At 68.2% G+C, this 113,212-nt stretch carries 106 protein-coding genes (2 of these 106 cut by a window edge); 48 read left to right on the top strand and 58 right to left on the bottom strand.

Going from position 1 to position 113,212, the window contains the following annotated elements; genetic code table 11:
• The 3 genes from ASF63_RS02655 to ASF63_RS02645 all read right to left on the bottom strand — a co-directional run.
• A protein-coding gene (locus ASF63_RS02655) for a hypothetical protein (protein WP_235560673.1) crosses the window boundary here: on the bottom strand, positions 1 to 1,284 show its 5' portion. It extends 96 nt beyond the left edge of the window; 1,284 of the gene's 1,380 nt are visible here — the first part of the coding sequence; it begins with the start codon at positions 1,282 to 1,284; its stop codon lies beyond the left edge, outside the window.
• 275 nt (positions 1,285 to 1,559) lie between these two features.
• Positions 1,560 to 1,898, bottom strand: coding sequence for an SHOCT domain-containing protein (locus ASF63_RS02650; protein ID WP_056509213.1), 339 nt, complete (start codon positions 1,896 to 1,898; stop codon positions 1,560 to 1,562).
• Between the two features lies 1 nt (position 1,899).
• Positions 1,900 to 2,334 carry a DUF6325 family protein gene (locus ASF63_RS02645; RefSeq protein WP_056509210.1) on the bottom strand — a complete coding sequence of 145 codons (435 nt, stop codon included), beginning with the start codon at positions 2,332 to 2,334 and terminating at the stop codon, positions 1,900 to 1,902.
• Between the two features lie 272 nt (positions 2,335 to 2,606).
• Here ASF63_RS02645 and ASF63_RS02640 point away from each other — a divergent pair, with 272 nt between their 5' ends.
• Together ASF63_RS02640 and ASF63_RS02635 are read left to right on the top strand one after the other, a co-directional pair.
• Entirely contained in the window at positions 2,607 to 2,993 is a 387-nt protein-coding gene (locus ASF63_RS02640; protein ID WP_056509207.1) for a PLDc N-terminal domain-containing protein, read from the top strand.
• 4 nt (positions 2,994 to 2,997) lie between these two features.
• A complete protein-coding gene (locus tag ASF63_RS02635; protein ID WP_056509204.1) occupies positions 2,998 to 3,438 on the top strand; it encodes a DUF6325 family protein in 441 nt (146 codons plus the stop codon).
• Between the two features lie 9 nt (positions 3,439 to 3,447).
• On the opposite strand, the gene ASF63_RS02630 is transcribed toward ASF63_RS02635, so the two are convergent.
• The 4 genes from ASF63_RS02630 to hxlB form a co-directional block, all read right to left on the bottom strand.
• Entirely contained in the window at positions 3,448 to 5,898 is a 2,451-nt protein-coding gene (locus ASF63_RS02630) for a LuxR C-terminal-related transcriptional regulator (protein WP_235560672.1), read from the bottom strand.
• 138 nt (positions 5,899 to 6,036) lie between these two features.
• Positions 6,037 to 7,146 (bottom strand): DUF998 domain-containing protein, encoded by a 1,110-nt coding sequence (locus ASF63_RS02625; RefSeq protein ID WP_157534213.1) that lies wholly within the window; start codon positions 7,144 to 7,146, stop codon positions 6,037 to 6,039.
• Between the two features lie 175 nt (positions 7,147 to 7,321).
• Positions 7,322 to 7,945 (bottom strand): 3-hexulose-6-phosphate synthase, encoded by a 624-nt coding sequence (hxlA, locus tag ASF63_RS02620; RefSeq protein WP_056510173.1) that lies wholly within the window; start codon positions 7,943 to 7,945, stop codon positions 7,322 to 7,324.
• A gap of 77 nt (positions 7,946 to 8,022) precedes the next feature.
• Positions 8,023 to 8,604: a 6-phospho-3-hexuloisomerase gene (gene hxlB / locus ASF63_RS02615; RefSeq protein ID WP_056509194.1), complete on the bottom strand. Its 582-nt coding sequence runs from the start codon at positions 8,602 to 8,604 to the stop codon at positions 8,023 to 8,025.
• 91 nt (positions 8,605 to 8,695) lie between these two features.
• Between hxlB and ASF63_RS02610 the strand changes: the two genes are divergently transcribed.
• Positions 8,696 to 9,532: a helix-turn-helix transcriptional regulator gene (locus tag ASF63_RS02610; RefSeq protein ID WP_235560671.1), complete on the top strand. Its 837-nt coding sequence runs from the start codon at positions 8,696 to 8,698 to the stop codon at positions 9,530 to 9,532.
• Here the strand turns inward: ASF63_RS02610 and ASF63_RS02605 are convergent.
• Entirely contained in the window at positions 9,518 to 11,149 is a 1,632-nt protein-coding gene (locus ASF63_RS02605; RefSeq protein ID WP_056509193.1) for an MFS transporter, read from the bottom strand. The genes ASF63_RS02610 and ASF63_RS02605 overlap by 15 nt on opposite strands.
• A gap of 116 nt (positions 11,150 to 11,265) precedes the next feature.
• Between ASF63_RS02605 and ASF63_RS02600 the strand changes: the two genes are divergently transcribed.
• The 6 genes from ASF63_RS02600 to ASF63_RS02575 all read left to right on the top strand — a co-directional run bounded on the left by ASF63_RS02600 (position 11,266) and on the right by ASF63_RS02575 (position 17,895).
• A complete protein-coding gene (locus ASF63_RS02600) occupies positions 11,266 to 11,733 on the top strand; it encodes a MarR family winged helix-turn-helix transcriptional regulator (RefSeq protein WP_200933956.1) in 468 nt (155 codons plus the stop codon).
• Between the two features lie 26 nt (positions 11,734 to 11,759).
• Entirely contained in the window at positions 11,760 to 12,182 is a 423-nt protein-coding gene (locus ASF63_RS02595; protein ID WP_056509190.1) for an organic hydroperoxide resistance protein, read from the top strand.
• A 46-nt stretch (positions 12,183 to 12,228) separates the two neighbouring features.
• Positions 12,229 to 13,206 carry a zinc-binding dehydrogenase gene (locus tag ASF63_RS02590; protein ID WP_056509187.1) on the top strand — a complete coding sequence of 326 codons (978 nt, stop codon included), beginning with the start codon at positions 12,229 to 12,231 and terminating at the stop codon, positions 13,204 to 13,206.
• Positions 13,207 to 13,306: 100 nt separating this feature from the next.
• Positions 13,307 to 15,733: a glycosyl hydrolase family 95 catalytic domain-containing protein gene (locus ASF63_RS02585; RefSeq protein WP_056509186.1), complete on the top strand. Its 2,427-nt coding sequence runs from the start codon at positions 13,307 to 13,309 to the stop codon at positions 15,731 to 15,733.
• Positions 15,723 to 16,706, top strand: a complete 984-nt coding sequence (locus ASF63_RS02580) for an acetylxylan esterase (RefSeq protein ID WP_200933955.1) — start codon at positions 15,723 to 15,725, stop codon at positions 16,704 to 16,706. The genes ASF63_RS02585 and ASF63_RS02580 overlap by 11 nt, the downstream gene beginning before the upstream one ends.
• A gap of 22 nt (positions 16,707 to 16,728) precedes the next feature.
• Positions 16,729 to 17,895, top strand: a complete 1,167-nt coding sequence (locus ASF63_RS02575; RefSeq protein WP_056509179.1) for an ROK family transcriptional regulator — start codon at positions 16,729 to 16,731, stop codon at positions 17,893 to 17,895.
• 148 nt (positions 17,896 to 18,043) lie between these two features.
• On the opposite strand, the gene ASF63_RS02570 is transcribed toward ASF63_RS02575, so the two are convergent.
• From ASF63_RS02570 to ASF63_RS02560, 3 genes are all read right to left on the bottom strand, one after another.
• A complete protein-coding gene (locus ASF63_RS02570; protein WP_056509177.1) occupies positions 18,044 to 19,672 on the bottom strand; it encodes an extracellular solute-binding protein in 1,629 nt (542 codons plus the stop codon).
• A 74-nt stretch (positions 19,673 to 19,746) separates the two neighbouring features.
• Positions 19,747 to 20,724, bottom strand: coding sequence for a carbohydrate ABC transporter permease (locus ASF63_RS02565; protein ID WP_056510167.1), 978 nt, complete (start codon positions 20,722 to 20,724; stop codon positions 19,747 to 19,749).
• On the bottom strand, positions 20,721 to 21,710 hold the full coding sequence (locus ASF63_RS02560) for an ABC transporter permease (RefSeq protein WP_082477787.1): 990 nt from the start codon (positions 21,708 to 21,710) through the stop codon (positions 20,721 to 20,723). The genes ASF63_RS02565 and ASF63_RS02560 overlap by 4 nt, the downstream gene beginning before the upstream one ends.
• A gap of 166 nt (positions 21,711 to 21,876) precedes the next feature.
• Between ASF63_RS02560 and ASF63_RS02555 the strand changes: the two genes are divergently transcribed.
• On the top strand, positions 21,877 to 24,084 hold the full coding sequence (locus ASF63_RS02555; RefSeq protein ID WP_056509174.1) for an alpha-galactosidase: 2,208 nt from the start codon (positions 21,877 to 21,879) through the stop codon (positions 24,082 to 24,084).
• 58 nt (positions 24,085 to 24,142) lie between these two features.
• The gene (locus tag ASF63_RS02550) at positions 24,143 to 26,743 is read left to right on the top strand and encodes a X2-like carbohydrate binding domain-containing protein (protein WP_200933954.1); all 2,601 of its coding nucleotides are present in this window, start codon (positions 24,143 to 24,145) and stop codon (positions 26,741 to 26,743) included.
• Between the two features lie 78 nt (positions 26,744 to 26,821).
• On the opposite strand, the gene ASF63_RS02545 is transcribed toward ASF63_RS02550, so the two are convergent.
• The 5 genes from ASF63_RS02545 to ASF63_RS02525 form a co-directional block, all read right to left on the bottom strand.
• Positions 26,822 to 27,898, bottom strand: a complete 1,077-nt coding sequence (locus tag ASF63_RS02545; protein WP_056509172.1) for a DNA polymerase IV — start codon at positions 27,896 to 27,898, stop codon at positions 26,822 to 26,824.
• A gap of 95 nt (positions 27,899 to 27,993) precedes the next feature.
• Positions 27,994 to 28,386, bottom strand: coding sequence for a DUF1304 domain-containing protein (locus ASF63_RS02540; protein ID WP_056509168.1), 393 nt, complete (start codon positions 28,384 to 28,386; stop codon positions 27,994 to 27,996).
• 36 nt (positions 28,387 to 28,422) lie between these two features.
• A complete protein-coding gene (locus ASF63_RS02535) occupies positions 28,423 to 29,316 on the bottom strand; it encodes a CPBP family intramembrane glutamic endopeptidase (protein ID WP_056509165.1) in 894 nt (297 codons plus the stop codon).
• Entirely contained in the window at positions 29,313 to 30,038 is a 726-nt protein-coding gene (trmB, locus tag ASF63_RS02530) for a tRNA (guanosine(46)-N7)-methyltransferase TrmB (RefSeq protein WP_056509162.1), read from the bottom strand. The genes ASF63_RS02535 and trmB overlap by 4 nt, the downstream gene beginning before the upstream one ends.
• A 43-nt stretch (positions 30,039 to 30,081) precedes the next feature.
• Positions 30,082 to 30,921 (bottom strand): DUF3097 domain-containing protein, encoded by an 840-nt coding sequence (locus tag ASF63_RS02525; protein ID WP_056509159.1) that lies wholly within the window; start codon positions 30,919 to 30,921, stop codon positions 30,082 to 30,084.
• Positions 30,922 to 31,043: 122 nt separating this feature from the next.
• Between ASF63_RS02525 and ASF63_RS02520 the strand changes: the two genes are divergently transcribed.
• The 4 genes from ASF63_RS02520 to ASF63_RS02505 all read left to right on the top strand — a co-directional run bounded on the left by ASF63_RS02520 (position 31,044) and on the right by ASF63_RS02505 (position 35,241).
• On the top strand, positions 31,044 to 33,092 hold the full coding sequence (locus tag ASF63_RS02520) for a TPM domain-containing protein (RefSeq protein WP_056509157.1): 2,049 nt from the start codon (positions 31,044 to 31,046) through the stop codon (positions 33,090 to 33,092).
• Positions 33,093 to 33,148: 56 nt separating this feature from the next.
• A complete protein-coding gene (locus ASF63_RS02515) occupies positions 33,149 to 33,892 on the top strand; it encodes a PspA/IM30 family protein (RefSeq protein ID WP_053095704.1) in 744 nt (247 codons plus the stop codon).
• A 66-nt stretch (positions 33,893 to 33,958) separates the two neighbouring features.
• On the top strand, positions 33,959 to 34,762 hold the full coding sequence (locus ASF63_RS02510; protein WP_056509154.1) for an arginase family protein: 804 nt from the start codon (positions 33,959 to 33,961) through the stop codon (positions 34,760 to 34,762).
• Positions 34,759 to 35,241: a hypothetical protein gene (locus ASF63_RS02505; protein WP_056509151.1), complete on the top strand. Its 483-nt coding sequence runs from the start codon at positions 34,759 to 34,761 to the stop codon at positions 35,239 to 35,241. Before ASF63_RS02510 ends, ASF63_RS02505 begins: the two co-directional genes overlap by 4 nt.
• Here the strand turns inward: ASF63_RS02505 and ASF63_RS02500 are convergent.
• The 3 genes from ASF63_RS02500 to ASF63_RS02490 are packed head-to-tail and all read right to left on the bottom strand — an operon-like array spanning position 35,199 to position 36,898.
• On the bottom strand, positions 35,199 to 35,669 hold the full coding sequence (locus ASF63_RS02500; RefSeq protein ID WP_056510161.1) for an SIP domain-containing protein: 471 nt from the start codon (positions 35,667 to 35,669) through the stop codon (positions 35,199 to 35,201). The genes ASF63_RS02505 and ASF63_RS02500 overlap by 43 nt on opposite strands.
• A gap of 33 nt (positions 35,670 to 35,702) precedes the next feature.
• On the bottom strand, positions 35,703 to 36,425 hold the full coding sequence (locus ASF63_RS02495) for a tyrosine-protein phosphatase (RefSeq protein WP_056509148.1): 723 nt from the start codon (positions 36,423 to 36,425) through the stop codon (positions 35,703 to 35,705).
• A complete protein-coding gene (locus ASF63_RS02490; protein ID WP_056509145.1) occupies positions 36,422 to 36,898 on the bottom strand; it encodes a carboxymuconolactone decarboxylase family protein in 477 nt (158 codons plus the stop codon). The genes ASF63_RS02495 and ASF63_RS02490 overlap by 4 nt, the downstream gene beginning before the upstream one ends.
• Before the next feature lie 170 nt (positions 36,899 to 37,068).
• Here ASF63_RS02490 and ASF63_RS02485 point away from each other — a divergent pair, with 170 nt between their 5' ends.
• From ASF63_RS02485 to ASF63_RS02460, 6 genes are all read left to right on the top strand, one after another.
• On the top strand, positions 37,069 to 37,995 hold the full coding sequence (locus ASF63_RS02485; protein WP_056509140.1) for an alpha/beta fold hydrolase: 927 nt from the start codon (positions 37,069 to 37,071) through the stop codon (positions 37,993 to 37,995).
• Between the two features lie 94 nt (positions 37,996 to 38,089).
• Positions 38,090 to 39,604, top strand: coding sequence for an ABC transporter substrate-binding protein (locus ASF63_RS02480; RefSeq protein ID WP_056509137.1), 1,515 nt, complete (start codon positions 38,090 to 38,092; stop codon positions 39,602 to 39,604).
• Between the two features lie 13 nt (positions 39,605 to 39,617).
• A complete protein-coding gene (locus ASF63_RS02475; RefSeq protein ID WP_056509134.1) occupies positions 39,618 to 40,565 on the top strand; it encodes an ABC transporter permease in 948 nt (315 codons plus the stop codon).
• Positions 40,562 to 41,431: an ABC transporter permease gene (locus tag ASF63_RS02470; protein WP_157534212.1), complete on the top strand. Its 870-nt coding sequence runs from the start codon at positions 40,562 to 40,564 to the stop codon at positions 41,429 to 41,431. The genes ASF63_RS02475 and ASF63_RS02470 overlap by 4 nt, the downstream gene beginning before the upstream one ends.
• Entirely contained in the window at positions 41,428 to 42,219 is a 792-nt protein-coding gene (locus ASF63_RS02465; RefSeq protein WP_056509131.1) for an ATP-binding cassette domain-containing protein, read from the top strand. The genes ASF63_RS02470 and ASF63_RS02465 overlap by 4 nt, the downstream gene beginning before the upstream one ends.
• The gene (locus ASF63_RS02460; RefSeq protein ID WP_082477786.1) at positions 42,216 to 43,010 is read left to right on the top strand and encodes an ABC transporter ATP-binding protein; all 795 of its coding nucleotides are present in this window, start codon (positions 42,216 to 42,218) and stop codon (positions 43,008 to 43,010) included. The genes ASF63_RS02465 and ASF63_RS02460 overlap by 4 nt, the downstream gene beginning before the upstream one ends.
• Positions 43,011 to 43,019: 9 nt before the next feature.
• On the opposite strand, the gene ASF63_RS02455 is transcribed toward ASF63_RS02460, so the two are convergent.
• Genes ASF63_RS02455 through ASF63_RS02440 form a run of 4 tightly spaced genes read right to left on the bottom strand, consistent with a single transcriptional unit; the run spans position 43,020 to position 46,106 of the window.
• A complete protein-coding gene (locus tag ASF63_RS02455; protein WP_056509128.1) occupies positions 43,020 to 43,637 on the bottom strand; it encodes a GNAT family N-acetyltransferase in 618 nt (205 codons plus the stop codon).
• 4 nt (positions 43,638 to 43,641) lie between these two features.
• On the bottom strand, positions 43,642 to 44,352 hold the full coding sequence (locus tag ASF63_RS02450; RefSeq protein WP_056509124.1) for a uracil-DNA glycosylase: 711 nt from the start codon (positions 44,350 to 44,352) through the stop codon (positions 43,642 to 43,644).
• A 3-nt stretch (positions 44,353 to 44,355) separates the two neighbouring features.
• Complete coding sequence (locus tag ASF63_RS02445) at positions 44,356 to 45,138, bottom strand: SDR family oxidoreductase (RefSeq protein ID WP_200933953.1); 783 nt, start codon at positions 45,136 to 45,138, stop codon at positions 44,356 to 44,358.
• Complete coding sequence (locus ASF63_RS02440) at positions 45,132 to 46,106, bottom strand: DMT family transporter (protein ID WP_082477785.1); 975 nt, start codon at positions 46,104 to 46,106, stop codon at positions 45,132 to 45,134. Before ASF63_RS02440 ends, ASF63_RS02445 begins: the two co-directional genes overlap by 7 nt.
• 34 nt (positions 46,107 to 46,140) lie before the next feature.
• On the opposite strand from ASF63_RS02440, the gene ASF63_RS02435 reads away from it, so the two are divergent.
• The 4 genes from ASF63_RS02435 (at position 46,141) to metX (ending at position 50,579) form a co-directional block, all read left to right on the top strand.
• Positions 46,141 to 46,731 (top strand): TetR/AcrR family transcriptional regulator, encoded by a 591-nt coding sequence (locus ASF63_RS02435; protein WP_056509121.1) that lies wholly within the window; start codon positions 46,141 to 46,143, stop codon positions 46,729 to 46,731.
• Positions 46,732 to 46,873: 142 nt separating this feature from the next.
• Positions 46,874 to 48,196, top strand: coding sequence for a bifunctional o-acetylhomoserine/o-acetylserine sulfhydrylase (locus ASF63_RS02430; RefSeq protein ID WP_056509119.1), 1,323 nt, complete (start codon positions 46,874 to 46,876; stop codon positions 48,194 to 48,196).
• A gap of 149 nt (positions 48,197 to 48,345) precedes the next feature.
• Positions 48,346 to 49,284 (top strand): endonuclease/exonuclease/phosphatase family protein, encoded by a 939-nt coding sequence (locus ASF63_RS02425; protein WP_056509115.1) that lies wholly within the window; start codon positions 48,346 to 48,348, stop codon positions 49,282 to 49,284.
• Positions 49,285 to 49,370: 86 nt separating this feature from the next.
• A complete protein-coding gene (gene metX, locus ASF63_RS02420) occupies positions 49,371 to 50,579 on the top strand; it encodes a homoserine O-acetyltransferase MetX (protein WP_056509112.1) in 1,209 nt (402 codons plus the stop codon).
• On the opposite strand, the gene ASF63_RS02415 is transcribed toward metX, so the two are convergent.
• The 5 genes from ASF63_RS02415 to ASF63_RS02395 are packed head-to-tail and all read right to left on the bottom strand — an operon-like array spanning position 50,576 to position 54,876.
• The gene (locus tag ASF63_RS02415; protein WP_056509105.1) at positions 50,576 to 51,184 is read right to left on the bottom strand and encodes an NUDIX hydrolase; all 609 of its coding nucleotides are present in this window, start codon (positions 51,182 to 51,184) and stop codon (positions 50,576 to 50,578) included. The two genes, metX and ASF63_RS02415, sit on opposite strands and share 4 nt — an antisense overlap.
• Positions 51,185 to 51,212: 28 nt before the next feature.
• Positions 51,213 to 52,433, bottom strand: a complete 1,221-nt coding sequence (locus ASF63_RS02410; RefSeq protein ID WP_056509102.1) for an MFS transporter — start codon at positions 52,431 to 52,433, stop codon at positions 51,213 to 51,215.
• Between the two features lie 9 nt (positions 52,434 to 52,442).
• Positions 52,443 to 52,775: an MTH1187 family thiamine-binding protein gene (locus ASF63_RS02405; RefSeq protein ID WP_056509100.1), complete on the bottom strand. Its 333-nt coding sequence runs from the start codon at positions 52,773 to 52,775 to the stop codon at positions 52,443 to 52,445.
• 5 nt (positions 52,776 to 52,780) lie between these two features.
• Complete coding sequence (locus ASF63_RS02400) at positions 52,781 to 54,019, bottom strand: hypothetical protein (RefSeq protein WP_235560670.1); 1,239 nt, start codon at positions 54,017 to 54,019, stop codon at positions 52,781 to 52,783.
• Positions 54,016 to 54,876: an NAD(P)H-hydrate dehydratase gene (locus ASF63_RS02395; RefSeq protein ID WP_056509095.1), complete on the bottom strand. Its 861-nt coding sequence runs from the start codon at positions 54,874 to 54,876 to the stop codon at positions 54,016 to 54,018. Before ASF63_RS02395 ends, ASF63_RS02400 begins: the two co-directional genes overlap by 4 nt.
• Positions 54,877 to 54,932: 56 nt before the next feature.
• Between ASF63_RS02395 and ASF63_RS02390 the strand changes: the two genes are divergently transcribed.
• A complete protein-coding gene (locus ASF63_RS02390) occupies positions 54,933 to 56,000 on the top strand; it encodes an NADH:flavin oxidoreductase/NADH oxidase (protein ID WP_056509092.1) in 1,068 nt (355 codons plus the stop codon).
• Positions 56,001 to 56,068: 68 nt separating this feature from the next.
• Here ASF63_RS02390 and ASF63_RS02385 read toward each other — a convergent pair whose 3' ends face one another.
• The 3 genes from ASF63_RS02385 to ASF63_RS02375 form a co-directional block, all read right to left on the bottom strand.
• Complete coding sequence (locus tag ASF63_RS02385; protein ID WP_056509089.1) at positions 56,069 to 57,130, bottom strand: hemolysin family protein; 1,062 nt, start codon at positions 57,128 to 57,130, stop codon at positions 56,069 to 56,071.
• Positions 57,127 to 58,443, bottom strand: a complete 1,317-nt coding sequence (locus ASF63_RS02380) for a hemolysin family protein (protein WP_056509086.1) — start codon at positions 58,441 to 58,443, stop codon at positions 57,127 to 57,129. Before ASF63_RS02380 ends, ASF63_RS02385 begins: the two co-directional genes overlap by 4 nt.
• A 109-nt stretch (positions 58,444 to 58,552) precedes the next feature.
• Positions 58,553 to 60,007, bottom strand: coding sequence for a GuaB1 family IMP dehydrogenase-related protein (locus ASF63_RS02375; protein WP_056509083.1), 1,455 nt, complete (start codon positions 60,005 to 60,007; stop codon positions 58,553 to 58,555).
• A gap of 158 nt (positions 60,008 to 60,165) precedes the next feature.
• On the opposite strand from ASF63_RS02375, the gene ASF63_RS02370 reads away from it, so the two are divergent.
• On the top strand, positions 60,166 to 63,849 hold the full coding sequence (locus tag ASF63_RS02370; protein WP_056509081.1) for a multifunctional oxoglutarate decarboxylase/oxoglutarate dehydrogenase thiamine pyrophosphate-binding subunit/dihydrolipoyllysine-residue succinyltransferase subunit: 3,684 nt from the start codon (positions 60,166 to 60,168) through the stop codon (positions 63,847 to 63,849).
• An 87-nt stretch (positions 63,850 to 63,936) separates the two neighbouring features.
• Here ASF63_RS02370 and ASF63_RS02365 read toward each other — a convergent pair whose 3' ends face one another.
• From ASF63_RS02365 to ASF63_RS02355, 3 genes are read right to left on the bottom strand one after another with little or no spacing between them, the layout of a single operon-like run.
• Positions 63,937 to 65,241, bottom strand: a complete 1,305-nt coding sequence (locus tag ASF63_RS02365; RefSeq protein WP_056509078.1) for a GNAT family N-acetyltransferase — start codon at positions 65,239 to 65,241, stop codon at positions 63,937 to 63,939.
• 40 nt (positions 65,242 to 65,281) lie between these two features.
• Positions 65,282 to 65,527: a zf-HC2 domain-containing protein gene (locus ASF63_RS02360; protein ID WP_053095677.1), complete on the bottom strand. Its 246-nt coding sequence runs from the start codon at positions 65,525 to 65,527 to the stop codon at positions 65,282 to 65,284.
• Entirely contained in the window at positions 65,524 to 66,186 is a 663-nt protein-coding gene (locus ASF63_RS02355) for a sigma-70 family RNA polymerase sigma factor (protein ID WP_056509075.1), read from the bottom strand. The genes ASF63_RS02360 and ASF63_RS02355 overlap by 4 nt, the downstream gene beginning before the upstream one ends.
• A gap of 70 nt (positions 66,187 to 66,256) precedes the next feature.
• Here ASF63_RS02355 and aroA point away from each other — a divergent pair, with 70 nt between their 5' ends.
• Genes aroA through bcp form a run of 3 tightly spaced genes read left to right on the top strand, consistent with a single transcriptional unit; the run spans position 66,257 to position 69,132 of the window.
• Complete coding sequence (aroA, locus tag ASF63_RS02350) at positions 66,257 to 67,582, top strand: 3-phosphoshikimate 1-carboxyvinyltransferase (RefSeq protein ID WP_056509072.1); 1,326 nt, start codon at positions 66,257 to 66,259, stop codon at positions 67,580 to 67,582.
• Positions 67,579 to 68,649 (top strand): ribosome small subunit-dependent GTPase A, encoded by a 1,071-nt coding sequence (gene rsgA / locus ASF63_RS02345; protein ID WP_056509069.1) that lies wholly within the window; start codon positions 67,579 to 67,581, stop codon positions 68,647 to 68,649. Before aroA ends, rsgA begins: the two co-directional genes overlap by 4 nt.
• A 9-nt stretch (positions 68,650 to 68,658) precedes the next feature.
• Positions 68,659 to 69,132, top strand: a complete 474-nt coding sequence (bcp, locus tag ASF63_RS02340) for a thioredoxin-dependent thiol peroxidase (protein WP_056509064.1) — start codon at positions 68,659 to 68,661, stop codon at positions 69,130 to 69,132.
• Positions 69,133 to 69,156: 24 nt separating this feature from the next.
• Here the strand turns inward: bcp and ASF63_RS02335 are convergent, their stop codons facing one another.
• Positions 69,157 to 69,540 (bottom strand): hypothetical protein, encoded by a 384-nt coding sequence (locus tag ASF63_RS02335; RefSeq protein ID WP_056509061.1) that lies wholly within the window; start codon positions 69,538 to 69,540, stop codon positions 69,157 to 69,159.
• A 235-nt stretch (positions 69,541 to 69,775) separates the two neighbouring features.
• Here ASF63_RS02335 and ASF63_RS02330 point away from each other — a divergent pair, with 235 nt between their 5' ends.
• Complete coding sequence (locus ASF63_RS02330; RefSeq protein WP_028503730.1) at positions 69,776 to 70,024, top strand: WhiB family transcriptional regulator; 249 nt, start codon at positions 69,776 to 69,778, stop codon at positions 70,022 to 70,024.
• Between the two features lie 72 nt (positions 70,025 to 70,096).
• Here ASF63_RS02330 and ASF63_RS02325 read toward each other — a convergent pair whose 3' ends face one another.
• Together ASF63_RS02325 and ASF63_RS02320 are read right to left on the bottom strand one after the other, a co-directional pair.
• The gene (locus ASF63_RS02325; RefSeq protein ID WP_056509058.1) at positions 70,097 to 71,581 is read right to left on the bottom strand and encodes a sensor histidine kinase; all 1,485 of its coding nucleotides are present in this window, start codon (positions 71,579 to 71,581) and stop codon (positions 70,097 to 70,099) included.
• Positions 71,582 to 71,605: 24 nt separating this feature from the next.
• Complete coding sequence (locus ASF63_RS02320; protein ID WP_056509056.1) at positions 71,606 to 71,992, bottom strand: Rv3235 family protein; 387 nt, start codon at positions 71,990 to 71,992, stop codon at positions 71,606 to 71,608.
• 95 nt (positions 71,993 to 72,087) lie between these two features.
• On the opposite strand from ASF63_RS02320, the gene ASF63_RS02315 reads away from it, so the two are divergent.
• Positions 72,088 to 72,732 carry a hypothetical protein gene (locus ASF63_RS02315; RefSeq protein ID WP_235560668.1) on the top strand — a complete coding sequence of 215 codons (645 nt, stop codon included), beginning with the start codon at positions 72,088 to 72,090 and terminating at the stop codon, positions 72,730 to 72,732.
• On the opposite strand, the gene ASF63_RS02310 is transcribed toward ASF63_RS02315, so the two are convergent.
• Positions 72,720 to 72,998: a helix-turn-helix domain-containing protein gene (locus tag ASF63_RS02310; protein ID WP_056509054.1), complete on the bottom strand. Its 279-nt coding sequence runs from the start codon at positions 72,996 to 72,998 to the stop codon at positions 72,720 to 72,722. The genes ASF63_RS02315 and ASF63_RS02310 overlap by 13 nt on opposite strands.
• A gap of 97 nt (positions 72,999 to 73,095) precedes the next feature.
• Between ASF63_RS02310 and ASF63_RS02305 the strand changes: the two genes are divergently transcribed.
• Both ASF63_RS02305 and ASF63_RS02300 read left to right on the top strand, forming a co-directional pair.
• Complete coding sequence (locus ASF63_RS02305; RefSeq protein WP_056509051.1) at positions 73,096 to 73,722, top strand: SAF domain-containing protein; 627 nt, start codon at positions 73,096 to 73,098, stop codon at positions 73,720 to 73,722.
• A complete protein-coding gene (locus ASF63_RS02300; protein WP_056509048.1) occupies positions 73,719 to 74,960 on the top strand; it encodes an AAA family ATPase in 1,242 nt (413 codons plus the stop codon). Before ASF63_RS02305 ends, ASF63_RS02300 begins: the two co-directional genes overlap by 4 nt.
• Here ASF63_RS02300 and ASF63_RS02295 read toward each other — a convergent pair.
• Together ASF63_RS02295 and secA are read right to left on the bottom strand one after the other, a co-directional pair.
• A complete protein-coding gene (locus ASF63_RS02295; RefSeq protein WP_056509045.1) occupies positions 74,884 to 76,110 on the bottom strand; it encodes a pyridoxal phosphate-dependent aminotransferase in 1,227 nt (408 codons plus the stop codon). The two genes, ASF63_RS02300 and ASF63_RS02295, sit on opposite strands and share 77 nt — an antisense overlap.
• 70 nt (positions 76,111 to 76,180) lie before the next feature.
• Entirely contained in the window at positions 76,181 to 78,991 is a 2,811-nt protein-coding gene (gene secA / locus ASF63_RS02290; RefSeq protein ID WP_056510151.1) for a preprotein translocase subunit SecA, read from the bottom strand.
• A gap of 164 nt (positions 78,992 to 79,155) precedes the next feature.
• Between secA and ASF63_RS02285 the strand changes: the two genes are divergently transcribed.
• Both ASF63_RS02285 and ASF63_RS02280 read left to right on the top strand, forming a co-directional pair.
• On the top strand, positions 79,156 to 79,758 hold the full coding sequence (locus ASF63_RS02285) for a PadR family transcriptional regulator (protein WP_056509043.1): 603 nt from the start codon (positions 79,156 to 79,158) through the stop codon (positions 79,756 to 79,758).
• A gap of 63 nt (positions 79,759 to 79,821) precedes the next feature.
• Entirely contained in the window at positions 79,822 to 81,162 is a 1,341-nt protein-coding gene (locus tag ASF63_RS02280) for a hypothetical protein (protein ID WP_056509039.1), read from the top strand.
• 66 nt (positions 81,163 to 81,228) lie between these two features.
• Here ASF63_RS02280 and hpf read toward each other — a convergent pair whose 3' ends face one another.
• The 5 genes from hpf to mtrA form a co-directional block, all read right to left on the bottom strand.
• Positions 81,229 to 81,885: a ribosome hibernation-promoting factor, HPF/YfiA family gene (hpf, locus tag ASF63_RS02275; protein WP_056509036.1), complete on the bottom strand. Its 657-nt coding sequence runs from the start codon at positions 81,883 to 81,885 to the stop codon at positions 81,229 to 81,231.
• A gap of 94 nt (positions 81,886 to 81,979) precedes the next feature.
• Positions 81,980 to 82,666, bottom strand: a complete 687-nt coding sequence (locus ASF63_RS02270) for a phosphoribosyltransferase family protein (protein WP_056509033.1) — start codon at positions 82,664 to 82,666, stop codon at positions 81,980 to 81,982.
• Between the two features lie 136 nt (positions 82,667 to 82,802).
• Positions 82,803 to 84,521 (bottom strand): GerMN domain-containing protein, encoded by a 1,719-nt coding sequence (locus tag ASF63_RS02265; protein ID WP_056509030.1) that lies wholly within the window; start codon positions 84,519 to 84,521, stop codon positions 82,803 to 82,805.
• Complete coding sequence (gene mtrB / locus ASF63_RS02260) at positions 84,518 to 86,197, bottom strand: MtrAB system histidine kinase MtrB (protein ID WP_056509026.1); 1,680 nt, start codon at positions 86,195 to 86,197, stop codon at positions 84,518 to 84,520. Before mtrB ends, ASF63_RS02265 begins: the two co-directional genes overlap by 4 nt.
• Positions 86,198 to 86,203: 6 nt before the next feature.
• Positions 86,204 to 86,884, bottom strand: a complete 681-nt coding sequence (gene mtrA, locus ASF63_RS02255; protein WP_056308458.1) for an MtrAB system response regulator MtrA — start codon at positions 86,882 to 86,884, stop codon at positions 86,204 to 86,206.
• 96 nt (positions 86,885 to 86,980) lie between these two features.
• Here mtrA and ASF63_RS02250 point away from each other — a divergent pair, with 96 nt between their 5' ends.
• The 6 genes from ASF63_RS02250 to ASF63_RS02225 all read left to right on the top strand — a co-directional run bounded on the left by ASF63_RS02250 (position 86,981) and on the right by ASF63_RS02225 (position 93,472).
• On the top strand, positions 86,981 to 88,489 hold the full coding sequence (locus ASF63_RS02250; RefSeq protein ID WP_056510150.1) for a glycerophosphoryl diester phosphodiesterase membrane domain-containing protein: 1,509 nt from the start codon (positions 86,981 to 86,983) through the stop codon (positions 88,487 to 88,489).
• Positions 88,486 to 89,127 (top strand): DUF4129 domain-containing protein, encoded by a 642-nt coding sequence (locus ASF63_RS02245; protein WP_056509022.1) that lies wholly within the window; start codon positions 88,486 to 88,488, stop codon positions 89,125 to 89,127. Before ASF63_RS02250 ends, ASF63_RS02245 begins: the two co-directional genes overlap by 4 nt.
• Entirely contained in the window at positions 89,124 to 90,317 is a 1,194-nt protein-coding gene (locus ASF63_RS02240) for a DUF4350 domain-containing protein (protein WP_056509019.1), read from the top strand. Before ASF63_RS02245 ends, ASF63_RS02240 begins: the two co-directional genes overlap by 4 nt.
• A gap of 102 nt (positions 90,318 to 90,419) precedes the next feature.
• Complete coding sequence (locus ASF63_RS02235; protein WP_235560693.1) at positions 90,420 to 91,343, top strand: AAA family ATPase; 924 nt, start codon at positions 90,420 to 90,422, stop codon at positions 91,341 to 91,343.
• Positions 91,344 to 92,651, top strand: coding sequence for a DUF58 domain-containing protein (locus ASF63_RS02230; protein ID WP_056509012.1), 1,308 nt, complete (start codon positions 91,344 to 91,346; stop codon positions 92,649 to 92,651).
• A gap of 35 nt (positions 92,652 to 92,686) precedes the next feature.
• A complete protein-coding gene (locus ASF63_RS02225; protein WP_056510148.1) occupies positions 92,687 to 93,472 on the top strand; it encodes an aquaporin in 786 nt (261 codons plus the stop codon).
• 27 nt (positions 93,473 to 93,499) lie between these two features.
• On the opposite strand, the gene ASF63_RS02220 is transcribed toward ASF63_RS02225, so the two are convergent.
• Complete coding sequence (locus ASF63_RS02220; RefSeq protein ID WP_056509009.1) at positions 93,500 to 94,492, bottom strand: stage II sporulation protein M; 993 nt, start codon at positions 94,490 to 94,492, stop codon at positions 93,500 to 93,502.
• Between the two features lie 16 nt (positions 94,493 to 94,508).
• Between ASF63_RS02220 and ASF63_RS02215 the strand changes: the two genes are divergently transcribed.
• The gene (locus ASF63_RS02215) at positions 94,509 to 95,318 is read left to right on the top strand and encodes an RDD family protein (RefSeq protein WP_056509008.1); all 810 of its coding nucleotides are present in this window, start codon (positions 94,509 to 94,511) and stop codon (positions 95,316 to 95,318) included.
• Positions 95,319 to 95,347: 29 nt separating this feature from the next.
• On the opposite strand, the gene ASF63_RS02210 is transcribed toward ASF63_RS02215, so the two are convergent.
• From ASF63_RS02210 to ASF63_RS02195, 4 genes are all read right to left on the bottom strand, one after another.
• On the bottom strand, positions 95,348 to 96,562 hold the full coding sequence (locus tag ASF63_RS02210; protein ID WP_056509005.1) for an ABC transporter permease: 1,215 nt from the start codon (positions 96,560 to 96,562) through the stop codon (positions 95,348 to 95,350).
• A complete protein-coding gene (locus tag ASF63_RS02205; protein WP_235560667.1) occupies positions 96,559 to 97,347 on the bottom strand; it encodes an ABC transporter ATP-binding protein in 789 nt (262 codons plus the stop codon). Before ASF63_RS02205 ends, ASF63_RS02210 begins: the two co-directional genes overlap by 4 nt.
• Positions 97,344 to 98,303 carry an efflux RND transporter periplasmic adaptor subunit gene (locus ASF63_RS02200; RefSeq protein WP_235560666.1) on the bottom strand — a complete coding sequence of 320 codons (960 nt, stop codon included), beginning with the start codon at positions 98,301 to 98,303 and terminating at the stop codon, positions 97,344 to 97,346. The genes ASF63_RS02205 and ASF63_RS02200 overlap by 4 nt, the downstream gene beginning before the upstream one ends.
• A gap of 82 nt (positions 98,304 to 98,385) precedes the next feature.
• Positions 98,386 to 98,592 (bottom strand): DUF3499 family protein, encoded by a 207-nt coding sequence (locus tag ASF63_RS02195; protein ID WP_056508998.1) that lies wholly within the window; start codon positions 98,590 to 98,592, stop codon positions 98,386 to 98,388.
• Positions 98,593 to 98,757: 165 nt separating this feature from the next.
• Here ASF63_RS02195 and ASF63_RS02190 point away from each other — a divergent pair, with 165 nt between their 5' ends.
• Positions 98,758 to 99,099, top strand: a complete 342-nt coding sequence (locus tag ASF63_RS02190) for a metallopeptidase family protein (protein ID WP_056308476.1) — start codon at positions 98,758 to 98,760, stop codon at positions 99,097 to 99,099.
• A 32-nt stretch (positions 99,100 to 99,131) separates the two neighbouring features.
• On the opposite strand, the gene ASF63_RS02185 is transcribed toward ASF63_RS02190, so the two are convergent.
• From ASF63_RS02185 to manA, 4 genes are all read right to left on the bottom strand, one after another.
• The gene (locus ASF63_RS02185; protein WP_056508995.1) at positions 99,132 to 100,514 is read right to left on the bottom strand and encodes a DUF5719 family protein; all 1,383 of its coding nucleotides are present in this window, start codon (positions 100,512 to 100,514) and stop codon (positions 99,132 to 99,134) included.
• Positions 100,511 to 103,582 (bottom strand): glycosyltransferase, encoded by a 3,072-nt coding sequence (locus ASF63_RS02180; protein WP_082477784.1) that lies wholly within the window; start codon positions 103,580 to 103,582, stop codon positions 100,511 to 100,513. The genes ASF63_RS02185 and ASF63_RS02180 overlap by 4 nt, the downstream gene beginning before the upstream one ends.
• Positions 103,583 to 103,730: 148 nt before the next feature.
• A complete protein-coding gene (locus tag ASF63_RS02175) occupies positions 103,731 to 104,048 on the bottom strand; it encodes a WhiB family transcriptional regulator (RefSeq protein ID WP_082477783.1) in 318 nt (105 codons plus the stop codon).
• A gap of 161 nt (positions 104,049 to 104,209) precedes the next feature.
• Positions 104,210 to 105,346: a mannose-6-phosphate isomerase, class I gene (gene manA, locus ASF63_RS02170; RefSeq protein ID WP_056508993.1), complete on the bottom strand. Its 1,137-nt coding sequence runs from the start codon at positions 105,344 to 105,346 to the stop codon at positions 104,210 to 104,212.
• Positions 105,347 to 105,433: 87 nt separating this feature from the next.
• Here manA and ASF63_RS02165 point away from each other — a divergent pair, with 87 nt between their 5' ends.
• The 4 genes from ASF63_RS02165 to ASF63_RS02150 all read left to right on the top strand — a co-directional run bounded on the left by ASF63_RS02165 (position 105,434) and on the right by ASF63_RS02150 (position 109,767).
• Positions 105,434 to 106,849 (top strand): O-antigen ligase family protein, encoded by a 1,416-nt coding sequence (locus ASF63_RS02165; protein WP_056508989.1) that lies wholly within the window; start codon positions 105,434 to 105,436, stop codon positions 106,847 to 106,849.
• On the top strand, positions 106,846 to 108,144 hold the full coding sequence (locus tag ASF63_RS02160) for an O-antigen ligase family protein (protein ID WP_056508986.1): 1,299 nt from the start codon (positions 106,846 to 106,848) through the stop codon (positions 108,142 to 108,144). Before ASF63_RS02165 ends, ASF63_RS02160 begins: the two co-directional genes overlap by 4 nt.
• Before the next feature lie 100 nt (positions 108,145 to 108,244).
• Positions 108,245 to 109,201, top strand: a complete 957-nt coding sequence (locus tag ASF63_RS02155; RefSeq protein ID WP_056508983.1) for a glycosyltransferase family 2 protein — start codon at positions 108,245 to 108,247, stop codon at positions 109,199 to 109,201.
• Positions 109,202 to 109,206: 5 nt separating this feature from the next.
• On the top strand, positions 109,207 to 109,767 hold the full coding sequence (locus ASF63_RS02150; RefSeq protein WP_056508980.1) for a hypothetical protein: 561 nt from the start codon (positions 109,207 to 109,209) through the stop codon (positions 109,765 to 109,767).
• 19 nt (positions 109,768 to 109,786) lie between these two features.
• Here the strand turns inward: ASF63_RS02150 and ASF63_RS02145 are convergent, their stop codons facing one another.
• From ASF63_RS02145 to ASF63_RS02130, 4 genes are all read right to left on the bottom strand, one after another.
• Positions 109,787 to 110,524, bottom strand: a complete 738-nt coding sequence (locus tag ASF63_RS02145; protein ID WP_056508976.1) for an ABC transporter ATP-binding protein — start codon at positions 110,522 to 110,524, stop codon at positions 109,787 to 109,789.
• Positions 110,524 to 111,342 (bottom strand): ABC transporter permease, encoded by an 819-nt coding sequence (locus ASF63_RS02140; protein ID WP_056508973.1) that lies wholly within the window; start codon positions 111,340 to 111,342, stop codon positions 110,524 to 110,526. Before ASF63_RS02140 ends, ASF63_RS02145 begins: the two co-directional genes overlap by 1 nt.
• Positions 111,343 to 111,352: 10 nt before the next feature.
• Entirely contained in the window at positions 111,353 to 112,489 is a 1,137-nt protein-coding gene (glf, locus tag ASF63_RS02135) for a UDP-galactopyranose mutase (RefSeq protein ID WP_056508971.1), read from the bottom strand.
• Between the two features lie 108 nt (positions 112,490 to 112,597).
• Positions 112,598 to 113,212, bottom strand: partial view of an acyltransferase family protein gene (locus ASF63_RS02130; protein WP_056508968.1) — the 3' portion only. It continues 453 nt past the right edge of the window; the window shows 615 of its 1,068 coding nt (coding positions 454–1,068); its start codon lies beyond the right edge, outside the window — the gene reads right to left on this strand; it ends in the stop codon at positions 112,598 to 112,600.

Here is a 113,212-nt window from a genome sequence, read left to right as displayed (position 1 = left end):
ATCGTCGCTGTCGCCCGGTGGTCGCCGAACCAGCTCGACGATAAGGACGAGCCCCAGGAGCGCGAGGCCGAGCCCGATGATGATGCCGAACGAGACGGGTCGGTTCACGATCAGGATCAGCACTGCCAGGAGCATCCCCGTGACGAGGATGGGCCCCCGGAACCTGTCGACGCCGGCGCCGAATCGTCCGGTCGAGAGGCCACGTCGCTCCCCCGCCCGCCGGATCGACGCGAAGCCGCTCTCGGCCGCCCCACGGATCTTGCGCGCGGTCGGACTCGATCCGGCGATCCATGCCCAGGCGGCGACCACGACTCCGACGAGCGCGAGAGCGGCGATCGTCGAACTCAGCAGCGCGGTGAGCATGTCGAACATCGACTGCGCCGCGGCAGCCGTCATGATCGACGGGCTCACCGCGCCGATGAAGAATCCACGACCGATTCCGAGGCCGGCGGAGAACAGGAGGAACACGAGAGCGAAACCGAGACTGGTCCAGAGCACCGCGCGCGGACGGTCGCGTGCCAGCAGCACACCGACGACCAGGAACCCGAGCACGATCCACGGAAGCCAGAATCCCGAGCTCACCGCCACCTGGTAGATGGTGCGCACCAACACCAGCGCGTCGGCCTGCGCGATCGGGATGGATCTGTCGATCTCGGGGATGAGATCGGCGAACCCGACTCCCCGCTCTGCGAGTTCGGCCTTCACCCGGGCGACCACGACTCCGAGGTCGACCGACAGCACACCGTCGTCGGCGAGCTGCAGCGCGGTGTCCGGGCTGTTCTGCATGATCGCGACAGCCCTCTCGTGCGTGAAGCGGAGCGACTCGGCCCAGATCGTCGCGAACTGGTCGGAGGCCACGAGATCGCGAACGACGCTGTCGACGAGTCCGACCAGCCCGCTGGCCGCCGGCACCTCGAGCAGAGTCAGGGCGGACTCCGCGCGTGGTGGCAGGTCGAGTTCCCGCAGTCCGTCGAAGACGTCGCCGACGACCGCAGTGAGGTCGACCTGCTCGTGGATCGCCGCGCTGACCTGCTCGGCGACGAAGTCCTGCACGTCCGGGTCCTGGGCCAGCGGAGCGAAGGTCGAGACGAACTGATCGGCATCCACCAGCTGAAGCCGCGCCCACGTGCCCATCGCCGCGATCGGCGAGATCAGCACCGCGAGCACCAGCACGATGCCCGCGACGACGGATCTGCCTCGCGACCTCCTCCTCGGCGCACGAAGGCTCGTGTTCTCCTGCTCGAGGGCGCGGACCCGGGCCCTCAGGTCGTCCAGTTCGGTCATGTGCCGTCCTCCTCGTTCATCGACGCCGGTGACGGCGCATCAGGATCGCCGTCATGATGCCGACGACCACCATCAGGATCGCCAGGGCGAGCAACGCGAAGCCGCCGATCATCACCCAGTCCATGTGTCCGCACCCTCTTCCGCTTCACATCGCCGACGCTCACGAGAACGCGGTGATCCCGTTGCCGATGGACAGAGCGCTCATCCGGATGCCGAGCGCGAGTGGCAGCAGCCCGATGCCCCGACCCATGTGCGTCTCCTCCGCCCTCCGCGCGCTAACTCAGCAGCTTCTGCTTGGCGGCGACGAACTCCGCCTCCGACAACACCCCGGAGGCCTTCAGCGAGGCCAGCTGCTGGAGCTTCGAGATCATGTCGTCGGCACCGGCTGCGGGCGCTGCCCCCGGCACATACTGGGTCGCGGCGTTCTGCGCTGCCGCGTCGATCTGCGCCTGCTGCTGCGCGGCCGCGTACTGCTCCTGCTCGTACTGCCCCTGCGCCTGCTGCTCCCTGTGTCGCATCGCGACCCCTTGCACGGCGGTCGCGGTGCCGGCGACGACGGCGGTCCTGGCGGCGAGACCGATCAACCCGGGGCGGCCGAACCTTCTGAATGGCATGTCATTCACCTTCCTGATCGAGGATGTCCATCATGGCGTTCACGACCGGTGCCGGGACGCGCTCGCTGTGCAGCACCTGGCCGCCCGCCGCAGCGAGCCGCTGCGCGAGTTCGCGTGCGAACGAGAGTTCGAGCACGACGATGGCCGCCGAATGTCCTGGAGGTACGAGCTCGGCCAAGTCCTCGACATCCTCTTCACCCGCGATCCCCGCGGCGATGGGAGCGAGGCCACCGAGGCTGAGGATGTCACTGTCCTCGTCGAGTTCGCGGATTTCCACCTCGCCGTCCTCCGTCTTCGTGAGGACGACGAAGTCGAGCAGGCGGACGACGCCGCTGCTGACGAGCTCGGTCAGCGCGCGGAAGGTCTCAGGGTCCGGGCTGTCTCCTTCGAACCCGACCAGATAGAACTCCGCCGGCCCGAATCGGAAGTCATTCATGTAGGTGGCCGTTCTCTCGAGGGGATTCCGATGCGTGACTCACACCGAGCGCTTCGACCGTCGCCACGGGTGCGGGCGATGTGAGACTCATGCTCGCACCGGTGCACAGGACGGCGATCGGTGCGCTCACCCCAACGGGGTGACCGCAGCGCCGAGCGATGTCGAGATCCCACCGGACAGGGGCTCGCCCGCTCTGGGTGAGGTGGCGGTACAGGGAGCGGTGGGCGCTGTCAGGATCTCGGTACGCAGTACCTCAACGAAAGGAGTCGATGATGTCGATCTGGGACAGCTTCTGGGCCATCATCTGGTGGTTCTTCTGGGCATTCGTGTTCATCTCGTACCTCATGGTGCTCTTCAACATCGTCGCCGACCTCTTCCGCGACCACACGGTCAACGGCTGGGTCAAGGCGATCTGGATCATCTTCCTGATCTTCGTGCCTTTCCTCACGGCTCTCGTCTATCTGATCGCTCGTGGCCAGGGAATGGCCCAGAGAAGCGCATCTGCGTACCAGGAGCAGCGGCACGCGGCCGACTCGTATATCCGCAGCGTGGCGTCGCACAGCCCGAGCGACGAGATCGACAAGGCCTCGAAGCTCCTCGCCGCGGGAACGATCACGAACGAGGAGTTCGCCTCCATCAAGGCCCGAGCCCTCAGCTGATGACATGGGCGAGATGGTCGGTGTGACGCGGGCTCTCGGAGACGTCGAGTTCTTCGTCGTGAGACTCGGCTCCGACCATCTCCGCCCGAGCGTTCTCGAGGCGTTGCTGCGTCAGGTGGAGGCCGGCACCGTGCGCGTCCTCGACGTGCTGCTCATCAGGCGGCCCACGGCGCACGAGTTCAGCCTCCGCGAGGTGGATTCCGACGAGTTCACCCTCGCGGGGCTCGAGCTCCACGCTCGGGGCATCGTCTCCGAAGACGACGTGCGCCATTTCGCCACGGCGCTCCCCGTGTCGTCGTCCGCCCTGCTCATCCTGGTCGAGCCGACCTGGGCCGAGCAGTTCTCCGCAGAGCTGACGTTCAACGGCGACATCATCCTCGCGACGCAGTTCGTCCCCGCGAGTGTCGCGAACACGGTGCTCGGATCCACGCTCGACCGGCGCTGACCCGGAACCTCACAGAGTCGTCTGCACCGCTTCACGTCGCGACGAGACACCCAGCTTGCGGTAGATCGAGCGCTGGTGGGTCTTCACCGTATTGATCGACAGGCGCAGGACATCGGCGATCTCCGGCAGCGTGCGGCCCGTCTGCAGCTGCTGATAGACATCTCTTTCCCGATCCGAGAGCAAGCCGACCCGAGATCCGTGCGTCTCGGCCACCAGGCACCGTGCGACGAAGTCCTCATACTGCGTGCCGAAGTGCACGTGCTCGTGCAGCAGCTTCCGGACCGCGGACTCGCGTGGGCCGAACGGCAGGCGGATGCCCTCCGCGGAGGCGACCGCGATCGCGGCCTCACAGACCTCGTGCGCGGCGTCGTGGTAGCCGGCGTGGCGGCGCAGAACCGCTGCGGTGATGAGGGTCGCCACCTTGACGTACGAGACCTCCGAGAAGCTACGGAGGCTCCGGAGCATCTCGAGCGCTGGCGCGTACTCCCCGGCCCGACGGAAGATCCCGGCGAGCGCTACGCAGACGACTGGAAGATCGGGACACTGCCGATATTTGCCCGCGATCCGCAGCGCTCGATCCTGCCTCCCCACCGCCTCCTCGAGGAGACCGATGGAGGATTCGCGGAAGGTGGGCCACGAGAGCCCATGCACGACCTCGAGCGGAATGTCCTGTATCCCGATGGCCGCCCTACGGCACGCCCCCGGGTCTCCCGTCTCCGCCGCCGAATAGGCGATCATCATGCGGGCGATACTGGTGAACGAGCGGTCCGACGCACCATTGGCCAGGATGGCGCCGAAGTCTCGGATGGCTCCGTCCACGTCGCCGGACCAATAGGCGACGTACCCGGCGGCGGCCGCGGCGCTCCCGCCCGCGTAGGTGCTCCACGACAGCCGCACGTCCTCTGCGCGCTCGACCTCGTCGAGCGACGCCCGCGCCGCGGTGAACTGCCCTGCCCAGGTCTGGCCGAACGCGAGGTGTCCCAGCGATCGTTTGGCCAGCTCCCGGTCACCCGAGTTCCTCGCCTCGCGAGCTGCGGCCGCGAAGTACTCGAGGGGAATCGACGGTTCGGTGCGATGCCTGATCTCGGTCCAGCCCATGAGGTAGTTGATCGCCGCCCGATCGCTGAGCGCTGTCGCATCCGCACGGAGAAGCATCTCCCGCACGTCGGCGCTCGCCTGAGCGAGCTCCTCCCGCTCGTCGGCGATGAACAGTCTGGCCACCTGCAGGACGGTCCGGGGGCTCGCGCCGTCGGAGCGTTCGATCGCCGCGGCCGCGCGGTGGAAAAGCTCTCGAGCGACGACGTGGTCGCCGAGGACGTCACCCGCACACGCACGCACCAGGAGCACCTCGGCGTCGTCCGGAGCATGACGCAGCATCTCGGTCGCCGCGCGCTCGACCTCGGCGGCCCCTGCGCCGACGACGAGTCCGACCCAGTGGTCCATCAGCGTGCGACGCGCGCGGTCGGTGTCTCCGGCCATGACCGAGTGCGCGATCGCGGAGATGGGGTCGGAGGCCTCGAGATGCGCTGCCGCCCGGCGATGGCAGGCTGCCGCTCGCGCAGGATCCGCCCGCAGAATCTCCGCACATTGCCGCGCGAACGCCGCGTGCCACCGGTAGACCGGGCAGTGCGGTCCCTCGAACTTGTCGAGGAACAGCCCCTGTCGCACGCAGCTCTCCAGCAGCTCGGGCGCCCGAGGGTCCTGGGTCACCGCGGTCGCGAGGTCTCCGGTGAGTTCGGGGCAGACGCTCGCGTCGAGCACGAACCGGGCGATGTCAGCAGGGAGCATCCCGAGCACGTGCTCTCGGACGTAGTCGCCGAGGAAGGCCGAGGCGATCGACGCATCGGAATCGGGGCGGGTCCCGCCGATCATCATCAGCCGGACCGCGATCGGCCACCCCTGGGTCTCCTCGAGAATCGCATCGGCGGCGAGGCCTCCCGACTCCCTCGCCCGCAGAGCCCTCACCTCCGGCTCGGAGAACCGCAGCACGTCGGCGCCGACGAAGGATTCCGGATTCATGAGTCGTTGACGGGAGGAGGTGACCTCGAGCAGCGTGGTTCCGACCAGAACGATCCGCAGTCGGTCGGGCGCCTGCTCCGCGAGCATCCCCAGAAGACCGCGCCGCCAGTCCTCCCCTGCACGATGCGAGTCATCGACGACCAGCTGGACGGTCGCGTCGGCATCGCCGAACACCCGACAGATCTCCTGATAGGTGTGCAGGGGGTCGTCGAGGTCGCGCGGAAACAGCGGCGCGCGACCCGATCGTTCAGCCGAGACATTCAGAGCGTCGACGACACCTTGGGCCAGGCGGGACGGGTCCGAGTCGTAGGAGTTCAGTGAGAGCCAGGCGACCTCACCCTCATGGGCGGCGGCCCACTCCACCACGGCCATCGTCTTGCCGAACCCGCTCGGTGCGCTGATGACCGTCAGGGGGTTGGCCTCGACCGAGGCGCTGATCACGGAGGACACCCTCTGCCGCGTTATGATGCCGGGTTGCCGCGACGGAGCGCGGAACCTCACTTCCGGTCCGGATTTCGTCAGGCGGGGGAGACTGACCATGCGTTCAACGTACTGATATACCGGGAACGGGACAAGGACTCATTCGCGCACATCCGTCCCGGCGTCGGCAGGAGCGAAAAGCGCCGCTCCGCCCGTCATCGCAGCGTCGCGCGTGAGCGCATCCGCGGTGCGGATGAACAGGATGATCCAGGTGAACACCAGCACTCCCGCCACGAGTTCCACCGCTGTGAGCGTGTAGTACCCGACGGCGAACAGGACCGCGAGCGCCACGATCACGAGGATGAACACGAATCCGAGCATGAGGAACGTGCGCGACACCCCAGGGATCCATCGACGCAGCATGAACACGAGGATGCCGAAGGCGACGACCATGCCCGAAGCGACTCCGGTGTGCAGGGCGAAGAACTCGTCGACCGGGAACACCCCGACGAGGCCGAGGAAGATCCCGACGACGACGAGGCTCGTCCGCACTCCCGTCACGCCGCGGGGGTTCGGGGTCGGAATGCCCCGCGTCGCGGTGCGCGCGAGCGTGGTCACGAGGATGCCCGCCACGATCAACGTGAGATTGAAGGTTCGCGCCGAGAGATCGTTCGTCATTCCGAGGGCACTCAGGTTGTCCTTCCACCACAGCGGGTCGCTGGCGGTGAGCATGCTCGTGACCACTCCGAACACCAGGAAGACGGCCAGCACGAGCGCGAGCAGCTGAAGGTCCATGTGGGTCGCGGAGAAGTACACGACGTAGGCCGTGACACCTGCAGTGGCGGCCGCCAGCAGCAGCACGGGGATCGGGAAGACCACCGCACCCTCGAACCCCTGCTCCATGATCGTGGCGACCAACGTCCAGCCGAGCAGGGCGATCACGGCGTGCGCGAAGGCGACGGCCGCGAGGTCGAGGATCACGAGCACCCGCGCCTGTCTCGGTGCGGTGCGGTCGGAGGCGACGACGTACCCCAGCACGAAGACGACGATCGCCGTCGCGGCCGACGCTATCGCCGCAAACTGTCCGACCGACCCGCTCCCTGCGATCGGCGCCGATCGCAGGCCGAAGACAGGCAGAGCGACGAGGCCGGTGACGATGAAGGCGACGATCGATATCTGCAGGCCGATCGCCTCACGGGCACGCTCTCGTGGTTCGGTACTCGATCGTGCGACGTCGAGGAGATCCTGCGGTGCGGGATTCGTCATCATCCACACAGTGTCGACCCGATGCGGTCGCCCCGCGACGGATACTTCATCCGATCAGGGCGAGGCCCTGCCGTGCGTTCGGCTCCCGCACCGATCTCACCGCGAAGAAGGACCCCGCCCACTCGGGCGGGGTCCCCTCTGTCACACGTATTCGAGTGTCAGACGAGTTCGAACTGCGTCAGCCGATGGCTGCGCGGAGCTCGGCTGCCGCGGCACCGACATCCGGCGCGCTGTAGATCGCGCTTCCGGCGACGGCGATCTGCGCGCCCGACTTCTGCACCGAGCCGATGCTGGCGGCGTTCACTCCTCCTGCGACCGAGAACGGCACTCCCGAGGCCTCTCCGTCACGCAGCAGCGTGTCGAAGGTGAAACCCTCCTCGGCCTGCTCGTCGAGGCCCGCATGCATCTCGACGAACTCGGCGCCCAGTTCGACGACCTCCTTCGCCCGCGCGGGCTTGTCCTTCACTCCGATGAGGTCGACGACGATCCCCTTGCCATGCTTCTTCGCTGCCTTGACGGCACCCGCGATGGTGCTGTCGCCCGCGGTGCCGAGAACGGTCACGAGGTCTGCACCGGCGGCGAAGGCGATGTCGGCCTCGAGCTCGCCGGCATCCATGGTCTTGAGATCGGCGAAGACGATCTTGTCGGGGTGCGCCTGCTTGATCGCGGTGACCGCGCTGAGGCCCGCGCTCTTGATCAGCGGGGTGCCGAGCTCGAGGATGTCGACGTGCGGAGCAGCCGCCTCGGCAAGGGCGAGCGCGGCCTCCGTCGTGAGAGTGTCCATTGCGAATTGCAGCTTCATCATGTTCCTTTCATTACTGCGGTCATGCACGTGGTGACTGCGGTGGACCGGTCACTGCGGTGACCCGGCCGTCGCCGTCATTCGAGGTTCGAGTGGCGAGGCCAGAGGTCGTCAGCGTCCTGGCCGCTCCGTGCCCAGAGAGCGTGGAACAGCGCATCGCCGATCAGCACGACGGCCTGTTCGAAGAGGCTGCCTGCGTACTGGGCCGAGGCCGCACCCGAGCGATCGAGCTTGCCCGCCGCCGGCACGATGATGGTCGCCGACCCCGACAGCGCGGCGAGCGGTGAGGACCCGTCGGTGGTGATCGTCGCGACCTTGGCTCCGACACCCACAGCGGTCTCCGCCGCACGCACGATGCCCGAGGTCGTTCCCGAACCGCTCGCGACGAGAAGGAGGTCGTCCCGCGAGATCGCCGGCGTCGTCGTCTCCCCCACCACGTGGACGTCGAGCCCGAGGTGCATCAGCCGCATGGCGGTCATCTGCAGCGCGAGACCGGAGCGTCCCGCACCGAGCACGAAGACCCGAGGCGCCTCGGCCACCAGGTCGGCCACACGTCCGAGGGCGACAGGGTCGGTGCGGATCACCGATCCGAGCACCGTGCTGATCTCATTCGACACGAGCCCCAGGGAATGCCCGAGGCCGATCTCCATCACGTCCATTCCTCCATCGTGCGCCCGTGCCGCCGGCGTCGCCCCCGCCCGATGGCATGGTTTCCCCTACCCGAAAGGATGGGTGGGGCATGATGGGTAGGTGACCATCATCGACGCGACTCCGACGATCGACTCCCCCGCACTCCGACGCGCGCAGCAGGAGGGCGCGCGAGCACTCTCCGAACTGGGTGATCGACATGCCGTGACCCTGGAATCACTGCTCGCGATCCTGCGATCCGACAGGCTCGATGATCGGGCGGCACGGAACCTCGCGATCGAGGCCGCCGCGAGTGCGCTGGTGCAGCTGCGCGTCGCGAGCGATCAGCACCTGGATGCCGTGCTGGAACCGGTGGTCGGCGCCTTCGCGCGGCTTCAGTCGGATCTCCGCCCCCTGGAGCGGTTCGGCGACCTCGACCTCCAGTTCGTCGAGCCGCCCACGACCGGACGCGCACTGCCGAGCGAGGTCGCACACGCGGCTCGGGCGATCGTCCGCAACTCGGTCCTCGCGATCGTCGACGACGGCACAGCCCGTCGAGTCCGCATCCAATGGGACTGCGACGGCCTGAACCTGCTGATCGGCATCAGGGACGACGGGCGGGGCGAGCTCTCGGTACGCGACGACGCGCTTCGGCCGGCTGCCGAGAGCGTCGTCGCGTTGAACGGAGATCTGGCCGTGTCGTCCACCGAAGGGTGGGGATCCGCGATCGACATCCGCCTCCCCCTCGATCCGCCCGCAGCCCCCGAGCCCCTGGGCGATGTCTCAGAGCTGTCCACCCGAGAGCGCGAGGTCCTTCGCCTCATCGTGGGTGGCTCACGGAACCGCGAGATCGCATCGACGCTCGGGATCAGCGACAACACGGTCAAGTTCCATGTGTCGAATCTGCTGCGCAAGACCGGATGCCGCACTCGCGGAGAGCTGGCGTCACTCGCCCGCTGATGCCTCGGGGATGACTTCGGATGTCGTCTCGTCATCTTCATCAGAGCGGGAGCGGGTGGCCGACCCGAGGGAGATCGTCGAGAGCAGACCCAGCGTCAGGAAGCCGGCGGCCGTCCACGCGGCGAAGCGCGTGCCGTCGGAGAAGGCGGCCTTGGCGTCGTCCGCGATGGCTGCGGTCTCGGGGTTCGCCTCGAGTCCGCTGATCGCCGCACCGGCGCTGTCGACGACCGATGACACGACCTGGTCGCGCTGATCGGCCGAGAGCCCTCGGTCGTCGAGCGAGGAGGCAAGGATCCCCGCGGTGCTCGTGAAGAGCACGGTGCCGAGCACGGCGACTCCGAGCGCCGCACCGAGCTGCCGAGAGGTCGACTGGGTTCCGGATGCGGTGCCGCTGTCGGCGACCGGCACATCGGCGAGCACCACGCCGGTCAGCTGAGCCGTCGCGAGCCCCACGCCGAGTCCGTAGACGAAGAGGAACGGAATGAGCGGCACCCAAGACGCATCGGGCGCGATGACGAAGCCGACACCCGCGACGCCGATGATCTCGGCGATCAGCCCGGCACGCACGACCCAGACAGGAGCGATCTTGCCGCTCGCCGCACCGGCTGCGCCACTGGCGACGAACGACCCGCCGGCCAGCGCCAGCAGCAGCAGCCCCGTCTGCAGCGCATCGAACCCCAGCACGAACTGCAGCCACAGGGGCAGCGCGAGGATGATGCCGAACTCTCCGAGCGAGACCACGGTCGCCGCGATGTTGCCGTTGCGGAACGAGGGGATGGAGAACAGCTTGAGCGCCAGCAGAGTGGACTTCCCGCGGCGCTCACGGTGCACGCCCCAGGCGATGAAGGCGATCAGCGCCACGAGGGCGAGCGCGAAGGCGACCGGGATCGGCGAGAGGTCCAGCGGCCACGTCCAGTCTCCGATCTCGGGACGCTGGTCGACGAGCCACCAGCCGTACGTGCGCCCCTCGATCAGACCGAACACGAGGCTTCCCATCGTGACCACCGACAGGAGCGCCCCGACGACGTCGATGCGGGAGGTGCGATCACTGCGCGATTCGGCCACGGTGAGAAGCACGCCGACGACGATGATGATCCCGAGAGGGATGTTGATCCCGAAGGCCCACCGCCACGAGAACGCAGTGGTCAGCCAGCCGCCGAGGAGCGGTCCGACGGCGGCCATGCCGCCGATGGTCGAGCCCCACACCGCGAAGGCGATGCCGCGTTCGCGCCCGCGGAACGTGGCGTTGATGATCGACAGGGTCGTCGGCAGGATCATCGCTCCCCCCACGCCCTGCGCGAGGCGGGCGAGGATCAGCATCCCGCCGTCGGGGGCGAGTGCCGCGAGCACAGACGACGCCGCGAAGACCGCCACGCCGATGAGCATCACCCGACGGCGCCCGAATCTATCGGCGAGGCTGCCGAACACGAGAAGCAGTGCGGCGAAGACCAGCGTGTAGGCCTCCTGCACCCACTGGACCTCGGTCGAGGTGATGCCCAGGTCGTCGACGATCGCCGGGATCGCGACATTGACGATCGTCGAATCGACGATGATCAGCGAGACCGCGATGCTGATGAAGACCAGGCCCACCCACCGCAGCCGAAAGTATCGTTCCATGACTACTAGCTTAGCTAGCAAAGAGACTGGCTGGGGGAAATAGGGTCGGATTCAACGAGAGGGACCACCTGCGCGATTAGATTGTGCACAATCTAATCGCGTGCAATACTGTAGCGATGGCCGTGACCGATGAGATGGTGTGCTTCTCCCTGTATTCCGCCGCACGCGCGACGACGCAGGCCTACCGCTCGCTGCTGGCACCGTGGGGCCTGACCTACCCCCAGTACCTGGTGCTCGCGATCCTCTGGATGGAGGGCGAGCAGACCGTCGGCTCGCTCGGCGAGGCGATGCAGCTCGACTCGGGCACCCTCTCCCCCCTCGTCCGCCGCCTCGAGCAGGCGGGCTACGTCGCACGGGCGCGAAGCTCGGCCGATGAGCGGGTCGTCACCGTTGGCCTGACTGACGCAGGCACAGCACTTCGATCCGAGGTCGCACCGGTCCACACTGCGATCGCCGCACTCGCCGGAATGCAGGACGACGACCAGCGTCACCGCCTGATCGCCGAGCTTCACGAACTCACCGCACGACTGCAGAGTTCTGCAGCCGTGCCGGCACCCTCTGCGCGCACGCCGCGCGCCGACTGACCCCAACCCCGGAAGGAATCCACACGATGGACGCTCTCTACACCGCCGAAGCACTCGCCACCGGAGCAGGACGAAACGGCCGCGTCGCGACCGGCGAAGGCCGCCTCGACCTCAACCTCGCAATCCCGAAGGAGATGGGCGGCAGCGGAGACGGTGCGAACCCCGAGCAGCTGTTCGCCGCCGGCTACGCCGCGTGCTTCCACTCCGCGCTGCAGACGGTCGCCCGCGCGCAGAAGGTGAAGATCACCGACTCGTCGGTCGGCGCCCGCGTGCAGATCGGCTCGAACGGCCAGGGCGGATTCGGCCTCGCCGTGCAGCTCGAGGTCGTCATCCCCGACCTCCCGCACGACCAGGCTCAGGCTCTCGCCGACGCCGCCCACCAGGTGTGCCCCTACTCGAACGCCACGCGGGGCAACATCGACGTCGCGATCACCGTCACCGACGACTGATCCGCTCGACACCATCCACCACGACCGATCCCACAAGGAGAACATCATGCGCGCCCTCACCCACGACACCTTCGGCGATCCCGAGCAGGTCCTGACCGTCACCGACCGCCCCACTCCTGAGCCCGGCCCCGGCCAGGTGCGGCTGCGGATCGTGCTCTCGCCGATCCACAACCACGACCTCTGGACGATCCGCGGCACCTACGGTTTCAAGCCCGAGCTGCCCGCGGCATCCGGCACTGAAGCCCTCGGCGTCGTGGATGCACTGGGCGAGGGCGTCGAGAACCTGTCCGTCGGCCAGCGGGTCGCCACGGGCGGAACGTTCGGCGCCTGGGCAGAGTACGTCGTCGCGAATGCCGCTGGGCTCATCCCCGTCCCCGAGTCGCTCAGCGACGAGGCCGCCGCGCAGCTGGTCTCGATGCCGTTCAGCACGATCAGCCTGCTGCAGTTCCTGCGCGCCGAGAAGGGCGACTGGATCGTCCAGAACGCGGCGAACGGCGCCGTGGGCCGCATGCTCGCCCAGCTGGGCGCCGCACGTGGCGTGAACGTGATCGGCCTCGTGCGCCGTGCGGCCGGCGTCGACGAGCTCCACGAGCAGGGCATCGAGAACGTCGTCTCGACCGATCAGGACGACTGGCGCGAGCAGGTCGCGACGCTGACCGGCGGGGCCCACATCGCGTTCGGTGTCGACTCGGTCGGCGGATCGTCCGCGGGCGACGTTCTGTCGCTCCTCGGCGAGGGCGGCACGCTCGTCGCCTTCGGTGCGATGAACTCCCCCACCATGGAGATCGCCTCCGGCGACGTCATCTTCAAGCAGGCCACGGTCAAGGGCTTCTGGGGCAGCAAGGTCATTCAGACCATGGATGCGGCCACGCGCGGCGCCCTGTTCGGCGAGCTGATCCAGCGCGTCACGGAAGGCACTCTCACCCTCCCTGTGGCCGGCGTCTTCGACGCGGCGGACGCGGCAGACGCCGTGCGTGCGAGCAACACCGCCGGCCGCGTCGGCAAGGTCCTGCTGAAGTTCTGATTCCAGCGGGGCGCAGCGCGTCGGGGATTACTTGACAGCGGTAATTAATCCCGCCTACGCTGACGGTGACATCGAGATCGATCGAACACACCGGAGTGCGATGACCGACACACTGCGCCTCACCTGGGACGCCCCCGCCACCCTGTGGGAGGAGGCGACCCCGCTCGGCAACGGCCGCATCGGCGCCATGGCTTTCGGCGGTCCGGGCGGCCGCTACCAGCTCAACGACTCGACTGTCTGGTCCGGCAGCCCCGACGGGCCTGCGCGCGCGCTGCAGAACGTGCGTGCCCGCGGAGCAGGGCCCGAGCGCCTCGCTGAGGTGCGGGCAGCGCTCGCCTCGGGCGACGTACGGCTCGCCGAGGATCTCTTGATGGCATTCGAGGGTCCGTACTCGCAGGAGTTCCTCCCGCTCGCGGATCTGCACGTGCGGATCGACGGCCTCGAGGCCGACCCTGAAACACCCGCCAGGACCCTCGATCTCGACGCGGCCACGCTCAGCGAGACCCTCCGCATCCCCGGCGGGCGCCTCACGCGCCGCTCCTGGGTGTCTGCACCGGCACAGGCACTGATCATCGAGCTCACCTCGGATGTCGAGTTCGACACGGTCGTCGAGCTGTCCACGCCCCTGCGCGGGCGAGTCGTCGACTCATCCGACGCGCTGATGCTCGACGTGCAGGCCCCCGTCGACGGCGCTCCGCTGCACGAAGAATCGGTCGATCCGCCGCTGCGCTATGCGCAGGAAGACTCGGACTTCGACGCGTACGCGGCCGTCGCTGTCGCGCTGAACTCGGACGGCGAGGTGCGTCGATCCGACGGCCGCGTCGTCGTCCACAGAGCCCGTCGCCTGCTGATCGCCCTGTCCACATCGTCGCGCGCCGGGTCGTGGTGGGCCGACGCCGACGGGGACTGGCGGACCGCCTCGCGAGAGACGATCCGGGATCGCGCGCGAGAGAGGGCGGATGCCGCGGCTCAGCGCGACGTCCAGGCCCTCCTCGCCGAGCACGTCGCCGATCGGCGACGCGTCACTCGCGCGCGATTCGCGATCGGCAGTCGACGCGAGGGCGCCTGGAGCGTCGACAGGGATGTCCTTCACGGATCCGATCCGCTGCTTCGTGCGACCGTCGCCGCCGAGTACGGCATGTACCTGCTGGCATCGAGTTCGCGCGCCGGCAGCCCTGCGGCGAACCTGCAGGGCATCTGGAACGACCAGCTGCAGCCGGCATGGTCGTCGAACTACACGATCAACATCAACACCGAGATGAACTACTGGTCGGCGCCGGTGCTGCTCAGCCCCGATGCGCTCGAACCGCTCCTCGCTCTCGTCGAGCATCTCGCCGGCACGGGCACGGACGTCGCACGCGAGCTCTACGGCGCTCGCGGATGGGTCGCGCATCACAACAGCGACGTGTGGGGGTGGAGCCTCCCCGTCGGCGATGGCCACGGCGCCGCGAGCTGGGCGATCTGGATGATGGGCGGAGTCTGGCTCACGCACAACCTCTGGGATGCCTACGAGTTCAGCGGCGATCGCGACCTCCTGCGCGAGCGGATCTGGCCCGTCATGCGCGGCGCCGTCGAATTCTGCCTCGACTGGTTGGTCGCCGACGCCGACGGCGTGCTCCACACCTCGCCGTCGACTGCCCCGGAGAACTCGTATGTCGCCGCCGACGGCCTTCCCACCGCCCTGGGGCTGACGGCGACGTCGGATCTCGCGCTCATCGGCGGGCTGTTCGAGCGTGCCCTCGTGGCGATCGACGACCTCGAGATCGACGACGCTCTGGAGGCCGAGGTGCGCGGGGCCCTGGCCGCGCTCACCCCGCTGCAGGTCGGCTCCGACGGCAGACTGCTGGAATGGTCGGCCGAAGTCGAAGAGCACGAACCCCTGCACCGGCATCTCTCCCCCGTCGTCGGCCTGTATCCCCTCGACACCGTGACCCCCGAGGGCACGCCCGAGCTCTTCGACGCCTCGGTCCGCCTGATCGACGCGAGGGGCCCCGGCGCCATGGGTTGGTCCTGGGCGTGGAAGATCGCGCTGCGAGCCCGCGCACGTCAGGGAGACGTCGCCGCGTCGCTCCTCGAGGAGGCGCTGACGCCGTTCGACGGCGATGCCACCCGCCACGGACCGGTCGATGGCTCGGAATGGGGAGGACTCCTGCCCAACCTGTTCAGCACGCATCCGCCGTTCCAGATCGACGGCAACCTGGGCTTCCCTGCCGCGATCGCCGAGATGCTCGTGCAGAGCCACGGCGGACGGGTGCACCTTCTCCCTGCCCTTCCCCAGTCCTGGCGCCTGGGCGACGTGCAAGGCATCGCGGTCCGCCCTGGGCTCGTCCTCGACCTCTCGTGGAGCGATGGGCAGATGACGTCCGCCGCGCTCCACAACCACGGTTCGGAGGACAGGACGGTGCTCGTCAGGCTCGCCGACAGCGAGGCCATCGTCGATGTCGCGGCGGGCTCGACGACCGACATCGCACTCCCTCTCGCCTCGGATGCGACGCCCATCGCGCAGGATGACCGACGTGCACGGTGACCTCCACGTCGTCGATGCGGCGACCACGCAGACCGAACCCGACGACTTCGACGCCTTCTGGGCGGAGACGATAGCCGGGGTCAGAAGCCTGCCGCTCGATCTCACGGTCACTCCACACGCCACGCGACTCACCCAGATCGACGTGTTCGACGTCTCGTTCCGCGGCTTCGGCGGCACGCCGATCCGCGCCTGGCTCCGTGTGCCTCGCGGCGCCTCCGGGCCGCTGCCCGGTCTCGTGCAGTTCTTCGGATACGGCAACGGCCGAGGTCACGCTCTCCGAGATCTTCGGTGGGCATCGGCCGGGTACGCGCACCTCGTCGTCGACGCCCGAGGTCAGGGCCACGGTGACACGGATGACGATCACGCCGACGGCGGTCCCTCGGCGGGAGGGTTCCTCACCCGCGGCCTCCGTTCGCCGCAGGAGTACTACTACCGTCGCGTCTACGCCGACGCGGTGCGCGCGGTCGACGCGATCCGTTCGATAGAGCTGGTCGACCCGACTCGTGTCGGCGCGGTCGGAGCGAGCCAGGGCGGCGGTATCGCCCTGGCGATCGCCGGGCTGGTCCCGGACATCGCCGTCGCGATCATCCAGGCACCGTTCCTCTGCGAGCTCGACCGCGCGGCGACGCTCAGCTCGGAGCATCCGTACTCGCTCCTGACGCAGTACTTCGCGGACCGCCGCAGCGACGCCGCCATCGCGCTCGACACGCTGCGCTACTTCGACGGCATCAACCACGCCAGACGGGCCACGGCTCCGGCGCTGCTGAGCACCGGGCTGCGCGACGGCATCGCCCCGCCGGAGACCGTGCTGCCCGCGTTCACCGCATACGGCGGCGAGAAGCGCGTCGTGCTGTGGCCTCACAACGGGCACGAAGCCGGCGGCGACCTCGACGAGGAGAATGCGCTGGAGTTCGCGGCCGAGCATCTCATGACAGGCATCCCGACCCGCACAGCAGCGGATTCGCTACGATAGCCGACACGACCCGAAGGACCTGATGGACCACGACACCGCCGCGCGCACCACCCTCATCCGCTCGGCGTCCGATGCGGGATCCAGGGTCTTCGAGACGATCCTGACGCGCAGCCCCATCAGCCGCATCGACATCGCCCGTCAGACCGGGCTGTCGCAGGCCGCGGTCACCAAGGCGGTCGCACCTCTCGTGGCCGCCGGCCTGGTCGACGCCCCTCCGGCCTCGCAGCGCGACGGGACTCCCGGCCGGCCGGTGAGCCCGGTGTCGATCGTGCTGGAGTCGATGGTCATGATCGGCGTCAAAGTGAACGTCGACGAGATCATCGCCGTCGCGACGGATCTCGCGACCACCGTGCTCACGAGCACGAGGCAGGCGCTGGCCGCCGACGATCCGCACTCCGTGATCGATGCCATCAGCCATGTCGTCGCCGAGCTCGAGCAGAATCTGGGCCTCGGAGCATCGGCGATCGCCGGCATCGGCGTCTCTGTGTCCGGCGACGTCGACAGTTCCACCGGAGTCGTGCGTGAGTCGAACATCATGGGCTGGACGGATGTCCCCCTCGGGGATCTGCTCCAGTCACGATTCCCCTGGCCGGTGACCATCGAGAATGACGTGCACGCTCTCACGATCGGCGAGCACTGGTTCGGCGTCGGCCTGGGCACAGCCTCCTTTGCGATCGTGACGATCGGTCGGGGCATCGGTAGCGGCCTGCACCTCAACGGCGAGGTCGTGAGCGGCGCCTTCGGCGTCTCGGGCGAGATCGGCCATCTGCCCCTCGCCGACCCGGCTCTCGTCTGCCCCTGCGGCCGGCGCGGATGCGTCGAGGCGGCCGCCTCGACCGGAGCGATCGAAGCGGCCGTCTCGGCAGCGCTCGGTCGGCCCGTCGCGATCGACGAAGCCGTCGCACTCGCACACGCGGGTGACGCAGATGCGGAGTCGGCGTTCCGTGAAGCCGCGCGCCTCATCGGCACGGCGATCGCGACTCTCGTGAATCTGACCGGGCCGGAGCTCGTGATCATCGGCGGAGAGGGCGTGTCCGACTTCGATCTCTTCGAGAAGACGCTGCGTGACGCGTTCGAGAACCACGCGTTCGGGGCTGCCGTGCGCTGCCGCATCGTCACCCGCCCGCACACCTTCGAGGACTGGGCACGCGGCGCCGCCGCCACCGCCATCCAGGCGCTCGTGCGCTGAGGCCCCACGACAGAGACGCCGACGAGGCGGATGCCGCGAAGCATCCGCCTCTCTGCATGCTCGCCCCAGGTGCTGCGCCGGTCACTCGTCATCCGAGACGCAGAGATGCGCGGGGCGGCATCCGCCCCGCGCATCCGTGACACGGCGCTCAGAGCGCGTCGTAGAGGTCCTGCTGCAGCTCGAGGTAGCGAGAGAGCCCGAGACCCTCGAGGTCGGCGGCGTAGGCATCCCACGCGGCGTCGTCATCGATGTCGCGCTGACCGGTCACGAACTCCGCCTGCGCCTGCGTGATGTAGGTCGCGATGTTCGTCTGCAACTCGGCGAGCTCCGCCGAGGTGTCAGGGTCCGGCCACAGCTTCTCGACGGGGAAGAGCATGCTCTCGTCGGGAGCGTAGGGCTCGTACTCCTGTGACGCATTGAGCAGGCGACGCTCATATCCGTCGGGCGAGTACACGTCCTCCGGCACGACCTGCGAGTTGCGGTACTCGAGCGAGTCCCAGTACTGACCCATCGAGCGCCACGAGGCGTTCGAGGTCTCGTCGTACGTGAGCGGCTTGAACGTCGGGTCGAGCTCGGGGTCGAGCGCGACGTCGCCCTCGACGGCGGGCACCCACGCCTCGCCCTCGGGACCCATGGCGCCGAGACGGTCGCCTTCCTCTGTCACGAGGTAGTCGATCACCTTGATGGCCTGGATACGCTCCTCCTCGGTCGACTTGTTCGTCAGGGCGAACATGCCGAGCGGGCTGACCGGCGAACGGTAGGTGGCGAACTGCGTGCCGTCGGGCCCCTTGACCGGGGGCACGGCGTCGTAGTGCGTGTCTCGGCCGTCTGGCGAATCGGCTGTCACGATCTCGTACGGGTGCAGAACGGCTGCGGCCCCGAGGATCTCGCCGTCTGCGTTGTCGCCGAGAGCCCGCAGAGCCTCTCCATTCTGAGTGAATGACGCGGTGTCGATGAGCCCCTCGTCGGCGAGCGACGAGATGTACTGGAGGCCGGCACGCCATCCGTCGGTCGTCGCCGAGAGCGTGACCTTGTCACCGTCGAGCACCATCGGCGGCGGACTCGACGGCGAGCCGTACGGCGCGTAGGTGAACGCGTTCATGAAGTAGTTGATGACAGGCTCCGAGGCCGAGGCGCTGAGCGCCACCTCGTCGGGACGACCGTTGCCGTTGGGGTCGTCGTTCTTGAAGGCGCGCAGAACCTCGCGCAGCTCTTCCGTGGTCGTCGGCTGCTCGAGCCCGAGCTTGTCGAGCCAGGTGGTGTTCATCCAGAGCTTCGACGGATAGCTGCAGTGATAGCACTCCGTCCACTGTGTGATCGCGTAGATGTGCCCGTCGGGCGCGGTGACCGACTGCTCCCAATCCGGCTTCTCCTCGAACCGCTCCTTCAGGTTCGGCGCGTATTCGTCGATGAGGTCCTCGAGCGGCAGGAGCACTCCCTGCTGCCCGTACTTCAGGATCTCGCTCCGCGAGAAGGCGTCGACCCACGGCACGAGGAAGTAGGCGTCGGGATAGTCGCCGCTCGCGAGCGACACCTGTCGCTTCTCTCCCGCGACGCTGCCGTCGTAGGTGGTCGTCTGCCAGTCGAAGTCGATGTCGAACTTCTTCTCGAGCAGCTGGGTGAACTCGTTCTCGGCGAGCGATCCGTTGTCGCCCTGCGGCCCGAAGGCGACGAGCTGACCGTTGTCGTCGCTGGGCGGCGTGCAGGCGGCGAGCGCCAGCCCCGTCGCGACGACCGTGACCGCTGCGATCGCGCCTCGTGTGATGCGTTTCTTCATTCCGGAATCTCCTTTGACCGGTTGAGGGGGTGGTGATGTGGATGGGTGTGGGCGTGTGGCGTCTCGCCGGCGGGTCAGCCCTTGACGGCGCCGACCATGATCCCCTTGTTGAAGTACTTCGCGACGAAGGGATAGGCGACGAGCATCGGCACGGTGGCGATGACGACGGTCGAGTACCGCAGCAGATCGGCGAGTTCGCGGCGCCGCAGCTGCTCTGCGACGTCGCCGCCACCGCCCGAGTCGTTCAGGATGAGCAGACCTCTCAGCACGAGCTGGAGCGGCTGCAGGTCGGCGTTGCGCAGGTAGAGCAGTGCGTCGAAGTACGAGTTCCACTGCATGATCGCGTACATCAGGGCGATCACCGCGAGCAGCGGCTTCGCGAGAGGCACGACGATCGTCCAGAGGATGCGCAGCTCAGACGCGCCGTCGAGCTGGGCAGCCTCGTACACCTCATCGGGCACGGACGACCGGAAGTAGACGATCGCGATGATCACCTGCCAGACGCCGATCGCGTTGGGCAGCAGCATCGACCACCGAGTGTCGAGCAGCCCGAGTGACTGCACCACGAGATACATCGGGATGACGCCGCCGCTGAACAGCATCGTGAAGACGACTCCGCCGGTGATGACCTTGCGTCCGAAGAGCTGAGCACGTGAGAGGGGGTAGGCGATCGCGACAGTGCCGAGCACGCTGATCAGCGTGCCGACGACCGTGTAGAAGAGCGAGTTGCCGAATCCGCGGAGGATGGCCGGGTTGGCCAGCGCCTCTGCATAGCCGCGGAACGTGAATTCCACCGGCCAGAACAGCACCCGGCCCGAGGACACGGCCTGCGGGCTCGAGAACGAGCTCGCGACGATGTTGAGCAGCGGCAGCAGAACCACGAGCAGGAACACGGAGAGCAGGATGTAGGCCGCGACGATGAAGACCCGGTCGGCCTTCGTCTCCTTCACCTTGACGCCGCGTGCGAGCGGGTCCCGCTTGGGTCGACGCGACCTGCCCCTCGCGACGTCGCTCTCCTGAGTGAGAAGCGCCTCGGTATCGATCGTGGTCACCACAGTCCGTTTCCCGTCACTCGCTTGGACACCGCGTTCACCACGAGCAGCAGCACGAGACTGATCGCGGCGTTGAAGAGTCCGATCGTCGCTCCGAGGCTGAAGTTCGCATTGAGGATGCCCGTCTTGTACACGTACGTCGGGATGATCTCGGACGTCGAGAGGTTGAGCGCGTTCTGCAGGAGGAAGGCCTTCTCGAACCCGATCGCCATGATGTTGCCGACGCCGAGGATCAGGATGATCGATGCCGTCGGCAGCAATGCCGGGATGTCGACGTTCCAGATCTTCTGCAGTCGCGAGGCGCCGTCTATCTTCGCGGCCTCGTAGAGCGAGGTGTCGACCGAGGCGAGGGCCGCGAGATAGATCACGGCGGAGTATCCGGTGGTCGTCCAGATGTCCGTCGCGACGTAGATGTGGCGGAAGAAGTCCGCGTCGGCGAGCAGATCGACCTGGCCTGCGCCGAAGAAGCTGAGCGTCCGTCCGAGCAGGCCGACGCGCGGCGACAGCAGCAGGATCGTCATGGAGACGACCACGACGGTGGAGATGAAGTACGGCGCGTAGGTCACCAGCTGGACGGTGCGAGTGAAGAAGCGCAGCCGCACCTCGTTCAGCGCGAGCGCGAGGATGATCGGCAGCGGGAAGCTCGCGATCAGGGTGTACGCCGCGAGAATGAAGGTGTTGCCGACGAGCCGGGGGAAGACGGGGTTGCGGAACAGATTCGCGAAGTTGTCGAACCCTACCCAGGGGCTTCCCCACACTCCGTCGATCGGATTGTAGTTCTTGAACGCGATGATGGCGTTCGCCATCGGCACGTACCGGAACACGATGAACCAGATCACCGGGATCAGCAGAAGCAGGTAGAGCTGCCAGTAGCGGCGCAGACTGCGTGTGAATCGGGTTCGGACGGTGGAACGACGCGCGGTGGCGCCGGGAGGCCTCGGCTTCGAGACCTCCTCGGAGAGTGCTTGCTCAGCACTGAGCTTCATGATCGCCCTCCCAGGGCAGGGTTACTTTACGTCGTAATAAAACCACGACCCCGACCAAAAGTAAACGACGGATTTCGTGGAGCCGATTTCGGATCCGCGCTTGCACACCCCTCGCAAACGTGGTTTATTGACGTTGTCAAGTAACTATCCGGAGGGTCTTCATCCCATGACTTCCCGTGTCGACACCGTTGTCGCACTCCGCGCCGCTGGCGTCGCCTTCGTCCTCGAGATCGCACAGCCGATCCCCCGCATCCTGCACTGGGGCGCCGATCTCGGCGCACCCACGCCGACCACGGCATCCGCGCTCCTACTGACCGCGGGTCCGGCACAGCTGAACAACTCCCCCGATGTGCCCCGCACCTTCTCCGCGCTGCCCACCGAGTACGAGGGCTGGTCTGGTACGCCCGGGCTCGCCGGTCATGCACAGGGGCGCGCGACCACCCCACGGCCGCGCCTCAGGGCGCACGACGTCGAGATCGATCACGTGCGCGGCGGCGGCAGCATCGCGCTGCGGTTCGAGGACGCTGTCGCCGGCCTCCGCACGACTCTCCGCTACCGACTCGACGAGCACGGAGTCCTGGCCGTCGACACGTCCGTCGCCCGAGACGCGCGCCTCAGCCCCCGGCTCGGATCGACCGCCTACACGGTGGACTCCGCACTCGCACTGATCCCGCTGCCGGAGCGCGCGACGGAGATCCTCGACTTCACCGGGAAATGGTGCCGCGAGCGCTCGCCGCAGCGGTCTCCGTTCGGCTTCGGCACGCATCTGCGCGCGGCGCATCGCGGCAAGCCGGGGCACGACTCCCCCTTCCTCCTGGCCGCCGGCACAGCCGGGTTCGGCTTCGGACACGGAGAGGTCTGGGCGGTCCACCTCGCCTGGAGCGGCGAGCAGCGCTACCTCGCCGAGCGACTCACCGAGGGCGCCGGGGCGTTCAGCTCGATCATCGGCGCCGGAGAGGACCTGCACCCGGGTGAGATCATCCTCGAGGACGGTGACCACTACGACTCACCGACCGCGCTCTTCATCTGGTCGGATCGCGGTCTCGACGCGATCAGCGATCGGCTGCACCGGCGCCTGCGCGCGCGGGCATCGCACCCCCGCTCCCCGCGACCGCTCGTGCTGAACACCTGGGAGGCCGTGTACTTCGATCACGATCTCCCCCGCCTGACCGCGCTGGTCGAGCGCGCCGCCCAGGTGGGCGTCGAGCGCATCGTGCTCGACGACGGATGGTTCCGCGGGCGCCGCGAAGCGGACGCCGGACTCGGCGACTGGTACGTCGATGACGCGGTCTGGCCGCACGGACTCGGCCCGCTCGTCGACGTGGTGCGCAGCCATGGCATGCAGTTCGGGCTGTGGTTCGAACCCGAGATGATCAATCTCGATTCCGACCTCGCGCGCGCGAATCCCGAATGGGTCCTGGGGCCGGCCGAAGGTCTCGGCCCCGAATCCCGCTCGCAGCACGTACTCGACATCGCGCGACCCGACGCGTACGAGTATCTGCTCGGACGCATCGACGCGCTCGTCCGCGAGCACTCGATCGACTACCTCAAGTGGGACCACAACAGAGATCTCCTCGAGGCGGTGAGCCGAGGGGACGACGGCGATCGTCCGAGCGTGCACCGTCAGACGCTGGCGCTGTACCGGCTGCTCGACGAACTGCGCAGGCGTCACCCGGGACTCGAGATCGAGACCTGCTCGGGCGGGGGCGGCCGTGTCGATCTCGGGATCCTCGAGCGCACCGACCGTGTCTGGGCGTCCGACTGCAACGACCCGGTCGAGCGCATCCAGATCGAGCGGTGGACGCGCAGCATCGTTCCCCCCGAGCTGATCGGATCTCACCTCGGCGCCGCGCGTTCGCACACGACCTCGCGAACGACGGATCTCTCGTTCCGCCTGATCGCCGCGCTGACGGCGCACGCGGGGATCGAGCAGGATCTGACGGCCGTCGACGAAACCGAGCTGGCGGTGATCACACGGTGGGCCGGCCTCTACCGCGAGTTCCGCGGACTGCTGCACAGCGGCAGAGTCGTGAACGCCGACCTCGCCGATCCGTCGACGTCGTTCGCCGGCGTGGTCGCCCACGATTCCTCCGTGGCACTCTTCACCTGGAGCCGCTTCGCCACCTCCGCCGCAGGACAATCCGGGCGCGTGCGCTTCCCCGGACTCGATGCGACTGCGACGTACACCGTCAGGATCCGCGAGGATCTCGGAGCCGCGAGCCGGCACCAGGGCAACGACCCGGAGTGGGTCGCGGATGCCGTCGCCGACGGCGTCGAGATCCCCGGCTCAGTGCTGGTCGTCGCGGGTGTTCCGCTGCCGACCCTCAATCCGCAGCAGGCGATGCTCGTCGAGGTCCGACGCTCCGACAGCTGACACTCCCCACTCTTCCTTCCCATCCCCACGACAGAGCAGTCGAACGAGAGGAAAAGCAATGAAGACCCATCGACAGAGAAGGCGAGCGGCCTCGATCACCGCGGCGCTCGCCGCGACCGCGCTCGCACTCACCCTCGCCCCCGGCGCGGGCTGGGCCACCGAGGCGACCCCCGACCCCTCGGCCTCGACCACGCCCGAGCCCGAGGCGACCCCGACCGAGGCCGTGACACAGCCACCGGAGGTCGAGGAGACCGAGAGCCCCGCTCCGGACGAGTCCCCGACGCCGACGGAATCGACGACCTCGCCCGAGCAGCCCCCGGCGAAGGATGCTCGACGCACCCCGCCGTCCGATGAGGGCATCTCGCCCCTGTCCGCCAAGCCCTACATGGGCTGGAGCAGCTACAGCATGCAGGTGTACGAGGGCGGCCAATGGATCACGGCCGACCAGATCATGGCGCAATCCGACGCCATGCACGACAAGCTGCAGGAGTTCGGATACGAGTACATCAACATCGACGCGGGCTGGAACGGCGGGCAGGACGGATACGGCCGCCCGACCCCCAGCACGACGCTGTTCCCCGACGGGCTCGATGCTGTCATCGATCATGTGCATGACAACGGCCAGAAGGTCGGGCTCTACCTGATCCCCGGGATGAGTCTCGAAACCGCGCAGAAGGCCCTCCCTATCTACAACGCTCCCGGCTGCACGACCGAGAATCTCCTCAAGCAGCCCCTCCAGCAGGGCGACTACTGGGGATTCGGCTATCGACTGGACTTCGACAACCCGTGCACGCAGAAGTACATCGACTCGATCGCCGACCTCCTCGGCGAATGGGGCGTCGACTTCATCAAGTTCGACAGCGTGACCCCTGGATCGGGCATCGGCGACCTGTCGATGGATGCCCGAGAAGAGGTCGCCGCCTGGTCGCAGGCGCTGAAGCGCAACGACATCTGGTTCGAGCTGTCCTGGGCCGTCGACATCAACTACGCCGACTACTGGAAGCAGTACGCCGACGGATGGCGCGTCGACTGGGACGTCGAGTGCTATTGCGGCGATGAGGCGCTGACCACGTGGGAGAACGTCGCGCGTCTCTTCCCGCGTCTCTCCGATTGGTGGCGCCATGCCGGCCCCGCCGGATGGAACGACCTCGACTCCCTCAACGTCGGCAACGGCAAGATGGACGGGCTCACCCGCGACGAGCGTCGCACCGCGACCACTCTGTGGGCGACGTCGGCTGCGCCGATGTACCTGGGCAACGACATGACCGACCTCGACCAGTACGGTCTGGAGCTGATCACGAACCGCGAGGTCATCGCCGTGAACCAGGCGGGCGTGCCCGCACGCCCGGTCTCGACGGCGACGAAGCAGCAGGTCTGGTACTCGCTGAACCCTGACGGCACGTACACCGTCGCGCTGTACAACCTCGGTCGCGCCGACGCCGACATCACCGTCGACTGGTCAGACATCGGACTCGACGGATCCGCGAAGGTGCGCGACCTCTGGGCCGGCAAGAACCTCGGCTCCGAAGCAGATGGCTTCACTGCCGAGAGCGTGCCGATCCACGGAGTGCGTCTGCTGAAGGTGACCCCCGAGAAGCAGTCCGTGCTCACTGTCAACGACGACTCGCTTCGCGTCGGCTACGCCGGCGACTGGGTGCGCAACAACGGCAACGAGGTCCCCGCGACCTCCCAGCCGTTCACGGTCGCGGTGTCCGACACCCCCGGCGGCGGAACGCCCACACCTCCCGCAACCGGGCTCACGGTGACGCTGAACGACAGCGATTCCCGCATCGGCTACAGCGGATCATGGGGGTACAGCAACAACCGAGGGCTCGGCGATCACGCAGACGACGTGCACTATGTCGAGACGAACGGCGCGGCCTTCGAGTACACCTTCCAGGGCACCGGCATCCAGTACGTCACGGAGAAGCACGAATCCCAGGGCGAGGTCGAGGTGTATCTCGACGGTCAGCTCGTCGAGACGGTCGACACGTCGCTGCCCGCCGCGGACGGCCGGCTGTCGCAGCAGGTCGTGTACAGCGTGGCCGATCTGCCGAGCGGAAGCCACACGCTGCGTGTGGTGAAGAAGTCCGGGTCGTTCATGCTCCTCGACAAACTGGTCGTCACCCTCGACAGCCAGCTGAGCACCACGTCGGGGGCGTTCAACAAGGCCGCGCCCGCCGACGTCACGGTCGATGTGCTGCGCGACCCGAGCGAGCTCGTATCGATCAGCATCGGCGGCGAGCCGCTCGAGCGCGACGTCGACTACACGCTGTCGGGAGCCACGGTGACCCTGACGTCGTCGTACCTCGCCACGCTCCCCGTCGGGGATGCGACGCTGGACTTCGGATTCTCCGGAGACCACCTCGATGATGTGCACGCCACGACCGCGGACGGCGATTCGGTGTCGTTCACGTTCCGTGGAACGGGCGTCTCATGGCTCGGCCCGAAGGCGCCGGACCAGGGCACGGTCGATGTCTACATCGACGGCGAGAAGGTCGAGAGCGTCGACACCCACGCCGACTCACGGGTCTCGAATCAGGAACTGTTCGCGGTCTCCGGGCTGAAGGACAAGGCTCACACGATCGAGATGGTGAAGACGTCGGGAGACGTGTTCCGCACGGATGTCTTCCGGTACACGGTCAAGAAGGTCGGCTGAGCGCTGACGGGGCGGGCTCCGAGCCCGCCCCGTCAGTTCTCCCGCACCCGGGTGCGGATGTACGGGCCGGCGGACGACTCAGATCCTGCCGCGCACCGGCGTGCGCTCAACCGAGTCGCCGCTGTCAGGCATCGTCATCTCGGCGCGCACGCCGAGAAGTCTCACCTCTCGCTGCGGATCGAGCGTGGATCCGAGGGCGAGCGCCGCGGCGATCACCTCGTCACGCTCCGTGGTCGGTGCCGCGAGCTTGCGCCCGAAGGTCTTCGTCTCGAACGGCGCGTACCGGACCTTGAGGTGCACCCGCACGACAGGCCGCCCCTCGTCGGCGCAGTCATCGAAGGCATGACCGGCGAGTTCCGCGAGCGCGGCCAGAATCTCGGCGGGCGTGGTGAGGTTCTGCTGAAAGGTGGTCTCGCGGCTGTGGCTCCGCGCCACCCACGGAGTCGGATCGACCACGATCGGCCCGAGACCTGATCCGAGTCCGTGGTACCAGACACCCATCCGCGGACCGAACTCGGAGACGAGCTGATCCTCGTCAGCATCCGCGAGCTCCCGCACCGTCGTGATGCCGTGAGCCGCGAGCCTCTTCTGCACCTTCGGCCCCACTCCCCAGAGATCCCGGGTCGGCTTGTCCCCCATCACCTCGAACCAGTTGTCGACAGTGAGCCGGAAGACCCCGCGCGGCTTGCCGAACTCCGTCGCGATCTTCGCGCGCACCTTGTTGTCGCCGATGCCGACCGAGCAGTGCAGTCCTGTCGCCTCGAGCACGGCGGCCTGAGCCGAACGTGCCACGCTCTCAGGGTCGTCGGTCTCGACCCCGAGGAAGCACTCGTCCCAGCCGATGACCTCGAGCACCACACCGGGCAGGGCACGCAGCGACGACATCACCTCGGTCGATGCCGATTCGTAGGCCTCATGGTCGACGGGGAGGAACACGGCATCCTCCGGCGCCTTCCGCGCCGCGATCTTCAGCGGCATGCCCGACCCGATGCCGAACGCTCGGGCCTCGTACGACGCCGTCGACACGACGGCGCGCTCGGTGGGATCGCCTCGGCCCCCGACGATCACGGGCAGACCGGCGAGCTCGGGCCTGCGCAGCACCTCGACCGCAGCGATGAACTGATCCATGTCCACATGCAGCACCCAGTCGGCCATGCCTCGAGTGTGGCCCGACTCCTCCGGGTTGTCACCCCTCGCGAGCGCTGAGCAGAGCGCTCACCAGAGCAGTCTGCTGAGCAGCGGCGGAGCGCTCAGCCGACGGCGACGCCGATGGCCGTCGCGATCACGGCGAGCAGCGGCAGTGTGCCCTGCATCGTCGCCGCGCGCAGCTTCGACGGGTCGGAGAGCACGAGCACCAGCGCTGCGGCCAACATCATGCCGGTGCCCGCGAACACCAGGGTCAGGCCGACGGTCGTGAATCCGATGATCACGAAGCCGACGCCGAGCAAGGCGGTCAGCGCCAGGAAGAGGTTGTAGAACCCCTGGTTGAAGGCGAGCGCCTTCATGGTGATGGCATCGGCCTCGCTGGCGACGCCGAAGATCTTCCTCGTCTCGGGCTCGGTCCACTTCAGCGACTCGAGCGCGAAGATGAAGACGTGGAATGCGGCTGCGGCCGCGGCGAGGACGAGTCCGACGATGAGCATGAGTCGATCGTATCGACCCTCGGAACCCTCGGAACCCTAGAGCAGGAAGATCGGCAGGAGTCCGGGGTTGTGCGCGTGCACGAGCACGGCGAACACGACCGCGTCGAACAGCAGATGCACCGTCACGACGTAGGCGAGCGAGTGGGTGCGCATGAAGATGAATCCCTGGAGCAGCGCGAACGGGATCGTCAGCAGCGGTCCCCATTCGCGGTAGCCGAGCTCCCACAGGAACGAGACGAACACGATCATCTGCAGCACGTTGGCGAGCGCGTCGGGAAAGTGGCGACGCAGCAGGGCGAACACCGTGCAGATGAAGAACAGCTCGTCCCAGATGCCGACCGCGCCGACGCCGACGAAGAGACGGGCGATGAGGTCGGGCGAGTCGACGACCGGCCAGTTCTGGTACACCCCGCTGGTGATGAAGTAGAACGGCAGGATCAGCCAGCCCAGCACCAGCACCGCGACCAGCCACCCCCACTGCAGGCGACCCCAGCGACGATGCGCACGCCAGGGAAAGCTGATGGCGCGGTCGCGGAACACGAAGCGCGACACGACGTACGGCACCGCGACCGCGCCACCGAGAGCGAGCGTGAAGCGCAGCATGGCGATGTTGTCGAGCTCGGCTGCGAGCGGGATCACGCTCACGATGAGCATGCCCAGGGCGATCAGCGAGAGGTCACGGGTGAGCGAGGGCTGACGGCTCACCCCGATGACGCGGGCCGTCTCGCGTCGGGATCCGACGCTCACGACCTGGTCGGCGACGACGGGGCGTCCGCGTTCGACGAGCCACGCTCCCCCGACGCCGAGTGCGAGCAGCGCCCAGCCGAGCCAGGCGGTCTCGAGGACGAAGAACGCCGGTGCCGCCGCGCAGACCAGAAGTGCGGGGATCACAGCGGGCCAGGTCGTAGACCTGCGCTGCACGTCGGTCACGCGCGCGACTTCCGCCGATACACGAGATCGCGGATGTCGCGCCCCTTGGCGATCCCCTTGCGCTCGAAGGCGGTCATCACCCGTCCGTCGAACCGCTCGGCCCACTCGCCGTCGAAGGCGCGCTCGAACAGCGGATCGGCATCGAGCACCTCGCGCATCTGCAGCGCGTAGTCCTCCCAATCCGTCGCGAGTCGCAGCAGTCCGCCGTCACGCAGCGCCCGCGCCGCCGTCTCGCCGAATCCCGATCGCACGAGCCGACGCTTGGTGTGCTTCTTCTTGTGCCACGGATCGGGGAAGAAGATCCAGACCTCGGCGGCCGCAGCCTCGGGCAGGTACGACGAGAGCACCTCCGGCGCGTTCGCCTCGACGACGCGCACATTGCGGGCGCCCTCGCGATCCGCGTCCAGCATCGTGCGGGCGAGGCCGGCGCGGAAGACCTCGACGGCGAGGAAGTCGTCATCGGGGCGGGACGAGGCGGCGGCCACGATCGCGTGTCCCTGCCCCGAGCCGATCTCGACGTACAGATCGGCATCTCGGCCGTACTCGATGCTCGGGTCGAGTCGCGCCTCGGGATGCACCGAGGTCCAGGCGACGTCGCGCGGCACGTCGAGCAGATAGTGCGGGCCGAGCTCGTCGAAGGCGCGTTCCTGCGCGTCGGACATACGCCCGCTGCGGCGCACGAAGGACACCGGTTCGTCACGGAAGGTGCGGGGTTCGGGCATGCCTCCAGGGTAGTCGGCGGCGCCCCGAGTCACGGACCCGGGATCAGTCGGCCGGAGCGGTCACGAAGTCGATGAGCTCTTCCACCCGGCCCAGCAGCGCGGGTTCGAGATCCCGATACGTGTGCACCTTCGACAGGATGTGCTGCCACGCACGACCCGTGTCGCCCTGTGTCTCGTACGGCCAGCCGAACGCCTTGCAGATCCCGGTCTTCCAGTCGGTGCCCCGCGGGATTTCCGGCCACTTCGCGATCCCCAGCGCACGCGGCGTCACACACTGCCAGACGTCGACGAAGGGATGACCGACGATGCGCACGTGCCGGCCGTGCGGGCCGCGGGCGACCGCGTCGGCGACGCGCGACTCCTTCGAGCCGGGAACCAGATGATCGACGAGCACTCCGTAGCGACGGGACGCGGTCGGCGGCTCCGCGGCGAGCATCTCGTCGAGCAGGTCGACTCCCTGCAGGAACTCGACGACGACGCCCTCGACGCGCAGGTCCGCTCCCCAGACCTTCTCCACCAGCTCCGCGTCGTGCTTTCCCTCGACGAGGATGCGGCTGGGCAGCGCGATCCGTGCACGCTGATCGGCGACCACGAACGATCCCGACGCGGTGCGCCTGGCGCCCTGCTCCTTCGGGGCGGGGACGGTGAGCCGCACCGGTGCTCCGTCGATCAGGAATCCGCCGCCGAGAGGGAAGAGTCGCTTGCGACCTAGCCGATCCTCGAGCTCGACGTTCCCTCCCTGCACGCGTGTGACCGCACCGCAGTAGCCGTCGTCCGCGACCTCGACGACGAGATCGACCTCGGCGGGCACCTGCGGCACCGGCTTCGCCGCGCGCTCCCGCCAACCAGCCGCGAGCACATCCGATCCGTACCTGTCGTCCATGCCCTCCAGCGTATGTGTCTCCGCTGAGGGCGAACGGCTATCGCCGCTCGGATGCTGTCGCGTGTCGGCCTGTGTGCATAGACTCGTGCCATGGGGCTCGGCTGCCGGTCGGAGGGAACACGATGAAGACACGGTGGCTCGCGCTGGCCGCACTCACTGCCGCTGCAGCGGCCGGGGCCTTCTCCGCATCCGCCGCGTCCGCGACCGATCCGGTCACGCTCGACTCCGGGTACGTGACCGATGACGCCGGGGTCCTCTCCCCCAGCCAGGAGGATGCGGTCGAGGCTCGACTCCAGACCCTCAGCGACAACTCCTCCGCCGACCTCTTCGTGGTGCTTGTCGACGATTTCACCTCCCCCACCGACAACGTCGAGTGGGCCGACACCGTCGCCGAGAACAACAATCTCGGGTCCGAGCAGTATCTGCTCGCCATCGCGGTCGAGGGCCGGAGCTACTACATCTCCGCCGCCCCCGACGGTCCGCTCAGCGACAGCAAGCTCGACGACGTCGAGAACGAGATCCAGAGCCTCGCCGCCCAGAACGACTGGGAGGGCGCGATCATCCTCGCCGCCGACGAGATCCAGGGCGACGGCGGGGCCGGCGCGCTCCGCACCACGCTCATCGTCGTCGGCATCATCGCTCTCGGTCTGATCGTCTGGCTGATCGTCGCGCTCGTCCGTCGGTCCCGGCGCAACGCCGAGATCCGTCGCCGCGGTGCGATGCCCGAGAAGCCGGACCCGAACGACCCGTTCTCCACCCTCACCGACGAGCAGGTCCAGACCCAGGCGGGCGCCGCGCTCGTGCAGGCGGATGATGCCATCACGTCGAGCAGGGAAGAGCTCGGTTTCGCCGTGGCCCAGTTCGGCGAGGCGGCCACCTCGACCTTCAGCGGAGCCGTCGAGACCGCCAAGGCGAAGATGTCCGAGGCCTTCGACCTCAAGCAGAAGCTCGACGACGAGATCGAGGACACCGTCCACGACCGCCGCGCGTGGCACATCCGCATCATCCAGCTGTGCGACGAGATCGACGACGTCCTCGACGACAACACCGAGGCTTTCGACGCACTTCGCAAGCTCGAGCAGAACGCCCCGCAGGAGCTCGAACGCGTACGGGGCGAGCGGGCAGCACTCGACACGCTGCTCGCGAGTGCTGAGCCTGCTCTCGCGGCGCTCTCGAGCACGTTCGATCAGGCATCCCTCGTGACCGTCGCCGACAACCCGGCACAGGCCCGCGAGCGCGCGGCGCTCGCCGACCGCTCCATCGAGGCCGCCGCCCAGGCGATCGCTGCAGGGCGCTCAGGAGAAGCCGCGTTCGCGATCCGCACCGCCGAGCAGTCCGTCGCGCAGGCGGCCCAGCTGGCGAACGCGATCACGGCGCTGGGCGCCGAACTCGCCAGCATCGAGTCGCAGGCCCAGGCTCTGGTCGCTGAGCTGCAGGCCGACATCGCCACCGCGCAGCAGCTGCCCGACACGGGCGGCGTTCTGTCTTCGGCGGCCTCGGCGACCTCGCAGCAGCTGCAGCAGGCGCAGGCCGCCCTCGGCGGGAACTCACGCAGCCCTCAGCGGGTACTCGAGGCGCTCACCGCGGCGAACGCCCAGATCGACGCGGCGATCGCGCAGGGAACCCAGGCCGTCGAGCGAGCCCGACGAGCGCAGCAGATGCTCGAGCAGACGCTGACGCAGGCGGGGTCCGAGATCCGCGCCGCGCGGGAGTACATCGAGACGCGGCGCGGCTCCGTCGGATCCACAGCGCGCACCCGCCTCTCGCAGGCGGAGGCCACCCTCACACAGGCACTGAACCTGCGTGCCACCGACCCCGAGGCGGCGCTCACTGAAGCGGGCCGTGCCCTCGATCTCGCCCGCCAGGCGACCTCTTCGGCGCAGGCCGATGTCGCGGCGATGAGCCCGAGCAGCTATCAGAACGGCTGGGGCGGCGGTGGCGGCAGCATCTTCGGCGGTGGTGGCGGTTCGGGAGGTTCCGGCCTCGGCGGCGACATCCTCGGCGGCATCATCGGCGGCCTCCTGTCCGGCGGTGGCGGAGGCGGAGGCTCCTCGCGGAGCAGCAGCTGGCGATCCAGCGGCGGCGGCGGGTTCCGCAGCTCCGGTTTCGGCGGAGGCGGCGGCAGCCGCTCCAGCGGCCGCAGCGGCCGTTCGGGAGGGCGACGCTTCTGAACCGCACACATAACGACCCCAGAACATCGAGTCCGACCCTCTGAAAGGAACCACGCATGACCAAGCAGTCCATCTTCGGACGTATCTCGACCCTCGTCCGCGCGAACATCAACTCGCTCCTGGACTCTGCGGAAGACCCGCAGAAGATGATCGACCAGCTCGTCCGTGATTACACGAACAGCATCGCCGACGCCGAATCGGCGATCGCCGAGACCATCGGCAACCTGCGCCTCCTCGAGCGCGACCACGAAGAGGACGTCCAGGCGGCCACGGAGTGGGGCAACAAGGCCCTCGCCGCGAGCCGCAAGGCCGACGAGATGCGCTCGACCGGCGATGCCGCCGATGCGGACAAGTTCGACAACCTCGCCAAGATCGCGCTCCAGCGCCAGATCAGCGCTGAGCGCGAAGCCACCGGCGCAGAGCCCCAGATCGCCGCTCAGACCGAGATCGTCGACAAGCTGAAGTCCGGTCTCAACGGCATGAAGGACAAGCTGGGCGAGCTGAAGAACAAGCGCAGCGAGCTTCTCGCCCGCGCCAAGGTCGCCGAGGCGCAGACCAAGGTGCAGGACGCGGTCTCGTCGATCAACGTCCTCGACCCGACCAGCGAGCTGGGTCGTTTCGAAGACAAGGTCCGCCGCCAGGAGGCTCTCGCTCAGGGCAAGATCGAGCTCGCAGCCTCCAGCCTCGACGCCCAGTTCGAGAGCCTCGAGGACCTCGGAGAGCTCACCGAGGTCGAAGCACGTCTCGCCGAGCTGAAGGCGGGCGGCTCCGCCCCCCGTCAGGCCATCGAAGGTTCCTGACACACCTCGCGGATGCCCTGGACCAGCGTGTCCGGGGCATCCGCTCTTTCATAGCTGGAGGCACCCATGGTGCGTTTCCTCGTCGTCCCGCAGTGGCAGGGCTCCCCTGCACCGCGCGCAATGCTCCTCGTCGACGGCGCATCCGCGATCGCCGGTGATCTTCCGCGCGCGTCGACCACCGTGCTCGATGTGCCCGTCGAGGCCGGAGAGTCGCTCGGCACGGGCGTCCGCCGACTCAGCGCCCTGTTGCGCACTCGTGAGCTCGTCGATGCGGCGATGACGGCCGACACGGTCGTCGTGGGCGGAGACTGCAGCGTCACCGTCGCGGCGCTCGCCGCCCTTCCCGGCGGCACCGACGATCTCGCGGTGGTCTGGTGTGACGCGCACGCCGACATGAACACACCCGAGACGTCGCCGTCCGGTGCGTTCTCCGGCATGGCCCTGCGGGCTGTGCTCGGTGAAGGCGAACCGCAGCTCGCGCTCTCCCCCGGCATACCGCGCGACCGCGTGATCACCGTCGGGATGCGCGATCTCGACGACGCCGAGGTCGCTGCGCTCGACGGCCTCACCCCGCTCTCGGTGGCAGACCTCGACGATGCCGATGCTCTGGCCGCCGCCGTCGTGGCCACCGGCGCGAGCCGGGTCTGGGTGCACATCGACGTCGATGTGCTCGATCCGGCCGAGATAGCCGGCGTCTCCTCCGCGTCGCCGTTCGGACTCGCTCCCGCCACCCTGAGCGCGGCGATTCGCGCTCTCCGCACGCGCGTTCCGCTGGCGGGCGCGACGATCGCAGGATTCGCCCCGCGTTCACCGGCCGACGCGGTCGAGGATCTCGGGGCGTTGCTGCGCCTGGTCGGAGCGGTGGCATGACCGAAGGCTGGCGCCCTGCGGCGGAACGTGCCCTCGAGCGGGGTCGCCGATTCGACCGCCGCATCCCGTCGTTCCTGCTGCGATCGCCGATCAGTCGCATCGGGTACTGGTGGGGAACCGCGGTCGGCTGGGTGTGGGGATCGCTGTGGAGCACCGGTCCCGTCGAGCGCCGGGCGGGCCTGTGGGTCTTCCGCGGTATGCCGAACTGGACCTTCAACCGTGGCGGGGTGTGCGTGGGCGGGTGCTTCCTCACCGGCGATGCTCGTCCAACCGATGCCGTGCTTCGCCATGAGGCAGTGCACAAGGCCCAATGGCTCCGTTACGGCATCCTGCTGCCGGTGCTGTACCTGTTCGCCGGGCGGAATCCACTCCACAACCGCTTCGAGATCGAGGCGGGTCTGGAAGACGGCAATTACGTTCGCCGGGCGACCGCTCCTCAGCGCTCGGAGGGAAGCAGCCCGAAGCGCTCCGGCGCGTAGATCTGCGCGGGCTGGAGGTCGAGTGATCCTGTGAGGTGCTCGACGATGTCTGCGGTACCGAGGTATCCGCCCAGCAGCGTCACGTGGGTCTCGAGTTCGTCGCCGCAGAGCATCTCATCGGCCCAGGCGCACGTCGCGCGAGCGAGTGCCTGTCCCGGTGCGCACGCACGGCCCGTTCCGGGGGCGCCGGAGCGTTCTGCCCGAGCCAGCCACGTCACGGTCATACGGCCGGGCGCGTCGATCACGCCGATGTCCGAGGCCTCTGCGACCTCGATGAAGATCCGACCGGATGCACACAGCGGCAGAGTAGCGAGGAAGACCTCGAGTTCAGCGAGCGAGTGCTCGTCAGCCGTCACCAGGTGGTGTGCGCGACGACGCGCGGCGCGGCGCTCTGCGCGCGTGCTGCGGGTCTCGAGGAAGGTCTCCATGATGCTCCCATGGTACACCACGCGAAGGGTTGCCTAACCTTGGTCGGCGACAGATTCCACGAGAGCGGCGTGCAGCGCGTCCAATTCGGCATCCGACATCCCGTTCGCTCGGAGGTAGCCTGCCGCTGACCCCCAGCGCGCGTCGACGCCGTCGAGCAGCGCCCGCATGACCGGTGCAGGCGACTGCGTGGCCAGCGCCACCGCGTGCACCGCTTCAGGATGCTGAGAACGGAGGTAGGCGGCGATCCGCTGCGACCTCTCAGGAGGAAGCTGCGACTCCGTGAGCGCGTAGTCCGCGATGATCGCGTCTCGGTCGGCGCCTACGGCTGCGAGAGCGAGTGCCACCGTCACCCCGGTGCGGTCCTTGCCCACCGTGCAGTGCACGAGCGTCGGCTCCCCCGCGGCGATGATGCGGATGGCCGCGACGAGCCTCTCACCACTCTCCTCGAGAAGGTGCAGGTAGAGATCCTCCAGGCTGGTGTCCGTCTCGAAGAACGAACGCACCGACCCGAGGAACAGAGGAAGGTGCGTCGTCTCCGGGCCGTCGATCTCGGTCGGCTCGGCCGCGACCTCCTCGCCGTCTCGCAGATCGACGATGTGCGCGATCCGCTCACGGACCGCCTCGACGCCGACGTTCGTCGCCCCGGACAGCTGGCCAGAGCGCAGCAGGATGCCGGAGCGGATGCGCCCGCCCTCGGCGGGCATGCCTCCCACGTCCCGGACGTTGTTGACGCCGTCGAACTCGAGGACGGTCATTCCTGCGCCTGCGAAGCGCGAGCCGGAACCGGGTAGCGGCCGGCGATGACGACGCGGTTGAACGCGTTGATCGACACGCAGGCCCAGCTCAGAGCGGCATACTCCTTCTCGGTGAAGACAGCACCCACGCGGTTGTACAGGTCATCTGAGATCCCGTCCTCCGAGATGAAGGTGAACGCCTCGGCCAGCTCGAGAGCGGCCTCCTCCCGTTCGCTGAAGACGCCGCTCTCCCGCCAGGTGGCGATCTGCATCAGCGTATCCGTGTCGATCCCCGCCTTGACCGCGCGGTCGACATGGATTCGGGTGCAGTAGCCGCATCCGTTCAGCTGCGAGCAGTGGATCATGACGATCTCCTTGAGGCGATCGTCGATGCCATTCGCCGCGCAGATCTCACCGACCGTCCGAGAGAACGCATCGAGCGCCTGGTAGGCGACGGGCTCGGTCTTGGAGAGGTGCACTCGCGTCTCGCTCATACTCCAATGATATTCCGTTGTATGGACATCCCGGCGGGCCACCTCAGGACAAGGAAATGCATATCGACAGGAGAAAAGCGTCCATGAGCGACGTAATGCGCGTTCATGCGCCGATATCTCTTGTCATTCTGATCCCGCATTTCCTGCACACGAGTTCCTCAGAGCAGAATATGGAGGTGGCGATCGACATCACCGAGTTCAGCTATCTTCCCGCACAGGCCGAGGCGCTGGGCGTTCCCGTTCCCCCGAGTGAGCGGCTGACGCTGCCGCTGCCGGACGGTCGCCGTGTGAGCGGCATCCGCTACGGCAGCGGATCGCCGCAGATCACGCTCCTGCACGGGGCCGGCCTCAACGCGCACACCTGGGATACGACGGTGCTCGCGCTGCAGCAGCCCGTGCTGGCGATCGACCTCGCGGGGCACGGCGACTCGTCCTGGCGCGACGACGCCGACTACACCCCGCGAACGCTCGCCGTGGATGTCGCCGCGGCACTCGACGCATGGACCGACCGGCCGCAGATCCTCGTCGGACAGTCCCTCGGCGGACTCACCGGGGCGGCGTTGGCCGCCGCACGCCCCGACCTCGTCGCCGAGCTGATCGTCGTGGACATCACTCCCGGCATCGACACGTCGGCGGGCCCGGCAGCTCTGCGCGAGTTCTATGCGGGCCCCACAGATTTCACGACACGCGACGAGCTGGTCGATCGGGCGATCGCCTTCGGGTTCGGCGGTGCACGCGCCGACACGGAACGGGGTGTGTTCCTCAACACGCGTGTGCGCCCTGACGGACGGGTGGAATGGAAGCACCATTTCGCTCACCTCGCAGCACACGCCCTCGCCGCGCACGACCCCGGCGACGTCTCCGCTCCCTCGGCTCTCAACGCCACTGGATGGCAGGACCTCGATCAGGTGACGGCCCCGGTGACGCTCGTCCGCGCGATCGACGGCTTCGTCAGTGCTGCCGACGCGGATGATTTCGCCCGCCGCCTTCCCGACGCGAGCGTGGTCGCGATCCAGGCGACGCACAACGTCCAGGAGACCGCTCCCGCACAGCTCGCTGCGCTGATCACGGAGCGCATCGCTACCGCCGGTATGTGACGTTCCGTTCCACATCCCGCCCCCACCCGACCGACACATCCCTAGGCTCGTTCCACCGGCACACAGCAACTGCCGCACCGAGAGGAAACAACCCATGTTCCGACGTACGCGACGGCTCGCGCTCATCTCCGCGATCGCGGCGAGCGCCGTCATCCTGAGCGCCTGCACGGGCACTGCGGCCCCCGAGACCACTGCGCCGATCGGCGAACCGGATCCGGACGCCACGCTGCAGGTGGGCCTGGTTCTCGAGCCCACGAACCTCGACATCCGCCACACGAGCGGTGCTGCTCTCGAGCAGATCCTGATCGACAACATCTATGAGGGTCTGGTCAGCCGCGACCAGGCGAACGAGATCATCCCTCGACTCGCCTCCGACTACGAGGTGTCCGAAGACGGACTCACTTACACGTTCACGTTGAACGACGGCATCACCTTCCACAGCGGCACCGCCCTCACGTCCGCCGACGTCGTCGCATCATTCGAAGCCGTCCGCACGGACGCCACCCTGCAGGGCAACGCCGAGTTCGCCTCGGTGGCCTCGATCACCGCGCCCGATCCCACGACCGTGCAGATCGTGCTGACCGAGCCGAACCAGAACTTCCTCTTCTCCCTGACCGGGCCCGCAGGGCTCGTGTTCCAGGCAGGCGACACCACAGATCTCAAGACCGCAGAGAACGGCACTGGCCCCTTCACCCTGACCCGTTGGAACAAGGGCAGCACGATCACGTTCGCTCGCAACGACGCCTACTGGGGCGAGCCCGCGGGAGTCGCCGAGGTCGAGTTCCAGTACATCCCCGACTTCACCGCCGGTGTGAACACAGCGCTCGACGGGGGCGTCCAGGTGCTCACCGCCGTGGATCCCAACCTCGCATCGCAGCTCGAGGGCGACTTCACCCTCACGACGGGCCGCACGACCGACAAGGCGACTCTCGCGTTCAACAACGCGAAGGCTCCCCTCGACGACGTCCGGGTGCGCGAGGCGCTGCGTCTCGCGATCGACCACGAGGGTCTCGTCGAGGCCGTCGGTGCAGGCTCGACCCTGTACGGACCCATCCCCGAGCTCGACCCCGGATACGAGGATCTCGCAGACGTCGTCTCCTACGACCCAGAGAGGGCCAAGGAGCTGCTCGCCGAGGCCGGCCAGGAGGACCTCGAGCTGACTCTCACCATCCCGAACTTCTACGGCACGACCGTTCCGAAGGTTCTGATCTCCGACTTCCAGAAGGTGGGAGTGACACTCGACGTCGACTCGGTCGAGTTCCCCACCTGGCTGGAGGACGTCTACACGAACCACGACTACGACCTCAGCTTCGTGCTGCACGTCGAGCCCCGCGACTTCGGCAACTTCGCGAACCCCGACTACTACTTCGGCTACGACAACGCCGAGGTGCAGGGCCTCTACGCCGACGCACTCGCCGAGGTCGACCCCGACAAGTCGGCGGAGCTGCTGGCGGAGGCCGCCCGCATCGTCTCTGAAGACCATGCGGCCGACTGGCTCTACAACGGCGCGACGATCACGGCGGTGAGCCCGCTCGTCTCCGGATTCCCCCAGGACTCGATCAACTCGCGCATCGACCTGGCAGGCGTCACCGTCGCCACCGAGAAGTGATGACGCTCACTTCGTGATCCGCTACGCGCTCGTCCGAGGGGCCCTGCTCGTGGCAGGGCTCCTCGTGTCGAGCGCGCTGATCTTCCTGACTCTCCGGGTGTTCCCCGGCGACGTCGCCCAGCTCATCGCCGGCACGCAGGCCTCCCCCGCCGAGGTCGAGGCGCTCCGCGAATCCCTGGGCCTCAACCGTCCTCTGCCGGCGCAGTACGCGGAGTGGATCGGGGGGATCTTCCGCGGCGACCTCGGCACCTCCCTGCTCTCCGGCGCATCCGTCGGGGAGGAGCTGCTGCTCAAGGCGCAGGTGACCGTGCCGCTCGGCATCATGTCACTGCTGATCGCCGTGCTCATCGCGGTGCCCTTCGGAATCCTCGCCGCTGTGCAACGCGGCCGTCGCGGCGGCGCCGCACTCAGCGTGGGCGCGCAGGCCCTCGCCGCCGTGCCCGTGGTCTGGGCGGGGATGATGCTGATCGTCGTGTTCTCGGTGTGGCTCGGGTGGCTCCCTCCGCAGGGATTCCCCCGTACGGGATGGAGCACGCCTCTCCAGGCGATCGAGTCACTGCTGCTCCCCGCTCTCACGATCGGCATCGTCGAGGGCGCCATGCTCATGCGCTTCGTGCGCAGCGCCACACTCCAGGCGGCGGGTCAGGATTTCGTCCGCACCGCTGCGGCCAAGGGACTCACCCGCACCCGAGCACTCATCTCGCACGGCATCCCCGCAGTGGGCCTGTCGATCATCACGGTCCTCGGGCTCCAGATCGCCGGGATCATCGTCGCCTCCGTCGTCATCGAACAGCTCTTCACCCTGCCGGGCATCGGGCGGATGCTGGTCGCCGATGTCGGGACGCGTGACCTGATCAAGGTGCAGAGCGAGCTGCTGGTGCTCACCGGCTTCGTCCTCGTCGTCGGCTTCCTCGTCGACCTGATCCATCGGGCGATCGATCCCCGCCAGAGGGAGGCATGATGCCCGGTTGGCTCCCGAGGCTGTGGCGCACCTCCACAGGGCGCTTCGGACTGATCGTGGTCGCCGTCATCGCGGTCACCGCGCTCGTCGCGCTGTTGTGGACGCCGTTCGACCCGCAGGAGTCCGACGTCCGCAACCGCTGGGCGGTTCCCAGCTGGCCGCACCTGCTCGGCACCGACGACACCGGACGCGACATCCTCAGCCTCCTCATGGCGGGCGCGCGGACCACGGTGTTCGTCAGCGTCGGAGCCGGGATCATCGCGACTCTCGTCGGCATCGCCCTCGCCGGCCTCGGCGCGCTCACCGCCGGGTGGCTGCGCGAGACGGTCGCCGTGCTCGTCGACATCCTGATCGCGTTCCCCGTGCTGCTGATCGCCATGATGATCTCCTCCGTCTGGGGCGGTTCGCTCTGGGTCGTCATCTGGTCCGTCGGCATCGGCTTCGGTGTGAACATCGCGCGTGTCACCCGCCCCGAGCTGCGCCGGGTGCAGCAGAGCGACTTCCTGCTCGCCGCCCGGGCATCCGGACTCACGACCTCGCAGAGCCTCGTGCGCCACCTGCTGCCGAACGTCGCACCCGTGTTCATCGTGCAGCTGTCGTGGTCGATGGCGGTCGCCGTGCTCGCCGAGGCCGGACTCTCGTATCTCGGCTTCGGCGCCTCGGTGACCGAACCGAGCTGGGGGCTGCTCCTCGCCGACCTGCAGCGCTACATCGGCGTGCATCCGCTCTCGGTCATCTGGCCGGGGCTCGCGATCACGCTGACGGTTCTCGCACTCAATCTCCTCGGCGACGGCCTGCGCGAGGCCACAGACCCGACGCTGCGGCACCGCGCGGCGGAGATCCACACCCCGGCGGTGGTCGCATGAGTCTCGTCGTCGAAGACCTCGTCGTCCGCATCGACGGTCGTCCTGTCGTCGACGGCATCTCGTTCGAGGTGCCGGACGGCGCCAGAATCGGCCTGATCGGCGAATCGGGCTCCGGCAAGTCGCTCACCGCGCTCGCGGTGCTCGGACTCCTCCCCGACGGCGCGACGGCGCGCGGAAGCATCCGCTGGAACGGCACGGAGCTGATCGGCTTGCGCGACCGAGAGCTCGCCGAGCTCCGCGGCGATGAGATCGGGATCGTGTTCCAGGAGCCTCGCACAGCGCTCAATCCCATCCGCACCGTCGGCCGGCAGATCGCCGAGTCGATCCGCATCCACGAGGGCATCGGCCGGCGCGAGGCGCGCGAACGCGCCATCCAGGAAGCCGCTCGCGTGCGACTCCCCGACCCGGAGTCGATCGTCGACCGGTACCCGCATCAGCTCTCAGGCGGTCAGCGGCAGCGCGTGGCGATCGCGATGGCCCTGGCGTGCCGCCCTCGACTGCTCATCGCGGATGAGCCGACGACCGCGCTCGACGTCACGATCCAGGCCGAGATCCTGTCGCTGCTGCTGAGCCTCGTCGACGAGCAGGGCATGTCGCTCGTGTTCATCACGCACGACCTCGCCGTGCTCGCACAGGTCGCGACTCGGGGTGTGGTGCTCGAGGACGGCCATGTGGTCGAGGCTGCGCCGGTGAGCACGCTGCTGAGCGCTCCCTCGTCTCCGGTGACACAGGGTCTCCTCCGCGACGCGACCGCCACGCTCTGGCGCCCGGGCGGGGGCATCCGATGAGCCTGATCGAGGCACGATCCCTCCGTCGCGACTTCGTGGTGCCCAAGCGTTCGGCGTTCGAGCGCACCAGGATGCAGACCGCGCTGGCGCCCACAGACCTCGACATCGCCGAAGGCTCGTCGGTCGGAATCATCGGCGAATCCGGATCGGGCAAGTCCACACTCGTCCGGCTGCTGCTCGGACTCGATCGTCCGACGTCCGGCACGGTCGAGGTCGACGGCAAGGCGGTGGATGCCACGGCATCCGCCCGTTCGCTGCACTGGCTGCGGAGACAGACCGGCCTCGTGTTCCAGGACCCGTATGCGTCACTCGATCCTCGGATGACGGCCGCCCAGATCATCCGCGAGCCTCTGTGGGCCCTCGGCATCGACGGCGACCACAGAGCGCGGATCCGAGAAGTGCTGCAGCAGGTTGGCCTCGAGCCGGACATGGCCGACCGGTATCCCCACGAGTTCTCCGGCGGGCAGCGTCAGCGGATCGCCCTGGCGAGGGCGATCGTGCACGGGCCGCGCATCCTCGTCGGGGACGAACCCCTGTCCGCCCTCGACGTCACGGTGCGCGCTCAGATCCTCGACCTGCTGATCGAGCTGCGCCATTCCTCGGACCTCACCCTGATTCTCGTCTCGCACGACATCGGAGTGGTGCAGAACCTGTGCGACACGGTCATCGTGATGAAGGACGGCAGCATCGTCGAGCGGGGCTCCACCGAAGAGGTGCTTCTGCACCCGACGCACGATTACACGAAGACCCTGCTGGCCGCGATCCCGGTCATTCCCGCTTCTCCGGAATGACTGCGGCGATCACCGGCCCGAGCTCGTGCTGAAGAACTTGCGGCGCCTCGTGGGGCGCAGCGCGCGGCGCATGTAGACGGTGCCGAGCTCGCGACCGAACTTGTGCCCGACACGGCCCATGCGCCCGGCCTCCACGAAACCGAGCTTGGCGTGCAGTCGGATCGACGCGTCGGCCTTGGTGTCGCTGATCACGGCGACCATCTCGCGGATGCCGAGCTGCTCGCACGCATCGATGAGGGCCTGCAGCAGAGCCGCTCCGAGTCCTTTGCCACCGGCTCCCGGGCCCAGATAGATCGAATCCTCGACCGTGTAGCGGTAGGCGTTCTTCCCTGCCCACGGCTGCGCGAGCGCATAGCCGATCACGACACCCGCCGGCGAGACCGCGACGAGGAAAGGCAGGCCGAGCTTGCTCAGCAGGGCGAACTTCTCGCGCCAGTAGGGGATGCTGCTGCGCCTCTCGTCGAGGGTCACGACGGAGTTGCTCACGAAGTGGTTGTAGATCTCGCGCACGTACGGGAGGTCTCCTGCACGCGCGGCGCGAATCGAGTACGAGAACACGTCGGGCTCGGGCTGCGGGCGCAGATGGCGCGGCAGCACACGGCGGCGATCACCGGGCTCGAACTGCATGCGATCAGCTTAGACGCGGCTCCCCGTCGACGCGCCAGTCCACGGGGGTCGCGCCCTGACGTTCGAGCAGCTCGTTCGCACGCGAGAACGGCCGGGAACCGAAGAAGCCACGGCGGGCGGACAGCGGCGAGGGGTGCGCCGAGGCGATCACGGGCGTATCGCCCAGCAGCGGCTGCAGGTTCTCGGCGTCCTTGCCCCACAGGATCGCGACGAGGGGCCTGTCGCGCGCGACCAGGCTGCGGATCGCCAGCTCGGTGACCGCCTCCCACCCCCACCGACGGTGCGAGCCCGCCTCACCGGGGCGCACGGTCAGCACCCTGTTCAGAAGCAGCACACCCTGGTCGCTCCACGCCGTGAGGTCGCCGTGAGGCGCGGGAGGGATGCCGAGGTCGCTCTCGCGCTCCTTGTAGATGTTGCCCAGGCTTCGAGGCAGCGGACGCACGTCGCCGTCCACCGCGAATGACAGCCCGATCGGGTGACCAGGAGTCGGATACGGGTCCTGACCCGTGATCAGCACCTTGACCTCCGACATCGGGCGTCGGAACGCGCGCAGCACATGGTCCCCAGCCGGAAGATAGCCGCGCCCCGCAGCCTGCTCCTCGCGGAGGCGCTCACCCAACGTCGTGATCGCTTCCTGGGCCGGAGCCAGAGCAGCGGCCCACTCGGGGTCGATCAGGCCGTCGGCGGCGAGTTCGACGAGAGTGCGGGCAGCCATCGATCAGTCGATCAGGCGCACCCGCAGCGGGCCGCGCGCGAGCAGGTGGTTCGCGGACTGCGCGACGGGGCGCATCGTGATGAGGTCGAGGTTCACGTGGCCCGGCGCATCCAGCGCGTAGGCGATGACATCGGCCACGTCCTCGGCGAGCAGCGGTGCCTCGACCCCCGAGTACACCGCCTCGGCGGCAACCGCGTCGCCACCGAGACGGTTGAGCGTGAACTCCTCGGTGTGCACCATCCCGGGAGCGATCTCCGAGACACGGATGGGCTCGCCGTTCAACTCGAGGCGCAGGGCATGCACCAGCATCGACTGCGCGGCCTTTGCCGCGTTGTAACCGCCGCCTCCCGCGTAGGCCACCTGCGCGGCGGTCGAAGTCACGAACACCGTGTCCGCGTGCCCGTCCGCCGCTGCCGCGCGGCGCAGCAGCGGCAGCATCCCCGCGACCAACCGCTGGCTGGACAGGACGTTGGCGTCGTACATCCACTGCCAGTCGTCGGTGGAGGCGTTCTCCACGCGGTCGGTGCCGCGGGCGCCACCGGCGACCTGCACGAGCGCGTGCACGGGCCCTGAGGCCTCGAGCTCTCCGATCAGCGCCGCCACGGCATCCGGATCCGTCAGGTCGCAGGCGATCGTCGATGCTCCGGTCTCCTCCGAGAGCGCGGCCAGGCGGGATGCGCGTCTGGCGACCCCGACCACTCCCCAGCCACGGGCGCGCAGAGCACGCACGGTCGCCTCCCCGATTCCGGAACTCGCACCGGTCACCACTGCACGCCTGTTCACCATGCCTCCACCGTACGATGTTCCGGCCGCGAACGCGGGTGCACGCCGTCGGGTCGCGGTTTCCGGTCATCATCGTCGGGGCGGGAGTCGCCGATGAGGACGACGGCGACTCCGATTCCGCACAGAACGAATCCGATGACGGTGACGAGGGTGAGCGGCTCCCCGAGCAGCATGCCGCCGGCGAGCGAGGTGGCCGGCGCGATCAGGAACAGCAGCGCCTGAAGCGCGGTGATGCCCACCCGCCGCAGAAGCCACCAGTAGAGCCCGTATGCCGCCAGGGTCGGGAACATGGCGGTCAGGACGACCGCGAGCCAGAACGACGCCGACGACGGCGGGGTCAAGGCGCCTGCCACTGCCGCGATCACCAGCAGCAGCACCGCCGTCACCGTGACGTGGACCGTGAGAGTCAGGAGCACCCCGGTCTCCACCGACGACTTCCGCTGCTGCAGCGTTCCGACGATGAGGCACACCATCGCGACGGCAGGCAGCAGATAGGCGACCAGCGGGGCAGCCGAGGATCCGAACTGCGAGCGCACGACCAGGAGGACTCCGACCGCCCCGACCCCGAGTCCCACCCACTGCGAACCTCTGACGCGCAGACCGAGCACCGGACCGACGAGCACGGCGACCACGAGCGGCTGCACGGCGTCGATGAGAGCGACCGTTCCCGTCGCGATGCCCACGGCGACGGACCCGTACACCGCGACGCAGTAGCCGAACTGCGCGAAGAGTCCGATCGATGCCTGAGCGCGCAGGTCACGACCGCTCACTCCCCTGCCCGCGCCGGTGATCAGGACGACGGCGAGGAGGACCACGGCGAGCGGCACGAAGCGCCAGACGAGAAGCGTCAGTGCAGAGACGTCGACGGTGGCGAACGCCGGGATGATGAACCCCGAGCTCCAGGTCACGACGAAGGCGGCTGAGGCGGCGACCGTCCCCACAGCACGAAGTACACCGATCTGTTTACTCATGGGAACGACTATACAGACTGGTATAGTCACTCCCATGACGCAGTCGGTGCCGGAACTCGTCCCCCTGACCCCGGGAGGACGGCGTGTCCTCGACGCGGCTTCGAGGCTCTTCTACGAGCGAGGCATCCATGCCGTGGGCGTCGACACGATCGCCGAGGCCGCCGGGGTCACGAAGAAGACGCTCTACGACCGGTTCGGGTCGAAGGAGGCCCTGGTCGTCTCCTATCTGCAGCACCGTGACGCCCGATGGCGCGACCACGTCGCGTCAGAGCTCGCACGAGCGCCGGAACCCGGCCCCGAGCGCGTGCTCGCGATCTTCGATGCCGCGATCTCATGGTCGGACGAAAATAGCCCCAAGGGATGCAGCGCCATCAACGCTCGCGCCGAGATCGGCGAGGGCAACGACGACCACCCGGTGTTCCCCGAGGTCTCCCGGCAGAAGATCTGGCTGCTCGACGTGTTCGAGGAACTCTGCGCCGAGGCCGGCGTGCGCGATCCCCGCGCGATGGCCCAGGCGATGATGCTGCTCTACGAAGGCGCGATCGTCACGGTGGGGATGGCGACGTTCGCCGAGCCGTTCGCGATCGCCCGCACCTGGGCGGCGGCACTGCTGGCGCAGGACTGAGCGTCCGACCGGCTCCCGCCGCGCGCGGGCCGTGTTCATTACGTCACATTTCCCACTCACTGTTGACACCCTCCGATATTCCGTACTGTCGCTTGCAACGACATCAGTCGAATCGACCTTCCAACAGTTCCAGGGGGAACACATGTCCGCACCCGAGACCTGGCGTTTCGAGACCAAGCAGATCCACTCCGGCGCTGCTCCCGACCCGGTGACCAAGGCCCGCGCCACTCCGATCTACCAGACCACGTCCTACGTGTTCGACAGCGCCGACCACGCGGCGAACCTGTTCGCCCTGGCCGAGTTCGGCAACATCTACACCCGCATCCAGAACCCGACCCAGGACGTCCTGGAGCAGCGCCTCGCCGCGCTCGAGGGGGGCACCGGCGCCCTCGTCCTCTCCAGCGGCCAGGCGGCGTCGACGTTCGCTGTCCTGAACATCGCGCAGGCCGGCGACCACATCGTGTCGTCGAGCTCGATCTACGGCGGCACGTACAACCTGTTCAAGTACACGCTCGCGAAACTCGGCATCGAGGTCACGTTCGTCGAGAACCAGGACGATGCCGAAGAGTGGCGCCGCGCGATCCGCCCGAACACGAAGCTGTTCTTCGCCGAGACCATCGGCAACCCGCAGATCAACATCCTCGACATCCGCACCGTCGCCGACGTGGCGCACGAGGGTGGTGTGCCGCTGATCGTCGACAACACGATCGCGACCCCGTACCTGATCCGTCCGTTCGAGCACGGCGCCGACATCGTCGTGCACTCGGTCACCAAGTTCCTCGGCGGCCACGGCACCACCATCGGCGGCGCGATCATCGACGGTGGCACGTTCGAGTGGTCGAAGAACATCGAGCGATTCCCCGGTCTCACCGAGCCCGACCCCTCGTACCACGGCGCCAGCTACACGGCTGCCGTCGGCGACCCGCTGGCCTACATCATCAAGGCGCGCGTGCAGCTGCTCCGCGACCTCGGATCGGCGATCGCACCGCAGAGCGCCTGGAACCTCATCCAGGGCATCGAGACGCTCTCGCTGCGCATCGAGCGCCACGTGCAGAACGCCCAGGAGATCGCCGAATGGCTCGACAGCCGCGATGACGTCGCCTCGGTCAACTACTCCGGCCTGCCCTCCTCCCCCTGGTACGCCAAGGCGAACCAGTACGCTCCCAAGGGCGTCGGCGCCGTGCTGTCGTTCGAGCTGAAGGGCGGCGTGGAGGCCGGCCGCGAGTTCGTCAACAGCCTGTCGCTGTTCAGCCACCTCGCCAACATCGGCGACGTGCGCTCGCTCGTGATCCACCCCGCGTCGACCACTCACGCGCAGCTCACGCCCGAGCAGCAGCTCACCGCCGGTGTCACGCCCGGCCTCGTGCGCCTGTCGGTCGGCATCGAGAACATCGACGACCTCAAGGCAGACCTCGACGAGGCTCTGGCCGCAGCTCGCCGCGTGTCGGAGGCCGCTCGCGCCTGATCCGGCGCTCAGAAGTCAGGAGATGCCCCGGGCTGCGGCTCGGGGCATCTTCGTGTCCGGGGCCGGGCCTTCCTGCACCCGGCGAGCCGAGCGCTCGGCTGGCGCACAGACGTCTGCGTCGAGAATGGAAGGCCTGCCCGGAGGAGCTCATGATCGACGTCACCACGAAGCCGACCGCACGTCGGCGCGCGTCCCCGCGTGCCGGGCGCGTCATCGCCGTGGCCGGCCTGGCGCTTCTCGTCGGGATCATCTGCACCTGGGTCCCCGGCGTCGTCGGCACCGCTGCGGCCGCTGCCCTGCCGTGGTTCGGGCTCGCCCTCGCCGTGCTCGTCGTCTTCGCGCTGATCCTGGCGCGTCGCGTCACGCTGGTCCTGCTCGCGCCCGTCCTCGTCTGGACCCTCGCGATACTCCCATCGGCTCCCGGTTTCGCCGCGGCCGCTCCCCCGCAGAGCACGCCGATCGAGATCGTCAGCCAGAACGTGCGCGCCCACTCGGGAGGAGCGGCAGCCTCGGCGGCCGAGCTCGCCGACATGTCCGCCGACGTGATCGCCCTCACCGAACTCGACGGCGACAGCCTCGAATCCGCACGGGAGACCCTCGCCTCCGCCTATCCGCATTCGTACGCGATCGGCACGGTGGCCGTCTGGAGCCGCTATCCGATCGCGGACGCACAGCCGCTGACCCTCGGGCTCGACTGGAAGCGCGCGCTCCGGGTCGTCGTGAACGCGCCGGATGCCGACGTCGCCGTGTACGTCATGCACGCAGCGTCCGTGCGTCCCGGCGTGCAGCAGGAGCGCGACACGATGCTCTCGGGAATCGCCGACGCCGTCGCCTCCGACCCCGCGGAGTCGATCGTGGTCGTGGGCGACTTCAACGCCGCATCAGCCGACCCCGCTCTCAGCGCCGTCCGCTCGCAGCTGGACTGGGTCAGACCGACCGACGGCACGCTCGGCCTCACCTGGCCCGCAGCGCTTCCCCTCGCCCGCATCGATCATGTCTTCGTGCGAGGACTGACGGTGCTCGAATCGACGACGGCGCGCGTCGGGAACAGCGATCACCTCGCCACGGTCACGACCGTGGCCGGCTGAGAACCATCGCGCCGCGGCCTCCACCCGACGCACCCGGGAACCGTAACGTTCGTCCGACGCATCGCCTGCCGGGCGAGAATGGAAGCATGGACTGGCAGACGACCTCTGAAGACACGGTGCCCTCGGCGCCCGTGACGGAGGCCGACGTACGTCTGCTCCGCGCGCGACCACCCGCGACCGGCGCCTGGCGCGACGGAGACCCCGCCGGCGGACGCCGCTTCGCCTCCTTCGGTGCCTTCCCCACCGAGAGCGGCTCGGAGCTCCCCGGCATCCGCCTCGCCTACGAGACCTGGGGGGAGCTGAATGCGGCGCGCGACAACGCGATCCTGATCCTGCACGCTCTCACCGGCGACAGCCACGTGCGCGGCGCCGCGGGGGCCGGGCACCCCACAACCGGCTGGTGGGACGACATCGTCGGCCCCGGTGCACCGATCGACACCGACCGCTGGTTCGTCATCGCACCGAACATGCTCGGCGGATGCCAGGGGTCCACGGGCCCCGCGAGCATCGCGCCGTCCGGCTACGAGTGGGCATCGCGCTTCCCGTACTTGACGATCCGCGACCAGGTCGCAGCGCAGGTTCGGCTCGCCGACGCTCTCGGCATCGACGTCTGGGCCGCCGTCGTCGGCGGTTCGATGGGCGGCATGCACGCGCTCGAATGGGCGGTCTCACATCCCGAGCGCGTCGAACGCCTCGCCGTGCTCTCGTCGCCCCCGGTGACGACCGCCGACCAGATCGCCCTCAACACGGTGCAGCTCGAGACGATCCGCATGGATCCGCGCTTTCAAGGCGGTGAGTACTACGACTTAGCCGACGGAGACGGTCCGCACCGTGGCCTCGCTCTCGCTCGCCGCATGGCGCTGCTGAGCTATCGCAGCCCTATCGAGCTCAATCAGCGGTTCCAGCGCTCGTGGCAGTCAGGTGTGTCGCCTCTCGGGCACGGCGGACGATTCGCGGTCGAGTCGTACCTCGACTTCCACGGCAACAAGTTCACCCGACGTTTCGACGCGAACAGCTACATCACGGTCGTCGAGGCGATGAACTCGCACGACGTCGGACGCGACCGCGGAGGCGTCGAGGAGGCGCTCCGCACCGTGACCGCCGCCACCCTCGTGCTCGGGATCGACAGCGACAGGCTGTTCCCCGTCGACGGACAGCACCGCATAGCGCGGAGCATCCCGAACACCCTCGACGGAGACGAGGCGGTCGTCCTCAGCAGCGACTTCGGGCACGACGGGTTCCTCATCGAGACCGAAGCGGTCGGCAGGCATCTGCGCCGACTGCTCGACAGCTAGCTCGGAACGATCCGCCACGGCAGCGAGCCGGTCTCGAGCCGCAGCCCCTCCCACTCGAAGGCGGTGCCCAGGTCCGACTCGACGACCCTCGTCGAGAAGTGCCGCGCGACGCCACCTGCAGAGAGTGCCGCCTGGGCGCTCTCGAACCGACCCAGCTGGTGCAGCGTCACCCAGGTCGGAGGAAAGAGCATCCACTCGCCGGCGGAGTGCTTGTGCAGCGCGTCAGCGGGCGTGGCCCAGGTCGCGTCCACGACCTCATCGGCAGAGACCCGCAGCGCGCCGTCCGGGGCATCCGCAAGGAAGAACCAGGTCCTGATGCGGACCGGCGCCTCGGCGGGCGGCTGCCAACGGGATACGACGACAGGGTCGGTGATGACGAGGCCGACCTCTTCGAACGTCTCGCGGACGGCGGCTCGACGGGCATCCTCCTGCTCCTCGTCGCCGTCGCGGCGGTCGCGCTGCTCGACCTTGCCTCCGGGGAAGACCCAGGCGCCGGGGAAGGATCCGCGGTCGGGTCGGCGCATCATCAGCACCTCGAAGCCCTGTGCGGCGGTACGCAGCAGCACAGCCGTTCCTGCGACGGGAAGGTCGTCAGGCTCGCTCACACGCTCACTCTACGACCTCGACACCGGTTCAGGCCGGAGCGAACACGGGCCTACGGGCCTCCACCCGATACGACAGGAGCGCGATCGACAGCCCTGCCACCGCGAGCGCCGCGCCGGTCCACGAGGGAGCCGTGAAGCCCCATCCGCCGGCGATCACGACACCGCCGAGGAAGGCACCGAGGCTGTTGCCGATGTTGAGCGCCGAGTGGTTCATGGCTGCCGCGATCGACTGGTTGTCTCCCGCCACGTCCATCAGCCGGGTCTGGATTGTCGGGCTCAGCACCGACGACACGAAGCCGACCACGAACACGAGCAGCGCGAGCGTGATGATCCAGAACGAGAACACGGCGAGAAGCGCGAACACCACCGCCATCGCGGCGAGCCCGAACAGCAGTGTGCGGCGAAGATCGATGTCGGCGAGATGGCCGCCCACGAGGTTTCCGGCCGTCATCCCCAGCCCCATCAGCACCAGGATGATCGGAACCGCCCACTCGGGTGAGCCGGCGACATCAGTCACGAGCGGGGCGATGTAGCTGTAGACCGCGAAGAATCCTCCGAAGCCGATCGCCCCCACCCCGAGGGTGAACCAGACCTGCGGGATGCGGAAGACACCGAGCTCTTCACGCATAGTCCGCCCGGGTGAACCCGGGTGCTCCGGCACGAAGAAGACGATGCAGACCGTCGCGAGCGCGAACACCAGCGTGACGACGGCAAAAGCCGCCCGCCATCCCCACATCTGGCCGAGGAAGGTTCCCAGCGGCACCCCGACGACGTTCGCCACGGTGAGACCCGTGAGGATGAAGGCGACACCCTTCGCGCGGTTTCCCGGTCCCATGACCTCGGCGGCGACGAGCGCCCCGATACCGAAGTAGGCACCGTGCGGGAGACCTGCGAGAAAGCGAGAAGCGCCGACGAGCTCGAACGTCGGCAGGAAGACGGTGAGCGCGTTGAAGACGGTGAGAGCCGCCGCGAGGCCGATCATCACGCGATGCCGCGGGTAGCGCGCGACGAAGCCCGCGATGGTCGGCGCGCCGACCACGACGCCGAGGGCGTAGAGCGAGATCAGCCAGCCGGCCTGGCTCAGCGCGTCTTCGGGGCTGCTGGCCCACAGGGTGGGCAGGAGCTCGCTTGCGATGTTGGGCAGCAGGCCCATGACGACGAACTCGGTCATGCCGATGCCGAAACTGCCGATGGCGAGGGAGAGGAGCGCCCACTTCGCCGCACCCCTCGATTCAGTCGAGGGATTCACCCGTCGAGTCTACGGGGTGTCGGACTCGTCGATCGCCGCTTCGAGTCGCTCGATCTTCGCATCGAGCTCTCCGGAGTAGCCGGGGCGGATGTCGGCTTTGAGCACCAGCGACACCCGCGAGCCGAACGGCATCACGGCTTCCGTCGCACGCTTGACCACGTCCATCACGCTGTCCCAGTCCGGTCCTTCGATCTCGGTGAACATGCTGGTCGTGCGGTGCGGAAGGCCCGATTCCCTCACGACACGGACTGCGGCGGCGACCGCGTCGTGCACGGAGGCGTCAGAGCGCTCCGATCCGTCGGAGGGGGTGCCGCTCGGGGCGACGGAGAAGGCGATCAGCATGGGTTTCACTCCCGTTTCGTTGAGGGTCGGTGTGCGGGCACTCGGAAGACGGCGCGGATGCCGACGACCAGCGCTACGACGAGCAGGATGTTCCGCAGAGTCAGGATCGCGACGGGGAGCATCTCGGCTCGCAGCAGTGCGTCGTAGTTCAGCGGGTAGACGAGGCACGTGAGCGCGCAGAGAGCGAGCACGAGGACGGCAGGAACGGCGGCTCGCGCACGGTCGAGCACGAGCCAGAGGATCACCGGCGAGATCAGCCAGGTCTGGAACTGCGGCGAACCGACCTTGTTCATCACGATCAGCGCAGTGACGAGTGACAGCGCGAGCGGCGGGAAGAGGCGAGGGAAGGATGCTCCTCGCATCGCCTTGACCGCGCCGACGACCGTGATGACGGCGACGAGAACCGCCATCAGAGGTGTGAGCGCCGCGCCGACGGCATCTGCTCCTTGCGCGTCGATCTGGAACGTGAGGATCTCGAAGCTGTACTCGATGCGAGCGGAGCCGACCGCCGCGAGCCACAGGAACGGCGTGGCTGCGACCGCCTCGATCTGCAGGCCGCGTCCGGTCTGCTGGGTCAGGAATCCGAGGATCTCGGTGTCGGCACCGAGCACGAACAGAAGCGCGACGACGCCGGCAGTCACGGCCGCAGCAGTGAGCAGGATCCGCATGCGGCTTCTCGCCGCCACGACCGCCGCGAGCAGCAGCGCTCCGGGCCAGATCTTGATCCAGGCGCCGATCGCTAGCAGCGCGGCCGCCGTGGCCGGTCGACGGGTGAGCCAGAGCCCCGCGATCACCGCGAGGGGCACGGTGATCGCATCGATCCGGTAGAGCGCGATCGGCCCGAGGAGCAGCAGTGCGGCGGTCCAGAACCACGCGGCGGCCCGTCGCGGCTGCGAGGGCGAGCGGCCGATCAGCACGGCGAACGCGACCGCATCGAGAACCGTGACGAGCACCGCCCAGGCGATCAGGTACGCCTCGGAGACACCGAGCACCGCGATCAGCGGCACGGAAAGGATCTTCGCCAGAAGCATCGGCACGAGCGCGAGCTGGGGATACACCCACGTCTCGGTGATCCCGACGATCGGACCGCCCGAGAGCGCCGCCGCCGACCAGGGCTCGTACACCAGCACGACATCGCCCATCGGCTGGCTCGGGTAGAGCCATCCCGCCACCGCGACGACGACGTGCACGAGCAGGAAGGCGCTCCAGAGCGCGAGGGGGCGCATGGCCCTGCTGCGGCTCACGCGAGGACGTCCGCGATCGCGCGAGGAAGCGCCTCCGCCACATCGAGGGCGACGATCGGATGCCCGTGCCCGTGCCCGTGCCCGTGCCCGTGCCCGTAGCTCTGTGCTCCGATGCCCGCGGCGATCCGCCCTGCGTGCCCGTGCAGCCAGGCTCCGGTCGCCGCGACCTCCGCGATCCGTGCATCAGGGTTCGCGGCGAGCAGCGCACCGAGCACGCCGCCGAGCACGTCGCCGGTTCCCGCCGTCGCCAACCACCCGGTGCCCGCGTCCACGCGGATCACCGAGCCGTCGGGGTCCGCGATGAGCGTCTGCGCGCCCTTCAGAAGCACGACCGCGCCGAGCCGTGTCGCGACATCCGCCGCCGCGCGCGCACGGTCCTCGTGCGGAGCCGATCCGATCCGCTCCTGCAGCCGGGCGAACTCCCGCCCGTGCGGGGTCAGCAGCACCGGCGCTCGCGATCCTGCGGCAAGGTCCAATGCGCCGGCATCGACCACCACCGTCACCTCGCCGTCAAGGATACCCCGCAGCTCACGCTCGTCGTCCGCCGTGCGCATCGCCGGGTCCGTCCCCGATCCGATGACCCACGCTCCGACACGCGCGCCGGCCGCCTGGGGGCTGACGACGGTCTCGGGGCGGCGCGCCATCACGGCGTCCGCCGCACGGCCGTCTCCGATGTACCGCACGAAACCTGCGCCCGCGCGCCAGGCGGCCTCGACGCCCAGCACCGCGGCGCCGGGGTAGGCCGCAGAGCCGGTGCGCAGTCCCACGACACCGCGCGAGTACTTGTCGTCCTCCGGCCCCGGAACCCGCACGCACCGCACGGAGTCGTGACGGGACCACTCGCGCGCATCGGACATGACTCCACGTTAGTGCGACGACCCTCCCCACCTCACCCGCGCAGTAGCGTCGGAGGGTGAGCATTCTCTTCTCCCCCGTCAGCATCCGATCTGCCACGTTCCGCAACCGTCTCTGGGTATCGCCCATGTGCATGTACAGCGCCGTCGACGGCGTCGTGCAGGAGTGGCACCACACGCACCTCGCTCAGTTCGCGTCGGGCGGCGCCGGCCTCATCGTGGCCGAGGCGACCGCCGTGGTGCCGGAGGGCCGTATCTCCCCGCGCGACGTCGGGCTCTGGAACGACGAGCAGCGCGATGCGTGGAAGCCGATCGTGGAGGCGATCCACGCGCGCGGCGCGTCCGCGGGGATCCAGCTCGCGCATGCCGGACGCAAGGCGTCGACGTGGTGGCCGTGGGCCGACGAGCGCGGGTCCGTCCCCGAGAGCGAGGGCGGCTGGACCACGACCGCACCGTCCGCCGTCGCCTTCGAGGGGTTCGCCTCCCCCGTCGCGCTCGACTCTGACGGCATCGATGCCGTGGTCGACGGCTTCGCCACTGCGTCGCGCAGGGCGTTGGACGCCGGCTTCGACGTCCTCGAGATCCATGGGGCGCACGGTTACCTCCTGCACCAGTTCCTCTCCCCCCTGTCGAACCTGCGAGAGGACGAGTACGGAGGGACTCTCGAGAACAGGGCGCGTCTCCTCCTGCGCGTGGTGGAGGCCGTGCGCGGCGTCGCCGGCGACGATGTGCCCCTGTTCGTGCGCATCTCCGCGACCGATCACGCCGAGGGCGGCTTCACGCCCGACGAGGCAGCGACCGTCGGCGAGTGGGCGTCCGCGCGTGGGGCCGACCTGATCGATGTCTCCAGCGGAGGCCTGGTCGCACATCAGCAGATCAGTGTGTTCCCCGGCTACCAGGTGCCGCTCGCCGAGACCGTCCGCCAGGGCGGACGCATACCGGTGTCGGCAGTCGGCCTGATCACCGCGGCCGAGCAGGCCGAGAAAGTCCTCGTGGACGGCGCCGCCGACGCGATCTTCGCCGGCCGGGAATGGCTGCGCGATCCGCACTTCGCGCTGCGCGCGGCCCACGAGCTCGGCGCCGACGTGTCGTGGCCTCCGCAGTACGAGCGCGCGCTCTGGCGCTGACCGCTCCCAGAAGACGATGAAGCCCTCCGATCCGTCCGGGATCGCAGGGCTTCATCGTGATGCGGTGGCTAGTGACCGCGGATGCGACGAGTCGCGTCCTGCACCTCTCCGACGAGCTCTTCGAGGATGTCCTCGAGGAACAGCACGGCGGTGGTGCGCCCCTGGGAATCCCGCACCTTCGCCAGGTGCCGGCCCGCACGGCGCATGACCGCCAGAGCATCCTCGAGATCGGTGTCCTCCTGCACGGGCACCATGTGGTGGATGCGCTTGGACGGCAGCGGCTCGACGAGCTTCTCGGCGGCATCCGGGCCATCCGAAGCGCGCAGGATGTCCTTGAGATGGACGTACCCGACGGGTACGTCGTCACCGTCGACGATCACATAGCGCGAGAATCCGTAGCGGGCGACGGCCTTCTCGATGTCATCCGGCGTGGTCGACTGCGGCAGCGTCACGAGATCGCTCAGCGGGACGGCCACATCGCTGGCCTTCTTGTCGGTGAACTCGACGGCCGCCGCGACTGTGCCCGCGGTGTCGGTGAGAACGCCCTCGCGGCGCGACTGATCGACGATCGTCGCCACCTCGTCGAGGGTGAACGTCGACGCCGCCTCGTTCTTGGGCTCGACCCGGAACAGCCGCAGCACGCCGTTGGCAGCCGCGTTGAGCACCCAGATCACCGGCATGAAGATCTTCGACACCAGCACCAGCGGCGGCGCGAGGATCAGCACGGCGCGATCCGGGATCGAGAATGCGAGGTTCTTCGGCACCATCTCGCCGAACACGACGTGCAGGAACGACACGATCAGCAGTGCGATCGTGAACGACACCGCATCGACGACGCCATCCGACCAGCCGATCGCGTGCAGCGGCACGGCGAGCAGGTGGTGGATCGCCGGCTCCGAGACGTTCAGGATCAGCAGCGAGCAGATCGTGATGCCGAGCTGCGACGTCGCGAGCATCAGGGTCGCGTGCTCCATCGCGTACAGAGCGGTCTTCGCGGCGCGCGACCCTCGATCGGCCTTCGGCTCGATCTGCGAACGGCGCGCGGAGATCACCGCGAACTCGGCACCCACGAAGAACGCGTTCGCGACGAGCAGCACGACCAGCCAGGCCAGTCCTCCCCAATCGTTCATCGGGAGACCACCTCTGCTGGACCGCCCGGACTCGGAACGTATCGGATGCGGTCGACGCGGCGACCGTCCATGCGCACCACCTGCAGCTTTCCGGTATCGAGGGCGACCTCGTCGCCGACCGACGGCACACGCTCGAGGACGCTCATGACGTACCCGGCCACAGTGTCGTACACGTCGCCTTCCGGCACCTCGACGCCCGCACGATGGCGCAGCTCGTCGGGTCGCAGTTCACCGGGGAAGGTGATGCCGTCGCGGCCCCGGACGACACCGGCTCTCGTCCGGTCATGCTCATCGGACACCTCTCCCACCAGTTCTTCGACCAGGTCCTCGAGAGTCACGAGTCCGGCAGTGCCGCCGTACTCGTCGACGACGACCGCGAGCTGGTATCCGCGGGCTCGGAGTTCCGAGATCAATGCATCCACGTGCACGGTCTCCGGCACCCGCAGCGGATCGGTGGAGATCGCACCGACCGGCACCTCCGCCCGTCGGTCGCGGGGAACCGAGATCGCCGCCTTCAGGTGCACGACGCCCGTGATGTCGTCGAGATCGTCGTCGTAGACCGGGAAACGGCTGTGCCCTGTGCGCCGGGCGAGCTGGATGACGTCGTCCGCTGAATCGCCCGCGGCGAGCGCGTGCATGCTGGGACGAGCGGTCATCACGTCGGCGGCCGTCAGCCGCGAGAACGTGAGCGTCCGGTCGAGGAGACTCGCGGTGTCGGCCTCGAGCAATCCGGCGCTCGCGGAACGCCGCACCAGGGAGGACAGCTCCTCGGCGCTGCGGGCTCCGGAGAGTTCCTCCTTCGGCTCGATCCCCATGCTCCGGAGCACTCCGTTGGCGCTGCCGTTGAGCACGACCACGGCCGGCTTGAAGATCGTCGTGAAGGCGACCTGGAACGGGATCACGAGCTTCGCCGTCGCGAGCGGAAGCGCGAGCGCGAAGTTCTTGGGCACCAGCTCGCCGAGGATCATCGAGAGCACGGTGGCGACCAGCATCGCGACGATCGTCGCTATCGGGCCGACGGCCGCCTCGGGGATGCTCCACGCGACGAGTGTGGGACCGAGCAGGTTGGAGAGTGCCGGCTCCATCGTGTAACCGGTCAGCAACGTCGTCAGCGTGATACCCAGCTGCGCCGACGACAGGTGGGTCGACGTGTGCTTGAGGGCGCTGATCGTCAGCGAGAGACGGGATTCGCCCCGAGCCTGCCGGGCCTCGAGATCGGCACGGTCGAGATTGACCAGAGCGAACTCGCTCGCGACGAACAATCCGGTGCCGACAGTGAGCAGAAGCCCCACGCCCAGCAGGATGTAATCCATCAACGATTCCCCTCGCGGGCGAGGGGCGGGCAGTGGGGCGATGTACTACAACTGGGAGGGTCGTCCATAGTGAGCACGATTCTACGGGATCGCTCTGCGGGCGAGGCTGCTACCAGCTGACCGGCAGGGCCTTGCCTTCTTCGTACCCGGCGGCGGACTGCAGACCGACCAGCGCCCGCTCGTGGAACTGCGGAACGGACGACGCTCCGGCGTAGGTGAACGACGAGCGCACGCCGGACGTGATCATGTCGAGCAGGTCCTCGAGGCCTGGGCGGAGCGGATCGAGGTAGATCTTCGACGAAGATATCCCCTCCGCGAAGAGCTCCTTGCGAGCCCGCTCGTATGCGTCGAGGCGTCCGAACCGCGCCTGCACGGCCTTCGTGGAGGCCATGCCCCACGATTCCTTGAAGACACGACCCTCGGCGTCGCTCTGCAGCTCGCCAGGGGCCTCGATCGTGCCCGCGAACCACGACCCGACCATGACGGATGCGGCGCCGGCGGCGAGCGCGAGTGCCACGTCGCGCGGGTATCGGACTCCGCCGTCGGCCCAGACGTGCGCCCCGAGTTCGCGCGCGGCCTCAGCGGTCTCGAGCACCGCGGAGAACTGCGGGCGTCCGACTGCCGTCATCATGCGGGTGGTGCACATCGCACCGGGACCCACTCCGACCTTGAGAATGGAGGCACCCGCCTCGACCAGGTCCTTGACCCCGTCGGCGGTGACGATGTTCCCCGCCACGATCGGGATCCCGAGTCCGAGCGCCGACACGGCGCTCAGAGCGCGGAGCATCCCCTCCTGGTGTCCGTGCGCGGTGTCGACCACGAGCACGTCGACCCCCGCGGCGGCGAGCGCCTTGGCCTTCGCGGCCACGTCGCCGTTGATCCCCACGGCTGCGGCGACCGCGAGTCGGCCGTCGCGGTCGACCGCGGGACGATACAGGGTCGAACGCAGCGCACTGCGGGCACTGAGCGTACCGACCAGATGTCCGTGGTGCGCGATCGTCACCATCTCGACGCCCGCGTCGGTGATCACATCGAACGCATGGCGCTCGGACCCGATGTCATCCGCGTCGAGCGAGGGCGTTCCGGTGTGCACGAGATCGCCCAGCTGCGCATCCGGCAGCGCCGTCGCGAGCCGTGTGGCGGGGAGGACTCCGAGGATCTGATCCACGTGGTGCGGAGCCGGCCCCGATGCGACCACGATCCCGTGCCCGGCTGTCGGCGGCATCAGGCGCAGGGCGTCCGACACCGACGCCGCAGGGGGCAGCACGAGAGGCGTGTCCCACAGCACCGGCTGCGCCTTGACGTCGCGGATCGCGGCATCGAGATCCTGCAGGGGCATGTCCTGCGGCAGCACTCCGAGCCCGCCCCGCCGCGCGAGGACGGCCGCGAGACGTGGACCCGTGACGGAGTTCATGTTGGATGCCACCAGCGGAAGCGTCGCAGGGGTGCCGTCCTGCGGAGCGAGGTCGACCTGCAGACGGCTGGTGACGGCCGATCGGCGCGGCACGAGGAACACGTCGGAATAGGTCAGATCGACTGTGGGTGACTCGCCGGAGAATTCCATATCCCCACGCTACTCAGATCGGGCGTCGAAGGCGCACGCCTTCGACGATTGCGTGTGGAAACACGTTAGGCTTGGAGATCGAGAGTGTGCGGGCCCGAACGCATCCTGCGTCGTGGCGTGCACATATGGGATTCAGCGATGAAAGAGGGCGATCCAGCGTGTCGAACCAGGTGACCGGCGTCGGGGGCGACGGGGGGTTCGGAGCCAATTCCTGGCTCGTCGAAGAGCTCTATGAGCAGTTCAAGGTGAACCGCGACTCCGTCGACAAGGAGTGGTGGCCGATCCTCGAGAAGTACCAGTCCGATCCCGCGACCGGTACCGCAGCTCCCGCACCCGCTGCAGAGCAGCCCGAGCACCCTGTGACCGCCCCGATCCCCGTCATCGGCGCACAGCCCGTCGCACGCACGACGACGAAGCCCGCTGCGGCGGCGCCCATCCCGGCGCAGGCACCGAAGCCTGCTCCCAAGGCCGAGGCACCGGAGTCCGCCGAGCCCGTCGAGGAAGACAAGGTCACGCCGCTCCGCGGCCTCCCCAAGACTCTCGCCGCGAACATGGACGAGTCCCTGACCGTCCCGACCGCGACCAGCGTCCGCACCGTGCCTGCGAAGCTGATGATCGACAACCGCATCGTCATCAACAACCACATGGCTCGCACCCGGGGCGGCAAGATCAGCTTCACCCATCTGATCGGGTGGGCGCTCATCCGCACCCTCGACGAGTTCCGCAGCCAGAACGTGTTCTACGCCGAGATCGACGGCAAGCCGTCGGTTGTCGCACCCGCGCACGTCAACCTCGGCATCGCGATCGACCTGCCCAAGCCCGACGGCACGCGCGCGCTCATGGTCCCGAGCATCAAGCGCGCTGACACCCTCTCGTTCAGCGAGTACCTCGTCGCCTACGAAGACCTGGTCACCCGCGCCCGCAACAACAAGCTCACCGCGGCGGACTTCCAGGGCACCACGGTCTCGCTGACGAACCCGGGCGGCATCGGCACCGTGCACTCCGTGCCGCGCCTCATGAAGGGCCAGGGCTGCATCATCGGCGCCGGCGCCCTCGAATACCCGGCGGAGTTCCAGGGAGCGAGCGAGCGCACGCTCAACGAGCTGGCTATCGGCAAGACGATCACGCTGACGAGCACATATGACCACCGCGTCATCCAGGGCGCGGGCTCGGGCGAGTTCCTCAAGAAGGTGCACGAGCTGCTCATCGGCCAGCGCGGCTTCTACGACGACATCTTCGCGGCTCTCCGCATCCCCTACGCTCCGATCCGCTGGAACCCCGACATCGCGGTCGACCTCGCCGAGCGCGTCGACAAGCAGTCCCGTGTGCAGGAGCTCATCAACTCCTTCCGCGTGCGCGGCCATCTGATGGCCGACATCGACCCGCTCGAGTACGTGCAGCGCTCGCACCCCGACCTCGAGATCGAGAGCCACGGCCTCACCTTCTGGGACCTCGACCGCGAGTTCGTGACCGGTGGATTCGGTGGACGGCGCATCGCGAAGCTCCGCGACATCCTCGGTGTCCTGCGCGACTCGTACTGCCGCACGCTCGGCATCGAGTACATGCACATCCAAGACCCCGAGCAGCGCCGGTGGTTCCAGGAGAAGGTCGAGGTCAAGTACCAGAAGCCCGGCCACGACGAGCAGCTGCGCGTGCTCCGCAAGCTCAACGAGGCCGAGGCTTTCGAGACCTTCCTGCAGACGAAGTTCGTCGGTCAGAAGCGCTTCTCGCTCGAAGGCGGAGAGTCGCTCGTCCCGCTGCTCGACGAGATCCTCCAGGGTGCAGCCACCGCCGGCCTCGAGGGCGCGGCGATCGGCATGGCGCACCGCGGACGCCTGAATGTCCTGACGAACATCGCCGGCAAGACGTACGGTCATGTCTTCCAGGAGTTCGAAGGCACGCAGACCCCGGGAAACCAGCGCGGATCCGGTGACGTGAAGTACCACCTCGGCACCGAGGGAACGTTCGTCGCCGATGACGGCTCCGAGCTGCCCGTGTACCTCGCCGCGAACCCGTCGCACCTCGAGACAGTCGACGGCGTGCTCGAGGGCATCGTCCGCGCGAAGCAGGACCGCAAGCCGATCGGCACCTTCGCGTGGCTGCCGATCCTCGTGCACGGTGACGCCGCCTTCGCGGGCCAGGGCGTGGTCGTCGAGACGCTGCAGATGTCGCAGCTTCGCGGATACCGCACGGGTGGCACGATCCACGTCGTCGTGAACAACCAGGTCGGTTTCACGACCCTCCCGAACGACTCCCGCACCTCGGTGTACTCCACCGACGTCGCCAAGACGATCCAGGCGCCGGTGTTCCATGTGAACGGCGACGACCCCGAAGCCGTCATCCACGTCGCGCAGCTCGCGTTCGAGTACCGCGAGCGCTTCCACCGCGACGTCGTCATCGACCTCGTCTGCTACCGCCGCCGCGGGCACAACGAGGGCGACGACCCCTCGATGACGCAGCCGCTGATGACCGACCTGATCCAGGCGAAGCGCTCCGTCCGCAAGCTCTACACGGAGTCGCTCGTCGGTCGAGGCGACATCACCGAAGAGGAGTACGACGAGGCCAAGGCCGACTTCCAGAACCGTCTGGAGATCGCGTTCGCCGAGACGCACGCCGCCGAGACCGGTACGACGCCTGTCGTCCAGGATGCCCCGCCCGCCGAAGAGCAGGTCGGCGCCCCGGAGATCACCGGCGTCTCGAACGAGGTCATCCAGCTCATCGGCGACGCGTTCGTGAACAAGCCCGAGGGCTTCACGGTGCACCCCAAGCTGCAGCAGCAGCTGGAGAAGCGTCTCGACATGAGCCGCAACGGCAACATCGACTGGGGCTTCGGAGAGCTGCTCGCCTTCGGCTCGCTTCTCGTCGAGGGAACCCCCGTGCGCCTTGCCGGTCAGGACTCGCGCCGTGGCACGTTCGTTCAGCGTCACGCGACTCTGCACGACCGTGCCAACGGCCAGGAGTGGCTGCCGCTGTCGAACCTCTCCGATTCGCAGGGTCGCTTCTTCGTCTACGACTCCCTCCTGAGCGAGTATGCGGCGCTCGGATTCGAGTACGGCTACTCGGTCGAGGCGCCCGAGGCACTGGTGCTGTGGGAAGCGCAGTTCGGTGACTTCGTGAACGGCGCGCAGTCGGTGATCGACGAGTACATCTCGGCGGCCGAGCAGAAGTGGGGCCAGCAGTCCAGCGTCACGCTGCTCCTCCCCCACGGTTACGAGGGCCAGGGACCGGACCACTCGTCGTCGCGCATCGAACGATTCCTGCAGATGTGCGCGCAGGACAACATGATCGTCGCGCGTCCGTCGACGCCCGCGTCGTACTTCCACCTGCTGCGTCGTCAGGCATACGCCCGTCCGCGCAAGCCGCTGATCGTCTTCACCCCGAAGGCGATGCTGCGTCTGCGCGGCGCGACGAGCCCGGTCGAGGCCTTCACGCAGGGCCGGTTCGAGCCCGTCCTCGACGATTCCCGCGATCTCGACCGCAATGCCGTCACGCGCGTGCTCGTGCACTCAGGCAAGGTGCACTGGGATCTGCGCGCCGAGCTCGAGAAGAACCCGAACCCGGAGGTCGCCCTCGTGCGGCTCGAGCAGCTGTACCCGACGCCGATCGACGGACTCAAGGCGATCACCGACTCCTACCCGAACGCGGAGCTGGTCTGGGTTCAGGAGGAGCCGGAGAACCAGGGCGCATGGCCGTTCCTCGCGCTCGCCTTCGCCGACGTCCCCGGTGACCGGACCTTCCGTCCGGTGTCGCGTCCGGCATCCGCCTCGCCCGCCACGGGATCGTCCAAGGTGCACGCCGCAGAGCAGGCGAAGCTGCTCCGCGACGCCCTCACTCTGGGCTGAGCGACACCACCGCACGAAAGAGGAGCCTCGCCGAGATCGGCGAGGCTCCTCTTTCGTGTGCGCGGCGTATGCCGATCGGCAGACCCGTCAGTACCAGATGTCCAGAGCCGGCGCGGGGAACGAGACGAACGCGCGGTCCAGAGCCTCCACGACGTCCAGGTCGGCCACGATGCGTCCTGCACCGTGCAGAGATGCGGCGCGCACTCCTCCGGAGTACAGGATCGACAGCGCCGAGACGTCGAGCTCAGCATCCACCCGGTCAGGGTCGTCCACCACATCGACTGAGGCGGCGCCCTGAGCGTCCACGCGAAGGCGCCAATCCCCGGCGGTGAAACCGAGCGGGTCGCTGACACGGATGACCACGTCGAGCGGCGCGGAATACGTCCTCGCGGTGAGCGCCGTCGAGATGTCGAGGATCCGCAGCCAGCCGTGATCGTGAACGGTCTGCGTCACACCGCGCGGGTCGCGCACGAGCCAGGGAAGAGCGTCGTCCAGCGGACGCAGATCCGCTGTGACCTCGTCGACGAGATCATGCTGCAGAGCGAACTGCCAGAGTGCTGCCGTCGCCTCCGGGGTCTCCGCGACGAGCAGCCGCACGTCGAGGGCGAAGCGGAAGGACCCGCTGCCGTCGCGCAGCGTGATCGCCATCGCTCCGCGCACCTCGCCGTCCCGATCGATGAAGCGGACGCCGCGCACCTTCGCGCCGTCGGTGTTGCCCGGCGCGAGCCCTGCGATCCCCGTCCACCTCGTCGGCCATCCGGGGATCTGTCCGGCGCGCGCGCTCCGTGCGCGGTCGTGCACGGCGCCGAGTGCCTCGGCGAGGGCTTCGCGATCGACGTACTCGACACGCCCCTCGACGACGGGCCCTGCCCAACCGGCGCGGCGCGTGTCCACGGTGAACTTCGCCATGGGCAGCGCCGAACCGAAGCCGTACCGGCCGTAGATCGTCGCCTCCGAGACGGTGAGACCGGCGATCGGCACTCCCGCGGCCGCTGCAGAGCGCAGTTCGCCTTCGAGAAGAGCCCTGGCGATCCCGCGGCGCCGATGCGTGGCAGAGACGGTGACACCGCTGATCGCCCACATGGGCAACTCAGAGCCCCCGGGGAGCGTCACCGGAGTCACCCACGAGTCGATGGTCGCAACCGGCATCGTGTCGGCGGCAGCGGTCTCGTACACGCCCGTGTTGCGGCGAACGTCGAAGGTCTGCTGACCGAATTCCAGCTCCTCAGCCGACGGCACTGCGCCGAGGAAGCCTCGCGTGGTCGCCCTCTGGAAGAGATAGGCTCGGTTCGCATCGGACGCATCGACGACCCGATACGTCAAAGATCCGGCGGCGAGACGCGCGGTCGATTCGGGATCGGCAGGGATGTCGCGTGAGTCGATGACCGTCATGCATCCACCCTACGGGCAGCCGAGACTCGGCCGGGATGACTCAGTGCTGAGCGGACTGGACCTCGCGAAGTCGCGCGAACACCTGGTCGCGCAGCTCCTCGGGGGCAGTCTCCTTGCATGCACGGGCCACGACTTCGGTGAGGGTCGTCGCGACGAGCGCCTCGTCCCGGCAGGACGGGCAGTTCTCGAGATGCTCACGGATCTCGGTGTGCTCGGTGTTGCACACCTCGTTGCGGAGGTACTCCTCGAGATCCTTGCGGGCTTTGTCGCAGCCGCAATCGGTCATTTCTTGCTCCTCGGGTCGGCCGCGGAGATTCCCCGCTCCGCGGCGTAGTCAGCCAGCAGCTCCCGCAGCATTCGCCTGCCACGATGCAGGCGGCTCATCACGGTGCCGATGGGCGTCTTCATGATGTCCGCGATCTCCTGATAGGCGAAGCCCTCGACGTCAGCGAGGTACACCGCCAGTCGGAAGTCCTCGGGAACGGCCTGCAACGCGTCCTTCACGACGGATGCCGGCATGTGGTCGATCGCCTCGGCCTCGGCTGATCGGCCGTGCGACGCCGTGGTCGACTCCGCACCGCCCAGCTGCCAGTCCTCGAGCTCGTCGATCGTGCCCTGGAACGGCTCGCGCTGCTTCTTGCGATAGATGTTGATGTACGTGTTGGTGAGGATCCGGTAGAGCCACGCCTTCAGGTTCGTGCCCTGCGAGAACGTCGCCCACGAGCCGTACGCCTTCACGAACGTCTCCTGCACGAGATCCGCTGCATCGGCGGGGTTCCTGGTCATGCGCATGGCCGCGGCGTAGAGCTGATCCATGAAAGGGATCGCCTGCTCCTCGAATTCGCGCCGAGGGTCGCTGACCGTTTCTGCGGTTGCCGTGTCATCCATCACCGGCCAGTCTAGGCCGCTGAGGTCCACGGACTCGCGTTCCAACGTTGCGAGCATGCTCTCTCCTTGTCGTCGAGCGGACGCCATTCTCTCTGGTGGACACTCACGTTTACTAAGGTGGGAACCGATGAGCGCCAACAGGTATTCCCCCTCCCCTGTCCAGGGCGTCTATGTCGCGCCATCCGCCACTGATGCGGTCCACGCCACCGTGACGATTCCGGGGTCGAAGTCCCTCACGAATCGCGAGCTCATCATCGCCGCGATCGCCGACGGCCCCGGCCGCCTGATCGCTCCTCTGCACTCCGACGACTCCCGCCGCATGGTCGACGCTCTGCGCGCTCTCGGCGTGGGAATCGAGGAGGTCGAGGGCGGCGGGGAGTTCGGACCGGACCTCGTCATCACGCCCGCGAAGCTCGTCGGCGGCACGACGGTCGACTGCGGCCAGGCAGGCACGGTGATGCGCTTCATCGCCCCGCTCGCAGGGCTCGCGCAGCACGACGTGCATATCACCGCACATGAGACGGCGCTGCATCGCCCCATGGGCGGACTCATCAGCGCGCTGCGCGATCTCGGGGTCGACATCGACGACGAGGGCACCTGGGCGCTGCCGTTCACCATCCGCGGCCACGGTCGCATCCGCGGCGGGCGCGTCGAGATCGACGCCTCGGCCTCGAGCCAGTTCGTCTCGGGGCTGCTGCTCGCCGCCCCGCGCTTCGACGTCGGACTCCATCTCGTCCACACCGGGTCGCACCTGCCGAGCCTCCCCCACATCGACATGACGATCGAGGCGCTCAGCCGACGCGGCATCCGAATCGAACGTCCCGCGACCGGAGAATGGCTCGTCGAGGCCGGTGTCCCCCGTGCCAAAGAGATAGCGATCGAGCCCGATCTCTCGAATGCGGCACCGTTCCTCGCCGCGGCGCTCGTCACAGGGGGCTCGGTGTCGGTACCGGGGTGGCCCGTGCACTCCACGCAGCCCGGAGCGCTTCTTCCCGAGATCCTGCAGGCCATGGGCGCCCACGTCGGCCGCCACAGCGGAACGCTGACGGTGAAGGCCGGTTCCGAGATCCACGGACTCGACATGGACCTCTCCGCGGCGAGCGAGCTGACCCCGACGCTGGTCGGGCTGGCTGCGTTCGCCTCGAGCCCCACGACGATCCGCGGCATCGGCCACATCCGGTTGCACGAGACCGATCGGATCGCCGCCCTCATCGGCAACATCCGCGCCCTCGGCGGCGAGGCGGAAGAGCTCTCCGACGGCCTCCGCATCATTCCGCGCTCGCTGCACGGCGGCGGATGGGCCGCGCATCACGATCACCGGATGGCGACGACAGGAGCCCTCATCGGTCTCCGCGTGCCCGGCGTCGAGATCGACGACATCGGCACGACGTCGAAGACGCTCCCCGAGTTCACCCTTCTCTGGGAGCGGATGCTGCGGGGCGCATCCGCGTGAGCTGGCTCGACGACTCCGACGACCTCGAGGACGGCTTCGAGGAGTACGACGAGAGCACCATCCGCACGCGCCCCAATCCCAAGGCGAACCGGCCCCGCACCAAGCGTCGCCCCGCGCACGACGATGCGCAGATCGGACGTGTCCTCGGCGTCGACCGCGGCCGGTACTCCGTGCTGCTCGACGAGGACACCCCCGATGAGCGCATGATCACTGCGGCACGGGCAAGAGAGCTCCGTCGCAACCCGATCGTCACGGGAGACCAGTCGAAGGTCGTCGGTGACATCTCCGGCGAAGACGGGACGCTCGGCCGGATCATCGGCATCGTGGATCGCACCTCTCTGTTGAGGCGCAGCGCCGACGACACCGACCAGGTCGAGCGGGTGATCGTCGCGAACGCCGATCAGATGCTCGTCGTGGTCGCCGCCGCCGACCCGGAGCCGAGAGCACGACTCGTCGACCGCTACCTCGTGGCTGCGCTGGATGCCGGCATCCGCCCCCTCCTGGTAGTCACCAAGACCGACCTCGCCGATCCCGCCGCCTTCCTGTCCCACTTCGACGGACTCGACCTGCGTGTCTTCACCAGCGCACAGGAGGAGATGCCCGTCGACGAGATCGGCGCGGCCCTGGTCGGTCACTCGACGGTGTTCGTCGGGCACTCCGGTGTGGGCAAGTCCACGCTCGTGAACGCCCTCGTGCCAAGCGCGCTGCGCGCCACCGGCCACGTCAACCAGGTGACCGGGCGAGGTCGTCACACGTCCTCCTCGACCGTCTCGCTGCGCTACGAAGGACCTGAAGGCACGGGGTGGGTCATCGACACTCCCGGAGTCCGCTCCTTCGGCCTCGGACACGTCGATCCGGCGAACATCCTCGCCGCCTTCACCGAGCTCGCGCTCATCGCCCGGGACTGTCCCCGAGGCTGCACCCATCTCGCGGATGCTCCCGACTGCGCCCTCATCGAAGCGGCCGAGAGCGGCGAACTCAACGAGACGGGGCGCGCGCGCCTCGACTCGCTGCAGAGGCTCCTCCAGACCTTCGCGGACAAGGCCGAGCAGGCACCCGGCCGCTAGGCTGGGGACGTGACTGTGCGCCTCGAACCCGGAACCGCTGCCCCCGACTTCGCCCTCCTCGATCAGGACGGCGAAACCGTCCGACTCGACGACCTGCGCGGCCAGAAGACCGTGCTGTACTTCTACCCGGCCGCGATGACTCCCGGGTGCACGACTCAGGCCTGCGACTTCCGCGACAGCATCTCCTCCCTGCAGGGTGCCGGGTACCGCGTCGTCGGGGTGTCACGTGACGAGCCGGCGAAGCTCGCCGAGTTCCGCGAGCGCGACGGGCTCACTTTCACCCTGCTGAGCGACCCCGACCACGCCGTGCACGTGGCCTACGGCGCCTGGGGCGAGAAGATGAACTACGGGAAGGTCATCGAGGGTGTGCTGCGTTCGACCTTCGTCCTCGACGAAGAGGGCACGATCGCTCTCGCCCAGTACAACGTCAAGGCCACCGGGCACGTCGCGCGACTGCGCAAGCTGCTCGGCATCGACGTCTGAGCCCATTCGGCCTGAGACTGGCACTCAGTCGACAGGACGCTGATTCTCGGCGCGCGTGCTCGCGATGAGAAGGATGAATCCCAGCAGTGAGGGGAGTCCGACCGCGAAGGTGAACACCCACGCGATCGGCTGGAGCGTCAGCGATGCGAGCGCGAGGGCCAGCGCCAGCACTTGGAAGACGATGCCGCCGGAACGCGCCCAGGAGTGACCGGCCCGAGTGCCGATCGCGAACGCCACGAGAGCACCGGCCCCGATCAGCGTAAGCACGATCAGCGCGAGCGCTGTCGGCAGGGATGCCGCATCGCCGGCACCGAGGCCGATGAGTTCGATCAGAGCGAAGACGATCAGAGCGGCACCTTCCGCCGCGAGGACTGCCGCAGCTGCCAGAGCAAGGCCGGGTGAGCGCACGATGTGTCTCCTGAGAATCGAATGAGAACCGGCGAAACCCTTGATTTCGCCGGTTTCATGTAACAGAATAGACAGCGTCATGTGCTCCCACAGCGGCGTGGGGCGGGCTTCGTGCTCGCATCACAGAATGCGGGCATCCGTCCGTATCTCATACAGGGTAGCCGAACCCGATCTGCACCCGAAATCCGAGTCGTCGCGTCGCGATGATCTACGCAATCCACACCGAGGAGCCCCCATGGACTGGCGCGACAAGGCCGCCTGCTTGACTGTCGACCCCGAACTGTTCTTCCCTGTCGGGAACACCGGTCCGGCCGTCGACCAGATCGAGAAGGCGAAGACCGTCTGCGCCACCTGCACGGTGACTGAGATCTGCCTGCAGTACGCCCTCGAGTCCAGCCAGGATTCGGGCGTGTGGGGCGGCCTCTCCGAAGACGAGCGCCGCGCACTCAAGCGCCGCGCCGCCCGCGCCCGCCGCGCTTCCTGAGCATAGAGAAGCGGCCCGAGACGATTCGTCTCGGGCCGCTTCTTCGTACCCGGTCGGCGTGGACCGGCTCGTCTACTTGGTCAGCCAGCGGAGCGGGATGTCGATGACGACCTCGGTGCCCCCGCCATCACTCCCCCGCCACTCGATGGAACCGCTGAGCTCGCCTTGGATGAGAGTCCGGATGATCTGCGTTCCGAGCCCCTGGCCGATCCGCCCTTCGGGCAGCCCCTTGCCGGTGTCGCGAACCGTGACCCGGAGGTTCTCCTCGGTGCGGTGCGCATCGATCGTGACCATGCCCTCCTGCCCCGCGAGGCCGTGTTCGACCGCGTTCGTGACGACCTCTGTCAGCGCGAGCGCCAGCGGTGTCGCGTACTCGCTCGGCAGCACCCCGAAGCGTCCGGTCGACTGCGTGCGTGCGCGGGTGTTCGGAGCCGACGCGACCTCCGCCACCAGCTTCAGCACGCGGTGGAAGACCTCGTCGAAGTCGACCTTCTGCGTCAGCCCCTGCGCCAGGGTGTCATGCACGACGGCGATCGAGTCGACGCGGCGCATCGCCTGAGTCAGGGCGTCGCGCGCCTCGTCGGAGTGCGTACGCCGAGCCTGGATCCGCAGCAGCGATGCCACGGTCTGCAGGTTGTTCTTCACGCGATGGTGGATCTCGCGGATCGTCGCATCCTTTGTGATGAGCTCCTGCTCCTGGTGGCGGAGCTCCGAGACATCCCTGCACAGGACGATCGCGCCGATCCGCGTGCCGTGGTCCTTGAGGGGGATCGCGCGCAGCGACACCGTGACGCCTCGCGCCTCGATGTCGGTGCGCCAGGGGGCGCGCCCCGTCACGACGACCGGCAGCGACTCGTCCACCTGACGAGACGGCGGCACGAGCCGGGTGGTGACCTCGGCGAGGGACTCCCCTTCGAGTTCGTCGTCGAATCCCATGCGATTGAATGCCGAAAGGGCGTTGGGGCTCGCGAATGTCGTGATGCCGTCGACATCGATGCGGATCAGACCGTCCGATGCGCGCGGGGCGCCGCGGCGCGGCGAGGTCGGAGCTGCCGGATCGGGGAAGCTGCCGTCGGCGATCATTCGGAAGATGTCGTTCGCGCATTCGTCGAACGTGATCTGCTGCCGCGACGGCGTGCGCGCCTCGCCGAGGTTCGTGTGGCGTGTGACCACTCCGATGACGGCGGTCGGATGCTCTCGACCGTGACGCTCATTGACGATCGGCACGGCTCGCACACGCGTGGGCGTCTCCTCGAACCAGTCCGGAGACGAGGAGTCCACGATCTCCGCCGACTCGAACGCACCCTGGACCTGCGTGCGCCACTGCGGACGAACCCGTTCCCCCACGATGTCGCGGTAGAACAGTGTCGCCGCACCACTCGGACGCGCGTGCGCGACGGCGATGAACGAGCCGTCCTCCGTCTGGATCCAGACGACGATGTCGGCCGAGGAGAGGTCTGCGAGGAGCTGACCGTCGCCGGCGAGACGATGCAGCCACTCGACGTCGTTGTCGGTCAGACGGCCCTGGGCATGGGCGAGATCACTGAGGGTTGACACCTCACCAGCCTAGAGTGCGTGTGCTCAGAGAACGGCCAACGACGTCGCCCGCCACCGACGGTCCAGTCCCTCCAACCGGATCGCTACCGCGCGTGTGCGCCCAGGTCCTGCGACGACCACGACGGCCTCGACCTTGCCGTCTACCGGCTGGGTCGCGCGGATGGACAGTATCTCGAATGTCGGGCGCGCAGGCGAGACCCCCCTCGCGCTGCGCGCCCTTGCCGACAGGTTCGCACGCGTCACCAGACTCCGGTATGCGTCTTCGTTGAACCAGCGTGCGAGCTGATCGACTTCTCTGACCCCGGCGAGGACCTCGAGCACACCCTGTGTGAGGCTCCGCAGCAGTGGTTGCGGATCCGGAAGCTCCGCACTCGAGGTGGGCTGGGGCGCGAAATACTCGTGAAGCGTCATCTGTGGCACTCTCGATCGGGGAAGACTGCGCCAAGTAGAGCACGCACCCACAGAGCGATCCCGCCGATTCCGCGATCTATGTGGATAACTCGTACATGCTCGTGTCCACATCATTTACGGTGGGGCGCGTGCACTGGGATCGACTGTTCGAAGACCTCGAAGGCCAGCTCGCGGCCGAGTGGGAAAGCGAGCGCGCAGCGCTCGACGCCGAGTCGGAGCGTTTGCGGGTCTCCCGCCTCGAACTCCGCAGTCGACTCCGTGTGCTGTGCGCGGCAGCTGCTCCCGCGACCATCGATCTGCCTGGCGGCACACGCATCCGGGCGCGACTGCATTCACTGGGTTCCGACTGGGTCGCTGCGACGATCGTCGAGGCGGCGGAGACGAGCATCGCCCGCTCGACGCGCATCCTCCCCCTGCACGCGGTCCGAGGCCTGAGCGTCGACCATGGCCTGCTGCTGGCCAGCCTCGATGACTCAGACGCCGCGGCCCCGGTGCTCCGGGAGCGCATGTCGCTGGGATTCGTCCTCCGCGACCTCGGTCGTCGTCGAGTGCCGGTCCGGATCATCAGCGTCGACGGCTCCGACTTCCACGGCACCGTCGACCGAGCGGGCGCGGATCATCTGGACATCGCCCTTCACGATCCGGGTGAAGCGCGCACCACGCAGGCGGTGCGGGGCTTCCGCATCATCCCGTTCACAGCCGTGACGTCAGTGCAGACGGTCGGGGATCACATGCCTTGACTGTGCGACGTGCCCCACACTTCAGGAAAGCTCGCTTCGTTCGCCTGGCGCCACAGCGCCATACGTCGCGCCTCTTCAGACTGCTCCGCGAGATACTCCGAGAGGCTCGGCTCCTCGATCCGCCACCGTGCCGGAGAGCCGAGCTGGGAACCGCGAAGACGCCCTTGGTAGACGAGCTCGATGACCTCGTCTACGTCGATGCTCAGCAGCTCAGCCACCTGCGCAGGCGCGAGGTAGCGCTGCGCGGTCGGGGACGAGTCATGCATCCTCCCATTGTCCCCCCACCGCGCGGATCCGCCACCACCGGGACCGCGCTGTGGATAAGTCTCGACCAGTCGGAGCGAATTCTGTGACCATGTCGGCATGCACAAGTTCGCCCGTACTCGTCGAGCCGTCTGGGGCGATGCCCGCTTCCTTATCGGCATCGCGCTCGTCGTCCTGTCGATCGGCGGTGTCTGGGCCGTCGTCTCCTCGGCGGGATCGACCACACCCGTGCTGCAGGCGAACCGCACGATCGTCCGCGGTGAAGCGCTCGTCTCCGGCGACTTCCAGATCGTCGAAGTCGGTCTCGGCGCGATCACCGATCGGTATCTCGCTCCGCAGGATCTTCATCCCGGGCAGGTGGCTTCGCGCACCGTCGCCGCGGGCGAGCTCATGTCCGAGACCGCCGCAGAGGATGCAGACGCAAGCCGAACCACCACGATCGTCGTCGACAGCAGCACCGGCGTCCCTGCAGACGTCGCCACGGGCAGCGTCGTCGAACTGTGGCACGCACCACCTCCCGCCGGCGACGAGAACAACGCTCAAGCCACCCCACGCATCCTCGTGTCGGAGGCCATCGTCGCATCGGTCACCCGGACCGACGGAATGCTCGCCACCGACGCCACCATGGTGGAGGTCGTCGTCGATCGCGCTGAGGTGGCAGACGTGCTCGGTGCGATCACAGGGGGGTCCGTGCTGTCGGTGGTCCCGATAGGGACGCGCTCGTGACCTCGGTCGTCGTGGCGATCACCGGGTCGCGCGCGACGGACCTGGCCGCCGAACTCGAGATCGAGGGCGTGCAGGTGGTCTCCGTCGTGCCGCCGAGCGGGCTCCTGCCCCTTCCGAGCGGCGTGGATGCCGTGATCGTCACGGCCACTCGCGCCGTTCTGACCCCCGACCTGGTCGCGGCGTGCGATCGGGCGGGGGTTCGAATAGTTTCGCTCGGAGACGGAGACAGCAGGGCGCTCGCCCGGTTCGGCCTCGCTGCCGCGTTGCCGGCGGATGCGAGCGGATGGGAGGTCGCGGGAGCGCTGGCCGCGGAGGTCCCTGACGCCGCCGTCGGCGCACATTCCGCTGCGCATCGCGTATCCGTCGTCTGGGGGCCCTCCGGGGCGCCAGGGCGCTCGACCATAGCGATCCAGCTCGCCGTCGAACTCACCCGGATCGGCCGACGGACCGCTCTGGTGGATGCCGACACTGTGGCGCCGTCGCTCGCGTTGCTCCTGGGCCTCGCCGACGATGCTCCCGGTGTCGCGGCCGCCTGCAGACGTGCCGATCTGGGCGCCCTCGACTCCGCAGAGCTCACCCGCCTGGCGAGCGTCCTCGCAACCAGCGCCGGTGAGATCGAGGTGCTCGGGGGCATCAACCGCCCGGGGCGCTGGCCAGAGCTCGGCGCTCACCGCCTGCAGGCAGCATTGCGCGCCTGCCGTGTCTGGGCCGAGGAGACCGTCGTCGACGTGTCCAGCGCTTTCGACGCCGACGACGAGGCCACGTACGACCTCACAGGCCCACGCAGGCATGCCGCGACCGTCGCCGCGCTGCAGGAGGCCGACGAGATCATCGCCGTCGCGGCGGCCGACCCGCTCGGAATCAGCCGATTCATCCGGGAATACTCCGAGTTGCGACGCCTCACCTCACCCACACCGATCAGGGTCATGGTCAACCGGGTGCGCCCTGGCCCTCTCGGCATCGATGCTCGTGGACAGGTCCGACGCACTCTCGAACGGTTCGCCGGGATCACCGACGTCACGTTCCTGCCCTTCGATCAGCGCGCCGCCGATGCCGCCCTGCTCCATGCGCAGCCGATGGCAGACCTCACGCCGCGTTCCAGCCTCGTCGCCGGGGTGCGACGTTTCGCGTCCGCGCGCACCCCGGTGACGTCGGAGTCCGCTACTGCCGATAGCTCGAGAGGAAGTTCCCGAGGCGCTCGACGGCTTCTGCGAGCACGCGCGGCTCGGGAAGGGTGACGAGTCTGAGGTGATCGGGGGTCGGCCAGTTGAACCCCGTCCCCTGCACCAAGAGGATGTGCTCCGAGACGAGCAGGTCGTAGACGAGCTTCGCGTCGTCCCTGATCTCGTGCACGTTCGGATCGAGACGAGGGAACGCGTAGAGCGCGCCCTCCGGTTTGACGCAGGACACGCCGGGAATCGACTCGAGCCCTTCCCAGGCGATGTCGCGCTGTTCATGCAGACGACCGGTCGGGGCGATGAGCGAGTCGATCGACTGCACGCCGCCGAGCGCTGCCTGCACGGCGTACTGCGCAGGCACATTGGGGCACAGACGAGTCGAGGCGAGAAGATTGATCCCCTCGAGGAACCCCTTCGCGTGCGACTGCGGCCCGGTGATCACGAGCCAACCGGAACGGTATCCGGCGACGCGATAGGTCTTCGAGAGCCCGTTGAAGGTCAAGCACAGCAGGTCGGGGGCCAGTGTCGCCGTCGGGATGTGCACGGCGCCGTCGAACAGGATCCGGTCGTAGATCTCATCCGAGAGAAGCAGCAGCTGGTTCTCACGCGCGATCTGCACCATCCCCTCCAGCACGTCGCGTGAGTACACGACACCCGTCGGGTTGTTGGGGTTGATGATCACGAGCGCCTTGGTTCGCGGGGTGATCTTCGAGCGGATGTCTTCGAGATCGGGCTGCCAGCCGTTGTCCTCATCGCACAGGTAATGCACGGGGGTGCCGTCGGCGAGGCTCGTCATGGCCGTCCACAGCGGGTAGTCGGGTGCGGGGATCAGCACTTCGTCGCCCTCGTCGAGAAGCGCCTGCATCGTCATGGTGATGAGCTCGGACACCCCGTTTCCGAGAAAGACGTCCTCGGGGTCGAAGCGCGGGAATCCCTCGATCTCCTCGTACCTGCTGACGACGGCACGACGAGCGGAGATGATTCCTTTGCTGTCGCTGTACCCGTGTGCCGTGGGGAGCGCGGCGAGCATGTCGTGCACGATCTGGTGGGGCGCCTCGAACCCGAAGATCGCGGGGTTCCCCGTGTTGAGCTTGAGGATCCGGTGGCCTTCTGCCTCGAGCCGCGCCGCCTCGACGAGCGTGTTTCCACGGATCTCGTACAGGACGTTCTTGAGCTTCGACGACTGGTCGAAGTGGCGCGTTGGTCTCATTGCGCAAGCCTACAGCGACAGAAAGAGGGGCCGGATCCACTCGGATCCGGCCCCTCTCGACGCGTCGCGCCTACTTCTTCTTCTTGCCCTGAGCGCGGCGCTGTTCACGGTTCCCCGCTGCCGGCGCGGGGGCCTCGGTACGCTGACCGAAAGCACCACGGGCGGCCTCCTGCGCGGGCTCGGCTGCCTCGGCAGGCGCCTGCCGAGCGGCGGCGGCCTGACGCAGCTTGTCGGTCGCGGCCTGCTGAACCTGGCCTCGATCGTTGCGGACCTCGACCTCGCCGGCGTCGTTCGCCGCAGAGTACTCGAGACGCTGCTCTCCTCCGCCGTCCGCCAGCCCCTTGGCCTCGACCTCTGCGGTCTGCGAGTCGCCTGCACGACGGACCTCGACCTCGAGGTTGTAGAGGTATCCGACGGACTCCTCCTTGATCTGGCCCATCATCGACTGGAACATCGCGTAGCCCTCGCGCTGGTACTCGATGAGCGGATCGCGCTGAGCCATGGCACGCAGGCCGATGCCGTCCTTGAGGTAATCCATCTCGTAGAGGTGGTCGCGCCAGCGACGGTCGAGGACCTGCAGCACGACTCGACGCTCGAGCTCACGGGTGGCCGCGTCACCGAGCGACTCCTCGCGGGTCTCGTAGGCGATCTTCGCATCGGAGAGCAGCTCGCGGGTCAGGCCGTCGGCGGTGATCCCGCCCTTGCGGCCAGCGGCTTCGGAGACGACCTCGTCGATCGTCACGCTCACCGGATAGAGGGTCTTGAGCTCGGTCCAGAGCGCGTCGAAGTCCCAGCTCTCGTTGTGGCCCTCACCAGTGTGGTCGCGCACGACACCGCTGATCGCGTCTTCGATGAAGTGCTGCACCCGGTCGGCGATGTCGTCACCCTGAAGGATGTGACGGCGGTCGGCGTAGATCGCCTCACGCTGGCGGTTCAGGACGTCGTCGTACTTGAGGACGTTCTTGCGCATCTCCGCGTTGCGGGACTCGACCTGCGACTGCGCGCTGCGGATGGCGCGCGAGACGAGACCGGATTCGATCGGGACGTCGTCGGGGAAGTTGGTGCGTGCGAGGATCGCCTCGGCGGCCCCCGACTGGAACAGCCGCATCAGATCGTCGGTGAGGCTCAGGTAGAAGCGGCTCTCACCGGGGTCTCCCTGACGGCCCGAGCGACCGCGCAGCTGGTTGTCGATGCGACGCGACTCGTGGCGCTCTGTGCCGAGCACGTACAGCCCGCCGGCCTCGATGACCTTCTCGGCCTCCTCCGAGACGACGGCCTTCATGGCCTCGTACGTCTCATCCCACGCGATCTCGTACTCTTCAGGCGTCTCGACGGGGTCGAGCCCCTTGCCCTTGAGCTCCTGCACGGCGAGGAACTCGGCGTTTCCGCCGAGCATGATGTCGGTTCCGCGACCGGCCATGTTCGTCGCCACGGTCACGGCGCCGAGGCGACCCGCGCGAGCCACGATCTCGGCCTCGCGCGCGTGATTCTTCGCGTTGAGGACCTCGTGCTTGACGCCCTTCTTGGCGAGGAGTCGCGAGAGGTACTCGCTCTTCTCGACGCTCACCGTGCCCACGAGCACCGGCTGGCCGTTCGAGTGGCGCTCGGCGATGTCCTCGACGACCTGGGCGAACTTGGCGGTCTCGTTCTTGTAGACGAGGTCGGACTGGTCCTTGCGGACCATCGGCCGGTTCGTCGGGATCGGGATCACCCCGAGCTTGTAGGTCGACATGAACTCGGCCGCCTCGGTCTCGGCGGTACCCGTCATGCCGGCCAGCTTGTCGTACAGGCGGAAGTAGTTCTGGAGCGTGACGGTGGCGAGCGTCTGGTTCTCGGCCTTGACCGGCACGGCCTCCTTCGCCTCGATCGCCTGGTGGATGCCCTCGTTGTAGCGGCGTCCGACGAGGATGCGACCGGTGTGCTCGTCGACGATCATGACCTCGTCGTTCATGACGACGTAGTCGGTGTCCTTCTTGAACAGCGCCAGGGCCTTGATCGAGTTGTTGAGGAACGAGATCAGAGGGGTGTTCGCCGACTCGTAGAGGTTGTCGATTCCGAGGTAGTCCTCGACCTTCTCGATACCGGGCTCGAGCACGCCGACCGTGCGCTTCTTCTCGTCGACCTCGTAGTCGACTCCGGCCTCGAGAGTGCGCGCGATCTTCGCGAACTCGGCGAACCAGCGGTTGGCCTCGCCCGAAGACGGGCCGGAGATGATGAGCGGCGTACGCGCCTCGTCGATGAGGATCGAGTCGACCTCGTCGACGATCGCGAAGTAGTGCTCGCGCTGGACGAGGTCGTCCTTGCGCCACGCCATGTTGTCGCGGAGGTAGTCGAAGCCGAACTCGTTGTTCGTGCCGTACGTGATGTCCGCCGCGTACTGCTCGCGGCGCACGGCCGGAGTCTGGCCGGACACGATGATGCCCGTCGACATGCCCAGGGCGCGGTACACGCGGCCCATGAGCTCAGCCTGGTAGCTGGCGAGGAAGTCGTTGACGGTGATGACGTGGACGCCCTCACCCGCGATCGCGTTGAGGTACGCCGGGAAGGTCGCGACGAGCGTCTTTCCCTCACCGGTCTTCATCTCGGCGATGTTGCCGAGGTGGAGAGCAGCACCACCCATGATCTGCACGTCGTACGCGCGCATGCCGAGCGTGCGCTTCGCGGCCTCGCGGACCGCGGCGAAGGCCTCGGGCATCAGCTGATCGAGGGACTCGCCTTTGGCGAAGCGCTCGCGCAGCTCGACGGTCTCGTTGCGCAGCTCGTCGTCGGTGAGCTTGGAGATGTCCTCTTCCAGCGCGTTGACGGCCTTCACGACCTGGTTCAGACGACGGATGACCCGCCCTTCACCCGCGCGCAGCAGCTTCTCAAGAGGATTGGCCACAGATGTCATCTCCCTGTCGATGGTTCCGGCGGCGCCGCTGGTCGGGCGCATGCCAGGCATACTTTGCCATGTTACCTGTCCGTGACCTGCACGTCGTCTGCATGGCGCACCTGCTTCGTGTTTCCGAGTATGTATATATTGATCCACGACACACGGAGGTATACATGTCGGTACGCCAGAGCCTGCTCGCGATCCTCGCTCAGGGGCCGTGTTACGGCTATCAGCTGCGGCATGAGTTCGATCGGCGCACGGGGTCCGTCTGGCCGCTCAACGTCGGACAGATCTACAACACGCTCGAGCGTCTCGAACGCGACGGGCTCGTGGACCGTGGCGACGCTGATGCACAGGGACACGTCTACTGGGAGATCACCGAGGCCGGGATGACAGAGGTCGACCGCTGGCTCGCGGCACCCGTGGAGCGGGGTCTGGCGACCAGGGACGAGCTCGCGATCAAGCTGGCCGTCGCGGCGACGCTTCCCGGGGCGGATGCCACGGACGTGATCGCAACTCAGCGCGTGGCCTCTCGACGTCATCTCGGGACGCTCCGCGATGTCAGAGATTCACGGGAGGACGACACACCTGAAGGCCTCGCCTGGTCACTCGTCGTCGATTCGATGATCTTCGCGGCCGATGCCGAGCTGCGCTGGCTCGATCACGTGCGCGATCGGCTCGCCGAGCATCCTGAGCACGCGCTCGCGCTCGAACTGACATCCGACCGCCCCAAACGCGGTCGACCGGCGCGTCCATCCGTCGCCGCCCTCGTCTGATCGACGTTCGCCTGGAGCGGATGCACAGCCAGCGCTCTCGTTCGGGAAACTAGGATCAGTCCTATGGCTGGAATATGGGGCAGACGCAAGCGCGAGCAGGAAGAACTGGCCGCACAGGATGCCGATCTGGCGCGCCGTGCCGAGCAGGCGCTCGTCGCAGCCGACGAGCGGATCCGAAGCACCTCCGATGAGCTGGCGTTCGCTGAGGCCGAGCTCGGAGGGCAGCTCACCGGAGACCTGAAGAAGGCGCTGAGCGCGGTGCGCACGCATCTGCGCGAGGCGTTCCAGATGCACCAGCTCAATCACGACGAGATCCCCGACACCGCGGAAGAGCTGCGTACCCGCAACGCACGCATCGTCCAGCTCTGCGACTGGGCGCAGGATCTGCTCGACGAGAAGACGACCGACCTCGCCGCCTCCGTCGCGAAGGTCCGCCGTGCGCCGGAGGTCATCGCCCAGGTGCGCAAGGACGCCGCCGAGCTGAGCTCGCGCATCCCGCACACGAACGAGACGGTCGCCCGTCTCTCCGCACGCTACGCGGACTCGGCGATGCATCAGATCACCGCCAGCGCTGCCGAAGCTGAGCAGCTCATCGCCTTCGCCACACACGGCGCCGCGGTCTCCGAGCGACGCCGTGCGGCCAAGCAGAACGAGGAGGCCAACCTCGCCCTCGAGACGGCGACCGAAGCGACTCGGCGCGCGTCCGCCCTGCTCGACGCGGTCGAGGACTTCGAGATCGAGGCGCTGCGTGCGGAGTCGACACTCGCCGAGGTCGTCGCCGACTCACGCAGCGATCTGATCGCCGCACGCACAGCGCCGCAGACCCCCGCCGTCGCCACGGCCGTGACCGCCCTGCAGGACGCTCTCAGCGCCCTCTCCCCCGCGGGCTCCCCCGGCGACCCGTTCGCCGAGCTGTCGCAGCTCCGCGAGGCGAACACCGCCCTCGACGATGCGATCGCCACAGCGCGGCACCGCGCAGAGCACCCGCTTCCCAGTGTCCAACAGGTGCAGCATGCCATCGACGACGCAGACCGCCAGCTGGGTGTAGCCCGCGGGCTCATCGCCGGGCATCGCGGTTGGATCGGCGCGGACGCCCGCACGCGCCTCGCCGAGGCCGAGCGTCTTCGCGTGGACCTCTCCGACCTGCTGCCCGCCGAGGAAACCCGCGACGAGGCACTCGCGAGCGCCCGACGCGTCGCGCACCTCGCCGCTGAGGCACTCCAGCTCGCGCAGCGCGACATCGACTCGTCCCGCCCACAGGATCAGGGCTGGGGAGGCGGAGGCGACGGGTGGGGTGGCGGCGGCTGGAGCGGTGGCGGCCGACGAGGCGGCGGTGGCGACATCGCCTCAGGCATCCTCGGCGGCCTTGTGATCGGCAGCATCCTGGACGGCATCTTCGACTGACGCGCACGGCGCAGACGCGAGAACGGCCCGGCTCCTTCAGGAGCCGGGCCGTTGTGCATGTCAGTCTCAGGAGGCGAGGGCCTCGGACGGCGGCGCCGCCGTCTCGAGAGCGATCACTCCGTAGTCCCAGCCCTTGCGCCGGTAGACGACGCTCGGGTGGTCGGTGCGCACGTCGACGAACAGGAAGAAGTCGTGTCCGACGAGTTCCATCCGGTCGACCGCCTCTTCGACGGTCATCCACTCGGCACCGAAGTTCTTGGTGCGGATGACGACGGGCGAGTAGACCTCGTCCTCGTGGTTCTGGATGGGCACTGCGCCCGTCGCGACTGCGCGAAGCACGTCGACGGAGGCCGGCTGGACGTCGATGCCCTCCAGCGCTCCGCTTTCCTTCTCGAAGTGCGCCCCGCGTGGATGCTGTCGGCCGTCGACTCGCTTCTCCTTGGCCCGGCGCAGCTGCTCGGCCATCTTGTCGACCGCGAGGTCGAGGGCGACGAACTTGTCGCCGTCGGTGGCCTCTGCCCGGACGACCGGCCCCTTGCTGACCAGTGTCAGCTCGACCGTCTCATCAGGCACATGCCCGTTTCGATACACCCGATGGGTGACCTTGACATCCAGACGTTGCGCCCGCGACGCGAACGTCTGGATCTTGGCGATCTTCTCCTCGACAACGGTGCGGAATCGGTCGGTGATACCCACCCCGACGCCAACGATGCTCGTTTCCATTGCTGCCTCCTTGTCCCGGTCCTCCCGGCCAAGGGCGGACCGTGGTCGCCTTGTGACCCCCAACGGTAGTCCGCCTGACGTCGGATGTCACGGGTCATTTCCTGCGTGTCCCCGATGCGTTCGCGTTCCGTTCGCTGTGACGTGGCGTGGCGGCCAGAGCGACCGCCGCGACGACGTCGTAGCCGGCGTCCCGGAGCGCACGCGCGGCCTCGTCGAAGGTCGCCCCCGTGGTGACGACGTCGTCGACGAGCACGACGGCTCGCCCGTGACCCGCCCGCCGCACGTGCATGGTGCCTCGAACGTTCTTCGCCCTGTCAGCGACGTCGAGCCCCCGCTGATCCGTGCGCCGACCGCGCGTGCTCAGCAACCTGCGAGGTACGGCTCCGGCCCGCCGGATCAGGAGGTCGGGCACCCGGTAGCCACGCCTTCGGTAGGCGCCACGCATCGTCGGCACGGGCACCACGATGACGGACTCGCGCGGCGAATCCGCCAGCACTCCGCGCAGCACCACACCGAGCGACTCCCCCAGCGGACGGGCGAGCATCGTCTCGCCGTCGTCCTTCACCCGGCGGATGCATCTGGCTGCGACGGACTCGAAAGCCATCGCGACCTGCACACGCAGGCCGCCGGGCGAGATCCACTCTCGCTGTGCCGGCCGGATCGCCTCACGGCACGACGTGCACAGCATCGTCTCCGGCTCGTCGCAGCCCGCACACGTCGCCGCGAGCAGGAGGGCCAGCAACTCCGCGCCGACGCCGTGGAAGGAAACGAGCGAGAACATCCGTCGATCCTGTCGACACACGGACGCTGCAGAGTCCTCCACCGCGCTGCGGCCCGGACGCTGTCAGCATCCGCCTACTTCGGCGGACAGTGCAGAAGAGATGGACCGTGCAGAAGAGATGGACCGTACGGAAGGCTCAGTGCCCCGCCCGGGTCGCCAGCAGCGTGACCCCGTCGATCGACTCGCTCCACGCGGAGCCGCTCCGCGCGAACACCCCGCCGTCGGCGCTGAGCACTCGCACCCCCGCCGGAGCACGGGATCCCGCGATCGACACGGCCCCGGTCGGGGCGACCTCGGATGCACCGGGCCCTCCCACGATCTGCGTGAGGACCATCCGATCATCGGGGTCCGTCAGCAGGCCGAGACGGTCGGCGCCCAGCCAGACGAGCCCGCTGACGCCGCCGTCGAGCTGCGTCAGAGGTTCCGCGGGACCGAGCTCGGTCGGCACCCCCGCCTCGTCTCTGACGATCGCGGACACGACCACCCAGCGCTCGCCTCCGATGACGACGACCGCTGCGATGCGAGCGCCGTCGGCCGAGACGCGCACTGCGGAGACGGACGATGCATCCGGCCATGCACCCGCGATCGAATGCGGAGACACGTCGCTGCCGATCGCCTGGAGCGCCGACGGCGCGTTCGACGGCACGGACCACGTGTAGTCGTACGGATCCATGGACGGGCGGATCAGCGACGCCCTGGCGTCGAGCTCGTTGAACCCGTCCTCGCCCGTGACGTACACGTGCCCGTCGGCGAGCAGCACGGCTGCATGCGAGCCATCGATCGCGACATCGATCGCACTGATGGGCTGCGTGACTCCGAGGATCTCCTCGGACACCCCCGGGATCGGCGTGATCTCGCTGCCGACGAGCGCGCCGAACTCCCCATCCTTCAACACGAGGCTGCCCGCGTCGGCCGGGTCCTCGGTCACCCTGACGACGCCGGCGTCGAGCGTGCGTCCATCGACGCTGAAGCGCACCTGATCGACCTGCACCCCCGCGGCATTCAAGGTCTCCTGCAGCTGTGTGCGCATGCGCGCGAGAGTCGTCGCATCGAGCCCGAGCGCCGCGCGGTTCAGCGCCACGTCGGCCACCTGATCGGGATCGATCGGCACGGCGTCCCGCGCGAGCTGCACACCCTGCGGGAATGCACTCTGGACCGCCGGGTCGAGCCACGGGCTCGGCGCCCCGCCGATCAGCGACTGCGCGATCGTGGTCGCGACCGTGGCGCGTCGCGGGAACCACCGTACGTCCGGCACCAGTCGCTCCCAGGTCTGGTCGTAATACTGCAGCGCGTAATCGTCGTAGACCCGGGAGAACCGGGACTCGTCGATCACGACGCCATCGGGAGCTTCCGCGATGCGCCACTGCCCATCGTCGAACACGACGACGAACGCGGAGTTCGATGCCCCGAAGGCCTCGGAGTAGGCTCCGGTCGCGTCGACGCTCGCCACCTGGTCGAATCTGACCCTCACCTCGGCCGAGTCGCCGTCTCGAGCATCCACGTCGTCGTCGACGCTCGCGGTGAAAGAGCGGGTCGCGCCGCTGATGTCGATAGACACCCCGGTGTTCGGGCGCCAGGTCGATGCGAGATCCGGGGTGAGGAACTTGCGTGCGGTGTCCCAGTTGTCGGCCGGCGTGATCGCAGCCTCCATGAAGCCCTCGACGATCGCCGCGGGTCCTGCCCCCTCAGCGGGCCCGGAGGCGAGCGGGAGGAAATCCTGGTCCTCGGGCGATGCTCCGAGCGCGAGCCCCGGTTGCACGTCGCCCGTCGTCGGAAGCCCTGAGCAGGCCGACAGGAGCAGCACGGCCGTGGCGACGGCCACCCCGCGCAGCGCGCGTCGAGTCCGCGAGATCATTCGAGGCTCCCTCGGTCGAACAGCTCGGCCGGAAGATCGGCGAGCTGGATGGGCTGCGTCGCATCGCCGATCTCGCCCAGCGACTCCTGCGGCTCGAGAGGGATCGGCGAAGGCCCGTCCGAGGCGTCACCTCGGCGCGGGAGGGTGAGCACGAAGTTGGTGCCGACACCGAGCTCCGACCACACACCGAGCGTGCCCCCGTGCAGGGTCGCGTCGCCGAGGGCGATGGAGAGCCCGAGACCGGTGCCTCCGATCGTGCGCTGACGCGACGGGTCGGCTCGCCAGAACCGGTCGAACACGCGCTCGGCATCCGCCGGGTCCATCCCGAGTCCGAAGTCGCGGACGCCCGCGGCCACCGAGTGCTGATTGCTGTCCACCGTCACGATGATCGGGCGCCCCTCGCCATGCTCGATCGCGTTTCCGATCAGGTTGCGGAGCACCCGCCTCACCCGCCGTGGATCCATGTCGACAGGAGAGTATCCGCCGGGCGCGACGAGGCGCAGTTCGCTGCCCCGCCCGTCGGCGAGCGGCTGCATCTGCTCGATGATGTCCTCGGCGAGGTGAGCGAGGCTCGTCGCCTCGAGCTCGAGCTGCACGGACCCGGCGTCGTAACGGCTGATCTCGAGCAGATCGGACAGGAGCGTCTCGAACCGCTGCACCTGAGTGTGCAGGAGCTCCGTGGTACGTGCGGTCGTCGGGTCGAACTCGCCCCGCTGATCGTTCAGCATGTCGGCCGCGAGCCGGATGGTGGTGAGGGGCGTCCTCAGCTCGTGCGAGACATCGGAGACGAACCGCTGCTGCACGAGCGAGAGTTCGCCGAGCTCCTTGATCTGGGACTCGATGCTGTCGGCCATGGCGTTGAAGGAACGCCCGAGCGTGGCGATCTCGTCTTCGCCGTGCACGTCGATACGCACGGCGAGATCACCCGACGCCAGGCGGGCACTGGTCTCCGCGGCCTCGACGATCGGGGTCGAGACGGTGCGCAGCACGACGAACGAGATCGCGGCGACGATCGCGATGAGCCCGATGCCGGCGATCCAGAGCGTCCGCTGCACGAAGGTGAGCGTGTTGTCGGCATCGGCGAGGTCGTATGCGAAGTACACCTCGAACGGGCCTGCTTCGGGCACCTGCAGCTGCTGTCCGACGATGACGCCTGGCACCGTCCTACCGTCGACGTCGAGCGACGCGGACTGCCAGGATTGCCAGTCGTCGAACTTGACCACCCGGTTCCGGAGGGCGGGGCTGATGCTGTTGGCGCTGAGGCCCGCGGTGAAGCCGTTCAGGGAGACGGCGGCCGCGCCGCCGTCGACCCGGAATCCGGCCAGCCCCTCCGCTGTGGAGTTGCGTCCCAGGTCTTCCTGCACGCTGTCCCACAGCTCGCGCAGTGCTGCGGGGTCATCACCGAGGGCTGTGGCATCGAGCGTCGTCTGCGCCTGATTCACCGAACGCGCCGCGTCTTCCAGCGCCTCGTTCTTGCGCGATTCGAACAGGTCGTTCTGAATGACGAGCGCCATTGTCACGCAGGTGATCAGGATCGCGGTCGAGGTGAGCAGCAGCGTGATCGTCAGCGTCCGGAACCGCAGGGACCGTCGCCACAGGGCCCGGGTGACGGTGGGCCAACCGCGCCAGTCGCGGATGACAGCGACCGCCGTGGTGGTCGCTGCGGTGGCGGCCATGGCGCTTTAGCCCGCACTCCCGGCGCGGTAGCCGACGCCACGCACCGTCATGACGATCTTGGGGTTGTCAGGGTCGAGCTCGACCTTCGCACGGAGGCGTTGGACATGCACATTCACCAGACGGGTGTCCGCCTTGTAGTGGTAGCCCCAGACCTGCTCGAGCAGCATCTCCCGCGAGAACACCTGCTGTGGCTTCGAGGCGAGGGCGACGAGCAGCTGGAACTCGAGGGGAGTGAGAGCGATGGGAGCCGTGCCCCTTCGCACCTCATGCGCATCGACGTCGACGGTGAGGTCACCGACACGGAGCTGTTCCCCCACCGTCTGAGGCGAGGGGCGCAGGCGGGTGCGGATGCGGGCGACGAGCTCCTTCGGGTTGAAGGGCTTCACGATGTAGTCGTCCGCCCCCACCTCGAGGCCGCGGACGACATCGGCGGTGTCGCTGCGAGCGGTGAGCATGATGACGGGGACTCCCGACTCGGCACGGATCCGCGCACAGATCTCGATCCCGTCCATGCCCGGGAGCATCAGGTCGAGCAGCACGAGATCGGGACGCTGCGTGCGCCACTCCTCGACGGCCCGTGCGCCGTCGGCGCAGAACACCGGCTCGAAGCCCTCCGTGCGCAGCACGATGCCGATCATCTCGGCGAGCGCGGTGTCGTCGTCGACCACAAGAATGCGTGAGGTCATAACTGTTACCTTATGGCACTCAGTACCACGACCCTCATGTCTACGCGCCCGACCGGTGTTGTGACACGATGGGAGCGCACGACGGAGGGAGTGCCGGTGAGCGGCCAGACGTGGACCCCTGCCCCCAAGAAGGGCATCATCCCCCTGCATCCCATGACGTTCGGGATGCTGTTGACGAGGTCGTTCGCGGCGCTGCGTCACAACCCCAAGGTGCTCTTCGGCTTCGGCGTCGTGATCCAGCTGGCCGTGGTGGTGCTCAGTGCGACGGTGATGGGCTTCGTGTTCGTCACGACGTTCACGCGACTCGAATCGCTGTCTGCCGCCTCGCCGGACTTCGAGGCCGTCTTCGCCGGCACCATCGCGATGAACATCGTGGCCGGCATCGCCGTGGGCCTGGCATCCATCGCCTTCACCGCGCTGATGCAGGGCGTCGTCGCGGCCGAGATCGGCTTCGCAGCGATCGGGGTGAAGGCCACCCTCGGGACCCTCTGGCGCAAGATGATCCCGTCGTTCTGGCGCTTGGCCGGATTCGCCTCGCTCTCGATCATCTTCGTCTTCGGCATCATCGTGATCGTCTTCCTCGTGATCGCCGGCTTCATCGCCGGCGGGCTCGGAGGCTCAGCCGAGGCCATCGGCGGGATCGTGATCCTCGTCGTGCTGCTCATACTGGCGACCATCCCGCTCGTGGTCTGGCTGACGACGAAGCTGCTCCTCGTCCCGTCGATCCTCGTTCTCGAGAGGGCGAAGTTCCGCGACGCGCTCGTGCGGTCGTGGCGCCTGACGCGTGGCCGGTTCTGGGTGGCCTGGGGCGTCACGTTCCTGATCGGCGCCATCATGGGCGTCGCGATGCAGGTGGTGAACCTGCCTGTCTCGCTGGTCGGCTCGATGCTCGGTTCCGTGATCGCGCCGACGGGCTCGTCCGACACCGCAGGGATCATGGCGTTCGTCTTCGCCCTTCTCGCGCCGCAGATCCTGCTGCTCGTGCTGCAGGCCATCACCCTCGTCGTGCAGAGCAGCGCGGGCACTCTCGTGTACCTCGACAGTCGGATGCGCTACGAGGGCCTCGACCAGTCGCTCATCAGTCATGTCGAGCGTCGCGACCTCGGGTGGACCGACGAACAGCTCGGCGACCCGTTCATCGTCGACCCCGAGCGCGCTGTGTCGAGCGCCCCGCCGCCGCAGCAGGTCCCGGAGTGGGCGATGATGACGACGGGCTACGAGATGCAGTCGTACCCGGCCCAGCAGCACCCAGGACAGCCGTATCCGGGACAGTACCCCGCAGCGCCGCAGTACCAGGCGTACCAGGCGTACCAGGCGCAGCCGTACCAGGGGCAGCCGCCTGCCGCACCGCAGTACCAGGGGCAGCCCTATCAGGGACAGCCGTATCAGGGACAGCCAGCTCCCGCGCCGCAGCACCCCGCTCAGCAGCCTCCTCCCCTGCCGCCCTACGCTCAGCAGCCGGCAGCACCCCAGCCACCGGCCGCACCCCAGGCGCAGGCCGCGTCCACACCTCCGCCCCCATACTCCCCGCCCGCAACGCGCCCTGCCGAGTCCGCTGACTCGACCTGGGCCGCGCCCGGTGCGGGCGGCGAAGGGTCGGCATGATCCGTCCTTTCGACGACGTGCTCATCCCCGACGGGGAGGAAGCACGGAAGTGGGCGGAGCAGGAACTCGCCGACCCGCGCTACGCCGATGCGAAGCCGACCTGGTTCGACATGCTCGCGCGCGACATCGGACGGTTCCTCGCCGATCTGTTCAACTCCGACAACAGCGCGAACGTCGGTCCCTCCGCGTTGATCATCGTGTGCATCATCATCTTCGGAGCGCTCGTCGCCGCGCTCATCATCTGGGGGCGCCCGCGACGTGCGCAGGCCATCCGGCGCGCACGAGGTGACCTCCTCGGAGCCGACGATGACCGATCCGCGACGCAGCTGCGCGCCGACGCCGATCGCTGCGCGCGCGCAGGCGACTGGGACGAGGCCACGATCCTGCGCTTCCGAGCGCTCGCCAGAGGGCTTCTGGAGCGAGACCTCATCGATCCCTCCCCCGGCGCGACCGCACAGGCGATCGCCCGAGAGGTCGCCGTCGTGTTCCCCGCTGAGACGACGCCCGTCCGTGACGCGGCGGTCTCGTTCGACGACGTGCGCTATCTGCGGCACCCCGCCACCGAGTCGAGTTATGCCGAGCTCGCCGCGACCGATGATCGTCTGAGTGCGCTGCGACCGGAGGCGGTGAACGCGTGACGGTCATCGAGCAGCACGATGCACCGGCATCCACCGCTGAACGCGCTCCGCGCGGTCGACGTCTGAGGTCGCTCCTCGGGTGGGCGATCGTCGTCGCGCTCGTGCTCGGAGGTGTTTTCGTCGCGACCCAGGTCGCCGTGCGCATGCCCGATCAGCGCGGCTCGCTCGATCCCGAGAGCGTCAGCGATTCCGGTGCGATGGCGCTCGCGCAGCTCCTCGACGACCAGGGCATCGAGGTCTCGGTCTTCCGCTCGCGCGCCGAGGCCCGCGCCGCGCTCGACGAGGACACCACCCTCGTGATGGCGAACCCGTACACCCTGACCGACGACGGGATCACCGAGCTGATCGACCCTGCCGACAGGGTCGTCTTCCTCTCCAGCAGCACGCACCTTCTCACCCTCCTGCGCCTGGGCGACAACGCCGCAGCGAACCCGAGCCCGGTGGAGGCCGACTGCACCATCCCGGAATTCGCCAACGTCGGCACGATCCGTCCCGACCGCATGTTCGCCCCGGGGGACGGCGTCGAAGGATGCTTCGGCACCGAAGACGCCTCGGCCGTGCTCGTCGACGAGGACGACGGTACGACGCGCATCGTCGTCGAAGGCGCCCGCCTGTTCAGCAACGCCTACCTCGCGGACGACGGCAACGCTGCACTCGGGCTCGCTCTTCTCGGCCAGACCGATCGCGTCGTCTGGTACATCCCTAGCTTCGGCGACACGGACATCGAAGGCGAGATGCCGGACAGCCTGGGTTCGCTCACGCCGGGCTGGGTGACGCCGGCGATCCTGCTGCTGATGATCGCCGGGCTCGCGGCCGCACTGTGGCGAGGCCAGCGCTTCGGCCCGCTCGTCGCCGAGACCCTCCCCGTGACCGTCCGCGCGTCGGAGACGATGCACGGACGCGCCCGCCTGACGGCGAAGGCGGGCGACGCCGCGCACGCGTCGGAGGCCATCCGCGACGGGAGCAGGCGCAGGTTGGCGCGCAGACTCGGACTCGCCGTGAACGCGACGGCGGAGGAGATCGCGGATGCCGCATCGGACCGGCTCCGGATCCCGCGCGGCGCTCTGCACGATCTGCTCGCCGGCCCCTCTCCCACCGACGATCCGTCGCTGATCGACCTGGCCCGTCGGCTGCAGGAGCTGGAGAGCGCCGTCGACGCCTCGACCACCGTCGAACGGAGACCGGAATGATCCGGCGTCCGTCCCATCCACCCGCCGTCCATCCATCCGAACGGAAGCCGAGGACACCACGTGACCGCTGAGAACTTCAACGACGCCGAGCTGCGTCAGGCCATGCACCGCGTGCGCACCGAGGTAGACAAGGCCGTCGTCGGCCAGGCGGGCACGGTGACCGGTCTGCTGGTGTCGCTGCTCGCACGAGGGCACGTGCTGCTCGAGGGCGTGCCGGGTGTCGCGAAGACCCTTGTGGTCCGCTCCTTCGCTCGCGCGTTGGGCCTGGACACCAAGCGAGTGCAGTTCACCCCCGACCTGATGCCGGGCGACGTGACGGGATCGCTCGTCTACGATGCGCGCACGGGCGAGTTCGACTTCCGCGCGGGGCCCGTGTTCACGAACATCCTGCTCGCCGACGAGATCAACCGCACACCCCCGAAGACCCAGGCCGCTCTGCTGGAGGCCATGGAGGAGCGTCAGGTGTCGGCTGACGGGGTCAGCCGCGCGCTCCCCGATCCGTTCCTCGTCGCCGCCACGCAGAACCCGATCGAGCACGAGGGCACATATTCGCTGCCCGAGGCGCAGCTCGATCGCTTCCTGATGAAGCTGGTCGTCGGCATGCCCGAGCGCGACGCCGAGGTCTCGGTGCTCCGCAAGCACGCGTCGGGCTTCTCACCGCGCGAGCTCACAGGCGTCGAGTCCACGGTGACGGCGGACGAGATCCGTGCGGCTCAGGCCGCGGCCGGCCGCGTGGATGTCACGGATGACGTGCTCGGCTACGTCGTCGATCTCGCCAGAGCCACGAGGCAGTCGCCCTCCGTCGAGCTCGGCGCGAGCCCCCGCGCATCGACCGGTCTACTGGCCGCGGCGAAGGCCTGGGCCTGGCTCAACGCCTCGTCGGCCGTCACACCCGATCACGTGCAGACGATGCTCGTGCCGGTCTGGCGCCACCGCCTGCAGCTGCGACCCGATGCCCAGATGGAGGGCGTCTCGGCCGATGCCGTCCTCACCTCGGTCGTGCAGCAGACCAGGGTGCCGATCTAGGTGTTCGTCACCGGCCGTCTCGCTCTCGCCGTCGCCGTCGGCATCGTCCCGCTCGTCCTCACAGGCCTCGCGGGCTATCCGCCGTACGCCGCGCTCGGCATCTGGGTGGGACTCTGCGTTCTCCTGATCGTGCTCGACGTGCTGCTGGCGCCCAGCCCGCGCTCGGTCGTCGTCACCAGACGAGTGCCGGCACGCACTCGGCTCGGTGAGCTCGTGCCGGTGAGCGTCGCACTCCAGAACCAGGGATCCCGCACACTGCACGCGCTGATCCGTGATGCCTGGCAGCCGACGGCAGGGGCAACGCGAGACCGTCAGCGCCTCAGCATGCCTCCGGGCGAGCGTCGGCGCGTCTCCATCCCCCTTCTCCCCCGTCGCCGGGGCGAGCTGTCGAGCGAGTTCGTGATGATCCGATCCCAGGGCCCCCTCGGGATCGCCGGTCGACAGGCGCGCCACCGGGTGCGCGGGACCATCCGCGTTCTCCCCGCGTTCTCGTCGCGAAAGCATCTGCCCTCCCGACTCGCGCGCCTGCGTGAGCTCGACGGCAACACCAGCATCCAGGTCCGCGGTCAGGGCACGGAGTTCGACTCGCTGCGCGAGTACGTGCGAGGCGACGACGTGCGCTCGATCGACTGGCGCGCCACGGCTCGCGCCGGCACCACGATGCTGCGCACCTGGCGCCCTGAACGCGACCGTCACGTCGTGATCATCATCGACACCGGCCGCACGGCAGCCGCACGCGTCGGCGACGGCACCAGAGTGGACGCCGCACTCGAGGCGTCTCTGCTGCTCGCCGCTCTCGCCGCCCGCGCGGGCGATCATGTGCATCTGCTCATGTACGACCGTGTCGTGCGCGCACGCGTCACCGGCGTCGAGGGCAACGCTCTCCTCCCCGCGCTGACGGACGCGATGGCTCCTGTGCATGCCCGTCTCGTCGACACCGACTGGCACGGCGCTTTCGCTGCCGTGCGAACGCTCACGACGCGCCCCGCGCTGATCGTGGTGTTGACGGCACAGGATGCGGCGGAGTCCGCCCGAGGGTTCCTCGGAGCCTTCCCGGATGCCTCGCGGGCGACATCGATCCTCGTGGGGTCGGTGACCGACGACGGCATCGCCGATCTCGCACGGCAGCGCGGATCACGGGAGGAGATCTATCTCGCGGCTGCTGCGGAGCGGACGATGCGAGACGCCGAGAACGTGGCGGATGCAGTCAGACGTGCCGGCGGCGAGGCGATCGCAGCCGACCCCGAGACCCTGCCCCCGCGGATCGCCGACAGGTACCTCGAGCTGAAGGCAGCCGGACGGCTGTGAGCACACCGGACCGGACGCAAGGAATGACGAAGATCATGAGCGACGCGAGCAGACGAACCTCCACGATGACGGTCCGACTGACCGCCGAGGCGTTCGGCTCCTCCGCACTCGTCCTCGCCATCGTGGGAGCCGCGATGTTCGCGGCCGGGTTCGGTGCGGGTACCGAGACGAGCGATCAAGGCATCGGATTCGTCGGCATCGCGCTCGCGGCGGGTTTCGCTCTCACCGCCGCGTTCTATGCGTTCGGACCGATCTCCGGTGGGCACTTCAACCCCGCGGTGACCATCGGGGTCGCCGCGGCCGGTCGGATGCCGTGGCGCGAGGTCCCCGCATACATCGTCGCCCAGTGCGTCGGGGGCCTGATCGCCTCGACCCTGGTATTCCTGATCGGCCTCTTCGGTCCCGACGGCTGGCTCGAGGCGCAGCGCGTCGAGGGTTTCGCCAGCAACGGATTCGGCTCCGCCTCTCCTGCAGGGTTCGGCCTCGGCGCCGCGATCATCGTCGAGGCGCTCTTCGCCGCGGTCCTCGTCCTCGTGATCCTCGGGGTGACGCACCCGGTGCGCGGCACCCCCTTCGGTGGTGTCGTGGCTGGCCTCACTCTCGCGGTCATCCACCTGGTGATCCTGCCGATCGACTACGCCTCGGTGAACCCCGCCCGATCCATCGCCACAGCCTTGTACGGGAACACAGAGGCCCTCACCCAGCTGTGGGTGTTCCTCGTCTTCCCCGTCGTCGGTGCCCTGCTCGCAGGGTTCGCGTATCGAGGGCTGTTCGACGTACCGGACCGCAGCAGCGAGAGCGCGGCTGAACGAGCCCGCTGACGGGAACAGAAGTCGGACGAACTCGGGTCAGCCCGCCAGGAGTCGCGGCGTCCCCGCTTCGTACTCGACGAGATCTCCGGTCTCGCCTCGGCGGTATGCACGGCCGCCGATCACGAGCATGTAGATCAGGAAGGCGGCGAGCGCCGCCACTCCGATGCCGATCTTGACGGGCCAGGGCAGCGCCCAGCCGGTGACGAATCCCTCGATCAGTCCGGAGACGAACAGCGCGAAGACGAGTCCGATCGCAACGGTCGCGAGCGATCGGCCCTCCGCTGCGAGGGACTCACCGCGTGACCGGTTGCCCGGGGCGACCCACGACCAGAACAGGTGCAGACCTCCCGCGGCGGCGACGAAGATCGAGGTCATCTCGAGAAGACCGTGGGGAAGGATGTAGAGGATCATGACGTCGACCTGGTCGTGCGCGGTCATCACCGCAGCCGATACGCCGAGCCCCATCGCGTTCTGCACCAGCACGTTGATCGGCCACAGTCCCGTGATGCCGAACAGCACACACTGCATGGCGATCCAGGCGTTGTTCCACCAGACCATCCCCATGAACACCGCGGCGGGGTTCTCGGTGTAGTAGCCGGTGAAGCTCTCGTCGGCGTACTGCTCGAGCGCATCCGGTGGCCCGAGGGTCGCGAGCAGCGCGGGATCCGACGAGATCCAAGCGGCGGTCCCGACGACGATCGCGATGAACGAGACCGCGATGATGAGAGTCGTCCAGCGCAGCCGGTAGAGCGCGGCGGGGAGCTGACGGGAGAAGAAGCGCGCCGTCTGGGTGAGGATGCTGTCGGACGCTCCCGTCAGACGCAGCCGCGCGCGTACGAGGATGGTCGACAGGTACGCTCCCTGCGGCGATTCACCGACCGACGTCTTGAGCTCGGCGAGATCGGCGGATGCCGCGCGGTAGCGGACGATCATCTCGTCGACTCCCTCGCCGTCGAGCCGGGCGCGACTCAACTGTTCCAACCGCTCCCACTCGGCGCGGCGTGCATCTGTCAGCGCATCGGCATCCACCTGATTTACTGTACTCATGTCTGCCCCGCTCGATACATCCGACGAGGTGCTCTCCGGTGAAGCCGTGGCGATCGACGTGCAGCCGATCGGTTTCATACTTCGAGCCGCTGGCGCGATCATCGATCTCCTGGTCGGTTTCGCTGTCTTCCTCCTGACGCTGTTCCTGCGGCTCTGGCTGCTGGACCTCGGCGTTCTCGACGAGGCGACCGACACGATCGCGACGATCGCATCGATCGTCGTCAGCTTCGTCGTGCTCCCGATCACGATGGAGGTCGCACTCAAGGGGCGAAGCCTCGGCAAGCTCGCGGTCGGCGGACGCATCGTTCGCATCGATGGAGGGGCGACCGGCTTCCGCCATGCGTTCATCCGCGCCCTCCTCGGGGTGCTGGAGATCTATATGACGCTCGGCAGCGTCGCGGTGCTCGCCGGCGCGTTCAGCGCCCGCTCCCAGCGCCTCGGCGACATGGTCGCCGGCACCTACAGTCAGCGCGTGCGGGCTCCGAAGTTGATCCCGCAGGTCCCCGTCCTCCCGCCTATGCTCGCCGGCTGGGCTCAGATCGCGGACGTCGCCCGCCTGCCTGATCGTCTCGCCCGCCGGATCTCGCAGTTCCTGCAGAGCGCACCGCGAATGGTGCCCGCCGCCCGCGCTCGGGTCGCGCAGGACCTCCTCACGGAGGCCTCTCCATTCGTGTCGCCGCTGCCCGCGGCGGCGCCCGAGGTCGTGCTGGTCGGGATCACGGTCCTGCGCCGCGAGCGCGAGCGCAGAGCGCTGCAGAACGCCGATCGTCGCGCGGAGAAGCTCACGGGGCGTCGCGTCGGAGTCTGACCCTCTCCTGCCCGGCCACCCTGCGCCTGTCAGAACCGGATCGCGTCGATGACCTTCACCCGCAGCGCGACGAGCGCCGGTATGAATCCCGAGACCGCGCCCACGATGATCGACGCCGCCAGACCGACGAACGCGGCCCGCATCGGGAACGGCGGGATGTCCTGGATGCCGTAGAACAGCGAGGTCACCACCCACTCCGAACGCAGCACGGCGACGACGATCGCGATGCCGACGAGCCCGGCGACGGTGGTCGCGACGAGGCTCTCGAGGAAGACCGAGAAGAAGACTCGACCGGATGTCGCCCCGAACGCGCGCCGGACACCGATCTCACGCACCCGCTGGCGCATCGCCACCAGCTGGATGTTGATCAGGCTCAGGGCGCCCAGCGCGAGGATGACTGCTGCGATGCCGCCCGTGACCATCTCGAACGTCGCCTGAGCGTCGAGGGCTCCCGGCTGCGCCGCCCAATCGGAGCGGCTCACCGATACCGTCTGTCCCTCGGGCAGCCCCGCCCGCAGATCCATCGCGAGCACGGGGGCGACGGCATCGACCTCCGTCTGTCCGAGCCACACCTCGTACTGCGGCCATGCCCCTTCCGGGAGGGCGTCGACCCGAGCGCGATACGCGTCGTAGAGGATGTCGACGCGTAGCTCCTCGTCGCCGAAGCCCTGTCGGGGCACGACGCCGACGACCTGATAGGTGCCGCCGGCCGCTCCTGAGAGGGTGAGGGTCGGATGCTGTGCGACCGGCACCCGACCGATCCGGTCCCACAGCGCCTCGGTGATCACGACCGGGGGCGCGAGGGCTTCGACATCGTCATCGCGCAGCCAGCGGCCTTCCAACAGCTGCTCCCGGTGGATCTGGGAGTACAGCGGATCGATCAGGCGCGCGTTGACGTCGACAATGCCGTCCGGCAGCTGAACGGGAACGGCCATCCCCTGTGCGATGCGCGCGGTGTGGCTGAATCCGAAGCGTTCCGCGACCCGTGTGAACCGCTCGTCGAAGGCGTCGACGTCGACGGGCAGACCGTCAGCGGTGCTGATGCCGACGACGAGCGTCGCCGCACGTCCGCCCCACCGGTCCGATTGCTCTGCCTGAAACTGCCTCTGGTACTCCGAGAGTGCGACGACTCCCGTGAGCGCTGCCACCGAGACCGCGATGCCGATCAGGCTGAGCAGCACCCTCAGCTTGTGCACCCGGATCTCGGCCCACGCGTCGGAGAGCGCGCCGAGGATCCCGGTCATGACGAGGCCTCCCGGCGCGTCGCCGGCACCGATGCCGACGGTACCGCCGCCAGATTCGACGGCACCGATGCCGCCAGTGTCGACGCTTCAAAGGCGCGGCTGAGGTCGGCGGTCTCGAGCACGCCGGCATCGAGGCGATAGTGTCTGCGCGCGCGAGCGGCGACGTGCAGGTCGTGGGTGATCGTCACGAGCGCCGCGTCCGTCTCGGTCGCGACCTCGTCGAGAAGCGACATGACGGTTGCCCCCGTGTCGATGTCGAGGGCGCCGGTGGGCTCGTCGGCGAGGATCAGCACAGGGCGACGCACGAGCGCTCTGGCGATCGCCACACGCTGCTGCTCGCCGCCGGAGAGCCGGTCGGCGACCTGCTCGATGCGGTGGCCGAGGCCGACCCGGTCCAGCATGTCGGCTGCGATCTGTCGTCGATTCCAGAAGAGTCGCCCCTTGGCATGGCCGAGCGGCATCATGACATTGTCGAGCGCGGTGCGCCCGGGGAGCAGGTTGAACTGCTGGAACACGAAACCGACGTTGTCGCCACGCAGGCGATCCAGTCGCCCCGACCGCATACGCCGTACTTCACGCCCTTCGAACGCGACGGTGCCCCTGGTGGGGGCGTCCAGCATCCCGAGGATGTTCAGAAGGGTCGACTTGCCGGAGCCGGAGCGACCGACGATCGAGACGTGATCGCCGGCGCTCACATCGATCGTGATGCCCCGGAGGATCTCCAGCTCCGAGTCGTCGGGCAGTCGCACGCTCTTGGTCACGTCGGCCAGAGCGACGAGGGTCACCAGCTCGTCCCACTGTCGCACTGCTCGACGCCCGGTGCGACCTCGTAGCAGAACTCCTCGACCGGAGCGACGAAGCCGGGCACGAACTGCCTGATCGACTCGCCCTCTTCGAGACCGGAGACGACCTCGACCATGGTGCCGTCGTTGACTCCGAGGGTCACCGGCCGCTCCTCGGGCTCACTTCCGTCACCCGCATCCACCCAGACGTTCCCCGTGCCTGCGCCGCCCTGCACTGCGGTGACCGGCACGACCAGCGCGTCGTCGACCTGACCGAGCGCGAGGTCCATCGTCGCAGGCAGTCCAGCGAACACGACCTGAGCGGCCGGAACCGCGCAGCGCACGCTCGCGGTGCCCTCCTGGCTCACCTGCACACGTACCCCGGTGCACGTGAACGGCGCAGGTCCCCCGGTGATGCTCACGGATGCCTCGGCGGGCGCGTTCACCAGTCGGTAAAGCTGCGCGGGCTCCACCGTCGCGAGCAGGTGGTATCGCGCAGGGGTGAGGGTGTAGCTCTCGGTCCCTGCCGAGGTGACCTGGCCCTTCACGAGGGCGATCTCCGATATGTCGCCCGCCTCGGCCGCGACGATGTCGATGTCCTTCTTCGGCTCGTCCTGCCTTATGGTGAAGAGCTTCTGTCCGGCGGCGACGGATGCCCCCTCCGCGACGTGGACCGCGAGGACGGTTCCGGCGATCTCGTTGCGCACGGGGAACGAATCGTCACGTGCGACGTTGCCGCTCAACGTCAGCGCGTTCACCACGGAGCCGCGTTCGACCGGGATGACCGGATCGCTGATCGACGACTCCGGGCTGACCATCGCCTCGGTGCGGTCGGGGAAGAACGCGATCTTCACCAGTGCCGCTGCGCATGCCCCGAACACGAGCACGAGAAGAAGAGGGAAGATCCAGCGTCGCCAGACGATCACGGCTGCCTTTCCGGCCGCGCCGCCTTGGCGCATCCGCGGTCAGCGTAGCCGGGATGCTGGAGGGACACCGGCCCGGTCGGCGGCGTGTCCCGGGTGCTGTTCCGGTCGGATCGGTTCAGGCGCGCAGCGCCTCGTGCCGTACCACGAGCCAACCGGCGGGTACCGACAGTCGATCCGCGTGCTGCGCGCAGAGATCGTGCGCGTGCGGATGATCCGCCAGGCCGAGTGGGCCCAGCGCAGCCATCTGATCGCCGTAGTCGTAGGTGAGCGTCGCCACGGCTTCACGCGCGCAGCCGACCTTCGAGCAGAGTCTTGCGTCCATTCCCGCCAGGCTACGGGCCTCTTCCCACGAGCGCCGGATGCCGCGCCGCCCGGGCCCGCAGACTCGGCCTAGACTTTCGCTATGCCTCGTCGTCCCCGCACCTCCGCCGCTCCGCGCCGCGGTGCTCGACACGGTCGCCATGGCCGTCTCGGACGCAGCGAGGTCGTGCGTCCTCCCCTGGCACCGCTCGACGGTCGTATCGACCGGTTCGACCTCACCGTGGGCACGGCCGTGGAGTTCCTCCGAGGCACCTGGCCGGAACTGCAGGAGGTGCGGTTCGAGATCGGCGCGATGCCGGCGTTCGAGGCGACGGACGAGGTTCCGCGATGGCACCTCGATCACGAGAAGCAGCGAATCGTGCTCTTCCGGCTCCCGATCGAGCGGCTGCTCCCCCCTGGGCACGACGACGGCGCCCACCGACGGATGGCCATCGAGAGCGCCGTGTTCCGGGCCGCTGCTGAGTACGTCGGACGCGAGCCCTGGGACCTCGGCGGCCACGACCACTGAGGTAGGAGAGTCGTCTGTCCCCGACCCTCGCGTCAGGGATAGACGGTGATGCTCTGCTGGGCTCCCGCCGAAGGCCACACCGGCCAGACCGCGAGCGCCCCGGTGGCCGTCATCGCGACGGACGCGTGCACAGGGCCCGACGTCGACAGGGCGTACACAGTGCGTTCCTTCACCGGCACCGATGCCGACGATCCCGCGGGAACCGTCACCTCGATGGGCTCTCCGCCGTCGACGGGGGTCAGCTGCACGGTGGAATCGGAGTCCTCGCTGTTCACGAGCACGGCCCGGGGCGACGGACCGGCCGGGATCGACACATAGACGTCGTCCTCGACCTCCGGTGCCGGCAACGCCCAGGCGAAGTCTGTCTGCGGACCCGCGCCGTCCTGCTGCCGCACGGCTGCCAGCACAGGAGCATCGGACTCGATCCGCGCCGTGTACTCTCCCGGCGCGAGAGTCGAGAGCGAGAGCTCGGTCGGCACGTCGGCGGTGAGCGGAACGGTGAGTTCTGCAGCGGTCGAGGCAGAACCGAGCTTGCTGAGGGTCACGACCGCCTCGGCATCCACATCCGGCGAGAGCAGCCGCACGACCGCCATGTCGGAGTTGTCGCCCTCGTTCTCGAACACCTGGATTCCCGGGATCACGGGATTGCGCTGCGGTGCCGCCACTGCATCCTGCAGGTCGACGCCTGCGGGGTCGAGCGTCCGCGTGAGCGATGACTGCAGCACGGCCCGCACCGGCGAACCGGTGGCGGTCACCTTGACGACCGGATAGTCGGACCCTACGGCGATCGATGTCAGGGGGAGCGCGATCTGAGACTCGGCGGGAACGATCACGGTGCTCGATGCACGGACCGACCCGAAGACGCCGAGAGTCACGGTCGAGGGCACGACACCGGGGTTGGTGAGGACGATGAGATCCTCCGTCCCTGTGGCCACGGTGCCGCCGACGAGCCAGGACTCGAGCCCGGCGGGGCGACAGGGAGCGGCGGCGAGCCCGAACAGGTCGTCCTCGGCGAGCGTGACCGATTCGGTCGCGCCGAGCAGCGGTGCCTCGCGACCATCGACCGCTCCGACCAGACGCTGGGCTGAACCGCCGTCGGCGAGGTCCTTCGCGGGCAGCAGGCTCGACTCCGGACGCCCGGAGGACCCCTCAGCGGTCAGGCGCAGCTGAGCTGCGGAGACCATCTCGAGCGATTTCGATGGGGTGCGCCCGATGGCACGGAAGTCGCCGTTGCAGACGAGCACCGTGTCACCGGGAAGGGGCGTGACGTCGGCCTGGGCGGGTTCATGCGTGACGGTGGGCCAGGGCGCGGTGACCGCGACCACTGCGCCGATGACGCATGCTGCGGCCACGACGGCGCCGGTCAGGACGCGAGCGCCGGTGGCAGCCACCCGGAATGCACGGTTGGTGCTCATCGTCGCGCCTCCTCGTCGTGGTGGGATCCCTCGTCGGGGTCGCCCTCTGATCCATCCGCCGCGGGCTCCGCAGCGGGCACGTCCGCTGCAGACTCTCCGTCCGCAGCACCCGCCGCACCGGCCGGTTCGGCAGGTGCTGCGGAGTCGGCGGCATCACCGTCATCATCCGGTTCGGCCGGAGCCTCCGGTACGACTGCCGGGACCTCAGTCGAATCATGCCCGTCGTGATCCTCCGGGTGCCTGGGCAGCACGAGGGGCTCTTCCGCCGCGCGCCCGACGATGCGCGACTTGGCGCGGGCCGCGCGTCGAGACGCACGGGTCGGGACCGACAGCAGGAGCGCGGCGAACACGAGGACCAACTGGAGCGTGATCACCAGTCGAGCGGTCGCCTCCTGTCCGGCGGAGAGCGGAGCGCGGGGTGAGGCGTCCGCCTCGAGCCGATACAGCACGCCGCGATCGGTGGTACCCGCCTGGACGAAGCCTGCACGCTGATCGAGCGACGTCACAGCCACCGTGCGCAGCGTGCGCGCGCGATCCGACTCGTCGTCGGACACCTTCGCCAGGAGGACGTAGGAGATGCCCTGCTCCCCGAGTTCCGCCGCGGCGTCGAAGTCGCGGGCGGAGAGAAGGTCGACCGCGAGGGTCGCGAGGTCGGTACCTCGCAGCTCGGTCGCCGTCGACAGGATGGTCGTCTGAGCGCTCAGCGTCTCGCTTCCGCCCCAGGCCACCTCGGTCGCGAGGCCGCCGTCGTTCTGCGGCGTGAGCACCAGCGTCCCGACCGGACGATCCGCACCCGCCTGCGCGGCGACGTACGCGGGCAGTGTCGAGGCTGGGCCGTCGCGGAGCGCCGAGGAATCCGAGTGGAACGCGGCGAGCGACGGAACGGCGCACACCGCGATCGCGAGACCCGCGACCGCGGCACTCAGAACACGCAGACGAGGGATCGTGAGCGCAGTGTCGAGGGTCACGAGCGCCGCCCCCGTCACGCCGATCCACGCGAGGCTCAACCCGGCACCCGGCCAGATGGCGACGGGCACTCCCTGTGCGAAGGAGACGGTGACGCCCACGGCGAGGAATGCGGTGGCGAGGCCTGCGAGGGCGACGACGAGGAGGGTGATGCCGGCGCGCCAGCGAGGCGCGACCGCAGATACGAGCGCCAGCAGTGCCAGTGGTGCGAGCAGCAGGGCGACCCAGGGTGCCATCTCCAGCCCGAGCCACGATGCCCAGCCCCAGCCGGCCATGTCTCCGGTGGGGAAGCCCGTGGCCAGCGCGAGCCGGCCGGCGGCATCCGCTGTCGCCTGGGGACCGGCCCAGATGGACCCGGGGTCGGCGAGCACGGCGATGAGGCTGCCGTGACGCAGCTGCCAGAGCACGAGAGGCGCGAAGAGAGCGATGGCGGGTACCGGTACCCAGAGCAGGCGGATCGCTCCGCGGATGCGCGCACCGGCGAGCGTGATGCCGAGCGCGACGACCCACAGCAGCAGGAGCGCAGGCGCGAGTGAGGGGGCGCAGGCGGTCACGGCGGCGAACAGGAGCGATGCCGCCCCGGCCGCGCCCCACGAGCGATGCGCCACGACCGCAGCGTGGAAGAGCCACGGGAGGAGCAGGTGCACCAGCACGCCCGTGGGACGACCGTCGACCAGGGCGGTGAGGAAGGTGGGTGCCAGCGCCCAGATGATTCCGGCGAAGATTCGGAGACCCGCGCGGTCCGTCACTCGCGTGGCGGCGAACCATCCGCCGAGCACGGCGAGCGGAAGCGCGAGCATCCACAGGAGTACGAGAGAGAACGAGGGGGCTCCCGGCCACAGCGATCCGAGAACGGCGATCACCGCGGCGAAGGGATCGGCAGGACCGACCACTCCGGCACCGAGGCCGCGCAGCCCCCAGGCCGCGTCAGCCCACAGCGCTTCGACGGTCGCACGCAGAGGCAGGAGCGCGCCGCCACCCAGGACGGGCCACGCGAGCACTGTGGTGAACGTCGCGATGCTCACCACGAGTGCTGCGAGCACAGCCCAGGCACCGCCACCCGAGAAGAATCGGAGCTCGCTGACGGCTCCGCCCTCGCTGCCGTGCCCGTCGTCGAGACGCCGGCGCAGATCGGAGCTGCTCACGCGGAGCGGCGCGATGCTCGACCAGCTGGAGGTGCGGAACGCGCGGATGCTGCCCCGCGAGCGGGCGATCGCCGCGAAACGGAACATCGCGGTCACAGCGGCGCCCCATTCCGGGGCCACCGCCTCCGGGCGCTTGCCCACGAGGTGCGTCACCGATCGCCAGAGTGCGAGCGGAAGAAGTGTGAGCCAGTGCAGCGGCACGGCGACGGCGGGTGCGTAGGCGAGGCGACGATGCAGCTGGGCGAGCCTCGTCGCGAACGCGCGCTTGCTGCGACCGTGCGGCAGCGTGCCGGGGCCGCCCGGTGAGACCGAGACCCGAGCCGACGGCGCGAGCACGACGCGTCCACCGCCGAGTCGCGCACGGACGCCGAGATCCAGTCCCTGATCAGCTCCGGCGAGTGCCGGGTCGGGTCGGAGCGCATCGCGCACCTCGCCGCGGATCAGCATTCCGCGGATGTCCGCGCCGAGCGCGTCATCCGTGCCGTCATGCTGCCCCTGGTCGAGTTCGCCGGCTGCCAGTTCGACCGTGCGTCCGAGGGTCGTCATGCTCACGCCCAACGAGACGATCTCCCGCTCGTTGTCGGTCTGCACGAGTTTGGGAGCGACGATCGCTGCGGACGGAGATCGTTCGAGCGTTCCGACGAGTCTTTCGAGTGCGCGCTCGTGCGGCGCCGTATCGTGGGCGAGCAGCCAGACAGCACTCCCCTCGAGGATGCGGGGTCGGGCGAGCTCCACCGCGTCGGCGAAGGATGTGCCGCTGCGGGCCTGGATGATCCCCTCGACCGCGGCCGCCACCGCCTCGCTCTCACGCGCCGATGTGGCATCGCCGCACACCACCAGGGTGATCGCCGCCGCCGGTGTGGTCTGGGAGCGCAGAGCGTCCAGTGTGCGGAGCAGCTGCGCGCGGGCGGAGGAACCGGGGCGCGCGACGATGATTGCATGAACTCGGGCTGGCATGACCTGGTCAGCCTATGCGCGCCGCGGTATTCCGCGGACCAGCGGCCCCGGCGTGGCCGCGAAGCTATGAGCGACGGGCACAGTCCGCCAGAGACGGCAACGGCGCCGCGTCTTGACCGTGGTCAGGATGCGGCGCCGATGAAGATCGTCAGCTTGCGCGGCGCTTGAGCTTGCGGCGCTCGCGCTCCGACAGCCCGCCCCAGATTCCGAAACGCTCGTCGTTGTTGAGCGCGTACTCGAGGCATTCACCGCGGACATCGCATGAGGTGCAGATGCGCTTGGCGTCGCGGGTCGAGCCGCCCTTCTCGGGGAAGAAGGCCTCGGGGTCGGTCTGCGAGCAGAGAGCGTCGCTCTGCCAGGCGAGAGCGTTCTCGTCGTCGACCTCGGCCTTCCGAACCCCGGGAACACCGAGGTTGATCGGATCGACGAACCAGTTCTCCGGTACGTCTGAACGGTAACCCGTCATCTCGCTCTCCAACCCCTGTATTCCGCCCCCTCGGCGGGCCGTGCTCAACTAATTACACCCGTGTCATTCCCATCGGTCAAGTCGCGGATCGTAAACCCTCAATCAGGTCTTGAAGGTTCTTGAGCCTCGTACGGCGTGTCGTGTCGGCATCCGGCACTCAGTCAGCTGGTGGATGCACCCGGAGACGCGATGAACGCCTCCCCCTGCCCCGAGAGGGCCAACCGACCCTCGTCGGGCGTCGCGAAAGCGGCCGTCCCGATAGGGACGGCGAGCGACTCGCCGTCCTGCCCGCGGACCTCCACTCGACCGGCCGTGACGAGCACCATGGTGGGCCCGCTGACATCGACCGACACCTCGTCGCCGTTCAGAGCGACGCGACTCAGCGCGAAGTCCGCCACGGGCACCGGGTACTCCGTGATCGCGCCGACCTCGGCCGGGCGGAGCACCGGCACCTCACCGGTCGTCGTGTCGAGGATCGAGAGCAGTTCGGGCACGTCGATCCGCTTCGGAGTCAGCCCGCCGCGCAGCACATTGTCGCTCGCCGCCATGATCTCGACGCCGAGGCCCGAGATGTAGGCGTGCAGAAGGCCCGCGCGGAGGAAGACTCCCTCGCCGCGACGGAGCACCACGTGATTCATGAGCAGAGCGACCACGACGCCGGGGTCACCCGGGTAGGTGTCCGCGATCGCCGCGACCGCCTCCAGGGTGGTGCGCCACTCCCCCGAATCCGTATCGACCGCCGCACGCACCGCGGCGACGACGTCATCGACCACGGCCTGAGCCTCCCCGGACAGCAGCCAGCCGATCGTGTCGCGAAGCACGTCTCCGTCGGCATCGAGTCGAGAGGACAGCTCGACGACGCCCGTGCTCTCCCCCAGAGCGGACAGCAGGCGCCGGGTGCCGGCGAGAGGACGGAGTCCGCTCAGGGACTCGAAGCGCTCGCTCAGCGCGACGATCAACTCGGGCTTGTGATTGTCGTCGCGATAGTTGCGCTTCGGGTCGTCGGCGCCGAGCTCGGCCTCTCGCGCCCATCCGGCCCTGGCCTGCTCGATGGTCGGGTGCACCTGGATCGACAGCGGAGAGGCCGAAGCCAGCAGCTTGAGCAGGTAGGGCAGCGATCCGCCTGTGACGGCGTCCAGTGTCCCGCCGCTGCGCACGTCCGCCGGATCCCCCGGGTGGTCTCCGAACCAGACCTCAGCCTCGGGGCCGCCTGCGGGAGCGCGACCTTCGAGGTCGGCGAGGAGCGTCGGCGATCCCCAGGCGTAGTCGCGGGGCACGTTGGAGAGACTGAGCAGCATGCCACCAGAGTATTGGCACCGGAACCCGCCGTGCCACGAGCGCGACGCTCAGGCGCTCTGCGAGCTGTGCGCTGTAGCCTGAACGCGATGGCGCACTACACGAAGCATCCGGTGGCCGCCCCGCCCACCGCGCCCGAGCGCGAGTCGACGGGGCATCTTCTGCTGCGCGGATACATCATCCTCGTCCTGTTCGTGACGTTCGCGCACTCGGCGGTGTACAACCTGCTGGGAGAGATCGGCGCAGCGATCACGCTGGTCGTATTCCTGCTCGCCACGCTCGGCATCGGCGTCCCGATGATCGCCCGCAAGCGCCCGCACGCTTTCGCCTGGCGTCGCCTGCCCTGGGCTGCGACGGCCTACACCGTCGTCGCACTGCTCTCGGTCGCCTGGTCGCAGTGGCCCGGGGCGACGATCATCACCTGGGTGCTGCTGGCGACGGTGACCGTGAATGCGCTGTTCATCGTGCACGTCCTCACCTGGCACGAGATCGTTCGGGCCCTCGCTTCGGCGTTCAAGTGGATCCTCGGCCTGTCGCTCGCGATCGAGCTGTGGGTGGCGCTCGTCGTGCACGGACCGATCCTGCCGAACTTCTTCGTGCGCCCCGAGGGAGAGACGAACGCGCACTGGTACTGGGTGCGCGGCAACCTCCTCGACGGCGGCCGCATCCAGGGCATCGTGGGCAACTCCAACCTGCTCGCGATCATCTGCCTGTTCGCGATCCTCACCTTCGGAGTGCTGTTCGCTGCACGCACGCGCTGGCGGACGACTCTCGCTCTCTGGGCCCTGCTCGCCGCGTACTTCCTGCTCAGGGCCGGGTCCGCCACCGCATACGCCTGTGCGGCCGCGGCGGGAGTCGTGCTCGTCGTCGCACTGCTGATGCGCCGCACGAAGACGCCCGGCGGACGCACCAGGCTCTACGTGCTCTTCATCGGCGGCGCCGCGGTCATCGGCACCGCTGTATGGCTGCTGCGCGAGCCGCTGTTCGCTCTGCTCGGTCGCAGTGCGGATCTGACGGGCCGCTCCGACAAGATCTGGGAGAAGGTCCTCGAGCGCGCGGCCCAGCATCCGCTCTTCGGCAATGGCTTCTCGAGCCCCTGGGTGCCGTTCGACCCCGCGTTCGCCGGGTGGATCGAAGACCACGGGATCACGGTGTTCCACGCGCACAACATGTGGCTCGACGTGCTGATGCAGCTGGGCGTGCTCGGACTGCTTCTGGTCGCACTCGCCTACCTCGGCCTGCTGTGGCGCTCCTGGTTCTTCGCCATCGACCGGCCGCGGTGGGATCTGCAGTCCGACCGACCGTACTCGGCGATCACCCTCCTGCCGAGCCTCTTCACCGTCGTCCTGCTCGTGCAGGGGCTCACGGAGTCGACGCCCATCATGCTGTGGGGCTGGATGCTGCTCGTGCTGCTGTCGTTCAAGATCAAGGCCGTACCGCTCGTCGGGGTCGGCGAGCGCGAGCGCGTGATCGAGCGTGGCGAGAGAAGTCGGCGGGTTCCGTGACCTTCGGACGCCGTGTGACGGATCTGCTCGGCTCGGCCGAATTCGCTCGCGCCTACACGGTCGCCGTGCTGACGGCGGTCTTCGCGGCCTTCACGATCGAGCGCGCGGCGTCGCCGGTGACGCTCGCCACCGTCATCGGCGTGCTCTGCGCGCTCGGCGCCTGCATCCTGTGGGTGCGACGCGAAGAGCTCTCCCTGCTGCGGATCGCGCCGTCGTCGCTGCTGGCGTTCCTCGTCTGGGCGGCCGTCAGCGTCCTGTGGTCGACCGACAGGTCAGACACAGCGCTCGGATGGATGGAGCTGTTCGGCTTCGCGTTCCTCGCCATCACGGTGGGACACATCCGCGACACACTGCAGACCGTCCGGGCGCTCGGCGACACGCTGCGACTGCTCCTGATCGTCTCTCTCGCCCTCGAGATCCTCTCGGGTGTGCTGCTGGACACTCCCTTCACCTTCCTCGGGATCCAGGGGCAGCTGGCGGTCGGCGGGCCGGTGCAGGGTCTCTTCGGCAGCCGCAACATGCTCGGCTTCGTCACCGTGATCGCGCTGATCACGTTCGTCGTCGAGTGGCGGTCGCAGTCCCTGACCGCACGCATCGCGATCCCGTCGATCGCGTTGGCGGGCCTCCTCGCCTTCTTCTCCTCCTCCCCCATGGTCCTCGTCCTCGCCGCGGCCGTCGGCGTCGTCGCCGTGGCCCTCACGATCGTGCGACATGCACCCGCCGAACGAAGGACGCTCGTGCAATGGGTGCTCGGTGTGCTCGTCGCGCTGGCGCTGGCCGCGGCATTCGCTCTTCGCCACGTCATCATCGCGCTGCTCGATGCGGGGTCCGACTTCTCGTCCAGGGCGACCCTGTGGAACACGATCCTCGACTTCGTCGCCCTCAAGCCGGTCGAGGGGTGGGGCTGGTTCGGCTCCTGGGCGCGGGGAGAGTACCCGTTCACCTACATCAACTTCCTACTCGACGACCACCATCAGAGCGCGCTCAACGCGTACTTCGACGTGCTTCTGCAGCTCGGCGCAGCAGGACTCGTGCTGTTCCTGCTGTTCGGCGGCATCGCCACCATCCGCTCCTGGCTCGTCGCGAGCGTGCGGCGCTCCGTCGTCTACGCATGGACGCCGCTGATGCTGGTCACGCTCGCCGTGGAGTCGATGTTCGAGAGCTTCACCCTGGTCGGCGCCGGGTGGTTCATGCTGGTGCTGTGCGCCCTGCGCGCGGGCCAGACGCGGTCGTGGAGAGAGAGCATCGACGCGGCGCACACGGGCGCGATCCCGACGCTGCGCCCTCAGGCCTGAGCGCACCGACGCGCCCTCGGGGGATTCCGCAGGTCTTCCGGGTAGGGTGGGATCTGCTCGCGGCGCCCTGCGGGCACCCAGCCACCGGAGAAATCACCTCGTGACACACGCCCCCTTCGACCCGGCGTCCGCGACGATCGTCATCGTCACCTTCAACCGATCGCACCTGCTGACCGGTCTGCTCGAGAGCATCACTGCGATGGATCCGAAGCCCGGCCACGTCGTGATCATCGACAACGCCTCGTCCGACGACACGACCGATGTCGTCGACTCGTTCCGTCCTCGCCTCGGCACCGAGCTCGTCTACCGACGGCTCGAGACCAACACCGGTGGGTCCGGCGGCTTCAGCGAGGGGATGCGCACGGCGTACGAGATCGGATCCGAGTGGATCTGGATGATGGACGACGACGTCGAGGTCGTCCCCGACGGTCTCGCGAAGATGGGCAAGTGGGCTCCTCGCTTCAAGAGCATCCAAGGTCGCCGCTACGACTACGACGGCAGCGAGTTCTACTGGCAGTACCGGATCGCCGAGCGCATGGGCATCCCGATCCCCTTCGCTCCCTCGGGGTTCGACGCCTCGGGCTACAAGGAGATGAACTCCGGATGCTTCGAGGGCATGTTCATCCACCGCTCGATCGTGACGCAGATCGGCCTGCCCGACCACCGCTTCTTCATCTACTGGGACGACCAGATGTACGGGTGGCTCGCCTCCCGCAAGACCACGGCGGTGATCGTCGATGAGTTCGTTCTGCGGCGCACCCGCGAGATCAAGCAGTGGGACATGGGCATCCGCCACATGAACGCGTCGAGCAATGCCTACCGCTTCTACATCATGCGCAACCGTGCGTACATCAAGCAGTACTACCGCATCCACGACAACTACAACCCGGTGCTCTTCGGTCTCGGAACGTCGATGACGTTCGCGAAGGAGCTCATCCGCCTGCTGTTCGTCGAGCGGACGGTGCGGGGAACGAGCAATCTGTTCCGTGGGCTCAAGGAGGGCGGCAAGCTCGGCCGCGACCGCTCCTGGAAGCCGATGCCCGCACTGGAGGACTGACCGGCATGACCGACGAACAGCAGCCTGACGTCCGCTGGGCCCCGATGGAGCCCCAGCCGAGCAACCGCGGTCGCATCGCTCTCATCGTGGCACTCATCGTCGCCGGCCTCGTCGTCGTCGGCGTGCTGCTGTTCTTCCTCCTGCCTCGGGGCGAGTCCCCGGAGCCCGGTGCCGGCGGATCACCGTCACCATCCGAGAGCATGCCCGGCGATCCGACCGATCCGCCGGTGACCACCGCACCCGAGCCGGTGGATCCCTCCATCGACACGTTCCGTGATCAGGTCGGCTTCTGGCTCGAGGACGCCGCGCGCGGCCTCGACATCGCCGCAGCCAACAGCGGCCCGGATGCCGTGCAGGTCGTCGAGACTCTGCAGGAGGACGCTCAGCGTCTCTCCGATACTCTGCCGCCGTCGTCGATCGCGACGGAGTGGACTGACGGAGTCGCCGACTACGCTCAGAAGCTCGCCGATCTGAAGACCGCAGCGAGCGACGGCTCCGACACGACGAGCGCGGTCGATGCGGCACGCGCCTCGCTGCAGGTGCTGAGCGACCTCGTCGCAGCCTGATGCATCGCTGCCGCCGGGCTCAGCCGGCGTTGTAGTCCTTGTTGTATCGGTCGAGCACCTCGGCGATCGGCGCATCGAGCACGAGGGCGCCCTTGTCGAGGTAGAGGCCGCGCGTGCAGAAACGGCGGAGATCGCGCTCGTTGTGGCTGACGAAGAACAGCGTGCGCCCCTCAGCCAGCAGCTCGTCGATGCGCTTGTAGCACTTCTCTCGGAAGGCCTTGTCACCGACGGCGAGAACCTCGTCGACGAGCAGTATCGGCTCGTCGAGCTGCGAGACGACGGAGAATGCGAGCCGCACCTTCATGCCGTTCGAGAGGTGCTTGTAGGGCGTGTCCTCGAAACCGGCGAGCTCGGCGAACTCGATGATGTCGTCGTATCGACGTGAAACCTCGTCGCGCGACATGCCGTGAAGGCCGGCCGTCAGTCGGACGTTCTCGCGCACGGTCAGGTCGCCGACGAAGCCCCCTGTGATCTCGATCAGGGGCGCGACTCCCCCGTTCACGGTCACGGTTCCCTCATCAGACAGCAGGACCTTCGCGACGAGACGCAGCAGGGTGGACTTGCCCTGACCGTTGCGACCGACGACGCCGATCGACTCCCCCTGCTGCACGGTGAACGAGACGTCGCGCAGCGCCCAGAACTCACCAGGGCGCGAGCGCCGGGATGCTCCGGCGAACAGATCCTTGAAGCTGCGTCGTCCTCGGCGGTTGCGGCGGAAGCGGACCCCGAGCCCCTTCACCTCTATGGCGGTCGACATCACAGCTCCTTCAACACGGGGCGCTCCAACGAGCGGAACGTCCAGATCCCGAGGGCCAGGATCACGAGAGTCATGCCGACGCTGATCAGCAGGGTGAAGAGGTTCCACTGATCGGGGAAGAAGGGCATGCGATAGAGCATGAAGATCCCGGCGAGCGGGTTGAAGGCTCCGAGGGTCTGGAACATCCCCGGCAGATCCGTGACGTTGTAGATGATGGGGGTCGCGTAGAACATCGCACGCAGGATCAGCGCGGTCGTCCGCTCAAGGTCGACGTAGAGGACGCAGAGCGGCGCGACGAGCAGACCGAGTCCCACGAGCAGGACCGTCTGGAGGATCATCGCGACCGGCATCCAGAGGATGCCCCAGCCGACCTGGACGGTGTTCGCCGGGTTCTGCTCGACGAGCAGGTTGATGATGACGAACGCGGCCAGCACCGGCAGGGAGAACAGGTACTCCATGCCCTTGCTGAGAACGATGCGGTTGACCCAGATCGAACGAGGGATGGCCGTGGAGCGGACCAGCCGGGAGTCCTTCTTGAAGGCTCTCGTGAAGTCCGACACCGAGGAGTTGAACCACACCCACGGCAGAAGCGCACTGATGAGGAACACGATGTACGGCTCCTCACCGACATCACGATGGAAGATCTGTGTGAAGACGAACCAGTAGATCGCGCTCATCACGAGCGGATCCAGCACCGACCACAGGTATCCGAGGAAGCTCGTCGAGTACCGCACCTTGAGGTCTCGGGCCGACAGCAGCCACAGGGAATGCAGATAGCGCCGGGGCGTCCCGGGCGCCCCGACAGCAGCGTGACTCATAGGGTCGAGTCTACGAGAGCGTGTTGTTCCACAGCGACAGCGCCGAGCCGATCGCCATGTGCATGTCGAGGTACTGATAGGTGCCGAGGCGTCCGCCGAAGTGCACGTCCCTCTCCCCCTTCGCGAGCTCGCGATAGGCCAGCAGCCCGTCACGGTCAGTCGGGGTGTTCACCGGGTAGTACGGCTCGTCGTCGCGGCTCGCGAACCGCGAGAACTCACGCATGATGACGGTCTTGTCGGACTCGTAGACGTCCTTGCGCTCCGGGTGGAAGTGCTTGAACTCATGGATGCGCGTGTAGGGCACGTCCATGTCGGGGTAGTTCATCACGGTCGTGCCCTGGAAGTCCCCGATGTTCAGGACTTCTTGTTCGAAGTCGAGCGTCCGCCAGCTGAGCGCTCCTTCGTTGTAGTCGAAGTAGCGGTCGACGGGGCCCGTGTAGACGACGGGCACCTGACCGACGGTCGCCTTCTTGTTGAGGGGCTGCGCGTCGTCGAAGTAGTCGACATTCAGCTTCACCTCGATGTTGGGGTGGTCCGCCATTCGCTCGAGCCACGCGGTGTAGCCGTCAGTCGGCAGGCCTTCCCAAGTGTCGTTGAAGTAGCGGTTGTCGTAGGTGTACCGCACGGGCAGGCGGCTGATGATGTCACCGGACAGCTTCTGCGGGTCGGTCTGCCACTGCTTGGCCGTGTAATCGCGGAAGAAGGCCTCGAACAGCGGGCGTCCGACCAGGGCGATGCCCTTCTCCTCGAAGTTCGCCGCCGTCTTCACGTCGAACTCCCCCGCCTGCTCGCGCACGAGGGCTCGCGCCTGATCGGGCGTGTACGCCGACTGGAAGAACTGGTTGATGGTGCCGAGGTTGACCGGCATCGGGAACACGGTGCCCTTGTGCGTCGTGTAGACGCGGTGCACATAGTTCGTGAACGTGGTGAAACGGTTGACGTACTCCCACACCGTGGCGTTCGAGGTGTGGAAGAGGTGTGCGCCGTAGCGGTGCACCTCGATGCCCGTCTCGGGCTCCGCCTCGCTGTATGCGTTGCCGCCGATGTGATGACGACGGTCGATGACCGTCACCTTGCGGCCGGCGTTCGCGGCACGTTCTGCGATGGTCAGGCCGAAGAAGCCCGAACCCACGACGAGGAGATCCATGGAAACCCTTCCCGCGCATGGCGACGCCAAGCACGATGAGCCAGTCTAGATGCTTCACCTCTCAGCGATCGCTCGGTGGCTCCCGCCGAGAGATCTCCTCTCCCCGCGTCAGACCGGAACGGGGAGAGGCGGGACAGAGCGTCTCCGGCGGATGCGGTTCATGCTCGGACGTTCGATGAGGTACCAGCTTCCCGCCGCGAGGAGGGTGGTCCCGACGACCGTCAGAGCGAGGTAGACCGACATGCCCCAACGGGCACCTCCCACGAGGACGACCAGCTGTTGCACCGGCCACGCGTAGATGTAGAACCCGTAGGAGATGTCGTTTCGCGAAATCCATGATGGCTGCGGGATCACAGCTGAGAGGAACAGCAGCCCGTAGGCCAGGAACGGCGCGGATACCTGGCCGCCCCACCGCGGAACGAAGGCGATCAGCACCACTGCGATGACGAGGGACACGATGCCGATCCACCGATTCAGGCCGAACTTCTCGATGATGAAGTACGCGCACGCGCCCCCCATGAAGAAGGGAAGCAGCTTGAAGAACAGACCGAAGTTGGTGTCGAGCCCGAACTCCACGAAGAGACCGAGATTGATCCAGATGAGGAGACTGATCACGAACAGAGCGGCTGCCGGTATGACAGAGCGGCGGAACACCGCCAGCGCTCCCACGACCCAAACCACGAGGTAGCAGAGGAACTCCAGGTACAGGGTCCACAGGGACCC

The organism is Microbacterium sp. Leaf320 (assembly GCF_001423485.1).
GTDB lineage: Bacteria > Actinomycetota > Actinomycetes > Actinomycetales > Microbacteriaceae > Microbacterium.
The sequence above is the reverse complement of the archived record's forward strand: the minus strand, read 5'-3'. Positions and strand labels throughout refer to the sequence as shown.

Excerpts from the sequence above, each read along its gene's own strand:
- ASF63_RS02295 (WP_056509045.1), bottom strand. The coding sequence starts at position 76,110 with ATGAGACCAACGCGCCACTTCGACCAGTCGTCGAAGCTCAAGAACGTC.
- ASF63_RS02280 (WP_056509039.1), top strand. The coding sequence starts at position 79,822 with ATGGCTGGAATATGGGGCAGACGCAAGCGCGAGCAGGAAGAACTGGCC.
- aroA (WP_056509072.1), top strand. The coding sequence starts at position 66,257 with ATGAGCGCCAACAGGTATTCCCCCTCCCCTGTCCAGGGCGTCTATGTC.
- ASF63_RS02360 (WP_053095677.1), bottom strand. The coding sequence starts at position 65,527 with ATGACCGATTGCGGCTGCGACAAAGCCCGCAAGGATCTCGAGGAGTAC.
- ASF63_RS02305 (WP_056509051.1), top strand. The coding sequence starts at position 73,096 with ATGCACAAGTTCGCCCGTACTCGTCGAGCCGTCTGGGGCGATGCCCGC.
- ASF63_RS02145 (WP_056508976.1), bottom strand. The coding sequence starts at position 110,524 with ATGTCGACCGCCATAGAGGTGAAGGGGCTCGGGGTCCGCTTCCGCCGC.
- hxlB (WP_056509194.1), bottom strand. The coding sequence starts at position 8,604 with ATGGACGTGATGGAGATCGGCCTCGGGCATTCCCTGGGGCTCGTGTCG.
- ASF63_RS02180 (WP_082477784.1), bottom strand. The coding sequence starts at position 103,582 with ATGCCAGCCCGAGTTCATGCAATCATCGTCGCGCGCCCCGGTTCCTCC.
- ASF63_RS02395 (WP_056509095.1), bottom strand. The coding sequence starts at position 54,876 with ATGTCCGATGCGCGCGAGTGGTCCCGTCACGACTCCGTGCGGTGCGTG.
- ASF63_RS02200 (WP_235560666.1), bottom strand. The coding sequence starts at position 98,303 with ATGCGCCAAGGCGGCGCGGCCGGAAAGGCAGCCGTGATCGTCTGGCGA.
- ASF63_RS02480 (WP_056509137.1), top strand. The coding sequence starts at position 38,090 with ATGTTCCGACGTACGCGACGGCTCGCGCTCATCTCCGCGATCGCGGCG.
- ASF63_RS02195 (WP_056508998.1), bottom strand. The coding sequence starts at position 98,592 with ATGGACGCAAGACTCTGCTCGAAGGTCGGCTGCGCGCGTGAAGCCGTG.
- ASF63_RS02215 (WP_056509008.1), top strand. The coding sequence starts at position 94,509 with ATGTCTGCCCCGCTCGATACATCCGACGAGGTGCTCTCCGGTGAAGCC.
- ASF63_RS02315 (WP_235560668.1), top strand. The coding sequence starts at position 72,088 with ATGCTCGTGTCCACATCATTTACGGTGGGGCGCGTGCACTGGGATCGA.
- mtrA (WP_056308458.1), bottom strand. The coding sequence starts at position 86,884 with ATGACCTCACGCATTCTTGTGGTCGACGACGACACCGCGCTCGCCGAG.
- ASF63_RS02445 (WP_200933953.1), bottom strand. The coding sequence starts at position 45,138 with ATGGTGAACAGGCGTGCAGTGGTGACCGGTGCGAGTTCCGGAATCGGG.
- ASF63_RS02265 (WP_056509030.1), bottom strand. The coding sequence starts at position 84,521 with ATGATCTCGCGGACTCGACGCGCGCTGCGCGGGGTGGCCGTCGCCACG.
- ASF63_RS02590 (WP_056509187.1), top strand. The coding sequence starts at position 12,229 with ATGCGCGCCCTCACCCACGACACCTTCGGCGATCCCGAGCAGGTCCTG.
- ASF63_RS02320 (WP_056509056.1), bottom strand. The coding sequence starts at position 71,992 with ATGACGCTTCACGAGTATTTCGCGCCCCAGCCCACCTCGAGTGCGGAG.
- ASF63_RS02625 (WP_157534213.1), bottom strand. The coding sequence starts at position 7,146 with ATGATGACGAATCCCGCACCGCAGGATCTCCTCGACGTCGCACGATCG.
- hxlA (WP_056510173.1), bottom strand. The coding sequence starts at position 7,945 with ATGAAGCTGCAATTCGCAATGGACACTCTCACGACGGAGGCCGCGCTC.
- ASF63_RS02515 (WP_053095704.1), top strand. The coding sequence starts at position 33,149 with ATGACCAAGCAGTCCATCTTCGGACGTATCTCGACCCTCGTCCGCGCG.
- ASF63_RS02520 (WP_056509157.1), top strand. The coding sequence starts at position 31,044 with ATGAAGACACGGTGGCTCGCGCTGGCCGCACTCACTGCCGCTGCAGCG.
- hpf (WP_056509036.1), bottom strand. The coding sequence starts at position 81,885 with ATGGAAACGAGCATCGTTGGCGTCGGGGTGGGTATCACCGACCGATTC.
- ASF63_RS02510 (WP_056509154.1), top strand. The coding sequence starts at position 33,959 with ATGGTGCGTTTCCTCGTCGTCCCGCAGTGGCAGGGCTCCCCTGCACCG.
- ASF63_RS02330 (WP_028503730.1), top strand. The coding sequence starts at position 69,776 with ATGGACTGGCGCGACAAGGCCGCCTGCTTGACTGTCGACCCCGAACTG.
- ASF63_RS02570 (WP_056509177.1), bottom strand. The coding sequence starts at position 19,672 with ATGAAGAAACGCATCACACGAGGCGCGATCGCAGCGGTCACGGTCGTC.
- ASF63_RS02485 (WP_056509140.1), top strand. The coding sequence starts at position 37,069 with ATGGAGGTGGCGATCGACATCACCGAGTTCAGCTATCTTCCCGCACAG.
- mtrB (WP_056509026.1), bottom strand. The coding sequence starts at position 86,197 with ATGGCCGCCACCGCAGCGACCACCACGGCGGTCGCTGTCATCCGCGAC.
- ASF63_RS02550 (WP_200933954.1), top strand. The coding sequence starts at position 24,143 with ATGAAGACCCATCGACAGAGAAGGCGAGCGGCCTCGATCACCGCGGCG.
- ASF63_RS02210 (WP_056509005.1), bottom strand. The coding sequence starts at position 96,562 with ATGACCGGGATCCTCGGCGCGCTCTCCGACGCGTGGGCCGAGATCCGG.
- ASF63_RS02175 (WP_082477783.1), bottom strand. The coding sequence starts at position 104,048 with ATGACGGGTTACCGTTCAGACGTACCGGAGAACTGGTTCGTCGATCCG.
- ASF63_RS02165 (WP_056508989.1), top strand. The coding sequence starts at position 105,434 with ATGGCGCACTACACGAAGCATCCGGTGGCCGCCCCGCCCACCGCGCCC.
- ASF63_RS02540 (WP_056509168.1), bottom strand. The coding sequence starts at position 28,386 with ATGCTCATCGTCGGACTCGTCCTCGCCGCGGCCGCAGCCGCATTCCAC.
- ASF63_RS02235 (WP_235560693.1), top strand. The coding sequence starts at position 90,420 with ATGCACCGCGTGCGCACCGAGGTAGACAAGGCCGTCGTCGGCCAGGCG.
- ASF63_RS02650 (WP_056509213.1), bottom strand. The coding sequence starts at position 1,898 with ATGCCATTCAGAAGGTTCGGCCGCCCCGGGTTGATCGGTCTCGCCGCC.
- manA (WP_056508993.1), bottom strand. The coding sequence starts at position 105,346 with ATGCTGCTCAGTCTCTCCAACGTGCCCCGCGACTACGCCTGGGGATCG.
- ASF63_RS02450 (WP_056509124.1), bottom strand. The coding sequence starts at position 44,352 with ATGGCTGCCCGCACTCTCGTCGAACTCGCCGCCGACGGCCTGATCGAC.
- ASF63_RS02465 (WP_056509131.1), top strand. The coding sequence starts at position 41,428 with ATGAGTCTCGTCGTCGAAGACCTCGTCGTCCGCATCGACGGTCGTCCT.
- ASF63_RS02405 (WP_056509100.1), bottom strand. The coding sequence starts at position 52,775 with ATGCTGATCGCCTTCTCCGTCGCCCCGAGCGGCACCCCCTCCGACGGA.
- ASF63_RS02150 (WP_056508980.1), top strand. The coding sequence starts at position 109,207 with ATGACCGACGAACAGCAGCCTGACGTCCGCTGGGCCCCGATGGAGCCC.
- ASF63_RS02560 (WP_082477787.1), bottom strand. The coding sequence starts at position 21,710 with ATGAAGCTCAGTGCTGAGCAAGCACTCTCCGAGGAGGTCTCGAAGCCG.
- ASF63_RS02385 (WP_056509089.1), bottom strand. The coding sequence starts at position 57,130 with ATGAACGATTGGGGAGGACTGGCCTGGCTGGTCGTGCTGCTCGTCGCG.
- ASF63_RS02490 (WP_056509145.1), bottom strand. The coding sequence starts at position 36,898 with ATGAGCGAGACGCGAGTGCACCTCTCCAAGACCGAGCCCGTCGCCTAC.
- ASF63_RS02505 (WP_056509151.1), top strand. The coding sequence starts at position 34,759 with ATGACCGAAGGCTGGCGCCCTGCGGCGGAACGTGCCCTCGAGCGGGGT.
- ASF63_RS02380 (WP_056509086.1), bottom strand. The coding sequence starts at position 58,443 with ATGGATTACATCCTGCTGGGCGTGGGGCTTCTGCTCACTGTCGGCACC.
- trmB (WP_056509162.1), bottom strand. The coding sequence starts at position 30,038 with ATGCCCGAACCCCGCACCTTCCGTGACGAACCGGTGTCCTTCGTGCGC.
- ASF63_RS02525 (WP_056509159.1), bottom strand. The coding sequence starts at position 30,921 with ATGGACGACAGGTACGGATCGGATGTGCTCGCGGCTGGTTGGCGGGAG.
- ASF63_RS02440 (WP_082477785.1), bottom strand. The coding sequence starts at position 46,106 with ATGAGTAAACAGATCGGTGTACTTCGTGCTGTGGGGACGGTCGCCGCC.
- ASF63_RS02585 (WP_056509186.1), top strand. The coding sequence starts at position 13,307 with ATGACCGACACACTGCGCCTCACCTGGGACGCCCCCGCCACCCTGTGG.
- ASF63_RS02595 (WP_056509190.1), top strand. The coding sequence starts at position 11,760 with ATGGACGCTCTCTACACCGCCGAAGCACTCGCCACCGGAGCAGGACGA.
- ASF63_RS02435 (WP_056509121.1), top strand. The coding sequence starts at position 46,141 with ATGACGCAGTCGGTGCCGGAACTCGTCCCCCTGACCCCGGGAGGACGG.
- ASF63_RS02640 (WP_056509207.1), top strand. The coding sequence starts at position 2,607 with ATGTCGATCTGGGACAGCTTCTGGGCCATCATCTGGTGGTTCTTCTGG.
- ASF63_RS02310 (WP_056509054.1), bottom strand. The coding sequence starts at position 72,998 with ATGCATGACTCGTCCCCGACCGCGCAGCGCTACCTCGCGCCTGCGCAG.
- ASF63_RS02185 (WP_056508995.1), bottom strand. The coding sequence starts at position 100,514 with ATGAGCACCAACCGTGCATTCCGGGTGGCTGCCACCGGCGCTCGCGTC.
- ASF63_RS02555 (WP_056509174.1), top strand. The coding sequence starts at position 21,877 with ATGACTTCCCGTGTCGACACCGTTGTCGCACTCCGCGCCGCTGGCGTC.
- ASF63_RS02430 (WP_056509119.1), top strand. The coding sequence starts at position 46,874 with ATGTCCGCACCCGAGACCTGGCGTTTCGAGACCAAGCAGATCCACTCC.
- metX (WP_056509112.1), top strand. The coding sequence starts at position 49,371 with ATGGACTGGCAGACGACCTCTGAAGACACGGTGCCCTCGGCGCCCGTG.
- ASF63_RS02285 (WP_056509043.1), top strand. The coding sequence starts at position 79,156 with ATGTCGGTACGCCAGAGCCTGCTCGCGATCCTCGCTCAGGGGCCGTGT.
- ASF63_RS02645 (WP_056509210.1), bottom strand. The coding sequence starts at position 2,334 with ATGAATGACTTCCGATTCGGGCCGGCGGAGTTCTATCTGGTCGGGTTC.
- ASF63_RS02140 (WP_056508973.1), bottom strand. The coding sequence starts at position 111,342 with ATGAGTCACGCTGCTGTCGGGGCGCCCGGGACGCCCCGGCGCTATCTG.
- ASF63_RS02635 (WP_056509204.1), top strand. The coding sequence starts at position 2,998 with ATGGGCGAGATGGTCGGTGTGACGCGGGCTCTCGGAGACGTCGAGTTC.
- ASF63_RS02365 (WP_056509078.1), bottom strand. The coding sequence starts at position 65,241 with ATGACGGTCATCGACTCACGCGACATCCCTGCCGATCCCGAATCGACC.
- ASF63_RS02500 (WP_056510161.1), bottom strand. The coding sequence starts at position 35,669 with ATGGAGACCTTCCTCGAGACCCGCAGCACGCGCGCAGAGCGCCGCGCC.
- ASF63_RS02225 (WP_056510148.1), top strand. The coding sequence starts at position 92,687 with ATGAGCGACGCGAGCAGACGAACCTCCACGATGACGGTCCGACTGACC.
- ASF63_RS02245 (WP_056509022.1), top strand. The coding sequence starts at position 88,486 with ATGATCCGTCCTTTCGACGACGTGCTCATCCCCGACGGGGAGGAAGCA.
- glf (WP_056508971.1), bottom strand. The coding sequence starts at position 112,489 with ATGGATCTCCTCGTCGTGGGTTCGGGCTTCTTCGGCCTGACCATCGCA.
- ASF63_RS02375 (WP_056509083.1), bottom strand. The coding sequence starts at position 60,007 with ATGGAATTCTCCGGCGAGTCACCCACAGTCGATCTGACCTATTCCGAC.
- ASF63_RS02425 (WP_056509115.1), top strand. The coding sequence starts at position 48,346 with ATGATCGACGTCACCACGAAGCCGACCGCACGTCGGCGCGCGTCCCCG.
- ASF63_RS02470 (WP_157534212.1), top strand. The coding sequence starts at position 40,562 with ATGATGCCCGGTTGGCTCCCGAGGCTGTGGCGCACCTCCACAGGGCGC.
- ASF63_RS02575 (WP_056509179.1), top strand. The coding sequence starts at position 16,729 with ATGGACCACGACACCGCCGCGCGCACCACCCTCATCCGCTCGGCGTCC.
- ASF63_RS02455 (WP_056509128.1), bottom strand. The coding sequence starts at position 43,637 with ATGCAGTTCGAGCCCGGTGATCGCCGCCGTGTGCTGCCGCGCCATCTG.
- ASF63_RS02460 (WP_082477786.1), top strand. The coding sequence starts at position 42,216 with ATGAGCCTGATCGAGGCACGATCCCTCCGTCGCGACTTCGTGGTGCCC.
- ASF63_RS02495 (WP_056509148.1), bottom strand. The coding sequence starts at position 36,425 with ATGACCGTCCTCGAGTTCGACGGCGTCAACAACGTCCGGGACGTGGGA.
- ASF63_RS02355 (WP_056509075.1), bottom strand. The coding sequence starts at position 66,186 with ATGCTCGCAACGTTGGAACGCGAGTCCGTGGACCTCAGCGGCCTAGAC.
- ASF63_RS02605 (WP_056509193.1), bottom strand. The coding sequence starts at position 11,149 with ATGGAACGATACTTTCGGCTGCGGTGGGTGGGCCTGGTCTTCATCAGC.
- ASF63_RS02600 (WP_200933956.1), top strand. The coding sequence starts at position 11,266 with ATGGCCGTGACCGATGAGATGGTGTGCTTCTCCCTGTATTCCGCCGCA.
- ASF63_RS02270 (WP_056509033.1), bottom strand. The coding sequence starts at position 82,666 with ATGTTCTCGCTCGTTTCCTTCCACGGCGTCGGCGCGGAGTTGCTGGCC.
- ASF63_RS02545 (WP_056509172.1), bottom strand. The coding sequence starts at position 27,898 with ATGGCCGACTGGGTGCTGCATGTGGACATGGATCAGTTCATCGCTGCG.